Raw genomic sequence first — 113,089 nt, 5'->3', positions numbered from 1 at the left:
GCTACTGCAAAATCAAAATCTTGGCCTCCGTGCGCTGTCAAGCAAACCGCCTTCTCTCTTGGGCAAGTTTCCCGATGACGAAGCCGTTAGGGATTGTGTCAGGAACAACAAGAACGGGCCGCTCCTGCACGTGGACCCGTGACTCTCATCCAGGAGGAGGAAGCAGCACAGCATCGTTTCTGGTCCCAATCGTGACCGCCCTGCACGAGCAGACGCCGGACGAGAAGCCCGGTGATTGATCAATGCTTCGGAAACAATAAACGAGACCAACGGAGGAATAACTATGCGCAAGGTGCTACTGGCGACCTATCTTGGCTCCGCGGCGGCTCTCGCCGTCGGCAGCGCCTCAGCCAATGATGAGCTGATCAAGATGTCGCAGAACCCGAAAGACTGGGTGATGCCGGCGGGCGACTACGCAAATACCCGCTATTCCAAGCTGAACCAGATCAACGCACAAAACGTGGGCAAGCTCCAGGTTGCCTGGACCTTCTCCACCGGCGTGCTGCGCGGCCATGAAGGCGGCCCGCTGATCATCGGCAACGTCATGTACGTCCACACGCCGTTCCCGAACAAGGTCTACGCCATTGACCTTTCCAATGAGAACAAGATCATCTGGAAGTACGAGCCCAAGCAGGACCCCAACGTCATCCCGGTGATGTGCTGCGACACAGTTAACCGCGGCCTGTCCTACGGCGACGGCAAGATCATCCTGCATCAGGCAGACACCACCCTCGTCGCGCTCGACGCCAAGACCGGCCAGGTGGCCTGGTCGGCGACGAACGGCGATCCCAGCAAGGGCCAGACCGGCACCTCGGCGGCGCTGGTCGTCAAGGACAAGGTGCTCGTCGGCATCTCCGGCGGCGAATTCGGCGTGCAGTGCCACGTCACCGCTTACGATCTCAAGAGCGGCAAGCAGGTCTGGCGCGCCTTCTCCGAAGGTCCGGATGACCAGATCAAGTTCACCTCCGCCACCACCTCGCTGGGCAAGCCGGTCGGCGCCGACTCCAGCCTGAAGACCTGGCAGGGGGATCAGTGGAAGATCGGCGGCGGCTGCACGTGGGGCTGGATGTCCTACGATCCCGCTCTGAACCTCGTCTATTACGGGTCGGGCAATCCCTCGACCTGGAATCCGAAGCAGCGTCCGGGCGACAACAAATGGTCGATGACCATCTTCGCGCGCAACGCGGACACCGGCGAAGCCAAGTGGGTCTATCAGATGACGCCCCATGACGAATGGGACTATGACGGCGTCAACGAGATGATCCTCTCGGATCAGCAGATCAACGGCCAGGCGCGCAAGCTCTTGACTCATTTCGACCGCAACGGTCTCGCCTACACGATGGACCGCGAGACGGGCGAGCTGCTGGTCGCCGAAAAGTACGATCCGAAGGTGAACTGGACCTCCGGCGTCGACATGGACAAAAACTCGCCGACCTATGGCCGTCCGAAGGTGCTCGACGCAGCCTCGACCGACAAGGCCGGTGAAGACCACAACGTGAAGGGCATCTGCCCGGCCGCGCTCGGCACCAAGGACGAGCAGCCGGCGGCCTACTCGCCGGACACGCAGCTGTTCTACGTTCCGACCAACCACGTCTGCATGGATTACGAGCCGTTCAAGGTGAGCTACACCGCGGGCCAGCCCTATGTGGGTGCGACGCTCTCGATGTATCCGCCGCAGGGTGAGAGCCACATGGGCAACTTCATCGCCTGGGATGGCAAGACCGGCAAGATCGTTTGGTCGAACAAGGAGCAGTTCTCGGTCTGGTCGGGTGCGCTCGCGACCGCCGGCGGCGTGGTGTTCTACGGCACGCTCGAAGGCTACCTGAAGGCGGTCGATGCCAAGTCCGGCAAGGAGCTCTACAAGTTCAAGACTCCCTCCGGCATCATCGGCAACGTCACCACCTACGAGAACAACGGCAAGCAGTATGTTGCCGTGCTCTCCGGCGTGGGGGGCTGGGCCGGCATCGGTCTGGCAGCGGGTCTGACCGATCCGACCGCGGGTCTCGGCGCAGTCGGTGGCTACGCCGCGCTCAGCAACTACACGGCTCTCGGCGGTACGCTGACCGTGTTCTCGCTGCCCAACTAGGTCTCTCAACATCGCTCCGGCGCGTGGATCGTTCCACGCGCCGGTTCGTCTCCACCGAACGCCTTCCGAGGAAAAATCTCTTGCGTAAACTCTGCATTGTCATTGCTGCGATGATCTTCGTTGGGTCCGGAGGAATTGCGATCGCGGACGGTCCGGGCGACCCGACCGCCGTGAAGAAGGAAGACGACGGCAAATGGCTCGATAAGGAAGGAAACCCGACCTACAAGATTTCGGCCGATGGCACCGTGGACTGGTTCACCTATTCCGGCTACCGCCGCTATCACTCCGACTGCCACGTCTGCCATGGCCCCGACGGCATGGGATCCACTTACGCACCGGCGCTGAAGGATTCCGTCAAGACGATGAGCTACGGCGATTTCCTCGGCGTCGTCGCCTCCGGCCGCAAGAACATCTCGACCGCGCAGGAGAACGTCATGCCGGCGTTCGGCGACAACCCGAATGTCGCCTGCTACATGGACGATCTCTACGTCTATCTCCGCGCGCGCTCCACCGAAGCCTGGGGCCGGCAGCGTCCTTCGAAGAAGGAAGAGAAGACGGAGGCCTACACCAAGGCTGAAGACGCCTGCATGGGCAAGAAATGAACGTTGCGGAGACTGCCAAGACTACTTCCTGGCGTCTGCTGAGAATTTGAGGAGCTACCGATGAAGACACGTGCCGCCGTCGCTTTCGAAGCCAAGAAGCCGCTCGAGATCGTCGAAGTCGATCTGGAAGGACCCAAGGCCGGCGAGGTCCTGGTCGAGATCAAGGCAACGGGCATCTGCCACACCGACGCCTACACGCTCGACGGCTTTGACAGCGAGGGAATCTTCCCCTCGATCCTCGGCCATGAGGGCGCCGGCATCATCCGCGAGATCGGTCCCGGCGTGATCTCGGTGAAGCCGGGCGACCACGTCATTCCGCTCTACACGCCGGAATGCCGGCAGTGCAAAAGCTGCCTGAGCCAGAAGACCAATCTCTGCACCGCGATCCGCGCGACGCAAGGCAAGGGCGTGATGCCCGACGGCACCAGCCGCTTCTCCTACAAGGGCAAGCCGATCTATCATTACATGGGCTGCTCTACCTTCTCGAACTTCACCGTGCTGCCCGAGATCGCGGTCGCCAAGATCCGTGAGGACGCGCCCTTCGACAAGAGCTGCTATATCGGCTGCGGCGTCACCACCGGCGTCGGCGCCGTCATCAACACCGCCAAGGTCGAGCCGGGCTCCAACGTCATCGTGTTCGGTCTCGGCGGCATCGGCCTCAACGTGATCCAGGGCGCCAAGATGGCTGGCGCCGACAAGATCATCGGCGTCGACATCAACGACTCCAAGGAGGATTGGGGCAAGCGGTTCGGCATGACCCACTTCGTCAACCCGAAGAAGGTCACGGGCGACATCGTCCAGCATCTCGTCGGCCTCACCGACGGCGGCGCCGACTACACCTTCGACTGCACCGGCAACACCACCGTGATGCGCCAGGCGCTGGAAGCCTGCCATCGCGGCTGGGGCACCTCGATCATCATCGGTGTCGCCGAAGCCGGCAAGGAGATCGCCACCCGCCCGTTCCAGCTCGTCACCGGACGCAACTGGCGCGGCACCGCCTTCGGCGGCGCGCGCGGCCGCACCGACGTGCCGAAGATCGTCGACTGGTACATGAACGGAAAGATCCAGATCGATCCGATGATCACCCACGTACTCAAGCTCGAAGAGATCAACAAGGGTTTTGACCTCATGCACGAGGGCAAATCCATCCGTTCCGTCGTCGTGTACTAGCCCACAGGCATCGCACCCAAGGAGGATCGACTCATGACTGTTGCACTCCATCCCTCGATCGATAACGGCATCAAACAGGGCAGCGGCAGCTTTGCCGGCGGCACGCTGGTCTGCAAGTGCGAGGACCACCCGGTCAAGGTCGCGGTGAAGGGCGATGTCGCCCACAACCACGCCTGCGGCTGCACCAAGTGCTGGAAGCCGCAGGGCGCGACCTTCTCGGTCGTCGCCGTGGTGCCGCGCCAGAACGTCACCGTGACCGAGAACGGCGATAAACTCCAGATCGTCGATCCTTCCGCGGTGATCCAGCGCTACGCCTGCAAGGCCTGCGGCACGCATATGTACGGCCGCATCGAGAACAAGAACCATCCGTTCTACGGCCTCGACTTCATCCATCCCGAACTGTTCCAGGAGCAGGGCTGGCAGGCCCCGCAATTCGCCGCCTTCGTCTCCTCCGTGATCGAATCGGGTGTGAAGCCGGAGCAGATGGCGGGCATCCGCGCGCGGCTGAAGGAAATTGGGCTTGAGCCCTATGATTGCCTGTCACCCGCACTGATGGACGCGATCGCGACCCACGTCGCCAAGGCCAAAGCGGCCTGAACGAGGCCGCCTGAACACAGGCTCTGCCCCGTCCACTCGCCAGCGCCGAGGAAGGCCAGCGAGCCGGACGGGGCCCGGTCTCGGAACGATCGCGGCGTGCCCCGCCGCTTCTGTGCGGCGCGTATGCGAGAGAGCCATTAGCTCCTCAGTCCTGGTCTCTGAATGACTGCGCAGTGCCGCCTGCTTCCCGATTGAAGTCCGCGGTGTCTGCGTTTCTCCCTCCCTCGACTGAGGCATCCTGCTTCGTCCGTGCAGTCTTTCTCGCGGACGAAGCCTTTTTCGTGTGCCTGCCTAGGATGCGCGCGGTGTGACGTCGCGCCCTGCTTTTGACAAACCATCGATGCAATCTTTTCCCGGTGAGAACACTCGGCTGTGAACGCCGGGTCGGCGCGATCTCTGCTACGATCGCGCCGTCACGATGCCGTTCAATCAACTAAGAACAAAACGGGAGGTATCGAGCACATCCGGACATCGCCATTACCTGCCTCCCTCCGGGATCTGCCCGCGCGGGATGACGGCAGATATCTGGCGATACGACGCACGAACCACTGCCGATCCAAATCGGCGCATTTGAATTCGATATGCTTATGAAGAGCGAGGGACGATCATGATCAAGGTGAAGATCAACGGCCAGGAACAGAGCTGGGATGGCGACCCGGATCTCCCGCTACTCTGGTTCCTGCGCGACGAGGCCGGGCTGACCGGAACCAAATATGGCTGCGGCCAGGCCCTGTGCGGCGCCTGCACCGTCATCGTCGACAAGGAAGCCGTGCGCTCCTGCATCACGTCGATCAACGACGTCGCCGGACGCGAGGTCACCACGATCGAGGGACTGCATCCGAACGGCGACCACCCGGTGCAGAAGGCCTGGCGCCAGGTCAACGTGCCCCAATGCGGCTTCTGCCAGGCGGGCCAGATCATGCAGGCCGCCGCGCTATTGATGGACAACCCGAAGCCGTCGCATGACCAGATCCGCGAGGCGATGGCCGGCAACATCTGCCGCTGCGGCTGCTATCAGCGCATCGAGAACGCGGTCCATCTCGCATCGACGGGGGTGTGATATGAATTTCATCGACAATCCGGGCAAGCTCCGCGGCTTCGAAAAGAACATCAAAGTCGAGAAGATCTCGCGCCGCACCATCCTGAAGGGGCTCGGCATCACCGGCGGCTTCGTGCTCGCCGCACCCGTGATGTCGCGTCAGGCCTTCGCCTATGAGACCGGCGCCGGCAAGATGCCGCATGGCATCGTGGTCGATCCGCGCGTCTTCGTCGCGGTCGCGCCCGACGGCGTCGTCACCATCCTCGCCCATCGCTCCGAGATGGGCACCGGCGTGCGCACCAGCCTGCCGCTGATCGTGGCGGAGGAGATGGAAGCCGACTGGTCCAAGGTGAAGGTGCAGCAGGCCCATGGCGACGAGGTCAAGTTCGGCAACCAGGACACCGACGGCTCGCGCAGCACGCGCCATTACCTGATTCCGATGCGCCAGATCGGCGCCTCCGCCCGCACCATGCTGGAGCAGGCCGCGGCCAAGCGCTGGAACGTGCCGGCGACCGAGGTCAAGGCCGTCAATCACGAAGTCGTCCATAGCGCCAGCGGTCGCAAGCTCGGCTTTGGCGAGCTCGCGGCCGACGCCGCCAAGGAATCGGTGCCGAGCATCGAAGGCCTCAAGCTGAAGGACCCCAAGGACTTCCGCTATCTCGGCAAGGGCCAGGTCGGCATCGTCGATCTCCACGACATCACCACCGGCAAGGCGCAATATGGCGCCGACGTACGCCTGCCCGGCATGAAATATGCCGTGATCGCGCGGCCGCCGGTGACTGGCGGCAAGCTGGTCAAGTTCGAGCCGGACGATGCGCTGAAGATTCCCGGCGTCGAGAAGGTGATGCAGGTGCGCGGCTGGCCATGGCCGTCGAAGTTCCAGCCGCTCGGCGGCGTCGCGGTGATTGCGCGCAACACCGGCGCGGCGATCAAGGGCCGCGACGCACTGAAGCTGACCTGGGACGACGGCCCCAACGGCAAGTACGACTCGGTCGCCTATCGCAAGGAGCTCGAGGAGGCCGCGCGCAAGCCCGGCCTCGTCGTGCGCCAGGAGGGCGATGCCGACACCGCGCTGAAGAGCGCCGACAAGGTCATCGTCGGCGAATATTATCTGCCGCACCTCGCCCATGTCAGCATGGAGCCGCCGGTGGCGGTCGCCGACGTCAAGGGCGACAAGGCGGAGATCTGGGCGCCGGTGCAGAGCCCCGGCGGCACCCGTGAGGATGTCGCCAAGACGCTCGGCATTCCCGAGGGTAACGTCACCGTCAACGTTACGCTGCTTGGCGGCGGCTTCGGCCGCAAGTCGAAATGCGATTTTGCGCTCGAGGCTGCCCTCCTCTCGAAAGAACTGGGCGCGCCCGTGAAGGTGCAATGGACGCGCGAGGACGATCTCCATCACGACTTCTTGCACACGGTTTCGGTGGAACGGATCGAGGCGGGACTCGACAAGAGCGGCAAGGTGATCGCATGGCGCCATCGCAGCGTGGCACCGACGATCGCCTCGACCTTCGCCGCGGGCGCCAACCACGCAGCTCCCTTCGAGCTCGGCATGGGCCTCGTCGATATGCCGTTCGAGATCGCCAACATCACCTGCGAGAATCCGGAAGCTGCGGCGTTCACCCGTATCGGCTGGTTCCGCTCGGTCTCGAACATTCCGCGCGCCTTCGCGGTGCAGTCGATGGTCGGCGAAATCGCGGCTGCGACCGGCCGCGACCAGAAGGAGACGCTGCTCGCGCTGATCGGCAGTCCGCGCATCGTCAAGCCGGCGGTGAAGGATCTGTGGAACTATGGCGAGCCATTCGACAGCTATCCGATCGACACCGCGCGCCTGCGCAAGGTGGTCGAGCTGGTCGCCGAGAAGGGTGAATGGGGCCGCCGGGTGCCCAAGGGCCATGGCCTCGGCATCGCGGTCCACCGCAGCTTCGTCAGCTACATCGCGACCATCGTCGAGGTGGCCGTCGACGAGAAGGGCAAGCTGACGGTACCGCGGGTCGACACCGCGATCGATTGCGGTACCTATGTCAATCCCGAGCGCATCGCCTCGCAGATCGAGGGCGCGGCGATCATGGGGTTGAGCCTTGCCAAATACGGCGAGGTCACCTTCAAGGACGGCAAGGTGGAGCAGAAGAACTTCGATGACTTCCAGCTCATCCGGATGGATGAATCTCCTCTCGTCACCAACGTCTACATCGTTCCGCCCGGACCCGACACGCCGCCGAGCGGCGTCGGCGAGCCCGGCGTTCCACCGTTCGCGCCGGCGATGATGAATGCGATCTTCGCCGCGACCGGAAAGCGCATCCGCAACCTTCCGCTCGGCAAGCAACTCGAAACCTAGGGCCTGACGAAACTAGGTTCGGCGGGCTGTTCATGGTTCACCTCTCCCCTCGGGGGGAGGTGAACCGAGCCCTGAGCGGGGAACACAAGGCGCCCTCGCGCCGTTTCCATCGATCTGACAGGGAGCAGATCGATGACCAACATCTCAAAGGCGCTCGCAGTGTCGCTGCTGTCGGGCGCCTTTTTCATGACCACGACGGGCGCGTTCGCCCAAAGCAAAACGACGCCCCCGGCCACCGCGACGCGCCCCGCCGCGCCGGACCAGAACTCGCTTCCCAACGCCAATGCTCCGCCCCCTTCGACCACCCAGACCACCGGGCAGAGCGATCCGGATCCGAAGGTTCGGGAGATGAACCAGAAAGAAAAGGACAAGGTCGAGCGCGAGGGGAAGTAGCGCTCCTCCAGCGTTTTGCGCAGTAGCGTTGCCGCACCGTCATGGCCGGGCATAGCCGTCCGAAGGACGGCGTCGCTTCCGCTCACGTCTATCCCGGTGATCCACGACCTTTGCCGCGGCACCAAGAACGTGACGAGACGCGTCGGCAAAGGCGCGTCGTCACATGCAAAATGCGGCGGACGTCGCCGTCCGCCGCATTCTCCACCCCCCTGCTGCTCCGCTTTCGTCGATCCGCCGCGAAGCTATTTCTTCAGCGCGAACACCCAGATCACGCCACCTTGCGGCACGTTGGACTCGATGCCGATATTGTTGGTGGCGAGCGCATCCTGGATGCGCTGCGCGTCGACGCCCCAGCCGGACTGGATCGCGACATATTGGGTGCCGTCGACCTCATAGGACACCGGCATGCCCATGATGCCGGAGTTGGTCTTCTGCTCCCACAAGAGCTCGCCGGTCTTGGCGTTGAAGGCGCGGAAGTTGCGGTCGTTGGTGCCGCCGGCGAAGACGAGATCGCCCGCGGTCGCCGTCACCGAGCCGAACAGCTGCGATTTCGGGAAATTGTGCTGCCACACCTTCTTGCCCGTGACGGGATCCCAGGCCTGGAGCTCGCCGAAATGATCGGCACCTGGCTTCGCCTTCAGGCCGATGTCCTCCGGCTTGGTGCCGAGCCAAAGCTCACCCGGCTTGAGCGGAAGCTTCTCGCCAGTGAAGCCGCCGCAGAAATTCTCGTTGGCTGGCACATAGACGAGACCCGTCTTCTGGCTGTAGGCCGCCGACGGCCAATCCTTGCCGCCCCACAGCGACGGACAGAACTCGACTCGCTTGCCGATGACCGGCTTGTGGTCGGGATCGACGATCGGCTTGCCGGTCTCCGCATCGATGCCCTTCCAGACGTCGGTGGAGACGAACGGCCAGCCGGCGACGTAGTTGATCTTGGTCGGCGTGCGCTCCAGCACCCAGAAGATCGCGTCGCGTCCCGGATGGACCAGGCTCTTGATGTTGCGGCCGTCGCGTTGCAGGTCGATCAGCATCGGCGCCTCGACCTCGTCCCAGTCCCAGGAATCGTTCTGGTGGTACTGGTGATAGGTCTTGATCTTGCCGGTGCTGGGATCCAGCCCGAGCACGGACGAGGTGTAGAGATTGTCGCCGGGATGCATCTCGCCGGGCCACGGCGCGGCATTGCCGACGCCCCAATAGATCGTCTTGGTGTCCTTGTCGTAATTGCCGGTCATCCAGGCCGAGCCGCCGCCATTCTTCCAGTCGTCGCCCTTCCAGGTGTCATGACCGGGCTCGCCCTCGCCGGGAATGGTGAAGGTGCGCCACAGCTCCTTGCCGTCCTTGGCATCGAAGGCCGCGACATAGCCACGTACGCCGAACTCGCCGCCGGAGCCGCCGACAATGACCTTGCCGTCGACGATCAGCGGCATCAGGGTCATGTACTGGCCCTTCTTGTAGTCCTGCACCTTGGTGTCCCACACCACCTTGCCGGTCTTGGCGTCGAGCGCGACGACATGGTCGTCGGTGGTGGCGAGATAGAGCTTGTCCTCCCAGAGACCGACGCCGCGGCTCGTGGGGTGTAGCTGGAACAGATCGTCGGGGAGCTGCCGCTTGTAGCGCCAGTACTCGTCGCCGGTCTTCGCGTTGAGCGCGATCACCTGCCCCATCGGCGTTGCCACGAACATCACGCCGTTGTTGACGATCGGCGGGGCCTCGTGGCCTTCGACGACGCCCGTGGCAAAGGTCCAGACCGGCGTGAGATTCTTGACGTTCGAGGTGTTGATCTGGTCGAGCGGGCTGTAGCCTTGGCCGTCATAGGTGCGGCGATAGAGCATCCAATTGCCCGGTTCGGGACTCTCCAACCGCTGCTGGGTGACTGGCGCGTAGCTCTCGATCGGGCCGGCAATTGCGGCGGTCGAGACAAGACACGTGAAGGCGACGAAGCCGGACAGGTACCATTGCTTCCTGGTCATGGACGTTTTCATGGACGTTCCTCTTTTTCATCCGCTTGAATTCTTGTTCTGAATTCTTGTCGTTCGTCCCGTCGTCCGCCCCTCGGCGGATGCGGCCTCTCGTGACGCGGGCCCAACCCGCACCGTCCATCATCCTGGCTGCGTGCCACCTACCTTTCCGATGAAGTTGCCAGCGACGCTGAGCGAGCCGTCAGCGAGCGCCAGCGGCAGCGCGGCAAGCCGTCGCGGCGCCGGCCCGAACACCACCTGCGCGCCCTCGCGAGGATCGTATTCGGAATTGTGGCACATGCACTTGAACACATCCTTGTCGCTGACATCGCTCTTGACCCAGGCAGTGACGGGACAGCCGGCATGCGAGCAGATCGCCGAATAGGCAAGGATGCCGTCGACCGCGCGCGCGCGGGTCTTCTCGTCGAGCTCGGCGGGATCGAGCCGGATGATCAGGATCTCGTTGAGGCGCGAGGCGCTGCGCACGACCGATGTCTTGGGGTCCTTCGGCCAAGCATGCACCGGCGGCCCGCCCGCCGGCAGATCAGCTGCGGTGACGAGCTTTCCCTCCTGGTCTCCTTCGGAGAAGACGAGCACGTCGCCCTTCTGTGGCCGCTCGTCGGAGCCCGGCGGATCCTCGCCCGCGTGCGCCTGTGTGGAACAGCCGAGACACGCGGTGCTGGCGAGCGCGCCGAGCAGGATCGCTCGTCGCGTCTGCTCCCTACACGCGTCAGCTTCGGGTTCCGCAATGGTCTCGGAGGATAGAGAATGGGTGTTGAACGGTGCGCTCGCCATGCCCGCTAGCAGGCGCTGGAACTCTGCCGAAAACAAGGCAAAGAATTGGCGCCGCAATGCATCAATATGGCTTTGCTCGCTTTGATTGAGCGAGAATAAACGCGTTCGCGCGCGTTTTCGCGACTTCTACGTCGCACCGCGCGAACGGCATGATGATTTTGCAGATCAGACCGATGATGCTGGAATTGGTGCGGCGCGCCATCGCGAGGGCAAGCCTGTGCGTCTCACGCAGGCGATTTGTATTTCAGGACCTCAGCACGTGACGCGGCGAAGCGATGCGGCCTGCGATGGTGGCCGAAGCCATTTCAAAGCTGTCGGCGATGCGCCGCGCCTTGTCGATGAACAGCGCAGCCGCCGGCTGCGGACAGACTTCGCGCGCGGTCTGCTCGAACAGCTCGAGCCAGCGGTCGAAATGATCGCCAACCAGACTCAGCGGCATGTGCGCCCGCATCGGCGAGCCATGATAGCGGCCGCTCATCAGCACGACGGACGACCAGAAATCTTTGAGCTTGGCGAGGTGCTCGTCCCAATTCTGGACGATCGCGAACACCGGCCCCAGCAGTGCGTCCTCGCGCACGCGTCCGTAGAAGCGGGTGACGAGTTCCCCGATCATTTCCTCGGTGATTCCGGTGCGCTCGATTGCATCCTGGGTCAACAGGTTCCGCCGCGCGGCCGCCGCCTCGCGCTCAGCCTTCAGTCGATCCGACATTGTCCTTTGTTTTCCGTTTCGTTGTTCCCGCGAGCCGCCCGTTCGACATTGTCGGGCCCCTTGCGCGCGGCGTCTTTGTCGCAGCGCAAATTGCGGGGATCGGGCGGCGGACGCGAAGGCCCGCCGCCTGCACCATGATCAGGTGCCGTAAGTATAAAAGCCCTGCCCGGTCTTGCGGCCGAGATGGCCGGCATCGACCATTTCCTTGAGCAAGGGGGCCGGCCGGTATTTAGGGTCGTTGAAGCCCTTATAAAAGACCTCCATCACCGACAGCATGGTGTCGAGGCCGACCAGATCGGCCAGCGCCAGCGGCCCGATCGGATGATTGCAGCCGAGCTTCATGCCGGCGTCGATCTCTTCCGCCGTCGCGATCCCTTCCTGGAGCGCGAAGATCGCCTCGTTGATCATCGGGCACAGGATGCGGTTGACGGCGAAGCCCGGGCTGTTCTTGGCCGTGATCGCCACCTTGCCGACGCGCTGGGCGAAATCGAGCGCCTTGGCGTGGGTATCGTCGGAGGTCTGCAAGCCGCGGATGAGTTCCAGCAGCGCCATCACCGGAACCGGGTTGAAGAAATGCATGCCGATGAAGCGATCGGGACGATCGGTTGCGGCGGCGAGCTTGGTGATCGAGATCGACGACGTGTTGGTCGCAACCAATGTGCGCGGCGCCAGCGTGGCGCAGAGATCCTTCAGGATCTTGACCTTGAGCTCCTCGTTCTCGGTCGCCGCTTCGATGACCAGGTCGCAGTCGGAGAGCTTGGCGCGATCGGTGGTGCCTGTGATCCGCTTCAGCGTCGCCTCGCGATCGGCCGCCGAGATCTTCTCCTTCTTGACTAGGCGCTCGAGGCTGCCGCCGACGGTCGAAAGCCCGCGGTTCACCGCCGCATCCGAAATGTCGACCATCACGACCGAGAGCCCGGCCGCGGCGCAAACCTGCGCAATGCCGTTCCCCATGGTCCCTGCCCCGATGATGCCAACGGTCTGGATCATTGCCTCACATCCTTTATCCTTGCGGGGCGCGCCGGTAGGGCCCGCCCCAGTGTTTCTGCATCAGGGTCTAGCACTGCCCGAGGGCGGGGGCGACCTGATCATGCCCCTTCCTTAAAGCATCCGAGGCGGGAATAAAGCCGCCCTTATGGGCCAAAGCGCCTGATTGGCGCCTTGGCCGGGAGATTTGCCTCGATTTCCGGTCTTCTCCTTCCCGCAGCCGGCGACAGAGGGCGGCTGGGAGCCGCTGCCTGTCTTGATCCTCTTGATTCTCTAGATCAATCGGACGATGCAGCGCTCGCGAACTGATGCTCGATGGGGGACCTCATGCATAGCCTGCAAGTTGAAGCAGTTCGGATTGCTGCTCGGCTTCTCTGGCGCGGTGACGGCTGCAGAGCCGGCCGATGCCCAGGCCATTGTCGATGTCTCCAGAATAACCTGCGATCAGTACGTCACACAGTACATCACTCACAGCCGCACCGATTTCCGTCTCGTGCTGACCAATGCGCCGGGCGAAGACGCCGATCCGATCCACGGGGACGACCTTCGTGCTGATGCCGAAGGTGCCGAAATCACAGCAGCGTGCCTCAACCGCGATCGACTTCGTTCGCTGGTCGCTGGAAAATGGAAGGTCGGAAGCGCAGACGCTCAAATACGTTCCCTGCCGCCGCCCTGGTCCATCAGATCGCGCGCTATTGGCAGCAGAACTTCGAGGCGCAGCGCTCTCCGTAACGGTCAACGTGAAACGTTGAGGCCCAAAGGCCCGGTCGTCAGATCGAGATCGGGGCGGTCCCGCCCCGATCTCGATTGACAGACGTCAAATATTTCCATAATCGTTGAAATATGGAAAAGACAGATGCCGTCGCAGCGCTCGCCGCGCTTGCCCAGGATAATCGTCTGGACGTGTTCCGCCTGCTGGTGCAGGCCGGGCCGGAGGGCATGGCCGCGGGCGCGATCGCCGAGGCGCTGGATCTTGCCCCCAACACGCTGACGTTCCACTTCGACCGGCTGCGGGTGGCGGGGCTTGCGAGCGTCCGGCGCGAGGGGCGCTCGATGATCTATGCGGCGCGCTTCGAGACGATGAATGCGCTCGTCGGCTTCCTGACCGAAAACTGCTGCGGCGGAGCGTCCTGCGCTCCTGCAGCGCCCGCGACATCCGCGCGAAAGCGCAGCAAGGTGCCAGCCTGAAGGGACCGATCATGAAGCGCCTGCACGTTCACGTCTCCGTCGAGGATCTCTCCCGCTCGATCGGGTTCTACTCCGCCTTGTTCGCAAGCGAGCCGTCGGTCGTGAAATCCGACTATGCCAAATGGATGCTCGAAGATCCCCGCGTGAATTTTGCCATCTCGACGCGCGGACGCGCGGCAGGGCTCGACCATCTCGGTATCCAGGTCGAGACCGGCGAGGAGCTGCAGGAGGTCTATGCGCGTCTGCGCGAGGCCGGCGGCGACATCATCGAACAGGGCCAGACCACCTGCTGCTATGCGAAGTCGGAAAAATCCTGGATCGACGATCCCGCCGGCATCGCTTGGGAAACCTTCCACACCACGGGCGAGAGCACCGATTACGGTGACGGCAGCGGCGAGAACCGGGGGCGGGTCGCGCACGAGAAGCAACAGCCGCAATCGGCCTGCTGCGCGCCGCAGGCGGCGCCGGCAGCCTCAAAGGCAGGCTGCTGAGCGCGGAGGTTCTCGAATGGACGCGATCATCTACCACAATCCCGATTGTGGAACGTCGCGCAACGCGCTTGCGATGATCCGCAACGCCGGCATCGAGCCGCACGTGATCGAATATCTGAAGACGCCGCCGTCGCGAGCGCTGTTGCAGCAGTTGATCGCTCGCATGGGAATTTCAGTACGCGAGGCGGTGCGCGAGAAGGCTACGCCTTACGCGGAGCTCGGGCTCGGCAACATGGCACTGACCGACGAGCAATTGCTCGACGCGATGATGGCGCACCCGATCCTCATCAATCGGCCGATCGTGGTGACGTCGAAAGGCGTGAAGCTTTGCCGCCCCTCTGAACTTGTGCTCGATCTCCTGCCGGCGCAGCACGGCGAATTCGTCAAGGAAGATGGCGAGCGCGTCCGACTGGATCGCGGCGCCTGATGCCGGGCCCTGCACAGCGAATCTTTGTCGAGTGGCTCGGGACGGCGTTCCTGCTTGCAGCCGTCGTCGGCTCCGGGATCATGGCGCAGAGACTCTCCGGCGGAAACGTCGCGCTGGCGCTGCTGTGCAATACCATCGCCACCGGTGCTGCTCTCGTCGTGCTGATCCTGACGTTCGCCCCGATATCGGGTGCGCATTTCAATCCGGCGGTGACGTTGGCATTTGCTTTGCGCGGCGAGGTGTCACGGAGTGACGCTGCGGCCTACGTCGCTGCTCAGATCGCCGGCGCGATCGCAGGCGTAGGGCTCGCGCATCTGATGTTCGAGCTTCCCGTCCTCCAGCTCTCGCTCACGGAACGCAGCGGCGCTGGACAGTGGTTGGCCGAGGCCGTCGCCACCTTCGGCCTGCTGTCGACGGTCCTTGGCGTCGGCTATCGGACGCCCGCGGCCGTTCCTTACGCGGTCGCCCTCTATATCACGTCAGCCTACTGGTTCACGTCGTCGACGTCGTTCGCCAATCCCGCGGTCACCATCGCCCGCTCGCTGTCCGATACGTTCGCGGGGATCGCCCCTCGGGGTATTCCGGCTTTCATCACCGCTCAACTCATCGGGGCCGCTCTTGCCGTTCTGCTGGCACGCTGGCTATGGTCCGGAGCCTCTGAAACCTGGAGCACTTCCAAGCTCCCGTCCGGTGAGCCTGTATAACGGGCCCCAAATTCATTTTCTGAAATGAATCGCGTTTCCAAATCGATTCCCACGGGTATTCTGCACAGGTCGGCAAGACCAGCAGAGACCAATCCGTGACCCGATCATGCAGCTTCGACATCGATGATCCCGGGGCATTCTGCCCGGCGCCGAACCGCCCGGCCGAATGAACGATTTCGCGCGATCCGTTGCCGCAGCCTTTGCGCTGATCGGCGAAGCCGATGCCGAGCTGCTGGGCATCGTCGCGTTGTCGGTGCGCGTCAGCCTGACCGCCAGCATCATCGCCCTCGTGATCGGCGCGCCGTTCGGGGCCCTGCTTGCGATCTGCCGTTTCCACGGGCGGCAGGTCATCATCGTGCTGACGAATGCGCTGCTCGGCCTTCCGCCGGTCGTGGTCGGGCTCGCGCTTTATCTGCTGCTGTCGCGATCCGGTGCGCTCGGGGCGGCCGGCCTTCTGTTCACGCCGACTGCCATGGTGATCGCGCAGACCCTGCTCGCCACGCCGATCGTGGTGGCGCTGGTGCACCGGCCGGCAAGCCTGCTGTGGGCGGAGTACGGCGACCTCGCGCGGATCGACGGACTGTCGGCCCTGCGCAGCATGGCGCTCCTGCTCGCGCTGGGCCGGACCTCGCTGCTGACGGCATTTCTCGCGGCGTTCGGACGTGCCATCGCCGAGGTCGGCGCCATCATCATTGTCGGCGGCAACATCCGCGGCTTCACGCGCACGATGACAACCGCGATCGCGCTGGAGACCAGCAAGGGCGATCTGCCGCTGGCGCTCGGGCTCGGGCTGATCCTGCTCGCGCTCAGCGTCGCGGTGTCGACCGTCGCATTCCTGCTAGTGGGACGCGTTGGGGAAAAATAGCTGCTCGCCACCGACCTTGTAGCCGGCGATCGCATCCTGCCCCTTCGGCGAGACGAGCCAATCGATGAAGACCTGCCCGTCCTTCGCCTTCACGTTCGGATGCTTGTCCGGATTCACCAGCATGACGCCGTACTGATTGAACAGCCGCTTGTCGCCCTCGGTCAGGATGGCAAGCTCGCCGCGATTCTTGAACGACAGCCAGGTGCCGCGGTCCGACAGCAGATAGGCGTTCGACGACGAAGCCATGTTCAGTGCCGGGCCCATGCCCTGCCCGATCTCGCGATACCAACTGTCCTTGCCGGCGGCGATGTCGATGCCTGCCTCTTTCCACAATCTCAGCTCGGCCGCATGCGTGCCGGACTTGTCGCCGCGCGAGATGAACGGCGCCTTCGCCGCCGCAATCTTGCGCAGAGCGTCAGCAACATCCTTGCCACCGGCGATATGCGCGGGATCGGCCTTCGGGCCGACGACGACGAAGTCGTTGTACATGACGTCGAAGCGCTTCACGCCCTGCCCTTCGGACATGAACTTGTCTTCCGCCGGCTTGTCATGGACGAACACCACATCGGCATCGCCACGCCGTCCGATGTCGAGCGCTTGGCCAGTGCCGACGGCAACCACCTTCACCTCGATGCCCTCGGCTTTCGAGAAAAGCGGCAGGAGATAGCCGAACAGGCCAGACTGCTCCGTCGACGTCGTCGAGGCCACGGTGATGCTGCGATCCTGCGCGAATGAGCATGTCGACCAGAACAGAACCGCCGCGATGGCGGCAAGCTTCCTCATTGCGTCGTCCTCACACCTCGTGTCGCGTGCTGCAAATTACGTCAGGCGAACTGCACAGGGAACCCCGACGATCGGCCCGGCTCCGGCCCATCCGGCCGGCCCTCGCCCCGGAACGTTGCTTCCGCGTCCCGGTTGTCCGAACACCAACCCAGGGAGACCCTGATGAAGAAAATCGTTCTCGCATCCACGTGCATCATGGCGCTGGCGATCGGTGGCGCCTTTGCGCAGACGCAACCGGACACAACCGGTCAGGGCGGCGTCGGACAATCCTCGCGAGGTCCCGCGACCAAGGGCATGACGACGGGTAAGTCGTCGAACATGCAGAACGAGGCCGGCACCAGCAAGGGCACGCAGTCGCCGAGCGCGGGCGGCACCAACACCAACAATATGGGCAGCCAGGCCGGCGGCGGCGCCGGCTCCGGGAAATAGCCGGAAGGTCGACATGCCAGGGAAGGCACGACTGTGTGCCTTCCCGCACCAATCGACGATCTCGGAAGACTCTTGCCGGGCCCAGGAGGCGCGAGACATCGACGTTCGGAAAATCTCTGCAAGTGCCGACAGCGATCTCACCTGCACGACACGTGTGGATGTTCTGCAATTGGTCCCGGTCAGATTGACAGCGATGTGACAGGCGGGGCAGTTTTTCATATTGCTGACGAATCAGCGATTGCCTCACGCCGAGCACCTCTTGGACAACTCCCAGTGCTTTCGAGACTGATATCGTTGCTGCGCCGCATTCCGGCGGTGAATTGGGCGTTGACCCGGCTTCGGCCTTTGCCGCACGGCGGCAGCATCGACGTCGCGGCGAACGCAGCAAGCGGCTCGTCAGCCATCCTCACCGGCGTGGCGGAATCCGCTCCGGTGCTCGACACGAGCAGCGCCGAACCGTTGCATCGCCAGGCCGACATCACGGTCGCGCCTCCCCTTGCCGAGGACGAGCCCGCGATCTCGCTCATCGCAGAGAGCCGGTCAGCAGCGCCAGCTGATGTCAGCATCAGCAACGAATCCTCCCCGGAGACGCCCACGGAGCCCGAGCCTGCCGTCGTCGAGCAGGGTTCGGTCTTGCCGATCGACGCCGCGAGCGAGCCGGTTGAGGCTCCCGAACTCGTCAGTAACGTTCCTCCGGCGGAACTGCTTGCGAGCATCGAGCCCGTTATCGAGGAGGCACCGGTCTCGACCATCGAGGTTGCGAGCGAGCCGGCCGATGCTCCCGAAGCTGTTGTCGGCAGCGTTCCGTTGTTCGAGCTTTCGACCGAGATCGAGCCGGCCACTGCGGACGAGACTCCGGCCGCGCCGGTCGATGTCACAATCGCTGCGGTCAGTGCTCCCGTCCTTGCCAGCACTGACGATCCCGCCCCTGACGTTCTCGTCGATGACGCGCCGGCCGCTGTCGACGGTTCGTGTGTCGCGTGCGCCGATGACAATGTCCTGGATGTCTCCGAGAGCAGCATCGACAGCGATCCCTTTCCCAGCGTCGCGGCGGAGATCGAGCCTGTCCGCGCGAGCGCGAGCGATCCTGCCCCGGTCATGCCGATCGCCGCGGAGGATTCTTCCGCCGACGCAACCAGCGGCGTCGCCGATAGCGCGCCCGAGCCGGCCCTCGAGTCTCCCGTTGCGGAAATCCCTCGCGCGCCGAAGGCGCGCGCAAAAGTCACCGAACCCACCGACCGTGCCGCGCTGATCCGGCAGCGCTGGGCGGAAACCGGGATCAGGATGTGGAATCCGCGGCTCCACGGCGCCGGCGATGCGACGCTGAACATCCAGGGGCGGATCGGCCTGCTGCCGCCCGCCCCCGGCGAGACGATGCCGCGCTATGACAAGCTGGAATTCAAGATGCTCGGCGGCCAGATTGTCTGCGAGGGCGTCATCGTCGAAGCGCCCGCGCAGACGGACAGGCGCAGCTTCACCCGGCTCGCCGAGCCGCGTCACTTCGAGCGGGTCCGCGAACCGGTGCGGGAACGCCAGGCCGCCCTCGCCTGATCCTTTTCGCGGCGACCGCCGGCGCGCTGTGCTAGGCTGTACTCCCGAGATGGGAGATCGCATGCCCGCAAAATCGCTGCGACTGATCGTGCTCGTCGCGCTCTGCTGCTCGCAAGCTGCCCTGGCCGCATCAGGTAAGCGGCCGCGCCACGCGCCGGCCAATGATCCGGCGCCCTACAAGGCCGATCACCTGTCCTCCTCGCGTGGCGAGACGATCCTCAACACGCCAGGCCAGACCACCGTGTTGACGCGTCAGGTCCTCGACGACATGAACGCAACCAGCCTCCGCGACGCCATGCGCTCGACCGCCGGCGTCACGATCGGGCGCTAGGCAGCTCCGCAGTTTTCAGCCGGCGCGCTGCTATTCCAGCTCGCCCCATGAATATTTCGGCGAGCACCCGGTTGCCCATGACGCCGGCCACGACGTAACGTGGCTACCGGCTGGGTCACGCGACGTCTGCGTCCCACCAAGAAAGACAAGAACAATCCGGGAGGCAAACGATGAAGAAAATCACGGCCGCGCTGTGTGCGCTGGCCTTCCTCACAACCGGCGCACAGGCGCAGACCATCAAGGACTTCCTGGCAACGGTCATGCAGAAGTGGACGGCGCCGTTCGAGCCATTCCAGCTCATCGGCAACATCTACTATGTCGGCACCGACGGCATCGCCGTCTACGTCGTCAAGACCTCGCAGGGGCTGATCCTGATGGATACGGCGATGCCGCAATCGACCGGCATGATCAAGGACAATATCGCCAAGCTCGGCTTCAAGGTTGCCGACGTCAAGATCATCCTCAACACGCACGCCCATTTCGATCACACCGGCGGCTTCGCCGAGATCAAGAAGGAGACCGGCGCGCAGCTCATCGCGGGCGAGCGCGACAAGCCGCTGCTCGAAGGCGGATACTATCCCGGCGACGAGAAGAACGCAGACCTTTCCTTCCCCGCGGTGAAGGTCGACCGCACCGTCAAGGAAGGCGATAAGGTCACGCTCGGCGACACCACGCTGACGGCGCACGCGACCCCCGGCCACTCGCCGGGCTGCACGAGCTGGGAGATGACCGTGAAGGATGGCAGCCAGGATCGCGAGGTGCTGTTCTTCTGTAGCGGCACGGTGGCGCTGAACCGACTGGTCGGCCAGCCGACCTATCCCGGCATCGTCGACGATTATCGCGCGACCTACGGCAAGGTGAAGGCGATGCAGATCGACGTGCTGCTCGGGCCGCATCCGGAAGTCTATGGCATGCAGGCCAAGCGCGCCGAGATGAAGGACGGCGCGCCGAATCCCTTCGTCAAGCCCGGCGAACTCGCGACCTACGCGACGATGCTGTCGCAGGATTTCGACAAGCAGCTCGCCAAGCAGACCGCAGCGCTGGAGAAGAAATAACGGAGATCCTTCACCTCACTCCGACGCGAGAGGAGAATCCCGCACATCGTCCGATGTGGCCGACGTGCGGCGACCATGCGCATGATTAGCAGGACGTGACCACGAACGAGCCGACGAGGTCGAAGCACCGCCCCAGAGGGCCTGTATGCTTGACGGGACCTGACCAATGCACGCGGCCTGTGCGGCGACATGGGTCGCCTGCGTCTTCGAGGGCGTCGAGACCCGCGCACAGCTCCGACACCTTGCGCCGCCTCGGATGCGACTACATCCGGGTATTATTTCGCAAAGCCGATGCCGAGCGATGCGATCGGCGACTACCTCGCGAACGAGAGGCAACACCTCGATGGTGCAGCGGCCAAGGTCGTGGCCTGAGGGCGCGGCTACGTCGAAAGGCTCGGCAGATCGAGCCCCTTGTCACGGGCGCACTCGATCGCGATGTCGTAGCCCGCATCCGCGTGGCGCATGACGCCGGAGGCAGGATCGTTCCACAGCACGCGCTCGATGCGCTTGGCGGCTTCCGGCGTGCCGTCGGCGACGATCACCATGCCGGCATGTTGCGAATAACCGATGCCGACGCCGCCGCCATGATGCAGCGAGACCCACGTCGCGCCGCTGGCGCAATTTAGCAGCGCATTGAGCAAGGGCCAGTCGGACACGGCGTCCGATCCGTCCTTCATCGCCTCGGTCTCGCGATTGGGGCTCGCCACCGAGCCGCTGTCGAGATGATCGCGGCCGATCACGATCGGCGCCTTCAATTCGCCGCGCGCCACCATCTCGTTGAAGGCAAGGCCGAGGCGATGGCGATCGCCGAGTCCGACCCAGCAGATCCGCGCCGGCAGGCCCTGGAACTTGATGCGCTCCTTGGCCATGTCGAGCCAATTGTGCAGATGCTTGTCGTCAGGCATCAGCTCCTTGACCTTGGCGTCGGTCTTGAAGATGTCCTCGGGATCGCCGGACAGCGCGGCCCAGCGGAACGGCCCGACGCCGCGGCAGAACAGCGGGCGAATATAGGCGGGCACGAAGCCGGGGAAATCGAAGGCGTTCTTCAGGCCCATGTCCTGCGCCATCTGACGGATGTTGTTGCCGTAGTCGAGGGTTGGAATGCCCTGCGCATGAAAATCCAGCATGGCCTGGACATGCTCGACCATCGACGTCTTCGAGGCACGCTCGACCGCCTTCGGATCGGAGGCGCGCTTGGCTTCCCAATCGGCCAGCGTCCATCCCTTCGGCAAATAGCCGTTGATCGGATCATGCGCGCTGGTCTGGTCGGTGACGATGTCGGGCTTGACGCCGCGACGCACCAGTTCCGGGAAAATCTCGGCGGCATTGCCGAGCAGGCCGACCGAGACCGCCTTCTTCGTCTTCCTGGCCTCTTCCACGATCGCAAGGGCTTCGTCGAGCGTTGCAGCCTGGAGATCGAGATAGCCGGTGCGCAGCCGCATCTCGATGCGGCTCGGTTGGCACTCGACCGCAAGCATCGAGGCGCCGGCCATGGTCGCCGCCAGCGGCTGCGCCCCGCCCATGCCGCCGAGGCCGGCAGTGAGGATCCATTTGCCGGCGAGGCTGCCGCCATAATGACGACGGCCGACCTCGACAAAGGTCTCGTAGGTGCCCTGCACGATGCCCTGGCTACCGATATAGATCCAGGAGCCCGCGGTCATCTGGCCGTACATCATCAGACCCTGGCGATCGAGCTCGTTGAAATGATCGAGCGTCGCCCAGTGCGGCACGATGTTGGAGTTCGCGATCAGCACGCGCGGTGCATCGGCATGGGTGCGGAAGATGCCGACAGGCTTGCCGGACTGCACCAGCAGCGTCTGGTCAGCTTCGAGCTTGCGCAAGGCCGCGGTGATCCGGTCAAAGCTCTCCCAGTCGCGCGCGGCACGGCCGATGCCGCCATAGACGACCAGCTCGCTCGGGCGCTCCGCCACGTCGGGATCAAGATTGTTCATGAGCATGCGCAGCGGCGCTTCCGTCAGCCAGCTCTTGGCGCTGATGTCGCTGCCGCGGGGAGCACGGATGGTGCGGTCATTGTCCAGTCGGCGGTTCATGTGGACCTCTTAGTCGAGTCGCGGAAACGGATCGGATGGAAGCGCCGAGAGCGCTGCTGCTGGCAATGCGTCGGCTTCGATCAGCGCGGCGGCCTTGGCGAGGTCGCCGGCCATATAGCGGTCGGCACCGAGCGCAGGCACCTGCTCGCGAAGCTTGGCGATGACAGCGACGAGCGGCGCGCTGGTCGCATGCGGCGCGCGCAGCGTGATGCCTTGGGCGGCGACCAGCAGCTCGATGCCCAGAATGGCCGCGAGATTGTCCGCCATATCGTAGAGACGCCGCGCAGCGTGCGCGGCCATGGAAACGTGATCTTCCTGGTTGGCGCTGGTCGGCGTCGAGTCGATCGAGCAGGCCGCGGCCCGCTGCTTGTTCTCGGCATAGAGCGCCGCGGCCGACACCTCGGCGATCATGAAGCCCGAATTGATGCCGGGATCTTGGGTGAGGAACGGCGGCAGGCCGAAATTGAGCGCGGGATCGACCAGCGTCGCGATGCGCCGCTCGCTGATCGCGCCGATCTCCGACAGCGCCAGCGCGATTTGATCGGCGGCAAAGGCCACCGGCTCGGCGTGGAAATTGCCGCCGGAGACAATCTCGCCGGTCTCGACCAGCACCAGCGGATTGTCGGTGACGGCATTGGCCTCGACGATCAGCGTGCGCGCGGCTTGCGTGATCAGGTCGAGCGCCGCGCCTGCGACCTGCGGCTGGCAGCGCAGGCAGTAGGGATCCTGCACCCGCTCGTCGCCCTCGAGATGGGAGAGGCGGATGTCGCTGGCATCGAGCAGCGCCGTCAGCGTGGCGGCCGCGGCGATTTGCCCGGCATGGCCGCGCAGCGCCTGAATTTCGGAACGGAACGGCGCTGTGGAGGCCATTGCCGCATCGACCGACAGAGCGCCGGTGACAAGCGCGGCCCTCGCGAGACGAAATGCACGCAGCACGCCTGATAGAGCGTAGGCCGTCGAGAACTGCGTGCCGTTGATCAGCGCCAGCCCCTCCTTGGGGCCGAGCGTCAGCGGCATAAGGCCGGCAGCGGAGAGCGCCTCGCTGCCGGATACGATCCTGTCATCGAGAAGCGCCTGCCCCTCGCCGATCATCACCGCGGTCATATGCGCGAGCGGCGCGAGATCGCCGGAAGCGCCGACCGAGCCTTGTTGCGGCACCAGCGGATAGACACCCCGCGCCAGCATCGTCTGCAATTGCTCGATCACCTCGCGGCGGACGCCGGAGGCGCCACGCCCGAGCGAGATGATTTTCAGCGCCATCATCAGGCGGACGATCGGCTCGGGCGTCGCCGGCCCGACGCCGCAGCAATGCGAGACGATGAGATTGCGCTGGAGCAGCGCAGTCTGGTCCGGCGGAATTCGCTTCGAGGCCAGCTTTCCGAACCCGGTGTTGATGCCATACACCGGCGCGGCAGCATGCGCGGCGTTCGCGACAATCTCCGCAGCCGCCTCGATGCGCGGCCAGAACGAGGGATCAAGCGCGACCGACGCACCCGCAAGCACGCGCGCGAGATCGTCGAGAGTGACCATTCCCGGCTTGACGACGATCGTTGCGCCCTGCTCCCTCACCGGCCCCTCCATACCCGCCGATGCAGCGGATTGAAGCCGATGCGGTAGACCAGCTCGGCGGGCCGCTCGATGTCCCAGATCGCGAGATCGCACCATTTGCCGGCTTCGAGCGTTCCGGTTTCATCGAGCACGCCGAGCGCACGCGCGCCTTCGCGGGTGATGCCGGTCAGACATTCGGCGACATTCATCCGGAACAGCGTCGCGCCCATGTTCATGGCGAGCAGCAGCGAGGTCAGCGGTGAGCTTCCAGGATTGCAGTCGGTCGCGAGCGCCATGGGAACGCCGTGCTTGCGGAATGCCTCAACCGGCGGCTTCTGCGTCTCGCGGATGAAGTAGAAGGCGCCGGGCAAGAGCACGGCGACCGTTCCCGTCTTTGCCATGGCGGCAGCGCCAGCTTCGTCGGTATGCTCCAAATGATCGGCCGAAAGCGCCGAAAATTTTGCGGCGAGCGCCGCGCCGCCGAGATTTGAGAGCTGATCGGCATGGAGCTTGACCGGCAGGCCAAGCCCCTTCGCCGCCTCGAACACGCGCGCCGTCTGCTCAGCCGAGAACGCGATACCTTCCATGAAGACATCGACGGCATCGGCAAGGCCGGCCTTCGCGACCGCAGGCAGCATCTCCTTGCACACGAGATCGATGTAATGGTCCTTGTCGCCGTCGGCTTCCACCGGCAGCGCGTGTGCGCCAAGAAAGGACGTGCGGATCGCCACCGGCCGCTGAGCGCCGAGGCTGCGGGCGGCGGACAGCTGCCGCATCTCGGTGTCGGTATCGAGACCATAACCGGACTTGATCTCGACGGTTGTGGCACCCTCGCCGATCAGCGCATCGAGCCGCGGCAGCGCGCTTGCGACAAGCTCGGCTTCGCTCGCCTTGCGCGTTGCGGCCACCGTCGAAACGATGCCGCCGCCGGCCCGCGCGATCTCTTCATAGGTTGCGCCCTTCAGGCGCAGCTCGAATTCATGCGCGCGGCTGCCGCCATAGACGAGATGGGTGTGGCAATCAACGAGGCCCGGCGTGATCCAGCGTCCCTCGCAATCGATCCGCTCGATGGCGTCCGCATCGGCCGAGAACTCCGCCGCAGTGCCCGCATAGACGATGAGGCCGGCGCGCGCGGCGATCACGCCATGCTCGATCTCGCCGAGATCGGGACGGTCGGCCCGCAGCGTGGCGAGCCGGGCATTATGCCAGATCCGGTCGAAGCGCTCTGCCATGAAGGTGTCCCCTTCGCGGATATCCCTGCATCCTGGAATGCTTGACTTATATGTCTAGACATATAATCGTAAGGCGGTTCTGTCCAGCCGCCGTGTCAACATGTCCCGACTGCATTTCGCCTCCGCGCTCCTGCCCTCGGGCTGGGCCAATGACGTGCAGGTGGTGATCACCGCCGGCGCGGTCGCGGCAGTGACGCCAGGTGTAGCGCCTGCCGCCGGCGACGAACGCCACGCCATCGCGCTTCCCGGACTTGCAAGCCTGCACAGCCACGCCTTCCAGCGCGGCATGGCTGGACTTGCGGAGCTGCGCGGCGACTCGACCGACACGTTCTGGACCTGGCGCGAGACGATGTATCGCTTCGCGCTGGCGATGACGCCGGACGACGTCGCGGCTGTTGCAACGTTGCTCTATGTCGAAATGCTGGAGCAGGGATTTACCCGCGTCGGCGAATTCCACTATCTGCATCACGATCGCGACGGCTCGCATTACGGCGATATCGGCGAAATGGCCGGGCGTATTGCGCAGGCTGCCGAGGCCTCGGGCATTGCACTGACGCTGCTGCCGAGTTTTTACGTGCACGGCTCTTTTGGCGGCGCGGCGCCGCATGACGGCCAGCGCCGCTTCATCTGCTCGGTCGATCAGTTCGCCGCATTGATGGATGCCTCGCGCAAGGCGATCACAAGCTTGCCGGGCGCCAATATCGGCATTGCGCCGCACAGCCTGCGCGCGGTGGCGCCGGACGAGCTTACGGCGATCATTCCGCTTGCCGACGGCGGGCCGGTGCACATTCACGCCGCCGAGCAGGTGAAGGAAGTCGAGGATTGCCTCGCCTGGTCCGGCCGGCGCCCGGTGCAATGGCTGCTGGAGCACGCGCCGCTCGATCAGCGCTGGTGCCTCATCCACGCGACCCACATGACCGATGAAGAAGTCAGCGCATTTGCGAAGACTGGTGCGGTGGCAGGCCTTTGCACCATCACCGAGGCCAGCCTCGGCGACGGCATTTTTCCTGCGCGCGAATTTCTCGGCGCCGGCGGCGCGTTCGGTGTCGGCACCGACTCCAACGTGCTGGTCGGCGTCGCCGACGAATTGCGGCAGCTCGAATACGGCCAGCGCCTGACCCACCGCCAGCGCAACGTGCTCTCCAGCGGCGCAGGCCGCTCGACGGGGCGCACGCTGTTCGATCAGGCGCTTGCAGGTGGTGCACAAGCAATGGCACAAGCCGCAGTCGGCCTAACGCCCGGCGCGCGCGCCGACATCGTCACGCTCGACGCCGCCCATCCGTCGCTGGCAGGACGCGCAGGTGATGCGATCATCGACGGCTGGATATTTGCGGCAGGCAGCGGCGCGATCGATTGCGTCTGGGCGGGCGGCAACAAGGTCGTGGAAGGCGGCCGGCACAGACTGCGCCAGGCCGCGCGCGAGCGCTTCAACGCGGCGGTGCGGAGGCTTGTCGCATGAACCTCGCCACCGATGCGGCTGACAAGCCGACGCTCTACAAGCGTATCCGCGCCGACATCGAGAAGCGGATCCTCACCGGCGAGTGGCCGCCCGGACATCGCATCCCGTTCGAGCACGAGCTGGTCGCGCGCTACGGCTGCTCGCGCATGACCGTGAACAAGGCGCTGTCGGAACTGGCACAGGCGGATCTGATCGAGCGGCGGCGGCGCGCCGGCTCGTTCGTGCGGCGGCCGCAGCATCAGTCAGCCGTGCTCAAGATCGCCGACATCCGGGCCGAGATCAGCGCGCTCGGGCGCGCTTACGGATACGAGCTGACCGGCCGCAAGTTGCGAGCGGCGACTGCCGTCGACCGCGAGCGTCTTGGCGTCAAAAAGGCCGGCAAGGTGGTCGCGATCACCTGCCGCCACAGCGCCGACAACGTGCCCTTCGCGGTCGAGGACAGGCTGATCGATCTTGCGTCCGTGCCGAGTGCGGCGACCGCAGACTTCTCGCGCGAGCCGCCGGGCTCGTGGCTGCTTCATCATGTCCCATGGACTGAAGCCGAGCATACGATCAGCGCCATCGTCGCGGATGATCGTACGGCGGAAGCGCTCGACATCGCAATCGGCGCGCCCTGTCTCGTGATCGACCGCTATACCTGGCGCAGCTCGCGCACGATCACCGCGGTGCGCCTGCTCTATCCCGGTGACTCTCACCGCCTTGTCGCCCGATTCAAGGGAGGCTGAGAGAACGATGTCGGCACAATTCGTGCAATGCTTCGGGCAGCGGTCCATAGCGGCCGACAGAGATCAACAGGACGTCAATCCATCGATCGGCAAGAGGACGACAATCATGCGTAGTTCGACGATTTTTGCGACAATCATTGCCCTTGCGGCCGCCACTCCCGCGCTCGCCGACGACGTCAAGGTCGGCATCGGCATCTCCGGATGGACCGGCTTCGCGCCGCTGACGCTGGCGAAGGAAGCGGGCATCTTCAAGAAGAACGGCCTCGACGTCACCATCAAGAAAATCCCGCAGAAGGACCGCCATCTCGCGATCGCCTCCGGCGACGTCCAGTGCGCCGCGACGACGGTCGAGACCTGGATCTCCTGGAACGCCAACGGCGTTGCCACCAAGCAGATCTTCCAGCTCGACAAGAGCTATGGCGCCGACGGTATGGCCGTGCGCAACGACATCAGCGCGATCAAGGACCTGAAGGGCAAGACCGTCGCAGCCTCCGCGCCCGGCACCTCGCCCTATTTCGCGCTGGCCTGGATGCTCAAGAAAAATGGTCTGTCGGTGAAGGACGTTACCGTCGTGAATCTCGAGCCGGCCGCGGCCGCACAGGCCTTCGTCTCCGGCCAGAACGATGCCGCGATGACCTATGAGCCGTACCTGTCGACGGTTCGCGCCGCCCCCGATAAGGGCAAGATCATCGCGACCACGCTCGACTACCCCATGGTCATGGACACCTTTGGCTGCACGCCGAAATTCCTCAGCGAGAATCCCAAGGCCGCCAAGGCGCTCGCCGACAGCTATTTCGAGGCGCTCGACATGATCGCCAAGGATCAGGCCAAGGCCTATGAAATCATGGGCGCCGACGTGAAGCAGACCGGGGAGCAGTTCGGCAACTCGGCAAAGTACCTGCGCTGGCAGGACAAGGCCGCGAACCAGAAATTCTTCGCCGGTGACTTCCTGACCTTCAACAAGGAGGCCGCCGACCTCCTGCTCGAGATCGGCATCATCAAGGCGGCGCCGAAGGTCGAGGACCTCTTCGACGCGAGCTACATCAAGTAAATCGCCCAGGAGCTGCCGGCCCCGTCTCGCGGCGGGGCCGGCAAATCCGTTCACTGTCCGGATAGATTCGTCGATGCGTCCCCTCGACCCTGTTACATCGAAGCAGCGCGTGGCTTACGGCCTTGCGTTCTTCGTGCTGTTCGTTGCGCTCTGGTCGTGGGCGACGCTCGGCGGCCATGTGTCGAAGACCTTCCTCGCCAACCCGCTGACCATGGTGCAGGAAGGCTATGACCTCCTGGCCAAGCAGGGCTTCATCTACGACATCGGCATAACGATCTGGCGCGTCGTCGGCGGCTTCGCACTTGCCGCGATCATTGCGGTGCCCCTCGGCGTGCTGATGGGCGCCTACAAGCCGGTCGAGGCGTTCCTCGAGCCGTTCGTCTCCTTTGCGCGCTATTTGCCCGCCTCCGCTTTCATCCCGCTTCTGATCCTGTGGGCCGGCATCGGCGAGTTGCAAAAGCTGCTCGTCATCTTCATCGGTTCGGTATTCCAGGTCATCCTAATGGTCGCCGTCACCGTCGGCGCCACACGACGCGATCTGGTGGAAGCCGCCTATACGCTCGGGGCCACCGATCGCGGCATCATCCGCCGCGTGCTGCTGCCCTCTTCCGCACCCGAGATCGCGGAAATCCTGCGCCTGGTGCTGGGTTGGGCCTGGACCTATGTCATCGTCGCCGAACTGATCGGCTCGTCCTCGGGCATCGGCCACATGATCACCGACAGCCAGGCGCTGCTCAACACCGGCCAGATCATCTTCGGGATCATCGTGATCGGCCTGATCGGCCTGCTCTCGGACTTCATGTTCAAGGCCTTCAACGCCTGGCTGTTTCCGTGGAGGCTCGCATGACGACGCTCAAAATCGAGCAAGTCTCGCGCACCTTCCCCGCGCGCCACGGCAACGCGCCGACGAGAGCGCTGGAGCCGACCGACCTCACCATCGGCAACAACGACTTCGTCACCATCCTCGGCCCCTCCGGCTGCGGCAAATCCACGCTGCTGCGCATCGTCGCCGGCCTTGATCGTCCGACCAGCGGCCGCGTCACGCTCGACGGTCGCGAGGTCACCGGCCCCGGCGCCGATCGCGGCATGGTGTTCCAGTCCTACACGCTGTTTCCCTGGCTGACCGTGCGCGAGAACATCGCCTTTGGCCTGCGCGAGCGCGGCGTGTCCGAGGCGGAGCGTCACAAGATCGCCGACTCCTTCATTCGCCAGGTTGGATTGTCCGGCTTCGAGAATCACTGGCCGAAGCAGCTCTCCGGCGGCATGCAGCAGCGCACGGCGATCGCGCGAGCGCTTGCCAATGATCCCAAGATCCTGCTGCTCGACGAGCCCTTCGGCGCGCTGGACAACCAGACCCGCGCGCTGATGCAGGAGATGCTGCTGGGCATCTGGGAGCGCGACCAGAAGACCGTGCTGTTCGTGACCCACGACATCGAGGAGGCGATCTTCCTCGGCAGCCGCGTCATCGTGATGAGCGCGCGTCCGGGCCGGATCAAGGCCGAGATCATTGTGGAGCTGCCGCATCCGCGCTCCTACAAGATCAAGACCACGCCGGAATTCGTCCAGCTGAAGGAACGGCTGGTCGAGGAGATTCGTACCGAGGCATTGAAAGTTGCCGAACATGCCTGACACCAAGCTGCGCGCCAACGGCGAGCGCGTCCTTGCCGACCTCAACGCGCTCCGCGCCATCGGCGCCTACAAGACCGGGGTGCACAAGCCGACCTTCTCCGAGTCGCACAGGCAATCGTTGGACTGGCTGATGCAGAAGCTGCCGGAGGCTGGCCTCTCTGCTGCGATCGACGGCATCGGCAATGTGCTCGGCACCAGCGCGAAGGCCGGGCCAAAGCTGCTGGCGGGCTCGCATCTGGAGAGCCAGAACTATGCCGGGTGGCTCGATGGCCCGCTCGGCGTCGTCTATGCGCTCGAGGCCGCGCGCGTGCTCAACGCCAATGCTTCCGTCAAGGGCGCGGTCGAGGTGGCCGCATGGTGCGACGAGGAAGGCCATTTCGGCAGCTTCCTTGGCTCGCGCTCCTATATCGGGCAAGTGACCGAGGCCGAGATCGATGCCGCGCGTGACCGCACCAGCGGCCGCGCCATGCGCGAGGCGCTCGCCGACTTGGGTCTCGCCGGGCGGGCACGCGTCGCGGTCGAGCCGGGACGGCACCTCGGATATCTGGAGGCGCATATCGAGCAGGGCGACACCCTCGAAAGCGGCAAGCTCGCGATCGGCGTCGTGACCTCCATCGTCGGCATCTGGCAATACAAGATCAATTTCACCGGCGAGCAGAACCACGCCGGCACCACGCGCATGGCCGTGCGCAAGGATGCAGGGCTCGCGCTCGCCAAGTTCTGCGTCGCGATCGATGAGCGTTTTCCTGACGCGTGCGGGCCGCGCACGGTCTGGACCACCGGCCGCATCACGCTCGATCCCGGTGCGCCGAGCATCATTCCCGGCGGCGCCGAGATGCTGTTCCAGATCCGCGACGCCGACCCGGCCGTGATCGCGCGCCTGGAGGAGTTGCTGCGGACCATGGCCGACGAATTCAATGCGAAGGGCCCTTGCACCGTCACCGTAGAGAAAATCCGCACCGGCGCGCCGGCCATGATGAACCCGGGCATACAGGATGCGATCGAGGCCGCGAGCAAGGCTCTTGCAGACGGACGCTGCATCCGCATGCCCAGCGGCGCCGGCCACGATGCGCAGATGCTGGCGACCGTGATGCCTGCAGGCATGCTGTTCGTGCCGTCGATCGGCGGCATCAGTCATCACTGGACCGAAAATACCACTGATGCCGATATCGTCACCGGCGCGGAGGTTTTCGTCGATGCCTGCCGGCGGCTCCTCGGCGGTTAGCCGGGCATCGTTCAGCCGACGCGAGGCAGCCAACTCCGCGCGCTCAGCCATGCACGCATCTTCAGGATCGCGCCAATCTGGTGCTGCGCGGCTTCAACTTCAAGCTCGGTGACGAGGATCATCGATCCGACATTCTCGTCGAGAGCGCGCCGGTGCATTTTGCGCGAACGCTCGACCAGATGCTGGCCTTCCTGGAAGCGCGTATTCCGGGCGCGGACGGCAAGCCCGATGTAGCGAAGGTCAAGGCGTTCTTGGCGGCCAACCCTGAGACGCTCAACCAGGCCAACTACGTCGCCGCGCGTCGGCTACCCGGAAGCATTGCCGGCACCACCTACTGGGGCGTGCACGCCTTTCCGGCAACGAATGAGCAAGGTGAGACGCGCTTCATCAAGTTCAAAGGTGGCCCCAAGGCCGGCGGCGACATCACGCTGAGCGAGGACGAAGCGAGAGCGAAACCGGCTGAGCTCCTGCGCGACGATCTCGGCACGCGGATCGCGGCAGGCGATGCCCGGTGATGGCGCTGCTCGATCGTCCCGGCGATCACACCAGGGACGTCACGATCCGCTGGCCTGAGGAGGATGATCGCGAAGAGGTGCGCCTCGGCACGATCGTGATCACCGCATTCGAGCCGAACGAGGCCTGCGATGCCTCCATTTTAAATCCGGCCAATCTCGCCGATGGCATCGCCTACCCGCCGGACGAGATCTTTGCCGCGCGGCGCTCCGTCTACACCATTCACGCCCCCACGGCTCGAGGCGCCAAGTGCCTCACGGCGCCATATCGCCGGACTGACGCCGACGATCGAGGAGAACACGCGCGTGAAGTGGCTCTGGTTGGCAAAGCCGGCCGAGATCGCGATCTCCGACAGCGGCAGGTCGCGAACGCTCATCAGCTGCTTGGCGGTCTTGATGCGCTGATGCAGCAGCCATTGGTGCGGCGGCAGGCCGATCGAAATCCGGAACGCGCGTGAGAAATGGCTGACCGAAAGGTCGAGCTCGGCTGCGATCTTCTGCAATGAGAGCTTGCCGCTGAGATCGGATTCGAGCCGCTCGCAGGCGCGCTTCGCCTGCCATGGCGCGAGGCCGCCGCGGGCGGAGACAGACATGCGCTGAAGCCCGCCATAGGTCTGAGCAACATGGGCGGTCAGGCCGAGCATCATGTGATCGACGAAGAGCTGATTGGCCTCGTCCGGTCTGCGCAGGCCCTCCTGAAGCGAGGCGCCGATGTGGCGGATGATTCCGTCATCGTGGCCGACGCCGATCTGACAGTCGAGCTCGTCGACGCGCGGCGCACTGCACTGCTCGGCGATGCTGTCGAGCGCCGAACGTGGAATGTAGAAAAACAGCGAGTGGAACGGCTTGTCGATGACGTAGCGCGGATCGCACTTGAGATCGTAGAGATAGGTCGTCCCGGCGCAGACATCCGTCCGCATGACGCATTTGCCGCGTTCCCAGAGCTCGCAGTCCGGATAATCGTGCAGCTTCAGGCTGACGAGAAAGGCATCTTCAGCGGTCAGCGAGCCGGACAGGCCACGCACCGGGCGGTCATTGCGGGTTTCGGTGACCGCGAGCGCAGCGCTGCGCAGCGAGCGCGTGACCAGCGACGGCGGCGCATCCTTCAAACGCAGGAACTGCCCCAGCCTCTGCCCGTAGGCGCCTGCCTGTGTCATCGGGATCGTCCTTCTGTGGAAGCTCAAGTGCAGGCCACAGGGCGCTGCAATCAGGAGCGCACATTATCGGACATTCGCCAATAGTCGTCCACGCTCGCACGCGGCGAGCTCGTCACGGATTTTCACAAATGCACGACGCACGCCGCGGCGTCCCGCCGCACCACCGCGTCCTAGAATGAGGTGCCGCCGCCGAGTGAGGCGGCCGCACCTCGCTGCCCATAGCGGCAGGTCAGCTAGACGTGTTTCCAAGACACCGCTCGAACTTATGGGCAGGAATGCCGCCGTCCGTTATAGGCCACGTAAGTTCCGGATGCCGGATCGTAGGTCTGAAAGTGCTGGCAGCTGTAGCCCCCGCCGCGGTTTCTGCTCAACGCGAGCTGGTTCGGCTGGCTTGATAGCCGATTTGCTGTATTCCGTGGTCACCGGTTGGACTACGGGGGCGGACTTCACGAAAGCGGCGTAGCTGTTTGCCCAGGCGGGCAAGGAGGAGACACCGGGCCTCTCTTCCACAGCGGCGGGTTTCCGTTCCGTAGAGCGCCGCGCGTCCGCCAGTTCGGTTGCAAGCGCTTCGGCCCTGTCGTGCTCCTGCTGCAGAGACTGCCACAGTACCGCCGTCGCGCTGTCGACCGCTTGGCTGAACTGGTGCGCCTCGCCGTTGGGCATCGACAACAGCTTCCCGACGTACCGCCATGCCTTCACCAGTTCTTTCTCGAGCGCCTCGGCCCTGTCGTGCTCTCGCTGCAGAGACTGCCGCAGCTCCGCTGTCGCGCTGTCGACCACCTGCTTGAGCTGCGCCGCCTCCTCGTCCTTCGGCAATGGCTTCTGTTGCGCCATCACCGGCGGGATGATCGTGATGGATGAGCTTGGATAAATCCTGCTGAGTGGCGTATTGCGCCACATAGGCGACGACTTCGGCATTGAGACAGAACCCGATGAGCGTGGCCGTGACGAAGGTTGGGGCGATCCAGGAAATTGCAAATCGCCGCCGCGCGTCTGACGCCTCGGGGATGACCACGTTCGGTGTGGTCTCAATCGTATGGCGCATGTAAACCACCCCCGGTTATCAGGCCATTGCTTCTTCACTTCGCCGGAAGCCTAATCCCGCGCGTTGTGGGCCTCAAGTTGCTCTTTTTGGTGATAGCTCCTCGTTGATCGTTCCGGCTGTCATGCAGTTCGCTAGGGCTGTGAGACGTTCCGGAGCCCACCTGCAGAATGGTCCTACTTCTTGAGAATGCCAATATCGGTGTTGCCCAAGTTCTTCATGGCGCGTTCAGCGGCCGGCGTATCCACCGCGTTATCATGCAAGGTTGGAGCCTGCGTAACCGAGGAAGCATCCACGTCGCCGCCAGTCGCTGCATGGCTGAGCGCGTTGCCCACGTCGGGACCGGAGGAGCCCGCAGTGCCGCTTAGGGTATGCCCGGTCGATAGGGTGCCGCCCGCATAACCTGTCGAGCCGGTGGCCGCAGTTCCACTCGCCGCGGAGCCGCCACTGCTCGATTCGCCCGCACTCTGGGCAAAGGCGAGCGAGGCGCCGCCAACGAGTAAGATCAAGACGACGGCGATGTGGTTCAACGAGCGATCCTCTAGATGAACAAGCGCTCAATGAGTTGGGTGGCCGATCGTTCCATAGGGGCCTACCGCTCCCGCCTGCAAAGCAGGAGAGCGTGGCCATGGCGCAAATCCTCCACGAACGAGCTGACGAAAGGATGGCATACGCTACCCAGTGCCGGTCAATTTGGCTCCGGCGTGGGCTCCAACAGACGGTCATGGCAGCGCCGAGCAGGAGGCTGGCCGGTCGCGCCACCCCTTACATCTATTGCCATATCGCCAGACTGCCCGAGCCGGATGAATGTTGAGGGCTGGGCCAGCACGATGCTCTTGGCCCGAACAGCTTTCTCGGCCCCAACTTTGCCCGCCAGCGAGTTGGTGGCCTCTTTTTGCGCCGACGCAAGCCGTGACGCCTCACCAAGCTCCGCTACGCCGCGCTCTTTGCCTCGCGATTTCCGAAGTGAAGAAGCTCGGCGGAGACGATGTGCCGGATTTTCCCGCTGCAAGGGCCGACTTCTTGCCTACCGCAAATCTCAGCTGTCACCAACCAAAACGAGTATTTCCAAGTTTTCCTTATGTTGGTTGCATCGACATTAACATGTGTGAAGCGTTTTCTCGTTGTGATCTGCTTCAAAACATCGCGGCCGCGCCACCGTCATGCAAATGGACGATGACGATGTGCCCCTCGGTATCCACCGTCCGGCCAACTCGGCTTACTCAGCGCGAGGATGGTCTACTTTGACTGCGATCAGTTTCGATCGGACGCGAGGACGATCTTCAGCAATCGCTTCTTAGTGAGGAGCTACCGAATGGACAGGTTGCAGGCCAAGCGGCGCGGCAGCTCCCAAGGCTCGGACTTCCAGCCATTCATTTCGGTCGCGATACCAACCTTCCGCCGTCCAAACATGCTGCGCCGCGCGGTCGAAAGCGTGCTGCAGCAGGACTTCTCCGATTGGGAATTGGTTATAAGCGATGACGAAGGGCCGGCGGGCGAGAGTTGGCATATTTCGTGCGAATATGCCCACAAGGAGCCGCGCATCCGAGTTATCGAAAATCGCAGAGGCCGTGGTCAGGTCGAGAACACGAACAACGCGATGCTTACGTGTCGCGGCCCCTGGATCAAATTATTGCATGATGACGACTGGCTAGCGCCAGGAGCGCTCACAACTTTCGCGAAGCTTGCGAGGGCTTACCCCGCCGCGGCATTTATGACCTCCACATGCCATCTCGTTCAGGACAACGGCATAAGGTACCGACGAGGAGGCGAGATTTACTGCTATTCAAGTCAGCAGTGCCTAGCGGATCTCTATTTGGCGGGGAAGACCCGGTTGCTGCGGATGGTCCCTTCGACGCTGCTGGTCAACGGCAAGGTCGTCAAAGCCGGCTGCCTGATGCGAAACTACCACTCGATAAGTTGGGGAGTTGACCAACTGTTCTTCGTTGATCTGGCCTGTCACGGCGACATGGTGGCGATAGACGATGGTCTTATCTTTTACGACATGACGGACCACGCAAGCATCACGGCTTCCGGATCGTTCACCCAAATTGACCAGGAGACATTTGATCTCAAGCGTCTCACCTGGAGCCTTTTGGAAGATAAGAGAGCGCTTCCCAATCCCGAAACGATCGTGCGTGCGCTACGGGTTGCTCGACTGCGCGGACGGATCGGCCGCCAACCAATCGTCGCAACTATCCGCGATGCAATTCAAATCCTTCGCCCCTCGGTTCTGAGAGCTGCCAACAGGACCATGCGAGCCTGGGCGCGCGCTCCGGGGATCATACTCGTGCTTTCTTGTGGAAACGCTCTGATCTGATGTGCTCTGATTTGATCCACCGCTTGGCGGCCTGCCACTTCGCTCGTTGGCGCCACAGCGGCCGACGGCGTTGTGCACGCCATCGAGATGTTGGCGAGACGAACTAAACAGCGCCATCTGTCGACGCAAAACCTTAGGGCTCAGGAGAGCAATCCGCCCTGCCCTTGGCCACTCGCGCCGACGCTGCCGCGTCCACCACAAGCCCGGCTCTCGAAAATCACGACCACATGATCGCCCCTCAAGGATGAGCCGGTCCGGCCCAGACCGGCGCAGAGAGGCCTGCAACAACTGTTCGGTTGCGATATTGCCACCGCTCTTCCCGACATAAAGTCGCGGCAATCTTCGGGCTTGTCGAGTGCACCCTCCTCCGTCTGCTTCTTCTTCCGGAGTTCCCATGCATTCTGCCGATCGGCCGGCGACCCGTCTTGCGACGCGGCTCGCCTTTCTCGTCGCGGGCTTCGGCATCGCGTGCTGGGCCCCGCTGGTGCCGTTCGCAAAGGCGCGGCTCGCCGTCGACGACGGTGTGCTCGGACTGCTCCTGCTCAGCCTCGGGATCGGCTCCGTGCTTGCCATGCTGCTGACCGGCGTCATGAGCGCGCGCTACGGCAGCCGGCCGATTATCATCACGGGCGGCCTCGGCCTTGCGCTAATCCTGCCGCTTTTGGCTGTCGCGAGCGCGTCCGCAACGCTGGCTCTGGCGCTGTTCGTCTTCGGCGCGGCGCTCGGCTCGATCGACGTCGCCATGAACATCCACGCGGTGGAGGTGGAGCGCGATGCGGGCCGGCCACTGATGTCCGGCTTCCACGCGCTGTTCAGCATCGGCGGCTTTGCCGGATCGGCTTTGATGACCGCGCTGCTCTCCCTGCAACTCGGGCCCCTCACCTGCACGCTGATCTGCTCCGCCCTGATGCTAATTGCGATGCTGGTCACCGCGCCGCGTCTGCTTCGCTCCGTGCAGGTGCAGGAGGGACCGCTGTTCGTGGTGCCGCACGGCTCGGTGCTGCTGCTGGCGCTGCTCGGCGCCATCACGTTCCTGGTCGAAGGCGCGATGCTCGACTGGGGCGCACTGCTCGTGATCGGCGCGGGCCTCGTCTCCGAAGCGCAAGGCGGGATTGGCTATACCGTGTTCTCGATTGCGATGACGATGGGGCGGCTCGGGGGCGATGCCATCGTCGCCCGCGTCGGCGACCGCGCGACATTGCTCTGGGGCAGCCTGATTGCGATCGCGGGCTTTGTCGTGCTGCTCACGGCTCCCGTGGCTGCGGTTGCGATCGGCGGCTTCCTGCTGATCGGCCTCGGCGCATCGAACCTCGTGCCGGTGCTGTTCCGCCGGGCGGCGCGGCAGACGGTGATGCCGACGGGGCTTGCGGTGGCGGCGATCACAACCGCGGGCTATGCCGGCATCCTCATCGGCCCCGCCGGCGTCGGCTTCATCGCGCGTATCGGCGGATTGCCTCTGGCGTTCTGGCTCTTGGCCGCGCTGATGGGTCTCGTCACGATGTCGGCGCGCATCGTCACGGCGGAGCGGCGCCAGGCCATACGCGTCGACGCCTGAGCGGCTTCACGGCTTGCCGAGCCCAATCGACTTGATCACGGGCGCCAGGCTCGCCGCCGTCGCCTCGACGATGCGCTGGAATTTGTCTGGGCTCGAATTGCTGTCGGGCTCCATGCCTTGGGCCCGGTAGCTCGCCTGGAGCGTCGCATCGGCCATGGCAAGGCGTGTTGCCTGCGCGATCCGATCGATGATCGCATCCTCGGTGTTCCCAGGCGCGAACAGGCCGAACCAGCCGTCATAACGGAGGTCCGGCATGCCGGATTCGATGGCGGTCGGAATCTCCGGCGCAACACTCAGCCGTTTTTCGGTGACGACCGCGAGCAGCCGAATCTTGCCGGCCAGGCTCAGCTGCTGCAATGGTACCGACATCACGGCAATGACGAGCGAGATCTGGCCGCTGACGAGGTCGTTGCTGGCCTGCGCGATGCCGCGATACGGTACATGGATGATGTCCAGACCGCCCGCCCGCAGTTTGAAGGATTCGCCGACCAGGTGATTTCCACTCCCGATACCGGGCGTCCCGTATGACAGTTTTCCCGGATTGGCCCTGGCGTAGCCGATCAGCTCGCGCAGATTGGCGGCGGGCACCGATGGATGGACGGCAAAGATCAGCGCACTGCTGATGAGCCGGTAGATGGCTCGGAAATCGTCCATCCTATAGGTCGGAGTCTGCGACAGCAGCGGAATGATGGCCTGCGTGCTGTCGTTTCCGAGCAGAAGCGAGTAGCCGTCCGGCTCTTCGCGCGCGATTGTAGCCGTCCCTAGCGCGCCGCCCGCACCGCTGATGTTTTCAACGAAGGCCGGCCCAAGCAGCGATGACATCTTCTCCGCCCAGGGGCGCCCGATCTGATCGCCCGATCCGCCCGCCCCGTACGGGATCACGAGGCGAATCGGGCGCGACGGATAGTCGGCGGTTCGTCCACTGCGCGGGATTGCGGCAAGCGCCGCTGCGCCCGGCAATGCATGGACGATCTGTCGCCGCGAGAGGGAAGGCATATTTGAATCCGGAAGTCGGTTGTCACTGTCGAGGCGGGACCCGCTCCCAAACCATTCCATCGCAGCAATGATTCACCGCCGTCAATGCTGCCTCCAGTTTAGTCGGCGGCGTCGTTGCCGTGTCATGTTCGCCTAACCCATTCCTTCTCAAGCAGGATTCCCGTTGCCGGCTGACCCCAGCGGTGCACGCAGGGCTGCCAGCCCTGCCCCACTGCTTTCGGCCAGTTTACTGTACGTCTCGTTCTGATAGAGCAAAAAAGTCGTACCTTTTGACTCCCGTTGCGGGGGGCATGGCGCGTGCCAAATCGTAGCGAAGACTCGGCTATTTCCTTCGGGCCATTTCGACTGTTTCCGAAGTCCCGGCTCCTGGAAAAAGAGGGCTCGCCTCTGCATGTCGGCGGCCGCGCGCTCGATATTCTCATTTTTCTAGCCGAGCGCCCTGGCGAGGTCGTCGACAAGAGAGAGCTGGTCAAGCGGATCTGGGCCGACGTCAATGTCGATGAGGGCAGCCTGCGCTTCCATGTCGCAGCGCTGCGCAAGGCGCTCGGCGATACCGGCAAGTCGGCCCGTTATATCATCAACGTGCCCGGGCGCGGCTATTGCTTCGTCGCCTCCTTCGCTCAAGCTGCGGCGCCGGCCGCGCAGCCCACCGTCGACATCCTGCCGCCGCGCTCGCTGCCCGCGCCGCTCTCCAAGATGGTGGGACGGGAGGAGATCGTCGAAAGAATATCGAACGGCCTTTCGCTCCATCGCTTCATGACGGTGGTCGGTCCCGGCGGCATCGGCAAGACCGCCGTCGCGGTCACCGTCGGGCACCGCCGCTCGGCGGATTTCGGCGGGCGCGTCTTCTTCGTCGATTTCGGTCCGCTGCGGGATAGCAGCCATGTCGCGACCACCATCGCCTCCGCGCTTGGCCTCACCATCAGCGCGGAGGATCCGACGCCGGCCCTCCTGACGTTCCTGAAAACCGGCCCGGCGCTGCTGATCTTCGACAGCTGCGAGCATGTGCTGGATACGCTCGCCCCGCTGGTCGAGCGCATCGTTCGCGACGTGCCGCAGCTTCGCGTGCTCGCCACCAGCCGCGAATCGTTCCGGAGCGAAGGCGAGCGCATCTTCCGGCTGTTCCCGCTGGATTGCCCGCCCGAGCGCGAGGGCCTGGGTGTCGACGATGTGCTCGCCTATCCCGCGGCGCAGCTCTTCGTCGATCGCATTGCGCAGAGTTCGGGTCCGTTCCAGCTCAGCGCGGAAGAAGCGCCGCTTGTCGCCAGCATCTGCCGGCGCCTCGACGGCATTGCGCTCGCGATCGAGCTCGCGGCGGGCCGCGTCAACGCCTACGGCATCGCCGGCACGGCATCGCTGCTCGACAGCCGCTTTTCGCTGCAATGGCGAGGGCGTCGCACCGCCGTGCCGCGACACCAGACCCTTGCGGCGGCGCTCGACTGGAGCTACGACCTGCTGCCTCCGGCCGAAAGCGCCACCTTGCGCCGGCTCTCGGTCTTCGCCGGGCCGTTCGCGCCGGAAGCGGCCGCGGCGGTTGCCTCCGGCGACGGCCTCAGCGCCTCGGAGACGCTGGAGGCTATCGACAGCCTGGTCACCAAATCGCTGATCTCGCCATCGGCCTCGCGGATGCTGCGCTATCGCCTGCTCGACACCACGCGCACCTACGCGCAGGGAAAGCTCGCCGAGCTCGGCGAAACCAGGCAGTTCGCGCGGCGCCATGCCGAGCATTTTCGCGATTTCTTCCAGCGCGCCGAAGCAGACTCGTCGAGGCCGCTGCCGGAATGGCTGGGTATCTATGGCGCCGAGCTGGACAATGTGCGCGCGGCGCTCGACTGGGCCTTCGCGCCCGACGGCGACGCTGCGCTGGGAATCGCGCTGACCGCAGCTACGGTCACGATGTGGGTGCGCCTGTCCCTGTTCGCCGAATGCCGCGAGCGCGCGCGAACGGCGCTCAGCGCGCTCGGAGATGCCGGCGACGAGCGTATCCGCATGCAGCTTCTGTCAGCGCTCGGCTGGTCGCTGATGTATGGCGAGGGCCGCGCCCGCGAGGCGCGTCCGATCCTGGAGACGACGCTGGAGCTCGCCGACCGGCTCGATGATAAGGACTTTCGCCTCCGCGCGCTGTGGGGCTTGTGCATCGACCAGTTCAACAACGGGCAATTCGGCAAGGCTCGCGCGCTGGCCGATCGGTTTGCGAATGCCGCGGCGAACTCGCCCGACCGGACCGATGCGATGCTGGGCGACCGGCTGATGGCCGTGGCGCTGCACTATCTCGGCGAGCAGAACGAGGCGCGCATCTGCATCGACCGGGTGAACGCATCGCTGCATGTGCTGGCGGAGAAGCCAAAAATCTTCCCGCTCGACCTGCGAATATCCACGCAATATTTCCGCGCTCGCATCCTGTGGCTGCAGGGCCTCGCCGATCAGGCGCAGGCGCTTGCCGCCAGGAACATCGAGGAGGGCCGTGCCAACGGCCACGCGCTGACGTTCTGCAGCGTGCTGGGACAAGCCACCTGCCCGATCGCGTTCTGGGCCGGCGACTTCGAGGCCGCGGAGCGCCACGGCGCCGAGCTCGTCGAACACACCGAGCGCCACGCCATCCGGCTGTGGGGGCTGTGGGCGCGAGCCTTCAACGCCGCGGTGATCGCAAGGCGCGGCGATATCGCGACAGGCCTGCCGCTCCTGCGCGAAGAGCTCAATCGCGCCGGCGATGCGCGCTTCCTGCCGCGCTTTCTCCCGCTGCTCGGCGAGCTCGCCGCGTGCTGTCTGGAGGCCGACCAGATCGACCGCGGCCTCGACGTGATCGAGGACGTCCTGACCCGCTGCAACGACCGGCAGGAGCTCTGGTATCTGCCGGAGCTGATGCGCATCAAGGGCGAGCTGATGCTGAGGAGCCCGCGGCATGCGGGCGCCGCCGAAGCGCGCTTTCGCGAAGCCATGGGCATTGCAGCCGAGCAGGGCGCGCGGTTCTGGGAGCTGCGCTGTGCGACCAGCCTGGCGCGATTCATGATCGGCGCCGCCCGGAGCAAGGAAGCGCTGCCGGGTCTCGAAAACGTCTGTGCCGGGTTTACCGAAGGCTTGGGGATCGCCGACATGCGCATCGCGCGCGACCTGATCGCGCAATTGCGGAGCTGACCGCGCCTTCCGGACTAAAGCGCGATAAGATCAGGTGCATCATCATCGCGCTCCAGCTTTTATTTGCGCATGAACTTCCCGGAAAACCGCTGCGCACTTTTCCGGAACATCCTTTAGCAGGGCTATCGCATATGGAAACAGCGACCCTGCGGCCATCCTTCGAGACGCCCGCTTTGAGCCGGCTCCTCAGGATGAGGGCGGAGTACGCGGCAGTCGTTTCAGCGCGGCGATGCCGACGAGCCTCATCCTGAGAAGATCGCCACCGGGTCCCCGCAAGGCGCGGCCCGGTGACAGGCTCAGCGGTCGTCTCCAAGGACGAGGCGCGCGCTCAGCCGGACGACGCCGTCTCTAGCCGCCCGCAACAGCCGCGCGCCGCGGCAGCTTCCAGTTGGGCCGGATGAAGTGGCAGGTGTAACCGTCGGGATAACGTTCGAGATAATCCTGATGCTCCGGCTCGGCTTCCCAGAACTCGCGCGCCGGCGCGACTTCGGTGACAACCTTGCCGGGCCACAGGCCCGAGGCCTCGACGTCGGCAATGGTGTCCTCGGCGATCCGCTTCTGCTCGTCGCTGGTGTAGAAGATCGCCGAGCGGTAGCTCGTGCCGAGATCATTGCCCTGACGGTTCAGCGTGGTGGGATCGTGGATCTGGAAGAAGAACTCCAGCAAGGTCCGGAAGCTGGTCTTGGCAGGATCGAACATGATCTCGATCGCTTCGGCGTGGCCTTCGTGGTTGCGATAGGTGGCGTTCTTGACGTGCCCGCCGGTGTAGCCGACGCGGGTCGAGATCACGCCCGGTTGCTTGCGGATCAGATCCTGCATGCCCCAGAAACAGCCTCCGGCCAAAACTGCGCGCTCCATCGTCATCTCTCCGCTCCCGATTGATCGCCCTGCATCCGTCTTATCATATGCATTCGGCTGCCCGTCCGAAAGGCAGGCATTTCGCCCATGTCCACCCGGTTCCTCAGAACCGGATGGACATTGAGAGCTCGTCTTTAGCCGAGCTTGGCGTCCAGCGTGATCGCGGCGTTGAGCACTTTTGACACCGGACAGTTCTTCTCGGCCTCGCCGGCGAACTTGGCAAATCCCGCCTCGTCCAGATTTGGTACTTTGGCCCGCAGGGTGAGGGCCGATTTGCTGATCTTGAAACCCTTGCCTTCCGGCTCGAGCGTGACGGCGGCTTCCGTCGAGAGCTCGTCCGGCGTGAAGCCGGCCATCTGAAGGCCAAACGCCAGCGCCATGGTGAAGCAGCCGGCATGGGCCGCCGCGATCAACTCCTCGGGATTGGTGCCCTTCTCGTTCTCGAAGCGGGTCTTGAACGAATAGGGCGTATCGGCGAGCACGCCGGATTCGCTCGACAGATGGCCGGTGCCGTCGCGACCGGTGCCCTTCCAAACTGCTTTTGCCTTGCGGATCATCTCGGTTCTCCTTGTTGTTTTACAGCACCGGCGCTCCGTACGAAGGCGACATCGGCGCGACCGCCTGCGCCGTTCCAACCGATCGAGCGCCGCAGCGGTTCCGATGCAAACCGAAGCGAGCGTGAGCGAATGCAAAGTGGCGCGCGGCCAACTGCGTTCTCGTTAGGACGGCAGCGGCTGGCCGGCCTGCTCGCGGACGATGTAGTCGGCGTACCAATCCGCCCAGTTCTCGTCATGCCCGCCAGTCCGCTTCTCGTGCTCACCATGCGCCACCGCCGCGCGGCGCATGGTCGCGCCGAGTTCGGCCGTCGAGGCGAATGTCGTGCTGCCTGCCTCGATGCGCCCAGGCAGTCGCGTCGTGACTTCCTGGAACAACCAGCCATTGCCGTCGGGATCGCTGAACGAGGCGAACGAGCTGTAGCTGCCTCGCTTCGGGTCAGCGCCACTGACGCGAGCGCTGCCGAACAGATACGGCTCATCAGGACCGGTGTGAACATCGCCGCCGCCGTGGAATGCTTCGCTTACCGCGACGCCGCGGTCGAGCAGATCCTGCCGGGCCGCCTCCAGATCGGAGACGATCAGGTACAGGCCGCGCACCGAACCGGGCGCTGCGCCCGTGACGTTCCGGCCGAAGATCACCGAGCAGGCCGAACCTGGCGGCGTGAACTGGATCACCCGCCAGTCGTCGCCAGATGTAAAGTCCGCGTCCAGTCGCCAGCCGAGCCGCGTGTAGAACGCCTTGGCGCGGTCGACGTCGGACACGGGGATGACGACGACCTCGAGCTTCAGATCGAGGCTGCGCGATGTCGAAGGCTTGGCCGCGGCGTCGCGGTCGATATCGAGTGTGGCCATGTTGAACTCCCGGATGTGAGGTGCAGCGATAACGAGTAGAGACGGTTTTTAGGCAGCCGCCGGCATCACGATGGTTACCCGCGTGCCGCCCTGCCCGCTCTCGCCCTGCAGCCGCGCCTGGATACTGCGGGCGAGCTCTTGGAGGATACGGCTGCCGGTGCCCTGAAGCGGACTGGTCGCACCGATGCCGTTGTCGGTGACTGTGCAGAGCCAGGCCCCGTTGCGCCTCGCCATGTCGATGCGGATCAGCGCACCGTTCTTGTTCGGGAAGGCATGCTTTGCCGCATTCGTCACCAGCTCCGTCAGCATCAGCGCGAGCCGATGACATTGCGATGCCGACAACGTGCCGCTCGCGAGCGCAGCTTCGCAGCGGATGCCCGCCGGCGCTAGCACCGCTTCGGAGAGCGCTCCGCACAAATTCTCCAAGAAGGCTTCGATAGAGACCGGCGATGAATCACCGCTGTCGGACAGAAGCTGGTAGAGCCTGCCGAAGGCGACGATGCGCCGCTCGAACCGGTCCACCGCAACCGAAACGTCCCTTGGCCCTGCCCGCGTGAAATCGCGGCGGACTGACGCACCCAGCAGCGTCAGCGTGTTCTTCATCCGATGATGTGATTCCCGCAGCACCAGCTCCCAATCGCGCGACTGATCGTCGAGATTGGCCACAAATTCAGATCGAACGACATGGTCGTTCGGCCGAGCGCCGATACCGGACATCATAGCCTCCCGTTTGACGTAACACTGAGCTCGGAGACCATACTGGATGCAGTTTGCGCGCATCGCTCGTTAGACGTTGCAAGATTCTGTTATGATCGGCGGCAAACAGAGTGTGGCAGCGAAGCTGTCCTCTGCACGGTCAAGCATACTGACGAATTGTCGCAGGGCGCTCAGTAAGCCCCTCGCGCTTAAGCAAAATTTGTGACAGATCGTGCCCGTGCGCTCGGCCGATCGGCCGCGCGATTTCGCCACTTTCGGGCAGTTTACTGATAACGTCGTTCTGCTAGACGAAGGTGCAGACGTCAGCTCTCTGACTGGAATCATTGGCCCGTGCCGAACATCAGCGACCAGGATTCGGCCATTGCCTTCGGGCCATTCCGCCTGTTCGCCAAGTCGCGTCTCCTGGAGAAGGACGGCGCCCCGCTTCACCTCGGCGGCCGTGCGCTCGATATCCTGATTTTCCTCGCCGAGCGCGCCGGCGAGGTCGTGGACAAGCGGGAGTTGATCAAGCGCGTCTGGGCCGACGTGAATGTCGACGAAGGCAGTTTGCGGTTCCACATCACGACGCTGCGTAAGGCCTTGGGGGATGCCGGCTTAGGCTCGCGCTACGTCGTCAACGTCCCCGGACGCGGCTATTGCTTCGCGGCTCCGCTGCTTCGGGCCGAAGCTGCGGAGCGGCGAACGAGCCCGGCTGCCCCCGCGCCTCACGCGCTTCCAGCGCCGCTTGCGAAAATGATCGGGCGAGACGATGCGGTCGAACGGATCTCCACTGAATTGGCGCAGCATCGCTTCGTCACCATCGTCGGCCCCGGCGGCATCGGCAAGACCTCGGTCGCGCTCGCCGTCGCCCATGGTGAGCTCCAGGCCTTCGACGGCCGGGTGAGCTTCGTCGATTTCGGCGCGCTGACCGATGCCCGGCTCGTTCCCGGGACAATCGCGGCAGCGCTGGGCCTGACCGTCAATTCCGACGACCCGATGCCTGGCTTGCTGACGTTCCTGCGCAGCCGGCGAATGCTGCTGGTGTTTGACAGCTGTGAGCACATCATCGACGAGCTCGCGCCGCTGGCCGAGCGTATGGTTCGCGAGGCGGGCGAGCTGCATGTCCTCGCCACCAGCCGTGAGTCGTTTCGCACCGAAGGCGAACGCGTCCATCGGCTGTTTCCGCTGGATTGCCCGCCGGAGCGCGACGGGCTCGGCATCGCCGACATTCTTGCCTATCCCGCAAGCCAGCTCTTCGTGGAACGCATCGCCGAGAGCCTGGGTGACTTCGAGCTGAGCGAGGAGGACGCGCCGCTCGTCGCGGATATCTGCCGGCGGCTGGACGGCATCGCGCTCGCGATCGAACTCGCGGCCGGACGCGTCAACGCCTATGGCATCGCCGGGACCGCCTCGCTGCTCGACAACCGCTTCTCGCTGTTGTGGCGCGGACGGCGCACCGCCATCCCGCGGCATCAGACCCTGAGCGCCGCGCTGGCGTGGAGCTACGATCTGCTGCCGGCGACCGAAAGCGCGGCGCTGCGCGCATTATCGGTGTTCGTCGGCCCGTTCACGCTGGAAGCCGCGGTGGCGGTTGCGGCCAGCCAGGGCATCAGCGAGCCGGAGGCGGTCGAGGCGATCTCGAACCTGCTCTCCAAATCCCTGATCGCGACCTCGCCCGCGGAGCGGCGGCTGCGCTATCGCCTGCTCGACACCACCCGCACCTTCGTCGGCGACAAGCTCGTCGAGCGCGGCGAGGCGACCCGCGTCGCGCGCGCCCACGCCGAATATTGCCGCGGCTTCCTGCGCGACATCGCGCTCAAATCCACGGGCATGCAGACGGCAGGTGGCTTTCTCCCCTATGCCGACCATCTGCCTAACGTCCGGGCCGCGCTGACCTGGAGCTTTTCGGACGGCGGCGACCGGATGATCGCCGTGGATCTGGCGGCCTCCGCAGCCCAGTTCTTCCTCGAGCTGACATTGCTGACGGAATGCCATCGCTGGACCCAGCAGGCGCTCGACATGGGTACCGTGGATAGCCGCCAGGAGATGACGCTGCAGGCCGCGCTTGGCGTCTCCGTGATGTTCACACAGGGCAATACCGACGCGGTCCGCGCGGCGTTCACGCGCAGCCTTCAGCTGGCGCAGGAGCTCGAGGATCTGCATTGGCAGCTCTGGCTGCTGCGCGGCCTGCACATTTACCTCACCAGGGTCGGAGATTTTCACGGCGCGCTCGGGACCGGCGAGCAGAGCGAGAGCGTCGCGCGCAAGCTGAACGATCCCGCCGCATCGCTGAACGTCGAATGGATGTTGGGCGTCGCGCATCATCTGATCGGCAATCAGGACAAGGCCGTGCAGTTCTGCCAAAGTGCGATGCTGCACAATCCGGGTTCGCAGCGGCTGAATATCGGCCATCTCGGTTATGACGACCGCATCGTCGCACTGGTCGCGCTGGCGCGCGGCCTGTGGCTCACGGGCCGGCCCGATCGCGCGATCGAGGCGGCCGAGTACACCGTGCGCGAGGCCGAACTGCTCGAACAGCCGCTGACGCTCGGCATCTCGCTGATCTGGACGATCTACGTGTTTCTCTGGGTTGGCGACTTCGCCAATGCCGAGATCCTGATCGAGCGGCTGATCGAGCATTCGGCGCGGCACTTCCTGGGTCCCTATCACGCGGTCGGCATCGGCCAGAAGGGCGAGCTGCTGCTGCGCCGCGGCGACGTCGCGGCTGGAATCGAGCACCTCCGCCGCAGCCAGGCGACGCTGTACGCGACACGGCACCGGATCATGACGACGGTGTTTGCGACCGCGCTCGCCGAGGGTCTCGCCGCGCAGGACCAGCCCGAGGAGGCCTTGCAGACGATCAATGAGGCCATCGGTCAAATCCCCGACCATGGCGAATCCTTCGACATGCCGGAGATGCTCAGGATCAAGGGCGAGATCCTGGCGCGGTCGGGCAATGCGGCAGAGGCCGAGAGCCATCTGCGCAGATCACTCGATCTGGCGCGGCGGCAACGCGCGCTCGGCTGGGAGCTCCGCGGCGCGATCAGCCTCGGCCGCATCTGGCAGCGGGCCGGAAAAGCAGGCGAAGCACGCGCCCTGCTCGCCCCGCTCCTCGGGCAATATCAGGAAGGGCTTCAGAGCCGCGATCTGATCACCGCAAGGGGACTGCTGGGCACCCTGAATTGAGAGCGTTTTCAACGAGATACCGCCATCTCGCGCGCTCGCAAGTCCTAACAACTTCTAACATGCCAAGCCGCATTTGCCCCGCCATGGTGATGGCGCTTCACGGCGGATATGGCGGGACATGGCGCTCCTTGACGATGCAATCAATGCCAGCGGCGGCATGGCGCGCTGGAATAGCCTGGACCGGTTCACGCTCCACCTTTCCGTTGGCGGCGCGCTGTTCGCCAGCGCCGGACATGCCGGGGAATTCAAGGACGTGACCGCGGAAGGGTCGACCCGCACGCAATCGGTCCGCTTCACCGGCATCACCGGCGGCGAGCACTGCGGCACCTTTCAGCCCGATGCGATCGCGATCGAGAGCGTGGACGGCGAAGTGCTGCGGACCTGGCGCAATCCGAGCCTTGCGTTTCCCGAGCTCGGCTCTCCTGCGCTGGCGGACGAGTTGCACCTCGTCTTCTTCTGTGGCGTCGCGATCTGGAACTATCTGACCAATCCGTTCCTGCTCGCCCATCCCGATGTCGTCACCGAAGAGCTTGCGCCATGGCACGAGAACAGCGAGACGTGGCGGCGGCTGCGGGCGCAATTCCCCTCACACCTGATCACGCTCGCGCCCGAACAGATTTTCTATTTCGACGAGAACGCGCTGCAGCGGCGAACAGATCACGATCTTTTCGGAATGAAGATCACGCATTACTCCTGGGCGCATGACAGCTTTGGCGGCATCGTGGTGCCGACGCTTCGACGCGCGCAGGCGCTGCGGCCTGACGGAAGCGTGATCGCAAAGCCCGTGCTGATGGATGTCGAGATTTTCGACGCCGTGTTCGAGTAGCGGCGGCGACAGGAGCGCCGAAGGCCTTTGCGGATACAATCCTGGACGTGGCGGCCGCAACCTAAAGCATGATCCGGAAAAGTGCGCAGCGGTTTTCCGAAAAGATCATGCGCAAACAACAAGCTAAAGCGCGATGACGATTCATCCTGATCTCATCGCGCTTTAGCGATCAACGCCACGAATCCACGGCAACGAGCCGGTCAATCGCCACGCGATATCGCTGCGCTGTCCCGTGACAAGGCTGATCTACGCAATTGTCCGAAAAACTGAGCGCAATCAGAGCTCCTGCGGCGGGCTGTCGCACCCAGTGAGCACGCACAAAAACTAACACATCCTAATCACCCCTAACGGGCTTCCTGGCCAAGTCGCGCCTATCCTCTCAGCATGAAAACGAATGGGTCTGCGCGCTTGCCGTCGTTGCAAGAGCGGCGGAGCCAAAAGAGGACGAACGATGTCGATGAATTTGCAAGCGGCGCACGGCTCGATTGATCTTACAATCCGCCCGCGAGTCAATGCCTTGCCGAAATGGCGGTTGCGGCGGGTGGAGCAATACATCGCCGATCATTTCGACCGCTGCATCAGCCTGTCCGAGCTCGCCAATGTCGCCGGCCTGTCCAGGATGCACTTTGCGGCACAATTCCGCACCGCGACCGGCTATCGTCCTCGCGAATATCTGCTCAAATACCGGATCGAGCATGCGAAGACGCTGCTCGCGACGACCGCGCGGCCGCTGGCCGAAATCTCACTCGCCGTCGGTTTCAGCACGCAGGCGCATTTCTCGACCGTGTTCAAGCGCATCAGCGGCCTGTCTCCGGCACGCTGGCGCCTTGCGAGCAAGAACCAGCGTTGCGAGATCGAAGCGCTGCCGCGGCGCCGTCCATCGGCCGACGGGCATTCGATCACTAGCGCCGCTGCATAGCTCGTCGATTTGCGCCGGCTCGCGTCCTCCTCCTCCCGGGTCCGCGAGCCTCTCGGGGCCGTTCCTGCGCCCATACAGGGCGGCCCCATTTTGACGTTCGCCACAAGCGCCGACTACGTAGAGAGCTCCCTAACCGGATCGAACGCCCGGATCGGCGGCAGATTGCCGGTGAACTTCTCGACCTCGACGGTCGTCAGCTGCCCTGTGCAGCCCTGCGCAAACGACGACGTCCCAATGTCGCGCGTGAGCACATTCGGATTGCCGTGGACGCAGAGCGGCGCGTCATCCTCAGGGTCCATCGGATCGTACCAGGCGCCCGTCGGAAGCTGCACGACGCCGGCTGCGATGCCGTCGGTGACGTGGACGGCGGCAAGGCAGGCGCCGCGCTCGTTGAACAGGCGGATGATGTCGCCATCCTTGATGCCGCGCGCGCTAGCGTCGACCGGGTTCATGCGCGCGACCTCGCGGCCGCGATGCTTTGCGCCAAGCGAGTGGCCGCCGAAATCGAGCTGGCTGTGCAGGCGCGTCACCGGCTGGTTGGCGACCAGGAAGCACGGCGAGCCAGGCTTCGGTGTATCGGTCTTCTCGAGCCATACCGGATGGCCCGGACAATCCGCATCGCCATGGTCTGCGATCTTTTGCGAGAATATCTCGATGCGGCCGCTCGGCGTCGGCAGGGCATGATTGACCGGATCCTCGCGGAAGCGGCGTAGCCGGCCGCCGTCGTCGGGCTGCTGCGGCACGACCAGGCTGCCGCGCCGCCAGAACTCGTCAAAACTCGGCGCTTCCAGGCCGCGCTTGGCGAGCGAGGCGCGGGTCGGCTCGTAGAGATGCTCCAGCCACTCGCGTGACGTGCGCCCCTCGGTGAACGGCTCGCGCGCACCGAGACGTTCGGCGAGATCGGCGAAGATCTCGTAATCGTCGCGCGCAAGGCCGAACGGCTCGGCGATGCGGTGCATCGCGACCATGAGGGGGTCGTTGGCGGAATAGCCGATGTCCTCGCGCTCCAGCGTCATGGTCGAGGGCAGCACGATATCGGCGTGGCGCGCTGTCGCGGTCCAGGCAAGCTCGTGCACGACGAACGTGTCGAGCTGCGCAAACGCCTTGCGCAGACGGTTGATGTCCTGGTGGTGGTGGAAGGGATTGCCGCCGGCCCAGTAGACAAGGCGAATGTCCGGATAAGTGCGCGTCTCGCCATTGTAGCGATAGGTCGTGCCCGGATTGAGCAGCATGTCGGCGATGCGCGCCACCGGAATGAAATCGGCGACGCCGTTCCGGCCCTGCCCCAGCGTCGGCCCCGGCACGTCGTTGACGCGGCGGCCGTAGTAGCCGATCGCACCTAACGAATAGGCATAGCCGCCGCCGGGCAAGCCGATCTGGCCGAGGGCTGCCGCCAGCACCATGCCCATCCACACCGGCTGCTCGCCATGCTCGGCGCGCTGGAGCGAATGCGAGACGGTGATCAGTGCGCGCTTGCCGGCGGCGCGGCGCGCAAGCGAGCGGATGGTGTCGGCGTCGACGCCGCAAATTGCTGCGGCCCACTCGGCGTGCTTGGCCTGCCCATCGATCTCGCCATCGAGATAGCGCAGGAAGATGGGCCAGCCTTCGGTGTAGCGATCAAGGAAGGCCTGGTCGTGCAGGTTCTCGCTCACCAGCGTGTGGACGATGCCGAGCATCAGGGCCGTGTCGGTGCCAGGCACGCAGCTCATCCATTCGGCCCCAGCCTCGACGGGCAGATCGTCGCGCAGCGGACTGACCAGAATGAACTCGCAGCCGCGCCGGCGCGCAGCGTCCATTGCGCCACGTTCGACATGCTTGCTGATCGAGCCGCCGGCCACCATCGAGTTCTTCAGCGCCATGCCGCCGAAGGCGAGCACAATGTCGGTCTCGGCGGCGATCTGCTCCCAGGTGACGTTGCGCTTGGTGATGTCCTCATAGCCCGCAAGGATCTGCGGCAGCAGCACCGAGGACGCGCCGGACGAATAGGTGTTCACCGAGCGCACATAGCCGCCTAGGGCGATGTTGAGAAAGCGGTGAACCTGACTTTGCGCATGATGGAAGCGGCCCGCGCTCGACCAGCCGTAGGAGCCGCCGAACACCGCGCCGGGACCCCGCGTATCGCGGATGCGGCCGAGTTCGTCGCCGAGCAGATCGAGCGCCTTCTCCCAGCTGACGGAGACGAATTCGTCGCGGCCGCGGCGATCATCCGGGCCCGGACCGCGCTCGAGCCAGCCGCGGCGAATCGCCGGCTGGGCGATGCGCGCCTGGTGGCGCAGCGCGCCGGGGAAATTGTCGATGATGCCGTTCGGATCGGGATCGCCCGCATAGGCCCGGACCTCGAGCCCGCCTTCGCCCTGACGCGCGGAAAACACACCCCAATGCGAGGTGTGCGGCTTGAAGCCGTCCGACAGATCGAGGCCGGGGTCGGGAAAGCCAATCGTGTCGTCCATCATCTGATCCTTGTTCCGGTGCGTGGTCCGGGTCGTGTCCGAGTCAATTCCGGTCGCAGTATACTGATCCGCTCCCGATTGTCGTTGCGATCAGGCCAGCGGAAATGCCGGACCCTCGTGCGCAAGTACAGGCGAGTAAACCCTCGAGTGAACGATCGCGGAGGTTCATCGACCCGATTGTTCCATCATTTCCAATACCTTGTTCCACAAGCCTTCGGGAGCATCCTGATCGAGCCGCCTGACAAGGGCACGAAATTTCCTCTGACGACACTGACATTGGAATATGCGATATGCCACCCGTACCCCTCGAGCAACATCGGTCTCTCATGATCCAGCGCGTCTTGCCCTACGAAGGACTTCTTCACGAAGTGGTCGAGCACAATGGCGTGCTCTATATCGGCGGAATCGTCCCCGAGGATACGAGCCTCGACATGTCGGGCCAGGCCAACGACGTGCTCGGGCAGCTGGCGCAGCTCCTGAAGACCCTCGGATCCGATGTATCCAAGGTCTTGCAGGTGACCATCTACATGACCGATCTCAAGGAGAAGGCCGAGTTCAACGCGGCCTGGAAAGCGCACTTCGCAGAAGCGCATCTACCGGCACGCGCGGCCATCGGCGTGGCCGATCTTGGTCCGGGCGTGAAGCTCGAGATGACCGCGGTCGCGGCGCGGCGATAGCGGCGTATCTCAGGTTCGCCAGACGCCGGCTCGAAACAGGCCTTGCTGCTCACCTAATCGTACTGCGCCGTGTGCGAGCTTCCGCGCTTTACCGTGCTTTCGGCAACCGCCGACACGTTTGCGGACGCGCCCTGGCTCGTCTTCGTGAGCTCCAGCGTCTCGGTCAGCTCGCCGCGCGCCATGATCACCTCCCGGCGATGCACGGAAAGAAGTTTCCAGCCCTGATAGTCGCCGTCGATCTTGAGGCGCAATGTCGTCTTGCTGTTCTCGTCGACAAAAATCCCGACACCCTGATCGCCGCCGACGACGGTGCCGACCAGCACCAGATGCAACTCGGCCTGCGGCGGGCTCGGCGGCGCTGACGGCGGCGGCGCGCTCGATGCGGTGACCGCGGCCCCAGGCGGTGGCGGCCGCCGCGAAGCTGAAAAGATCGGTCGCTCGCCCGTTTCCGACAATGTTGCGAGCGGGACCGCCCAGAGCGGATTGCCCTTCATTGCCTCACGCTTGACCGGCGAGGCCGATCGCACCGCAGGACTGACGGCCGACGCCGATGTTGCGGGAAGTTCCGGAAGCGGGCGGTCGGGCGCCGGCACGACGTAGGCTGGCGCGTCGGCATCCGAAAAATCCGACGGCAGCGCAAAGGTCGGAGCGGAGGCGGCGAGCAAAGCCGCCAGCATGGGCGCGAGCCATGCCGAGATCCGCCGTATCGCCCGATGTGCTCGCATGCCTCGCGTCATCAACCAAATTGCCAGCAGTGCAGAGTCTCAGTTCACGGAAAGCTGACGGCCTGCATATGCAGGACATGCAGTGCCGAGGGAAGCAAGGCTTATCGGTTACCCATGTGACAGCCGTGCGAAGCGGCGATTGCCTTGCCGATGTTTCAACGGCTTATCCGGAATGCAACGGCGCGCAGATGAATTTGGGCGTCCAGGCCGGCGATGCGCCTTTTGGGGTTGCAGATGTTCGCTCCTCGCAATGGCCGCCGCCGGCTAGTATGATATTGTTGCTAGATCGTCATACTCACCTGCCATAGTATGGCTGTGTTGGAATGCAATTGTTGTGGTGCGGAGATATCGTGGTGCGTAGGGTCTTGTTGCGGGTGTTTTCCGCCGCCGCAGCGTCCGCCCTGTGCACGTTCCCGGCCCCGGCCCACGAGATCAGCTCGGCGCCCGCCGAGCTTCCGCCGGTGACCATTGCGGCGGCTGACCATCAGCATCCCAAACGGAACGCCCGCAGAAAACCGCCGAAAAACCCTGGTGTGCACAGCCAGACTGCCGGTCGCACGGACAACCAGGCCGAGAGCGGCAATGCGACCGGTGCGACGCCAGCCGGTTCGACCGCTTTGCAACCCACTGCCGCCAGCGCAACGCGCATCAGCGGCGCACAGGTGAACGCTATTCCGTTCTCGCGGCCCGGCGAAGCGCTGGAAGTGGTGCCAGGGCTGATCGTCACGCAGCATTCCGGTGAGGGCAAAGCCAACCAGTATTTTTTGCGTGGCTTCAATCTCGATCACGGCACCGATCTTGCGATCAGTATCGAGGGCATGCCCGTCAACATGCCGACCCACGGGCATGGGCAAGGCTATGCCGATATCAACTTCCTGATCCCGGAGCTGATCCAGTCGGTCAACGTCCGCAAGGGACCGTATTTCGCCGACCAGGGCGACTTCGCATCAGCCGGCGCCGTGGGGATCGACTACGTCAACAAGCTGCCGCACAATTTCGCGGAGATGACCTTCGGCAGCTTCGGCTATCGGCGCGCGCTGGCGGCCGGATCGACGCGCGTCGGCGACGGCACGCTGCTGACGGCGTTCGAAGCCAACAAGTATGACGGGCCGTGGGACGTCCCCGACGATATCCGCAAGCTGAACGGCGTCGTGCGCTACAGCGAGGGCACCGCGACCGACGGCCTGACGCTGACGGCGATGGCCTATTCCAACGGCTGGAATTCGACCGATCAGGTCCCGCAACGCGCGATCGACCAGCGCCTGATCAACCGTCTCGGCACGCTCGATCCGACCGATGGCGGCACCTCCAGCCGCTTCAGCCTGTCGAGCAACTGGGCGCTGTCGAGCCGCTACGGCCAGACCAATGTGAGCGCCTATGTCGTGCGCTCCGACCTGCGGCTGTTCAACAATTTCACCTACTACCTCGACAATCCCGTCAATGGCGACCAGTTCAGCCAGCTCGACGGTCGTACGCTTGGCGGCTTCGACGCGCGGCACACATTCGATTGGCGCTTTGCCGGCCTCGAATCGCAGACTCGCGTCGGCCTGCAGAGCCGCTACGATGACATCCACGTCGGTCTGCTCAAGACCGAGCAGCGCAATTCGCTCTCGACCGTGCGCGACGACCGTGTACAGGAGGGCAATGTCGGTCTGTGGACCGATACGACCACGCACTGGAACGACTGGCTACACACCACGGCCGGCATCCGCGAGGATTTCTTCGCCGGGCACGTCTTCAGCGACACGCCAGCGAATTCGGGCAACGCGCAGGCGTCGATGGCGAGCCCGAAGGCCGGCATCGTGCTCGGCCCCTGGTACAAAACCGAGTTCTACGGCAATGCCGGCTACGGGCTGCACAGCAACGACATCCGCGGCGCGACGATCACGGTGGATCCCAACGACAAGGTGACCCCGCTCGACCGCGTGCCGCTGCTGGTGCGCTCGCGCGGCGCCGAACTCGGCATCCGCACCAAGGTGGTCGAGGGCCTCACCAGCACCCTCGCAGTTTTCGTGCTCGACTTCGACTCCGAGCTGTTGTTCGTCGGGGACGCCGGCACCACCGAGCCGAGCCGGCCCAGCCGCCGCGTCGGCGTCGAATGGACGAACGAGTACAAGCCCGTGCCGTGGATGACCGTCGATCTCGATATCGCGCAGACCCATGCGCGCTTCACCGATTTCGACCCCGCAGGGTCCCGCATCCCCGGCGCACCGGCCTGGGTGGCCAGCAGCGCAATCACGCTGGGTGGCGACACCGGCTGGTTCGGCAGCCTGAAAGCGCGCTACTTCGGTCCGCGTCCGCTCATCGAAGACGACAGCGTCCGGTCGCGGTCGTCGCTGATCTTCAATGCGCGCGCCGGCTACAGGTTCGACAATGGCGTGCGGGTGCAGCTCGACGTGCTCAACCTGTTCAACGCGCAGACCAACCAGATCGAATATTACTATCTATCGCGCCTGCCGGGAGAGCCCACAGATGGCGTCGCCGACCGTCACGTCCATCCCGCGGAGCCGCTTGCGGTGCGGCTCACGGTGGCGGCGAGATTCTGATCGCACCGGCAACGGGCGCTGACCGGCCGTCACAAATCCTGAAAAAATCTGACATAGAGCGAATGCTCTGATCGGCCGAGAACGAGGGCCGATGTAAAGCGCTTGGCTGCCCCGCGGCCGGTCGCGTTCGAACGGGAGTGAGGGGAATGCAATCTGAGCCGGACAGCATCGCGATCGCTTCGGCTGGCCGGTTCGCGGACACGGTCCAGAACGAGACCGCATCGGCGCGCGCGCGTCAGGCTGCAAGCCGCGCCTGGGCTCTCGTTCCGATCGTGACCGCGTCGGGCTTTGCAGGCCTCGGCTACGAGATCGTATGGACGCGCCAGCTGAGCCTCGTGCTGGGGACCGAGATGATGGCGGTCCTTGGGGTCATCGCCGGGTTCTTCGGCGGCCTGGCTCTCGGCGCGTTCGCGCTCGATCGGCCGATCCGCCGCGCGGCATCGCCATGGCGCGTCTATGCGATGCTCGAAGCCGTCATTGCCGTTTGGGGCCTGATCAGCGTCTGGCTGCTGCCTGCCGCGGCTCGCGCTCTTGCCCCGCTGCTCGGCACCGAACCGTCGGCTGCCCTGCTCTGGGCCGGCAGCCTGGCGCTGCCGACCCTCGTGCTACTGCCGGCAACGATGGCGATGGGCGGAACGCTGACGGCGCTGGAACGGATGATGCGGGACGCGCGCGGCGAGGCCCGCGTCACGGCAGGCGTCTATGGGGCGAATACGGCTGGAGCTCTGGCCGGCACACTGATCTCGACATTCCTCCTGATCCCGGCGCTGGGATTTTCGGGCACGCTGATCTGCCTTGCAGCCGTCAACGCGTTCTGCGCGGTTGGCACACTCGCGCTCGGATCGGCGGCGGGCAAGGCCGATGGCGAGGAACGGCGCCCGGATCGCATCCGCGACGCGCGGCTCATGATCACCTTGTTCGCCACCGGACTGCTCGGAATCGCCTTCGAGGTACTCGTGGTCCGGCTCGCCGCGCAGGTGATGGAGGACACCGTCTACAGTTTCGCTGGACTGCTCGCCGCCTATCTGCTCGGCACCGCAGTGGGGAGCCTGCTTTGGCAGCGATCCGGGCGCGATGCAAGGGATGGAAATCTCCGCGGCCTGCTCGCCGCAACCGCGCTCGCGTGCATTGCGACCGCGGCGCTTGCGCCCTATGCCGGCCGCCTGGTCGAGACCGTATCGGCTGCGGACGAATTCGGCGAGCTGGCCGTGGCGATCGCGCTGTTCCTGGTGCCCGCGACCGCCATGGGCGCACTGTTCGGCCTGCTGGCGCAACGGGTCAGAGATCAGCGTGGCTCGGTCGGAGCGGCGGTCGGCATCAACGGTCTTGGCGCCTGCATCGCGCCGCTGCTGGCGGCGCAATTGCTGATTCCGGGCCTTGGTGCATGGACGGCGCTGCTTGCAATTGCGCTCGGCTATCTGCTGCTGCTCCCGCCCGGCCGATCGGCACTGCTATGGTCCGCGGCGCCCGCGATGGCCGCGCTTGTGCTGTGGCTCAATCCTGCGCCATCGTTGACGCGGGTGCCGCCGGGCGGGGCGCTGCTTGCAGTGCGCGAAGGGCCGATGGCGACCGCCAGCGTCGTCGACGACGCTGCAGGCGTGCGTTACCTCGAGATCAATGGTCACTTCCGCATGGGCGGAACGAGCGCGACGCGCTCCGACTATCGACAGGCCATGCTGCCGCTGCTGCTGCATGAGGCCCCGCAAAGCGCCTTGTTCCTGGGCATCGGCACCGGCGCCACCATGGTCGGCGGCGCGCAGATGCCCGGTGTCAGCGTGCGCGCGGTCGAGCTCTCGCGCGAGGTGGTCGACCTCCTGCCCTGGTTTGCCAATTCGCGGCCGGCATCAGCCCCGCTCGTAACGGTGGCGGATGCCCGCCGCTACGTCGCTGCCGATACCGGCCAGCACGACGTGATCATCGCCGACCTTTTCCACCCCGCAGTCGACGGCAGCGGCGCGCTCTACACGGTGGAGCATTTCGCAGCCGTGAAACGGCGCCTCGCGCCCGGCGGGATCTTCTGCCAATGGCTGCCGCTATACCAGCTCGATATGCCGTCGCTGCGCACCATCATTCGTGGCTTTCTCGACGTCTATCCTGACGGCGCGGCCTGGCTCAATCACTACAGCGTCCGCACACCGATGCTTGCGCTGATCGGAACGCGGAACGGCGGCCATCTCGATACCGAGACGCTGGCTGCGCGGCTTCGCAATCCCGCGATCGCATCCGTCGTTCGCCCATTCGGCTTCGAGACGCCCATCGATCTCCTTGGCCAATATCTGGCGGGCCCGCTCGCGCTCTCCGCATTCGCCGGCGAGGGTCCGCGCAACACGGATGACTATCCATTCGTGACCTTCGATGCGCGCCGAAATGTCCGTGCGCTCACGGCGGCGCCCTGGTCACTGCTGCTTGCCGTCATGAAAGACATCCGGACCGAGCCGAATGAGCTCCTCGCCCGCGCAGCCGAGCGCGACGCGCTGGGCGCACGCCTCAACGCCTATTGGGCCGCACGCAACCGCTTCCTCGAGGCTGGCGCGTCCTTGCCGGGTGATCCGCGCGGAGCCGCGCTGATCGACTCGGCTTCGCCCGGCCTCCTCGACGCGCTTCGCCTGAGCGCCGAGTTCGATCCAGCCTATGGGCCGCTGATGGGGATGGCGAAGTCCCTGCTCGGCTCCGATCGCGCGGCCGCCGCGCGCCTGCTGCGCCGGATCGATGAGGCAGCGCCGTCACGCCGCGAGGCAAGGGACCTGCTGCTTCGTGAGTTCGGCCTCAGAAACCAGTGATCGACGGCCTCACGGCGCGAAGTTGATGCGATAGCCCCAGCAGTCCAGATGATCCGGAATCGCGTTGAAGGCGATCGTGATCCGCTGCCCGCCCGGATTTCGCGGGACCTCGTGATAGAGATAGCTCGGAAACAGCACGAGATCGCCGGGCTCGGCCTCCGGAAGGACATATTTGCCCGCATTGAACGGGCCGATGGCGGCGCTGCGGGTGTGGTGGCGGAAGGAGAAGTCTGAGCCGCCGGGCGGCCGCACGAACACCGTCTTGCAGGCCGCGTGCGAGGGCGTGAGATAGAAGATGCCGGACACGAAACTGTTGGCATGGGAGTGCAGCGTCTGGTTTCCGCCGGTCTCGAGCATGTTGGTCCACATTTCCTTGACCGTCCAGCGCAGCTGTTCGCCGAACAGCAGGACGCCGAAATCGACCAGCTTCGGCATGGCAAGCTCGGCGATCTGGCGAAACAGCTCGTTGTCGCGGGGATCGGCGACCTCGGTGTGAAACAGCTGGCCCGAACGCAGATTGCCCTCGATCTTGGTGCTGCGGATCGCGGCGACGGCGGCTTCGTTCAGCGATGGCGGCAGCAGCCCAGGCGAGCGCATGAGGGGAATCGGGAAAAGCGGCTCGATCTGATCCATGTCGCGACATCTACCTGTTGGTGAAGCTCGGCCAACAATGCGCGAGGAAAGATGACGCTGCGATGACAGCGCGCAACATCGCCCCTTTCGCTACTCGTTGGGCTTGAGCACTCTCAGCTGCTCGCCCGGCCGTAGCTCATGGCGGCGTTCGCGCACCTCGTCTGAGGCACGCGCGGCCATATCGACACATTCGTCGAACTCGCCGTTGCCGGCCTCGACTAGGGCCTGGTGCAAATGCCGCTCGGCAAAGTAGCGGGACAGATGATCGGGCGGCAGATCGGCCGCCAATGCGCGCGCCTCCGCAACCGCGGCGTTGCAGTCTTCCCGGGTGGGCTCGTCGGAGGCAGGCACCGCACTGGAGGTGGCTACGGCGCAGCCGAAGCCGGCAAGGAGAAACGAGAGTGTGCAGATGGGGATACGGCGCAGATACATCGAGGTCGTGCTGTCGGACTTGCATTGCGAAAGAAAGTACGGCGGGACGCATTTGTCATGCGTCCCGCCGGATGGCCTCAAATCATCGCGTTAGTGGTGGTCGTGATGATGATCGTCGTCATCATGATCGTAATGATCGTGATCATGATCGTTGTCCGCGCGCTGCCCAAGCCGGCGAGCCAGCTCGGCATTGGTCTCGACCAGCAGCTTCGGCGAACGTTCCGGCCGCACGAAGATCGGATTGGCGTAGAACCAGACGTTCGAATAGGCCTGAACGTCGTGGGTCACCTTCTTGGCGCCGTTCACGTTTCGAGATGCGCGGGACACGCCGGATCCGTGCAGCTGACCAGCGCGTTATTGGAGTCGAGCAGCGGGTTTCCGGCGGTGTCGGTGACGTTGGGCGTGCCGTTCGGAATGTTGGTTCCGCGAGCGCGGATGTAGAACGGCGTATTGCCGGCGGTGAACGTCGTCGTGAACTTCAGGCGGACAGCGCCATGGTGCCGATGCTCGCGATGCATATCCTTCGCCAGGATCTGCTGCGCGACGATCGCCGTCGGGTTGTACACGATCGCCGCGCCGGCCGTGCCGGCCGCATTCGGAACCGCATAGCCGACTGCATCGGGCGCAACGACGCCGGTGATCTTGCCGGTGATAAGGTCGACGTGGTCGAGCGACGGCTTGTTCAGCGGCTGCTTGATGCCGACCGGCAGCAGCAGCGGGTTGTTGAAACTGTAGGGTGCGTTGTTCTCAGCCGGGACGGTCATCTCCATCTCGACCGTTACCTTCTCGCCGGGCCGCACGACCAGCGTCTCGCCCATCGTCTTCCAGTCGTCGCCGTGCGTCTTGGCGCGGAACACCAGATCCGGTCCGATGAGGTCCGCGTTGACCGAGTACGAGTTGCCCGAGCGCATGCCGTCGATGACGTGCTGCGACGAGAAGCGCCCGGCATTCGGAACGTAGAGCTTGGTGTATTCGCCGGGGATGAAGTCGGCGGTCGTGAAGGAATCGCGCGCACCGCCCGCACCGCGGCTGTGCCAGTCGGAGCTCACGAAGATGAAGAAGTTGCGGCCTTCGCCGAGTAGACCGTCCCAGAGGCCGCCGACCTTCGCGGTGTAGATGCCGCTCATGCCATAGGTGCCGCCGCCGACCGCGTTGGCCGTATACGAGCCGGAGCCGCCGTTGGCGCCGCCTTCGGCGAAGTGACCAGGCGATTCGATGCCGAACGCCACCGTCGGACCCGCGTTGTTGAAGTCGCGGAAGTGCTCGATATTGTAGCCCTTGTTGGCGGTCGCGTTGAACGGTCCCTGGCGCTCGGTGTGGGTCGGTATGACGTAGGATTGCAGCGGATAGTTCTGCTGCAGCCACTTGATTCCGGTGAGCGCCTTCTGGTGACCCGCGGTGCCCGTGTTGTTGACGTTGTCCTTGCCGGGCCAGAGCTGGTTGCCGCTGGCGTCGATGGTGGGACCGATCGCATCGGTGTCGGCACGGTCGAAGCGGTATTCGAATTCGGCCATCTTGTCCGCGTTGCCGGGCTTCCACCGGTGCTTCGGGTGCTGTCCGGTGATGACGGCGACGTCGACGTGCTCGTGACCGGGCGCGATCCACTCGAGACCCTCGATCAGCACCTTGTCGTAGGTGTTGGTGCGATTGACGATGGTCGGATACTCGACCTCGCGGATCGACTGCCAGCGCCACATCTGCGCGCCGCTGCCGGTGCCGTTCGGGGTACCCTTCAGGCTGCTGATCGTGATGCCGTCGATGGTCTGACCGAGCGTCTGGCTCCAGGTCGTCGTGGTCTGTCCCGGAAGATTGGCGCTGGTGTCGCTGAAGCGGCAGTCGCGGCTGCCGGAACCGCCGTGGTTGCCGAGCGTGAACCAATCGAGATCGAAATTGTTTCCGCCCGCGGACGCGGTACCGCGGCCGACCGCGCGATCGATCGTGTAGCCGGCTGCGACCGAACCGTCGGTACAGGTGTTGTGGTTGTGCATGTCGCCGGCAACATAGGGATTGCCGCGGCGTTCGCCGCGTCCAAAATCGTCGGCTGCAGCGCTCTGTGTCAGCGCCAAGGTTGCCGATGCTGCAGTCAACAGGATCGTCTTGCCGGATGGAAACATCTATCGCCCCTCGTGTCACATATCGAGAAAATTCGTCAGAGGTGCGGGGAGTTTGAGAATCGTTTGGCTCAACCGCGGCTGCGAGTCCCTGCACGCGGCGATACTGGCCAGAGTTACGATACAGCTTCGTGAAGGATTTGTGTTTGACCGCGACAACTGCGCGCTGCATGTGCGGCATCTTGTCTCTTGCGTTTTCCCATTGCATTTTTCTTCGCGGCGTGAGCGATAGAAGATGACAGATGAAAAGCATCGCCGCATGAGACGCGGCGACACGCGCGCCAAGAAAGTTTGTGACAATCGTATGTCAATGCCAGCAACACCCGTTGAAGTGCAGCCCTTTCCGATATCGCGTATCGAAGGTTCAGATTCGAATGATATCGCGCATCGAGTAACGAAGTCCTCGCGTTCGTTCGCCTCTACACTCGTGCGGCTCTCGCGCGAGCCTCTGCTGCACTTCACTTTGCTGGGAGCGATCATCTTCGGCATCGACGCGGTGCTGCATCCGCCGGCAAAGGACGAAAAGGTCATCACCGTCACCAAGGCGATGCGGCAGTCCTTCATCGACAATTTCGACGAGGACAAGGAACGCGCGCCTTCCGAGGCGCAGCTCCAGAAGATGATCGACAGCTGGGTCGCCAGCGAGATTCTCTATCGCGAAGGCAAGGCGCTTGCCATAGATCGCGGCGACGAGACGATCCGCGATCGCATCGCCTATAAGATGCAGTTGCTGATCTTCGATCAGATCCGCGTCACCCGCCCCTCCGACGAGCAGCTGCAAGCCTGGTTCGCGGAAAATCACGGTCGCTTCGACGAGCCGGAGCGCGTTTCATTCTATATCACCCCGCCCACCGATCAGGAGACGGCGCAGCGTCAGCTCGACGACATCACCCAGCAGCGCGAATCCGAGGAATTGCAGAAGCTTACGCGCGCCATCCTCGGCCGCCCCGTCGAAAGTCTTGCGGCGTCCTTCGGCGACAGTTTCCGTGACGGACTGCTGGCGATGCCGCAGGGCGAATGGAAATTGTTGCAGTCCAAGGACGGCTGGCACGTCGCCCGGCTGGACTCGCGCCAAGCCGGAAATCTTGCCAGCCTCGACAATGTTCGGGATGAGGCCGCCAGGAACTGGCACACGGAGGAAACCCGCAAGCGCGCCTGGGAAGCGGTCAAGGGGCTCAAGGCATCCTATCAAGTGCGGTACGAGCCGTGACGACCATTCGATATTTGCGGCTGGCGCTGCTGGCCTTGGCCCTGGCTGTGGCCATGATGATCCGGCCGTCGCCACTTCATGCGCATGAAGCGGCGATGGGCGTGCTCGAGTTCCGCGAGGTTCGCCCCGGCGCTTTCGTCGGCCGCTGGAGCATCGAGCCGTCGATCGGCGCCTCCCGGGTCGATCTGCGGGTGCCGCCGCACTGCTTCTTGCGCCTGCCCGAGATGAACTGCGGCCAGAAGGGGCTGATCGGTCCGATCACGATCACCAATCTCGGCTCCAACATGTCGGTCGTCCTGATCAAGGTCGTTCCGATCGAGGGCGAGCCGCGCAGCTACACGATTTCCACGGCCAATCCCGTCGTCTCCGTGCTCGGCACCGGCGCGCCGACTCTGGAGACCTGGATCGAGCTGGCCAAGACTTATGTGAATTACGGTATCGATCACATTCTGCTGGGCGTCGATCATTTGCTGTTTGTGCTCGGCCTGATCTGGATCGTCGGCGGCGGCTGGCGTCTGGTGAAGACGATCACCGCTTTCACGATCGGGCACAGCGCTTCGCTGGCCGCGGCGGCATTCGGTCTGATCGGCGTGCCGGAACGCCCGCTCAACGCCTGCATCGCATTGAGCATCGCGTTCGTCGGTGTGGAGATCGTCAAGCAACAGCGCGGCGAGATCGGGCTCACCGCCCGCTATCCCTGGATCGTTGCCTTCACCTTCGGCCTGGTTCACGGCATCGGCTTTGCAAGCGCACTGGCAGGACTTGGGCTCGAACGCCGCCTGCTGCCCCCGGCGCTGCTGTTCTTCAACATCGGCGTGGAGATCGGGCAGCTTGCCTTCGTGCTGCTCGTGCTCGCATTGATCTGGGCGCATCGGCGGCTCGATGCCGTCGTGCCGCGCTGGGGCGAGGCGCTGCCGGCCTATGTCATCGGCTCGGTGTCAATGTTCTGGTTCTTCGGCCGTCTGGCGCGCGTGTTCGCCGTGATCTGAGCGAGAGTGGCACATGATGTCTTTACGAACTTCCCGAGCCCTCACCACTGCAATCACAGCAATCGCGCTGACGCAACCGGCCCTCGCGCACGAGCAGGCTGGCGTGGCCGGCGGCCTCGCGAGCGGCCTGCTGCATCCAGTCACCGGCATCGATCATCTGATTGCCATGGTGGCCGTCGGCATTTGGGGCGCGCAACTCGGTGCGCCCGCCATCTGGATCCTGCCGATCACGTTCCCGCTGGTCATGGCGGTCGGCGGAGTGCTGGGCGTGCTGCATGTTGCGCTGCCGATGCCGGAACTGATGATTGCCATCTCCGCGGTGATCCTCGGCGTGGCTGTGGCTGCGCGGCTGCGCCTGCCCTTTGCCGTGGCCGCCGTGATCGTCGCGATCTTCGCGATCTTTCATGGACATGCGCACGGCGCCGAGCTTCCACGGGCGGCGAACGCACTGGCCTACGGCGTCGGCTTCGTCACCGCGACCGGCCTGCTGCATCTGTGCGGCATCCTGATCGGTACGTTGACGCGCTGGCCCGTCGGCGAGCGTATCATCCAGGGACTTGGGGCCGGCATCGCCGGCATGGGCTGCTACTTCCTCGCGCAGGGTCTCGGAGCCGTCGCATGAGATCGAACCTTGCACGGGCCTTGATCGCCGCAGCGTTGCTGCTGACTGGCGCGCATGCGGCCGAAGCGCATATCGTCGCGGCCCGCCTCGGCGATTTCTACATGGGGGCCTCGCACCCGGTCACCGATCTTCAGGATGTCCTGCTCTGGGCCGCGACCGGCCTGCTGGCCGGTTCGCTTGGCGCGTCCAAGGGGCGCTGGCTCATCCTGGTGTTTCCGCTTGGCCTGCTGGCAGGGCTACCGCTCGCGTCCCTTTTCGGCCCGGCTGTGACGCAACTCGCCGAGGCGACCATGATGCTCGCAATCGGCATGCTGCTCGCGGCAGCGGTGCAAGTTCCCACCTTCGTGCTGTGCGCGATTGCCTTCGCGATCGCAGTGATCCGGGGCGCTGCGAACGGCGCCGAGCTCGGGTCCGAAACCGACCGGCTGCTGTTTGCGGCAGGCCTCGCCTGTGTGGGCTACACGGTGATCACGCTGACGATGGCGCTGACCGCCTTGTTCAGGCAAGCGACGCCGGATAGCACGGCTTCCTGGCGCGCCATCGCGGTTCGCGCCCTCGGAGGCTGGATCGCGGCGATCGGCCTGATGATGGCAAGCCTCGCTCTCGCGACGTGAGAGGACTGCGAGCAGCCGCGACACTGCCGTGACTGAAAAGGCCGCGACCGGTTGCGGCGTGATCGGCGCAATCAGGATGTCGCCGTCAATCGCGCGCACCGGCCCATAAGCCGCGCGCGGCACGGGGCTTGATGGCGACACGCGGGCGCCCATCGCCCACCATCGATGGATGGTCGCGCGCAACTTCGGCCGCCATCGTCAACGTCAGAGCCTCGCGTCCGGCACGGCGAGGAACCGCGTATGGGCGTGCAACGTTGGTCTGCAGCACACTTGGCCCCGCAGGAGATCGCATGCCGGAGCCGGACACTCGCAAGGCGGCCGGATCATCGTCCAAGACGACGGTTTATGCCGCGTTGATCGGCAATATTCTCGTCGCAATCACCAAGATCGGAGCTGCCGCCTGGACCGGCAGCTCCGCCATGATGAGCGAGGCTGTCCACTCCGTCGTCGATTGCACCAACGAGGTCGTATTATTGTACGGCTATCGTCGCGCGAGCCGTCCGCCCGATGAATCCCATCCACTCGGCTACGGGCGCGAGCTGTATTTCTGGAGCTTCATCGTCGCGCTGCTCATCTTTGCGCTCGGATCCGGCGTCTCGCTCTATCAGGGCGTGCTGCACGTTACCGTACCTCAGCCGATCGAGGATCCCATCGTCAGCTTCGTCGTCCTCGGCCTGTCATTCCTGTTCGAAGGCGCATCGTGGCTCTTCGCCTTCCGCCGTTTCCGGTCGGAAGCCGCGAGGTTCGGATATTACGAGGCATTCGTCCGCAGCAAGGATCCGCCGGCCTTCATGGTACTTCTCGAGGACAGTGCGGCACTGGTCGGAATCGTCATTGCCGCCGCGGCGACTGCGGCGGCCGTGTCGCTGGAACAGCCGGTCTGGGACGGAGTCGGCTCAATCCTGATCGGCGTCTTGCTGGGAATCGCGTCCATCGGGCTCGCGCGCGAGAGCAAGAGCCTTCTAATCGGCGAGCCCGCAGATTCGGAGCTTGCGCGATCGATCCTCGAGATCGCGCGACGGTCACCCGGCGTGGTCACGGCCAATGGGCTACTGACCGTGCAGTTGTCGCCGGCCGAGGTCGTTGCGGCATTGAGCATCGAGTTCGCGGACGACAGACGCGCTGACGACATCGAGCAGTGCGTAATCTCGATCGAGACCGAAATCCGCAAACAGCATCCGAGCGTCTCAGCCCTGTTCATCAAGCCCCAGACGAAAGCGCGCTATCGCGCCGTTCGTGCGAAGCGCAGGGTGTGGAATCCTAGAGCGGGATAGGGAGAGGTCGGGACGCTCGGACGAGGCTCCGTCGATGGCCTGAAATCCGTCGGCCGAAAGGCGCTGGGCGATGCCCCCGGCGCGGCCGTAGCGGACCGGGCTCGCTGCGGTCAAAGGTGGACAGACCGTCGCGTCCGAGCCAGGATCCGTGCAAGATCACAGCAGTGCGAAGATCGTGATCACCGCGATGACCCCTGCGCCGGTTACGCACCAGCAGGACAGTTCGAAAAGCGTCATGAAGGACCTCGGAGAGGACCTGCCCGGACCGGACCATACACTGGGAACCGGTACAGCGAAACCTTTTGCCGGTTGGGGGATTTACGAATGGGGCGTGCCGCGCGGGTGATGTCATGCCGCTCATGCCGATGGGTGAAGTGTTTTTCACGGTCGCGATCATGGCGGTCACGTTCCTGGCCGAGATCGCGATTTTCGCCCTCTTGGGAATGTTTTGAGCATCAAAGGCGCTGCCGGCTTCGCCGATACACCATGTCTTTGGCGAACATACAGGTTATTTCGGGAGGACGCGATGTCGGCGGCGGCAAACCTACTTGCGCAGAAGCGCCAGCTCCTCTGTCGGCTCCAAAGCGATCCTGGACCGAACGAGCGCAAGGAAATCGAGGCGTTGCTCGCCAAGATCGAGACCGCGCTAAGTCTGCTTGAAACGGGAGATGAGGCAAATCCCGGCGGCGAGTAGCCGAGTTCGTCGTCGGTGAGCGTGCGTCCAGATCGTCCGCTCTTCGCAATGCAACAGCTCGTTCACTTTCACCATCGATCCGGTCACAAGCCCCGTCAGGTCACTTCGGTAACCGGCGGGGTTCTTTTGCGACCAATCATCGAACGGGTATGCTCGCCTGCCGCATCGTTCCGATCAGGCAGCAAGTGCGTCCTGATTGACCTCGCTCTTTGCTAGCGTCGTCAGCACGCGATCAGCCAGTTTTTCCTCCTCCAGGCTCTCGTGCAGCATAGCCTGGTCGTCCCTGAGATCGAGTTGCCCGGCAAGAGCCGCTGCGCTGCCGTAGGCCGCGATTTCGTAGTGTTCGAGCTTCTGGGCGGATGCAATCAGGGCGGCATCGCGTAAATCGTCCTGCGTTACCATCTTCATCATCTTCGCAGTCTCTTCGATCAAGGCTTCCATCGCCTGATCAGTATGTGCAAGCGGGTCCGCATCGTGCCGCTGCAATATCTCCTGCACGCGTTGACCTTGTTGCACCGTCTCCTTTCGATGCTGCTCCAGTGCGCGCTTGAGGATTGGATGCACGGCGACCTCAGACATTCGCTTGAGCGCATCACCCAATTGTCTCTCGACGCTGACGAGCTCCTGCAGCTCGGCGATGTACATGTCCTTGAAATTTTCGATCTTCATAGCGACCGCCTATGGCTCGCATTTGATGGGCCCCACCTCGTGCGGTCAACTACCTATGATTTGGACCGTTCCTCCTGTTACCTGGTCACAGGCAATCAACGAAGGGAGTTAGGAACATTGAGACGGAACGGCCATTGCGCATGAGGCAGAACCAGTTAGGTCGATGCCCATGGACTCCTTCACCACTGTTCCATTCGACCCCATCAAAGACAATCTCGGCGATCGCGGCTTCTTTGTTGCTCCGTTCGACGAACTGATCGCGTGGGCTAGGTCAGGCTCTCTGATGTGGATGACGTTCGGTCTGGCTGCTGTGCGATCGAGCAAATGCAAGTGTCGATGCCGAGATACAATATCGAACGATTTGGCGCGGCTCCTCGCGCATCGCCTCGACAATCGATGTCACGATCGTCTCAGGCACGCTCTGCAACAAGATGGCGCCCGCGCTGCTCAGGGTCTATGACCAGATGCCGGAACCCCGTTATGTCATATCCATGGGATCGTGCGCCAACGGCGGCGGCTATTATCACTATTCATATTCGGTTGTCCGCGGCTGTGACCGCATCGTGCCAGTCGATATCTACGTGCCTGGCTGTCCTCCCACCGCTGAAGCCCTCCTCTACGGACTTATGATGCTTCAGAAAAAGATTCGGCGAACCGGAACGATCGAGCGATAGACGACCGTGCCCGGTCCGGTTGATCCTGGCCCGAGAGATATAGGTGATCGCGTGGCGCGGGCCCTGGGTTCTGCCCGGCTCAGCCAACATGGATTATCGCATGTTAATGCCGGCTCGTCATTGCGGCGGTTTGCTGAGAGAACCGACCCGCACCTGGTGTCGGTGCCCCCGAACGGCTCCTGCGCCGGATGTACGCGCCGGAGCCGCTCCCTCTTTTTTCCGAATCTCTCTGGGGCAACGGGCTTGATGGAGGAACCGCAATTTCCCCTTTTGGTCTGCGGTACCTATTTCGACCAGTGGCGGCCGAGCGACACACCACAAACTTGGCGGTCGGCGGAAGAATTTCTCGCGCTTGTATCGGCGCAACTGAGCTCGGTGAAACCGTTGGATGCCGCGGACGCGGCAAAAGCCGTGTTCCGCGTGCTCAATCATCACATCGATCCGAATCAGGCGGAGAAAGTCCGTCACGCCCTGCCCGAGGAGGTTCGCTCACTCTGGCCCGCGCAGGATGCATCCTCGGCAGCTTGACGCGGCGACTACCATCGCGGCTCCGTAGTCGTTGGCCATCCGAAGTCGTCCCAACCTCGAAGCCTATTCACCCTGGCCGCGATGATACTCGTTGCGCTGAAGCACGCGAAATCCGAACCAACCCCAGTAGACGCAGTGGCGCTGGATGAGACCCTGATCATTGAGATCCATTGCCTCCACAAAGTCCATCTGTTCGCCCTTGCCGCCATCGCGCGGATATTCCCAGATCAGCCGCTTGCCGTCGGTCAGGTATCCAGTTCGATAATACTGGCGCACCGGAGGTTTCCTGATCGCAAGGAGGTCGAACAGCGGCCGAATCTCTTTGTGCCCGCGCAGGTATCCCCGATCGATGCCCAACAGGTGCGGGACAAGCGGACTTTCGAACCAGGCATCTTCGGCATAAAGCGCCAAGAGGCCATCCGCATCGTTGTGGGACAGCGCATCATTCCAGGCAAAGTACATGCGTTCGACCGGGGTCGAACCTGCTGTTACCAAATTCCTCGGCAGAGCTCTATCGTCCATCCTGCGCTGCTTCGCCACTCATGTTAGGGACGACTCCTCCCTGGAATTGATCGATCCCGAGACCAGCCTTCAGAAATCGCCTTCCAGAACGTAAGGCTGGACCCAGAGGGTCGCCTGAAGGATCATCGATTTCCACCAGGCGTCGTACATCCGGTTGACGATGTCGGGAGGATGACCGTTCTTGGCCAGAAACGGCCTCATCGGCACGACAATGGTCGAGCAGAACGCGAGCAGGTCGCGCGCGCGGATATGGCCCAACGTGTGACCGTGGTCCGTCTTGTTCTTCTTGGAGCGATGGTGCCTCAGTCCGATTCGTACTGGTAGTCGAGCCAGGCTTGATCATATTTGGCGCGCGCGGCGTCGGTGACCCATTGGCCAAATCGCTTCGCGACTGCCTTTGCGTACTCAGTATCCACTTCGTGGGTCTTTGGATCTTCATCATAGGCGCGAAGGTGGGGATGATCGAAAATGACGCCGCGCCAAACTTTCAACAGGTCTTCGACCTGACCGGAGAGGATGTGCTCGGACATGCGGAGATAGATCACATCCTCCTCGGAAAACAGCGCTGATTTTTTCAGTTCCTCCCATTCAGCGAGGGAGATCGGCGACTTGGCGACCTTGTCGGTTCCGAAATCATATCCTGGAATCTTCTGTTGTTTGCCTGGGGCGTCCATCGCTTCTTCTCCTGGTAAGTCGATCGAACGGTAAGCAATTTCGTTTCCCTCGGGCCTCATCGATCCAGATTGGAACGACGAGGATACCCGCGTCTGGCAGCACCTCGATGCCAGCTACCTCGTGCCTGCCGAACGCGCCGGAGTGCGGGACGTTGCAAGGAAGTGGCTGTCAATGCGAGATACGTGATCTCCAATTGATGCAGCCCTCACGCCATTGAGCGCCCCCTCACGACCACCTGAGCGCTCGAGGCTGTGATAGCAGACAACGCAGGCCATTCTCGGATCACATACAGACGGTGGCCGGCCTTAGGAACCGACAAGCGTCACATGGTTTAGCGAACTGAACGACTGATCTTGTCGCGGAGGTCTTCGCCTTCATGCGGTTACGCAATCGAAACTCCGAGCAGGATGGCAGCTCCTGCTCACGGCGCTCCGGTAGAATTCCTTCATGAGGGCAGGACCGAAGATCGCAACATCTCGAGACGAGAGAAAAAGAGGCATGATGACGAATGTCGTCGAAACTGCACGGATAGCCGAAAGGCCAGATGTACTCTGGAGGGATGTCGGCCTGTTCGGGGCCATCGGCCAGTGGCACCCCTTGTTGTCCAAGGTCGAAAGCGAAGGCGAACACCCCGGCGCCCTCCGCGCGGCCGAAGCCAAGGACGGCAGTCGACAGATCGAACGACTGCTCGAGGCCACGCCGGCGAAGCATCTCTATCGCTATCGCATGGAAAAGACCGCGATGCCGGTTCGCGACTACAGCGCCGAATTTCGTATCGAGGACAATCACGACGGCACCAGCACGGTCGTGTGGTTGGCCGAATTCGAGCCAACGTCGCAAAGCGCAAGAAGTCGAAAGCCGTCAGAACTTTCCTGAAGACCGGCCTTGAGAACATTGCGGCGCTGCATGGCCACCGGCGAACGGGTGAGCCCACCAGAGCAGATTGAGAGGCGTTCTCCCGCGCCACATGAAGGCGGAGCTATCGTGTCGTCCGAACTATCGTTTCGCCTTTTGGCGGGAAATATGGTCATGAAAACGACGCGAGCGGCGCATGTGACCGCCATCCGGCCGTGAGGCTCGATCGTTGATGCGGAGGTCGCCGGTGGCACAATCGAAAGCGGCCGTCAGCCAAGCCTCGCCGGCCTTCCTGTTCGTCATGACGAGCGGGATCGTCAATCTCTTCGGCGATATCACCTACGAAGGCGGCGCCAGCATCAACGGTCCCTTCATGGCCTCGCTCGGCGCGAGCGCCGCCATCATCAGCATCGCGGCAGGAGCAGGTGAGTTTCTCGGCTATGCACTTCGACTTCCGTCGGGATACCTCGCCGACCGGACCGGCCGGTATTGGCCGATCACATTCATCGGCTACGTCATCAATCTTTTCGCCGTGCCGGCCATGGCGCTCGCCGGAAGCTGGGAATGGGCCGCCGCGCTTGTCGTGACCGAGCGGGTTGGACGCGCTCTACGCAAGCCCGCGGTCGAGGCGATGCTCTCGTATACGACCGGCGAACTCGGCAAGGGATGGGTTTACGCGCTCAACACCGCGCTCGACGAGACCGGCGCCACGATCGGGCCGCTCCTGATCGCGCTGGTTCTGCTGCTCAAGGGAGACTATCGAACCGGGTACAGCTTGCTGACGATTTCTGCGGTTGGGGCGCTCGTTGCACTCATCGTAGCCCGCGTGAACTTCCCACTGCCGTCCCGGCTCGAGCACGGACGGACGGCGCCCGCGCGAAGCTTCAAGGCGTCATACTGGCTCTACATGCTGGCCGGCGCTCTGTTCGCGGCAGGGCTGATGAGCTTCGAACTGATTTCGTATCACCTCTCCAATTCGGATGTTGTCTCGAGCCAGTGGATTCCAGTTCTGCTGGCGATCTCGACCGCGTTTGGCGTGCTCGCCACACTCGAGTTCGGCAAGCTATACGACCGCTTCGGTCTGCCGATCCTCATCACAGCGATCTGCCTCTCCGCCCCTTTCTCACCACTCGTGTTCCTTGGCGGCTTTCACGTCGCCCTGTTCGGAATGTTGCTGTGGGGCATCGGATACGCCACCCAGGACACCCTATTGAAGGCGATCGTCGCCGAGGTCCTTCCAGAAGGAAAGCGTAACCTCCTGTACTATGCCGGCTACGGCATTGGCTGGCTGGTCGGGAGCATCGTAGCGGGACTGCTGTACGAGCATTCGCGCGTGGCGCTCATCGCTTTCTCCATCGCGGTCCAACTCGCCTCCATGCCGGTCTTCATCCTTGGGTGGCGGCAACAGGCGCCGGACGCCGAACAATTCTCGAGATGACAGCGTCGCCCGTGCGGATGGCGATCTCGATGGCAATGATGGAGGCTGCGATGACGTGTAGACTTGGCCGTCCCGATACATCATCGCATGCAGACACTTACGGACGGCGCGACATCGAGGCGAACGGCGACACCGATCAGGCCCGGGTTGGGCGCCGAATAAAATTCCATGACCAGGGGATCGTGGCCGGGAACGATGTGGTCCGCATCCACGGCCGCTGCCCGGAGCTTGTCAAAGCCCACCAGCATGTCACCGACATGAAACGCCGTTGTGAACGGGCACTCTCTGGTCATGTTCTCGTAGAAGTGACTGACGTCGGAGGCGAGCACGACCGGGCCGCGGCGGGTGTTGACCCGGACGAATTGAAGGCCGGCGGAATGTCCACCCGCCGCGTGGACCGTCAGTCCGGGTGCGACCTCGGCGTCGCCATCGCAGAACAGGACGCGGCGTGCATAGTTGAGTCGCACGATTCCACAGACGTCCTCGACCTCGAAGGAATGCGACAGGCGCGGATATTGCATGTAGCGCCCGGTCGCATACGCGAGCTCGCGCTCTTGGAGATGAAACCGCGCATTCGCAAATCGATCGAAATTGCCGGCGTGATCGTAGTGTAGGTGCGTCAAGATAACGTCCGTAACGTCGACCGGGTCGACATCGAACGCGCGAAGCGTGTCCACCGGACAGCGCAGGAACGTCCGCCCGCGCTGTCTTGCGATTTCGGCGTTGAACCCGGTGTCGATGACGAAGCTGCGCCCGCCGCCCCTCGCCAGCCACACGAAATAGTCCATCGGCATCGGCCCGTCATGAGGGTCGCCGCCAATGAAATGCTCGCTCCGCTGGGCATCGCGTGTGGCGTAGCGGATGGCGAAGAGCTCGTATTCCGTGTCCGACATGACGTCATACAATCCGCGATTCGTAACTCAGGAACCCGCCGCGTCGATCTCATTAAAGGCCTCGCGCGCATTGCGGAAGGCATCAATGCCTGCGGGCACGCCGCAATAGACCGCGACCTGGAGCAGAATCTCCTTGATCTCCTCCTTGGTCAGCCCGTTCTTCAGGGCGCCTTTAACATGCAGCTTCAGCTCGTGCGGCCGGTTCAGCGCGCCAAGCATCGCCAGATTGACGATGGAGCGCGTGCGACGGTCGACGCCAGGCCGCGTCCACAAGGCACCCCAGCAGAACTCGGTCGACCATTCCGCCATGGTGCGCGTGAACTCGTCGGCGCCCGCGATCGACTTGTTGACGTAGTCCTCGCCGAGCACCTCCTTGCGGACTTTGAGGCCTTTTTCGAACAGTTCGGTCTTGCTCATGATCGTCCCTTTCAGGTCTTAAAGTTTACTTGGAAGTTGTTTCGCGGGTCGCCGGCGACGGGCGCAGCGACTGCAGGAGTTTACCGACGTCATCAACCGCATCGAGCCGCCAAACGGCGTCGATGACGCGGTCGGCATCCCAATCACTTCGACCAGTCCGTACGCCGTCGCGCAGCTTCTCTTCGATGTCGCGGTCTGACAGCGGCGCAGCCTGGCTGCCGCGCGGCGACGTCACGGTCTCGGTGAACAGCTCACCGGACGACAGGCGCAAGGCGACGCGCGCAGCGCCGTCCGGCATCTGAGCATCGAGCTCCGCCCTCACCTTGTGCCGCATTCGCACGATATCGGGCCGGACCACGGTCTCGCGCACGAACTCGGACACGCCTGCCGCACCGAGCAGCAGTCCGCAGGCCACGCAATGATGGACGCTGACGCGCGCGTCGCGCTCGTTGTTGACGGGACGATCACCGCGCGCGAGCAGCAGCGCCGAGCCGTGCACCGTTACGGACTCGATCTGATCGACGTCGCGGCCGATCCGCTCGCGCAGCATGAGGCACGCATCGATGACCGAATGGAACACGATGCCGGCGGGATAGGGCTTGTAGGTGTTTTTTGCGATTTCCCATGTCTTGCCGAGGCCATCGAGCAAACGAGCAAGATCCGGCACGTCGCCCATGGTGCGCGCCCAGCCGAGCGGACCTTCGATGGCGCGCGGCGCGGCCTCATAACCCTGCTGGGCCAGCAGCGCAGCGAACAATCCGTTGCGCGCCGCGTTGCCGACGCTGACATTCTTCGCGGCGCTCGGCAGATTCTCGACATTGCCGGCGGACTGGCTCGCCGCAACTCCGATCGCATTCGCAATGCCTTCCGCAGGTAGACGCAATAGTTTGGCGCACGCCGCGGCTGCGCCAAAAATCCCGCACGTCGAGGTGATGTGCCAGCCGCGCGCGTAGTGGCGCGGCGAGACCGCATTGCCAATGCGGCATTCCACATCGACGCCGAGAATGAACGCAGTCAACACCTCGCGCCCCGACAGTTTCTGCGTCTCCGCAAGCGCGAATATGCTAGCTGCGACCGGCGCGGCCGGATGAATGATCGTATCGGGATGGGTGTCGTCGAAGTCGAGCAGATTGGCCGAGATGGCATTGAGAAACGACGCGCATAGCGCGTCCATCTGCTCGGAGCGACCGATGACCGTCGATGTCGCAGCGCCGCTGAACGGCGACAAGGTCCGCATCGCGGCAGTGACCGCCGGATCGCGCGCGGAGCCGAGCGCGGTTGCGAAGAAATTGAGGATCGAGCGCCGCGCCTCGACGCTCTGCGTCTGCACGTCCGCCCATGACGACGCCGCGACGAAATCGGCGAGCGTCCTGCTTACACTCGGAATTGGATCTTGCGGCACGCGGGGCGTCTTCCTCGTTTTCCCGGACCATATGACGATCCACAGCAAACTGTCGATCTAAATGTTATGCTTGACAGCTTGTCTGACAATCATAACAATCCGGCAACTGGCGCGGGATCCCGCTGCCGCGGCGACGGCGGCCGGAAAGTCCCAGCCGGCGATAACGATTGACCAACGATATCAAGAAGGCGCGCCCGTCACGGGACCGCGCGACAGGGAGTAGACGATGGCGGGAGAGACGCTCGGCGTGATCGGCACGGGCCGCATGGGCGGTCCCATGGCGGGACGATTGATGGACGCGGGCTATTCGCTCGTGGTCTTTGACACGCAGGCCGAGGCAACTCAGCCGCTGGTCAACCGTGGCGCGCTGCTCGGCAAGTCGCCGGCCGATGTCGCCTCGCGCACCGACGTCGTGCTCGCCAGCCTGCCGACGCCCGACATCGTCAAGACCGTCACGCTCGGCGAGGGCGGCATAAGCAGCGGCAACCGCGCCAAGATCATGATCGATCTGTCGACCTCGGGTCCCGGCGCAGCAAAGCTCGTTGCGGAAGGCCTGAAAGCCAAGGGAATAACGCTGGTCGATGCGCCCGTGAGCGGCGGCATCAAGGGCGCCGTCAGCGGCACGCTGGCCGTTATGGTGTCGTGTCCGCAAGCGACTTACGACACCGTGCAGCCGATCCTGAAGAATTTCGGCAAGCTGTTCTATACCGGCGACAAGCCCGGCGTGGCGCAGACCGCCAAGCTGGCCAATAATCTGATGGCGGCCGCTGCGCTGGTGATCACCTCGGAGGCCGTCGCCATGGGCGTCAAGGGCGGCGTCAACGCAAAGGTGCTGATCGACATCATCAACGCGAGCAGCGGCCGTAACAGCGCCTCCGAGGACAAATTCCCCCGCTCGGTGCTGCCAGGCACTTTCGATTTCGGTTTCACCACCGGCCTTTCCTACAAGGACGTTCGCCTGTGCGTGGACGAAGCAGAGGCCATGGGCGTGCCGATGGTCTGCGGCGCAGTGGTACGGCAGATGCTCGCGATTACCAATGCGAAGTACGGCGCTTCGTCCGATTTCACCTCGATCGCCAAGGTGCTCGAAGAGTGGGCTGGGGTCGAGATGCGCGGCTGATTGCGCGCGCCTTCAGGGAGAATGACCCGCGATGACGATCGGCCCGGCCAGTTCAAGCAAGGGATCGCTCGCGCGCCGGATGGCGCGCAGCGTCCTTGCGCTGGACCTTGGAGATTTTGGGCCGGACGTCGTCGCCAAGGCAAAGCTCTGCCTGCTCGACTTCCTGTCCTGCGTGTTCGAGGCAGGCCATCATCCCTGGAGTCGTCAGGCCGTTGCAATCGCGCAGCGCGCCGGCAACGCGACGATCATGGGGACGTCGCAACTCTCCTCCCCGGCCGACGCGGCCTTCGCCAATGCGGTCATGGGACACGGTCTCGTGCGGGAAGACATGCATGCGGCGAGCATTGCCCACCATGGCGTCGTGATCTGGCCTGCGCTGCTCGCGCTGTCGGAACAAACGCCGCTGCACGGCACGAGGCTGCTCGCGGCTGCCATCATCGGCTATGAGACCGGCGCGCGGATTGGCCGTGCGCTTCTAACCTCCGACCTCGCTCGTCTCTATCGTCCGACTGGACTGGTGACGCCTCCTGGCGCGGCGCTCGCGGGAAGTTACGCGCTCGGCCTTTCCGAGGACCAGGCGACCAGCGCCATCGCAATCGCAGCCAATACGTCCAGCGGACTGAACGAGTGGCCGCATGCAGGCGGCTCGGACATGTATTTCCATCCGGGTTTCGCCGCCAGCAACACGATCAAGGCAGTTGGCCTGGCCGCAGCCGGCGCTTTCGGCTCGGAAACGATCCTCGAAGGTGAGGCCGGTCTGTTTGCCGCCTTTCGCCGCCAGGCCGCGCCGGACAGCATCGCGCTCTTCCCTGATGGCGAGTGCGAGATCATGGCCGTCTACAACAAGCCAGTCCCGGCCTGCAACTTCGCGCAGACCGCCGCTCAAGCCGCGCTCCTCGTCTCGCATGAACTCGCCAGCACTGATGAGATCGACCGGATCGTGATTCGCGCGCCCGATGCCGCCATTCGCTATCCCGGTTGCGATTCGATGGGCCCTTACCGCAACGCGCTGCAGGCCAAGATGAGCATTCCCTTCAGCGTCGCGGCGACGCTGGCGCGGGGCGAGATCGAGGAACACAACTACGCCGAGCTCGACGGTGCCGACATTGTTCGTCTCGTCGCGATCACGGATCTCAAGGCCGATCCCGGCTTCACCGCCGCCTTCCCTGGCAAGCAGGGCGCGGACGTGTGCGTGCATCTGCGCAGCGGCCGGACGATCCAGCACGCGCTGCCTGACGTCATCGTAGCAACGCCTTCGGAAATTCGCGGCCGCTTTCGCACTGCCGCTGCCAGAATTCTTGGCGAGGATCGCGTGCACCGACTCGAACAACTCATCGACGATTGCGAGCAGCTCGGCAATGCCGACGCCATTGCGGCGCAATGCCGCCTGGAGACGGAACGGGTTTTTCGGTCGGCATCATAAGAAATGCCGGAGAGTACGGGGGAAACATGGTCGAGTTGGAGGCCAGTCTAGCATCGTCGGCAGCGCGGAGGCATGGCTGATGGAAGGATTTGTGCAAGCGCTTGCCGCGGGCCTGCTGATTGGCGCCGTCTATGGCCTGATGTGCGTCGGGCTCGGCCTGATCTTCGGCGTCATGCGGGTTATCAACTTCGCACACGGCGATTTCATGATGCTCGGCATGTACACCGCCTTCTACCTCTTCACCGCCGCCGGCGTGCAGGGCCTGTTCGGCAACGCGGTCGGGCCGTTCGTCTCCATCCTGCTAGCCGGGCCTGTGCTCGCCCTGTTCGGCTATTTCGTCCATCGGACGCTGATCTCGCACGTATCAGGCACGCGCACCGCCTCCCTTGAAGGCGAAGGCCATTACGCCCAGCTCATCCTCACGCTCGGCATCGCACTGATCCTGCAGAACGGCGGGCTCATCGTGTTCGGCTCGGTGCTGGCCTCGATCCGCACCCCGCTGTCGAGCTCGGCCTGGGAGCTCGGTCCCTTCTTCGACATGAGCATTTTTCTCAACAAGGCGCGCAGCATCGACATGATCGTTTCGCTGGCGATCATGATCCTGCTTTCGCTGCTGATCACGCGCACCCGGATCGGCAAGTCGCTCCGCGCCGCCGCCGACAATCCGACCGCCGCGACCTATATGGGCATCGACGTCGACCGCGCCCATCGCACCGCTTTCGCGCTCGGCTGCGGCATCACCGCGATCGCCGGCGGCCTGCTTGCTACCAACTATCCGTTCCACCCCTTCGTCGGCCTCGAATACGTCATCGTCATGTATGCCGGCGTCGTGCTCGGCGGCATGGGCAGCATCATCGGCGCCTTCTGGGGCGGCATGACGATCGGCCTCGTGCAGCAGATGTCGACGCTGATCCTGCCGACGCAATTGCAGAACGCAGCGATCTTCGCCGTCTTCCTCCTCATCATCTTCTTCCGTCCCCAAGGCCTTTTTGGGCGCATGGTCGAGAGGACGTGACCATGCTCCGGATGCGATCCTTCCTGCCGCCCCTGCTCTTCACGGTCGCTTACGCCGGGATCTCGCTCGGCGTCACCAACTCCTACTACCAGCTGATCCTGACGCTGGTGCCGGTGTGGGCAGTGTTCGGCCTGTCCTGGAATCTGCTCAGCGGCTACACCGGGCTCATCTCGTTCGGCCATGCGGCCTTCTTCGGGATCGGCGCCTATGCGACCGCGCTCGGGCAGATCTATTTCAACATCTCGCCCTGGCTGCTGATCCCGCTCGCCGCCATGCTCGGCGGCATCGCCGGGCTCCTGATCGGCTTTCCGACCTTCCGCCTGCAGGGCCACTACTTCGCTTTGGCGATGCTCGCCTATCCGCTCGCCATTCTCTACGTGTTCGAATGGCTCGGCTTCCAGGAGGTGACGCTTCCGATCAAGCGCGACGCGTCTATCGCCTTCATGCAGTTCACCGATCCCCGCATCTATACGCTGCTGGGGCTCGCCATCATGCTGGCCACCATCGTACTGACCCAGGTGATCGAACGTTCGCGCTTCGGCATGGCGCTGCTCGCGATCAAGCAGAACGAGGCCGCGGCCGAAGCGGCCGGCATCAACACGCTGGCCTGGAAGCTGCGCGCGATCACCCTGAGCGGCGCCCTCGGCGCCGCTATTGGCGGTTTCTACGCGCAAGTGCTGCTGGTCGTGACACCGCAATCGGTGTTCGGCATGCTGGTGTCGGCGCAGGCGCTGACGGTCGCGATGTTCGGCGGCGTCGGCACGGTTTGGGGCCCGGTCATCGGCTCGGTGATCCTGATCCCGCTCGCCGAGATCCTGCACGCCGAGGCCGGCGCGCGCTTCCCCGGCATCCAAGGCGTGATCTTCGGCTTCGCTATCGTCTGCGTCATCCTCCTGGCGCCGGAAGGCTTGTTCTGGAAGTTGCGCGATCTCCTGCGCCAGCGGACCGCGCCCAAGGCGGGTGCAACCAACGCGCCGGAAACGCCCGCCGCCAATGTCACCGCACTGAAGCCCGCCCCTCGCCAGCGACCCGCCACCGGCGAGGTCATGCTCGAAGTCAAGAACTTGTCGCGATCTTTCGGCGGCCTCAAGGCCGTGCAGAATGTCAGCTTCAAGCTGCACAAGAACGAGATCCTCGGCATCATCGGGCCCAACGGCGCGGGCAAGACCACGCTGTTCAACCTCCTCAACGGCTTCCTGAAGCCGAGCGAGGGCGAGGTCCTGATCGATGGCCGCAACATGTCCGGCCAGCGGCCGCACGTGATCTGCGAGGCCGGCATCGGCCGTACCTTCCAGGTGATGCGGCCGTTTCTGCGCATGTCGATTCTCGACAATGTCGTGGTCGGCGCCTATGTGCGCGCGCGGTCCGACGAGGAGGCGCGCAGACTGGCCGCCGACGCGGTTGCCCGTGTTGGACTCTCCGCTGTAGCCAGTCGTGTCGCCGGCGAGCTCTCCACCAAGGAGCTGCGGCTGATGGAGCTGGCTCGCGCGATCGCCGGCCAGCCGCGCATCCTGCTGCTCGATGAGACGCTCGCGGGCCTCGGCCACGGCGAGGCCGACGAAGTCGTGGCCGTGATCCAGCAGCTCGCGCGCGACGGCATGACCATCGCGATCATTGAGCACACAATGCAGGCGATGGTCCGATTGGTCGACAGGTTCCTCGTGCTCGACCACGGCGCCGTCATCACCGAAGGCCTGCCGGAGGTGGTGACGCGCGACAATCGCGTCATCGAGGCCTATCTCGGTAAAAAATGGGTGGGCCATGCTGCGAATTGAGGGACTAAGTGCGGGCTATTCGGCCAAACCCGTCCTGAACGACGTCTCGATCGATGTTGGCGCCGGCCAGTTCGTTGCGATTGTCGGCCCCAACGGCGCCGGCAAGACCACGCTGTTCAAGACCATCTCCGGCATCGTCAAGCCGAGCAGCGGGACCATCACCTTCAACGGCGTCGATCTCCTCGCGGTACCGCCGCCGCAGCGCGCCCATCTCGGCATCGCCCACGTCCCCGAGGGCCGCCAGGTGTTCCCGTCACTGACCGTGATGGAGAACCTGGAGATGGGTGCGATGACCGACAGCGGCCGACGCGACTGGCACGCCAATATCGAGCGGATCTTCGAATGGCTGCCGGTGCTGAAGGAGCGCCGCGATCAGTTCGCCGGCACGATGTCGGGCGGCCAGCAGCAGATGCTCGCGATTGGCCGCGGCCTCGCCTCCTCGCCAAAGCTCTTGATGCTGGACGAGCCCTCGATGGGGCTGGCGCCATCGACCGCGGACTTCATCTTCGAGCGGCTGATCGAGATCCGCCGCCAGTCCGGACTGACCATGCTGCTGGTCGAGCAGCGCGTGGCGGAAGCCCTGGAATCGGCCGACCACGGCTATGTGCTCGAAGCCGGACGCGTCGTGCTCGAAGGCAACAACGACACGCTGCGCGCCGACGATCGCGTGCGCAAGGCCTATCTCGGCACGTGACGACGAACAAAGACAGGGGTGAAAACAATGAAGACGACGAAGGGACCCTCGCGCCGGACCGTGCTTTCCGGGGCGGCCGCCATCGGCTTCGCCGGCGTGGCACGCGCGCAGGCACCGGCCGAGATCAAGGTCGGGCTAATCGTGCCGCTGTCGGGCATCTACACCCGTCCCGGCCAGGTGATGAAGATGGGCGCCGAGATGGGCATCGAGCACATCAACGCGCAGGGCGGCATCAAGGCATTGGGTGGCGCCAGGCTGAAGCTCGTCGTGATCGATTGCGGCGACACCACCGAGAAAGCCAAGAACGCGGCCCAGCGCATGGTGGCCCAGGAGCCCGACCTCATCGCCGCGACGGGCTCCTATCTCTCCTCCTTCACGCTCGCCGTCACGGAGGTCACCGAGCGCGCCGAATTGCCGGTTCTGACGCTGTCCTATTCGGACCTTTTGACCGACCGCGGCTTCAAGTACATCTTCCAGACCGCCGCCACCGCGAGCCGCCAGTCCGAGCTCGGCCTGCCGACGCTGATTAAGCTCGCCGAGACTGCGTCAGGCAAGAAGCCGAAGACGGTCGCGATGTTGATGGACAACACCGCGACTTCGGTTGCCACGGCCAAGGCGCTAAAGGAGAAGCTGTTCGCGCAGGAAGGCCTGCAGCTCGTCGTCGAGGAAGTGTGGACGCCGCCGCTGGCGGACGCCACCCCGCTCATCCAAAAGGTTCGCTCGGCCAAGCCCGATCTGCTGCTGTTCATGCCGAATGCGGTGTCAGACGCCAAGCTCGGGTTGGAGAAGATCAGCGAGTTCGGCCTCGGCCAGGGCAAGATCCCGACCGTGTCCTTCAGCATCACGATCGCGGAACCGGACATGCTCCAGAGCGTGAGCCCGGAGACAGTGCAGGGCATCATGACCATCGTCGCCAATTGGGGCTCGAAAGGTCACGAGGCGCTGATCGCCGAACTCAGGGCGAAATACAAGGAGCCCTGGATGACTCAGAACGTCATCTCGACCTATGGCGACATGTGGCTGGTGAAGGAAGCGCTGGAGAGGGCCGGCAAGGCGGACCGCAATGCGGTCGCGCAGGCCTTCCGCACCATGGATGCCGGACCGTCGAAATACTATCCCGGCGGTCAGCTCAAATTCGACGAGAAGGGCCGCAGGGTCGGTGCCGGGGTCGTCATCGTGCAATGGCAATCGGGCGTGCCGGTCACCGTTTATCCGTCCGAGCTCGCACAGGCGCAGCCGTTCTGGCCGAAGAAATAGCATCGCACGATTTTTCAGGGAGGAGGATTGTCATGAGTGCAACGAGCAAGATCACGATCACCCGCCGAACACTGCTTGCGGGCGCGTCCGGCACGCTGATCGCATCCCGCGCCTGGGCTCAGCAACCTTCGGAGGTGAAAGTCGGCCTGCTGGTGCCGATCTCCGGAATCTACGCCCGTCCCGGCACGGTGATGCGCGAAGGCGCCGAGATGGCGATTGACCACATCAACGCCCAAGGCGGCATCAAGGCGCTCGGCAGCGCCAAGCTGAAGCTCGTCGTGCTCGATTCCGGCGACACCACGGAGAAGGCCAAGAACGCCGCCCAGCGCATGGTGGCGCAGGAGACCGATCTGGTCGCGGCCAGTGGCGCCTATCTGTCCTCCTTCACGCTCGCGGTGACCGAGGTCACCGAGCGCGCCAACCTGCCCATGCTCACCCTCTCCTACTCCGACCTCATCACCGAGCGCGGATTCAAGTACGTATTCCAGACCGCGGCCACCGCAGGTTCGCAGGCGAAGCAGGCGTTGCCGCAACTCATCAAGCTGGCGGAGACGGCCTCCGGCAAGCGGCCGAAGACGGTCGCAATCCTGACCGACAACACGGGCGCCTCGATCGCCTCCGCAAAGGCGATGCGCGAAGGCCTACTGGCGGAGAACCAGCTGCAGCTGATCGTCGACGAGACGTTCACGCCGCCCTTGGCGGACGCGACGTCGCTCGTGCAGAAGATCCGCTCGGCGAAACCCGATCTGCTGTTCTTCCTGCCGACGGTCATCTCGGACGCAAAGCTGCTGCTCGAGAAGATGAACGAGTTCGGCCTCGGCCAGGGCAAGGTTCCGACGATCTCGTTCGGCATCGCGATCGCCGAGCCGGACATGCTGCAGACCGTCAGCCCCGAACTGCTTCAGGGCGTCTTGACGTGCGTCGCGAGCTGGGGCGCCAAGGGGCATGAAGCGCTGATCGCCGAATTGAAGACCCGCTACAAGGAGCCGTGGATGACGCAGAACGCGATCTCCACCTATGGCGACATGTGGGTGATCAAGGACTCGCTGGAGAAGGCCGGCAAGGCAGACCGCGTCGCCGTCGCCGAGGCGCTGCGCACCATGGATGGCGGTCCCTCCAAATATTACCCGCTGGGGGAGATCAAGTTCGACGAGAAGGGCCGCCGGGTGGGCGCCGGCATGACCATCGTGCAGTGGCAGTCCGGCGTGCCGGTGACGGTATTCCCGCCCGAGCTCGCGCTGGCAAAGCCGTTCTGGCCAAAGACCTGACAACACCAATAAGAAACGGAGAACAACATGGACAAGGCGACCTATGACCGCGGCCTCGAAATCCGCAAAAGCGTGCTCGGCAGCGAGTTCGTCGACAAGGCGATCGCATCCGCTGACGAGTTCAACCGTCCGATGCAGGATCTGACCACGGAGTATTGCTGGGGTTACGTCTGGGGCCGCGAAGGCCTGACACGCAAGACCCGCAGCTTCCTGAACCTGGCGATGCTCTGCGCGCTCAATCGCCCGCACGAGCTGAAGACGCATGTCCACGGCGCGCTCGCCAACGGCGCCACCAGGGAGGAAATCCGCGAGGTCTTCATGCAGGTCGCCATCTATTGCGGCGTGCCCGCGGGCGTGGATGCCTTCCGCAACGCCAAGGAAGTCTTCGCCGAGCTCGACAAGAAGTAGCGGAGCGCGGCTGTGATGAAGGGCAAGTGGGCACTCGTGACCGGCGCGACCGCGGGCCTCGGACGGGCCATGGCGGACGGCCTTGCCTGCGCGGGCGCCAACATTGTCCTACACGATCTCATTGCGCCGGAGCAGGCCGCGGATGAGCTCCGTGACCGCTTCGGCGTGGAGATCATCGCGGCTGGCGCCGATCTCGCCCGGCGCGCGCCGATCGAGGCCATGATGGCCGATCTGCTCGACAGGTGCGGCTCCATCGACATCCTCGTCAACAACGCCGTCATCAGGCATTTCTCTGCCATCGAGCAGTTTCCGCCCGAGAAATGGGAGCAGGCGCTGGCCGTCAATCTCTCGGCCCCGTTCCACCTGATCCGCCTGGCGCTGCCGGCGATGAAGCAGCGCGGTTGGGGGCGGATCATCAATTTGGGCTCGATCTATTCGAGCCGTGCGGTCGAGGACCGCATCGACTATGTCACCAGCAAGACCGCGATTTTGGGTATCACCCGGGCCGTCGCCATCGAGACGGCCCGCATCGGCATCACCTGCAACACGATCTGCCCCGGCACGCTGCCGACGCCCGCCATCCTCGACAAGATCGCCGGCATTGCTGCGAACGACGGCCGTCCGGTCGACGACGTGACGCGCGAGTATCTCGGCGAGCGCCAGCCGACGCAGCGCTTCATCGGAATGGATGCTGTCGCCGCCATGGTCGTTTTTCTCTGTAGTCCTGCTGCAAACGACATCACCGGAGCCAGCCTGCCCATCGACGGCGGCTGGTCGGCCGCATGAGGATCTTGGAACGGGAGTGCTGCGATGACTGAGCAACCAGATCAGACCGTCGTGCTGACGGGCGCCGCCGGCGGCATGGGTCGCGCCATCACCAAGGCGCTGCTGGGGAGCGGCCGCCGCGTCGTGCTGGTCGACCGCGATGCCGAGGCGCTGCAGGAACTGGCGGCGACGGGCGGGGACGCGGTGTTTCCGATCCAGCTCGACATCAGCGACGCAAAGGCTGTGGACGGCCTGCCGGATGCGATTCCCGGTCATTTCAAGCCGGTCGACGTCCTCATCAACAATGCCGGACACGATATCGGTGGACGGACCCGCTTCGACATCGGCTCCGCGGACGACTGGTCCAACATCATCCAAACCAATCTGATCGGCCTGATGCGGGTCACCCGCGCGATCCTGCCCGACATGGTCCTGCGCAATACAGGTCATATCGTCAACATCAGCTCGATCAATGCCGTCCGGATCGTCCCTGACATGGCCGCCTACAGCACCAGCAAGGCCGGCGTGCACATGTTCACCGAGACCCTCCGGGGAGAGCTTGCAGAAACCGCGATCCGGGTCACCGAGCTGCAGCCCGGCCTGACCCGGACCAACATTATCCTGACCCGTTACCGCGGCGACAAGCAGAAGGAAAAGGACTATTTCGACCGGTTCAGAATGGCGCTCGAGCCGGCTGACATTGCCCGCTCGATCGTGTTCGCCCTGGACCAGCCCGCCCACGTTCAAATTGCCGAAATGATGATTCTGCCTGTAAACCGGTACTAACTTTTCCCAGCAGGGCCCGGACATGGAAAGACGTAGCGATTTGCAGTCGACACTCCGCATCGAGGACGTTCCGACCGTCCGCGCGATGGTCGCGCAAAAGCTGCGCGAGGCGATCATGTCCGGAACGCTGAAGCCGGGGCAGCGGCTGGTCGAACGCGAACTCTGCGAAATGATGGGCGTCAGCCGCCCTTCGATACGCGAGGCGCTCCGCGCGCTCGAAGCGGATGGGTTGGTCAATACAGTCCCGCACCGCGGCCCCGTGGTTTCCACGATCAGCCTCGAAGAGGCCCGCCAGCTCTATGCGGCGCGAGCGGTGCTCGAAGGCTTCGCCGGCCGTGAATGCGCCAGGCTGCACGACCCCGAAGTGGCTCGCCGGATCGGGGAAGCCCTGACGCGCCTGAAGGCAGCCGCCGCCAAGCAGGACCTCGTTGGATGCCTCGAAGCCAAGACTGACTTCTATGCCGCGCTGATCGGCGGCTGCCGCAACGCGTTCATCGAGCGCATGCTCAAGCCGCTGCATGACCGGATTCAACTGTTGCGGATTACCTCGATGTCGCAGCCGAAGCGCATCAACAAGAGTCTGCGCGAGGTGACCGCGATCTGGCGCGCGATCCAGAGCGGCGATCCTGACCTCGCCGAGCGCTGCTGCGTCGACCACATCAACGCGGCCGCCGTGGCCGCGCTGGACATGATCGAAAAATCGTCGGCGGCCAAGGAGGCGGCGCCTTCCGACGACTGAAAAATGCCGCCAGGGAGTGTTCGATGACGTATCTCGTACGATCGCTGATCCTGCTTTTCCTGTTCTGCCCTTGCAGCACCGCGATCGCGGACGACTATCCCAATCGCCCGATCACGATGATCGTGCCCTTCTCCGCCGGCGGCCCCGGCGACGTCATCGCGCGAATTCTCGGCAACGCCATGAGCGCGACGCTTAAGCAATCCATCGTGATCGAAAACGTCGTCGGCGCCGGCGGAACGCTCGGCACCAATCGCGTCGCCAAGGCCGCGCCCGACGGCTACACGGTCCTCCTGATGCATGTCGGCCAAGCCACAGCGCCCGCGCTGTACGCAAAACTGCCGTTCGACCCGGTCGGCGACTTCGCAATGATCGGCCTCGTGACCGACGTCCCGATGATCCTGGTGGCCAGGCCCAACTTTCCCGCCAAGGACTTGAGCGAAATGATCGCGCGTATCCGGAACGAAGGCGACAAGATGACCTTCGGCAATGTCGGATTGGGCTCGGCTTCACAGCTCTGCGGCCTGATGTTCATGAGCGCCACCGACACGAAGCTCACGCCGATCTACTACAAGGGTGGCGGGCCGGCGCTGAATGATGTGATCGCCGGTCACATCGACGTCTATTGCGATCCCGCGACCGGACCGACGCCGTACATCCAGTCGAAAACCATCAAGGGCTACGCCATCACCAGCAAGACGCGGGTCGCGACCTTGCCCGACGTGCCGACCTCGGCCGAAGCCGGCGTTCCCGAATTCAATGTCACGACTTGGTACGGCCTCTACGCGCCGCGCGGCACGCCCAAGCCAGTCCTCGACCGGCTTGTCGGTGCGTTACAGACGGCGCTGAGGGACCCCACACTGGTCAACCGCTTTGCCGAGCTCAGCATGGCTCCGGTCGAGCCGGAGCGTGCGACACCGGAAGCCCTCGAAGCGTTTCTTAAAGCCGAGATCGTCAAATGGCGACGGATCATCAAAGCGGCCGGAATCGACCCGCAGTAGACGCCAGCGGCGGAAAGCGCGTGCGCCGCTTTGGACGGTGCGATGGCACTCGATCCGGAGATGCGTATTGGCCCCCTCAGCTGGATTCCCTTTGCACTACAGAGGGCGCCCAAGCATGTGCGTGAGCGGTTAGATGTCCCGCGAAGCTCGGCAGGTGAAGCTCTGATGCAGCGCGCATGCGCAGCAGCTTTTGGTAAAGCTTGACGTATTCGGCAGCCATACGCGTTGCGGAGAAGCGCTCCTCAAAACGGGCGCGCACGGCCTTGCGGTCCAGCGCCAGAAGAGACGGCATGGCCTGCACGGCCTCTTCGATGCTTTTGACGATGCGCCCGGTGATCCCGTCTTCAACGACCTCGGTGACCGATCCCCGGCAGAAGGCCAGGACCGGCGTGCCGCATGCCATGGCCTCGATCATGACGAGACCAAAGGGCTCCGGCCAATCAATCGGAAAGAGCAGCGCTGCCGCGTTTCCGAGAAATTCCGTCTTTTCGCTCTCGTTGATTTCGCCGATGAACTCTACCCCCGGGCCGTTGAGCAGCGGCGAAATGGTCTCGCGGAAGTAGGCCTCATCCGCATTGTCGATCTTCGCGGCAATCTTCAACGGCAGTCCTGCTGCGCGTGCGATTGCAATGGCGCGGTCTGGCCGCTTCTCGGGTGAAATTCGCCCGAGGAAGGCGAGATAGTTACCGCGCGGGTGATAGGTCGGCTTGTGCAGATCGAGCGGCAGCCCGTGGTATACAGTTGACATGAAATTGGCTCGCGGCAGGGGCGCACGCTGCGCGTTGGAAATCGACACCAACGGCATCTCAGGAAAATGAGCATAGAACGGCATGTGGTCGGGCAGATCCTGGCGCCCGTGGAGGGTTGTTAAGGTCCGTCCCGCCTCGGTCCGAAAGAGTGGAAAATGCAAGTAGTCGACGTGGAAGTGGAGGACGTCGAACTCCCTAGCGCGCTCGCGCACCTTGTCGAGCAGCACCATTTGATGCGGTATGGAATTTGCGACAGCCGGGTCAAGGCGCAGGGCCCGCGGCGTGCAGGGAACGAGTTCGGCGGACGTGATGGAGTCCCCGCTCGCGAAGAGGGTGACCTTGTGCCCTTGCCTGACCAGCTCCTCTGTCAGGTAGTGCACGACCCTCTCCGTCCCGCCATAGAGCCGGGGCGGTACGCTCTCGAACAGCGGAGCAATCTGCGCGATCTTCATTGGTCCTCCATGCTTCCGATCGGATACATTGCTTTCAAACATGAGAGCCGGCCGGCTTTGCCACATGGCCACGCCGGCGCGCGGCAGCGCTATGAAGCTCGGAAGGAGCTGGTCGTTCCGGGGTCACGTGCTTGGAGCGGCGGCCTGGCCGCGCTCGCCAGGCACCGGACCGATCGGGAGAGCCGATGTTGATCCCGAGCGCGGCAAAGCACGGCGGATCACTCGCCGGAAAGGATTCCAGAAGCGCCGTTTCGATCACATCGTCTAGGACTGCTGCCATGGTCACTCTCTTCGGCCAAGTGCGATGGGAGGGACCGGCCGAGGCGCAGCAGGATGATAGGAAAGAATCGTCTCAGACGGCCCCGCCGAAGAACATGGGTGCGGCATTGCAGCTTTCGCAAGATGCCGACGGGACTTGAAACGATTGGGCCCCCTCCTAACTTGAAGAGTGAAAGCGCGAGCCAATCGCGCAGCATCGCTGGGCGCCTGAGACAGGGCCCGGCTAGCGGGCGCCCGGCAGGTGTCCGAAGCGCCCAGAACCATGTTGCTCAAAGGAGGATATGGCTATGACCACGCTTGATCTCGCTCCCCTGTGGCGATCGACCGTCGGCTTCGATCGTCTGTTCGACCTTCTCGAGGACTCCGGCCGATGGACCGGCGGGGACAACTATCCCCTCTACGACATCGAACGCGTCGGCGAGGACCACTATCAAATCTCGCTGGCTCTTGCGGGCTTCACGCCCGACGAGGTCTCCATCACGGCCGAGCAGAACACACTGACCGTTGAGGGTCGCAAGGCCGAGAAGGGCGGCCACCGATATCTCTATCAGGGCATCTCTTCACGCCCGTTCCGGCGGGTCTTCAATCTGGCGGAGTACGTGCAAGTGAAGGGCGCCTCGTTCGAGAACGGCATGCTCAGGATCGATCTAGTGCGGGAGGTCCCGGAAGCGATGAAACCGCGCCAGATTGCGATCAGTACAGGTGGCGACCACAAACCAGTTGAGAACAAGCAAGCGGCCTAACGCCGCCTGCTCGCAGTTGGAGCTCGCGGCGTGGCTCCGCCGCGTCGCGGGCGGTTGGAACAGAGAAAGGAGACACTCTATGGCTATCACCGATCTGATCCCCTGGAGCCGTGGTCGGGATCTGGCCCCCCGTCGCTCCGAAAACTACAATCCGGTTCTCACCCTGCATCGGGAAATGAACCGCTTGTTCGATGACGTCTTCCGCGGCTTCGATGTCGCGCCGTTTGGCGGCAGCTTTTTCGAGCAGTCGATGAATTGGCCGAGCATCGAGGTCAATGAGAGCGACAAGGATGTCAAGGTCACGGCAGAGTTGCCGGGCCTCGAGGAGAAGGACGTCCAGGTCGAACTCGCCAACGGCGTGCTCTCGATCAAGGGAGAGAAGAAGACCGAGACGGAAGACAAGGATCGCAAGTTCAGCGAGCGCTACTACGGCCGGTTTGAACGGCGCATCCCGATCGATGACGTAGATCAGGACAAGATCTCTGCCGCGTTCAAGAATGGGGTGCTGACGGTCACCATGCCAAAGCTGCCGCAAGCAGAATCCAAGGTGAAGCGTATCGCGATCAACTCGAAATGACAAAATCGACGGGAGCGGTCTCCGCTCCCGTCGTGCTTCTCAAAGCAATTGCCTTCCGGGGATGTGCCTATGGACACAAAGCGGAAATCCAGTTTTGCGGGCGCTTCGGATGTTGTCGCGCATGCGGAGATCGCGGTCCAGCACATCAAGGAGCTGAAAACGGCTTGCGCCAACGGCGACAAGAGCGCGGCGCGTCGATCATTGCGGCAAGCGATCAGCGAGCTAGAGCTAGCTCGCGCAATGGTGCGGAGCGGCATCGACTGACAACGGGCCAAAGGATCGATCGCTGCGCGCGTTGGCTGGGTTGCGCGCAGCATCGCTTCGCCCGGGACTACGCCGCCGAGTTGAAGTCGCTCCTCTTAGCCCGCTCAGCCGCTGCGCGGCGCACCGCAATCGCCATCCAATCTCGCAACAAGCCCCTGTCCTCCCTGGAAAACGACGCTCGCTGTTTGAGATCCTCGAGAGTCTCGCCGGGATGACATCGCTCGAAATCCTGGCGGATCAGCGATTCAAGATATGCCGTCTCATCTAGAGCGGCACCGCCCAAGCCGGAATCCGGCTCGATCCGCATTGGATGCCCCTCCTTTCCACGGTTCTCAAAGCCTGTCGGGGCTATCAACTGCGTCCAGCTCGGCATCTATTTTTTCGAGGAGACGCTCGATCTCCTCGCGCTCCCCTGGACCTGGATCTTCTTCTAAGCGGCTGATCAGGTGCTGCTTTCGGGTGAGGAGCATTGCCACGCTCGTCATCGGAGGTGTGAATTCGGGATGCTGGTACATTGGTCGAGGCCCTATCTTCATTATCGCGATGCAGCGGACACTCCGAGGCGCTCGGCCGGAGCATGCCAGAGTCCGCTCTGGATACGCGCAAAACTCACGACCGGAACGTCAGTTCCTCCGACGCTAATGGAGGCAATTCGTCCAGCGCAGGAACAATCGCTGTCGACAACATGATTGTTGGTCACCGCGCTTCGCATCGACGATGGCTCCCGATCGGAATTTCCCAGAGCGCCGCGGCATGGCCCAGCAGCACGATGCCTCGGACAGCGTCTGTGATCAAGGCAGAGACTTCCGCTGTGCGGCGGCCCAAGGCCGCCGCAGCCGCATGGGGACGCCACCGCCACGGGGCGGATCATCATCGTCATCTCTGTCGAGTTGCCGCAGCGCTGCCAGTATGTCCGCCAACTTCACAGGGTGGCCCGTTCCCGGGACCTCCCGAAGGTCGGGACAGGATTCCACGGTGTACATGTCCGATGCCCACGAGGACAGAATGATCCGCTTCTCGGGCGTCGAGAGCTTCTTGTCATTCAGGACTTCCGCCGGAGAAACGTAGTAAGCGGCGGGGTGGAAGAATGGGTGAAGACCACCGCCGTCGATCTTTACGTTAGTCATGGCTCGCCTCCCTATTCACTCCTTTCCAAGGGATGGTGCTCGAATTTTAGGTGGCGGCGCAGTCGATGTCGCCACATGTTGATGAGATAGGATAGAGAGCGACTTCCGTTGAGCGCCCATGGATCGAGGCTACTAAGCGACCTTCTTGTGCTCAATTTGCGACGAAGCAGCCGCTCCACTTCCGATCTGAATCTTGCGCGGCTTCATCGCTTCCGGAATCTCTCGAACGAGATCCACGATCAAGAGGCCATCCTGGAACGATGCCTGCTTCACCTGAACGTAGTCAGCAAGACTGAAGACTCTCCGGAACGGTCGCGCTGGAATACCTTGGTACAGGTACTCGCGCGCAGCACCCTCGGATTTCCTGCCTTCGATCGTGAGAGCATTCTGCTCGGCAGTCACGGAGATATCGTTGACGCCGAAGCCTGCCACCGCCAGCGTGATTCGATAGTGGTCCTCGCCGGATCGCTCGATATTGTACGGCGGGTAATGGTCCTCGGTCGGCTGGCGTGACATGCCGTCGACGAGGTCAGCGAGATGATCGAAACCGACGGTGGTGCGCCAAAGTGGCGAGAAATCAAGTGTCCTCATAGCCAAGTCCTCCAAAGAGCAATATGGATACGAAGCAAGGCAGGATGGGAATTTCGGTTATGGTCGAACATCCCAATCCAGTGCCTCGTGCCGAGCCCGGCCTGGCGCTCGACACACCGCAGTCGCGGTCGAGAAACGAACTAGAACTGGCGCTCGTAAGTTCAAGAGGCCGTGCGCATTTTTTTGCAGCAGACGCTCGCCAGCGGCTCAGTGACTACGCGGCGAAGCGATCCGGGAAAGCGCCGTGGCGTAGATCATTTATCACTCGCTGCTCTCGCTCAATTCGCGCTTGATAGAGCTGGCGCTCTTGCTCGCTTTTCGCAGTTCGGAGAAGGGACTCGTAGTGACCGATCACCTTCTGGCTGCCTCGGATGAGGAAGTCGCGGACGCCAGGCCCGACGTTTGTGCTTGAGGCCGCGTCGGAGCCCCCGCGCAGGAAATGGTTCGCCGACTTCGGTCCGGACATGATTGTCGCTCGCTCTCGACGGCCTTGCATAAGGCAGCGAGCGGCCTTCGCGGGCCGCTCTCTGACGTTCAGCTTGTTGCCGCCAGTCCGGCGGGATGGGGCGTCGACTGCGGCCAGATGCCGGTCGGCGCGGAGGTCGGCAGCAGCAAGATGTCGATCTTCATCGTTGCCGCTGCAGGCTGCCACTTCGGCCATGGCATCGTGTCGAGATACGGGATTGGCGGCAATTGCACTCCAGTGAACGCACCCTGTGTGGCCTCGGCTCCCCGCGGGCTTTCCACGCCGTAAGCACCGAAGGCGGTCAGGGATATTGCGCTGCCCATGACTAGAGCGAGCAGCCGTCGCCGCAGATTGCGGTTGGTCTCCGTCCGGGCGGAGAACGTATGGTGATGGCTCAGCATCTATACTCCTCCAATCGTTCGAACACAGATCCAGGTAATGGTGACAAAGCTCAGGGAGAACATGAACCAATGGATCGCGTCCTGCCTCATCCTGAGCCGACGACGATTAGACCTGTTCATGCGAGACTCCGTCTTTGGATGCGGTGTTCTCTCCTCTCATTGGGTAGAGCCCGGCCGTGATCGGCCGGGCTCTTTTGTTCAGAAGTCCATGGCGGGAGCTGCCGGAACCGGTTCAGCCTTCTTCGGCTTCTCGGCCACCAGCGCCTCGGTCGTGATCAGCAGCGAAGCCACCGACGCGGCGTCCTGCAAGGCGGTGCGGACGACCTTGGCGGGATCGATCACGCCGGCTTTCACCAAGTCCTCGTACTCGCCAGTTGCCGCGTTGAAGCCCCAATTGTAGCTCTGGTGCTCCAGAAGCTTGCCGACGATCAGTGAGCCATCCTCGCCGGCGTTCTGCACGATCTGCCGAGCCGGCACCTGGATGGCGCGGCGAACAATGTCAATGCCGGCCTTCTGGTCCGCGTTCTCGGTCTTGATGCCGTCAAGCGCGTTAAGGGACCGCAGAAGGGCTACCCCGCCTCCGGGGAGAATGCCTTCCTCCACCGCCGCGCGCGTAGCGTGCATCGCATCGTCGACGCGGTCTTTGCGTTCCTTGACTTCGACCTCCGTCGCACCGCCCACGCGGATCACTGCGACGCCTCCGGCAAGCTTGGCGAGGCGCTCTTGCAGCTTTTCGCGATCATAGTCGGAGGTCGTTTCCTCGATCTGAAGCCTGATTTGCTGGGCGCGCGCCTCGATATCCTTCTTGGCGCCCGCGCCTCCGACGATGGTGGTATTGTCCTTGTCGATGACCACCTTCTTTGCGTGCCCCAGCATCTTCACCGTCACCTTTTCCAGCTTGATACCGAGATCTTCGCTGATGACATTGCCTGCGGTCAGGATCGCGATATCCTCCAGCATGGCCTTGCGACGGTCACCGAAGCCCGGCGCCTTGACGGCCGCGACCTTCAGTCCGCCGCGCAGCCTGTTGACGACCAATGTCGCAAGCGCTTCACCCTCGATGTCCTCCGCGATGATCAGGAGCGGCTTACCGGACTGGACGACCTGCTCCAGCAGCGGCAGCATTGTCTGCAAGCCGGACAGTTTCTTCTCGTGAATCAGAACGTAGGGATCCTCGAGCTCGACGCGCATCTTCTCGGTGTTCGTGACGAAGTATGGCGAGATGTAGCCGCGGTCGAACTGCATACCCTCGACCACTTCGAGCTCGGTATGCAGGCTCTTGGCCTCCTCGACGGTAATCACGCCCTCGTTGCCGACCTTGTTCATGGCGTCGGCCAGGAAGCGGCCGATCTCGGTATCGCCATTGGCCGAGATTGTGCCGACCTGGGCGATTTCATCATTGGAGGTGATTTTCTTGGCGTGTGATTTCAGGTCGGCGACGACCGCGTCGACCGCCAGATCAATACCCCGCTTCAGGTCCATCGGATTCATGCCGGCGGCGACAGACTTGCTGCCTTCCTTGAAGATGGCCTGGGCAAGCACGGTGGCCGTTGAGGTGCCGTCACCGGCGGCATCGCTCGTCTTCGAGGCGACCTCGCGCACCATCTGCGCGCCCATGTTCTCGAACTTGTCCTCCAGTTCGATCTCTTTGGCGACGGTCACGCCATCTTTGGTGATGCGCGGCGCGCCGAACGATTTCTCGATGACGACGTTGCGCCCCTTCGGACCGAGTGTGACCTTCACCGCGTTTGCCAGTGTGTCGACGCCCCGCAGCATGCGGTCTCGGGCCTCGGTTGCGAACTTCACGTCCTTGGCAGCCATTTTGATCTCTCCTTTCCTCTATGACTGTCAGCGCGCTATGCTGCCTTCTTGACGGTGCCTGCCTTGTCGATGACACCCAGAAGGTCGCTTTCCTTCATGATCAGGAATTCCTCGCCGTCGATCTTGACCTCTGTACCGGACCACTTGCCGAACAGGACACGGTCACCAGGCTTGACGTCGAGTTGAACGAGCTGGCCCTGTTCGTTGCGTGCGCCGGGGCCAGTGGCGACAATCTCGCCCTGCTGCGGCTTCTCCTTTGCTGTGTCTGGAATGATGATACCGCCGGCGGTTTTCTCTTCGGCGTCGAGACGTCGCACGAGCACGCGATCGTGCAAGGGACGGAAATGCATGCACATCCTCCTTGGGTAGGTTCAGCGATGTCCAAAATCCGGGTCCGTGACGGCCCCCGGGGCGAAAAAGCACCTAGGAGCGAGGGATCTACTTTCAAGAGGATGGAAGAAATTTTTTTGCGGCGAAGGCCGGCTCGTCGATACCGGTCGCGGCTCGCAGCCGGAGACTCCCCCCAGCGTCCCGAATCGCTCGCCGCACGTTGAAAACTGCGATCGTCACACCGAGATGTTTCTCGGCTGCAGAACAACTCTGCGCGGCAGATTGGAGCATCGTCGAAAGGAGGTTGACCAGAGATGCGGACCTTAATGATACTTGCTGCTCTACTCGGGATGGTGGTTTCGCTGCAGGCAAAAGAAGCGGATTCGTCGCGAGCAGCGCGAAACCCCGACGCCGCCGCCAAGCAGCTTGTCAGCAATTCAAGCGGCCAGCCGTCGGGCAAGCCCGCAAGAACAAAGTCCGATGGCCGCAAGGATCGTGATTTCTCGGCGGAAGCCATCGTGCCCAATATCTGCACCGGCTGCTGATCCACCGATCAGCAGCCGGCCAGCGGCTTTTCGTGTTCTGCTTCTAGTATGCGCTTGCTGAAGCAACCTCGAGATCCGGAAGGCGTGCGCACAGCATCGTCTTGATGCGCTTCAACGCACGCTGCTCGATCTGGCGGATACGCTCACGAGAGATCCCGAAGATATTGGCAAGATCGTCAAGCGTTCTTTGCTCTTCCGCCATGTAGCGGGCTTCGACGATGGTGCGCTCTCGCGGAGAAAGCGCACTCAGCGCCTCCGAGAGTGCGGCCTTCTGCCGTTCGCGGTCCCCGGCCTCCACGAGCAGGGTTTCAGGATCAGGAGATGAATCGGCGAGCCTATCCTGCCATTGCTCGCCTTCTTCGTCACTGAGCTGAACGTTCAGCGTCATGTCGCCACGGATCCGCCCGTTCATCTCGACGACGTCGGCTTTCTTGACCTGAAGATGCTCAGAGATCTGCTTCACCTGCTCCGGCGAAAGCTCTCCATCGTCCGGCGCACCAAGGCGTCTCTTCAGCTTTTGAAGGTTGAAGAACAGCTTTTTTTGCGCTGCGGTTGTGCCGAGCTTAACGAGTGACCACGATCTCAGGACGAACTCCTGCACCGACGCCTTGATCCACCAAGCAGCGTAGGTCGCCAGGCGAAATCCCTTCTCAGGGTCGAACCGCTTGACGGCCAGCATCAATCCGACGTTGGCTTCCGAGATGAGGTCGGCGATGGGCAATCCATAGCGCCGATATTTCAGCGCGATCTTGGCGGCCAATCGCAAATGGCTCGTCACCAGACGGTAGGCAGCTTCGCGATCCCCGGAATCCCGAAGACGCCTTGCATACATCACTTCTTCGGATGCATCGAGCAGCGGGAAGCTCCGGATCTCCTGCAGATACCGAGACAACCCGGCTTCCGAATGGATGGCAGGGAGGGCTGACTTGATTGACATGACTTGCCCTCCTTCAGAAGCCATTCCTGAGTCCGAACGGGCTGCCAAAGGGAAGATGCAGTCGCGAGAGCCTGCCGAGATGAGTGAGACCGGTGGACTGCAAAGAGTAGAGACAGCTGGCTTTCATATCCAAATCCTCCATCGAGCAAAATGGTACGAGCCGCCGCGTCGCCCGGCTTGGCTGGGCCCTGAGGGCACCCAACGACAGCCAGGCCGGCGGCGCCAAAAGAACCGCCAAGCCAATGGGTTGTTCCTCATATCAGTTAGCCAGTTCGTCGGAAGCCGAGCTGCCGCTGCCCGGTGAGGCGGGGGAGGAACCCAACGCGCGGGGCCTACTAACCTGCCTGGCTCCTCGATCCACGTGAAGTGCGAATCCGCTTGTCCCGGGCGCCTCGAGCCCCGCGCGGAGTTGCATGCTCGGGATCAGGTAGTCGCCACCATTCTGTCGCCGATACGGGATGGGCGCGGTGGTCGCGAGCCCGCGCATCCGCTCACGCAATCCTTCAGCGATCGACGTAAAACCGGCATCGTCCAGCCGGTCCACGCGGTAGACCACGAAGGGCGGAAGGACTTCATAGCCGGGATAGTAGAGAATGCCGTGATTGATGGGGAACAGCAGGTCGTCGATGGGTCCGTTAACGCCGCGACCCGAGTAGTGCTCCTCCCAGCCGCCGGCGGTCACGACCAGCATTGCGCGCTTGCCCTTCAGGGTTCCGTCGCCATAGCGATCGCCCCACCGCTTGTCGCTGTGTTCGCCGACCCCATACGCGAACCCGTAGGCGAACACCCGGTCGACCCAGCCCTTCAGGATCGCCGGCATCGAAAACCACCAGAGCGGGAATTGCAGAATCAGGACATCCGCCCGCAACAGCTTTTCGATCTCGGCTTTCACGTCGCCGGTCAACGTCTCCGCCTCGAAAGCCTGCTTGGAGGCCGCGGCCGGCTTCAGCCGTTCACCTTGCCGCAGCGACGGAAAGTCTTCTCGATCAACCTCCGATTTCCAGCCCTGGGCATAGAGATCCGACACCTGCACATCGTGGCCGAGCTGTTTGAGCTCCCTAACCGCGACGTCAAGCAGCGCGCCGTTCAGCGAACGCGGCTCCGGATGGGCGAAGACAATCAAGACTTTCATGACAGCACCTCCTGATCACTGACGTTGAACAGGTAGCGCGCGGAGGCGCGATCAAGTAGATGTCGACAATGGATATGATTGTGCCGAAAAATGGATAAATCAGAAGTCACGCTCGAGCGCATGCGCAGCTTCGTTCGGGTTGCGGAGCGGGCCAATCTGTCTGCAGTCGCGCGCGAGCTCGGTGTCGGTCAGTCGACCATCACGCGGCATTTGCGAGAGCTGGAGGAAGCGATCGGCGTGCCCTTGCTCAGCAGAACCACGCGCCGCGTGATGATGACCGAAGAGGGGGCGCGCTACTACCGCGACTGCGTCCAGATCCTCCGCATGGTTGACCAGGCAAGCGAGGAGGCCCGCAGCGCACGAGGCGCGCCAGAGGGGACCGTGCGCATCTCCTGCACCGCGGCCTTCGGTGTGCTACACGTCAGCAGCCGTTTCCTGTTCGCCTTCCAGGATCGCTACCCTGACATCCTGGTTGATCTCAGCCTCACCGACGAGCGAATCGACCTTGTGCGGGAAGGCGTCGACATTGCCATCCGGCTCGGGCCGCCTGGTGATAGCTCGATGAAGTTGAAGTCTCTCGGCCAATCGCGGCGGGCGCTGGTCGCCGCTCCACAATATCTCGCCGCGCGTGGCAGACCGACGCGCCCGCAAGACTTGGCGAGTCATGAGGGTATCAGGATGTCCAACATCGCCGGCAGCGATCTGCTCGTGCTCCACGGGCGTCGCGGCGGCCGGCACGTGGTGCCGTTCCGGGGGCGCGTGCGTGTTGATCATGGACTTGCCGCACGCGAGGCGCTGGCGGCCGGACGGGGGATCGCGCCTGCACATCTCTGGCTCGTGGAGGATCTCCTTGCCGCCAACAAGCTCGAAATGGTCCTGCCCGAATTCTCGCCACCTCCCGTTCCGCTCAACATGCTGATCGTTCCCGAGCGGTCAGACATCGCCCGGGTGCGCCTGCTGATCGACTACCTCGCCGCGCAAATCGCGCGGACGCCGGGCCTCGAAAAGCCGGGGCTCACTGGTCGGACGTGACCGATCAAGCTCGGTCGAGCCCGCCGGGTAGGCTGCATGGCTCGCATCTCGCCTTCCATTGAACTCGCGGGCATAGGCCTTGAAAGTGGTTCAGGCCGCTCTAATTCCAACAGTGCAGCGTGCTGGATGCGCTGCCCCGGGTGCCTTCTGAGGACCCGGACATCGGGCGCCGGACACGGTGTCCGGCCGCTCGTAACCATGTTGCTCGAAAGGAGGATGTGGCTATGACCACCTTTGATTTCAGCCCGCTCTGGCGATCGACCGTTGGTTTCGATCGCGTGTTCGATCTGCTCGAAGATTCCGCTCAATGGACGGGCGACAATTATCCGCCTTACAATATCGAGCGGACGGATGAGGACCATTATCAGATCTCGCTCGCTCTGGCCGGCTTCTCGCCTGACGATGTGACCATTACGGCGGAGCAGAACGTGCTGACCGTCGAGGGCCGCAAGGCCGACAAGGACCCCCATCAGTTCCTGTACCAGGGAATCTCGTCCCGCCCATTCCGGCGGCAGTTCAACCTGGCCGAATACGTCCAGGTGAAGGGCGCTTCGTTCGTGGACGGAATGCTCAAGATCGAACTGGTGCGTGAGGTCCCCGAAGCCATGAAGCCGCGCCAGATCCCGATCAAGGCCGGCAACGACAACCAGAAGCTCGAGCACATGCAGACGGGCTAAAGCGCGATGGGATTTGGAGGAATCGTCATCGCGCTTTAGGTTGTTGTTTACGCATGATCTTTGCGGAAAACCGCTTCGCACTTTTCCGGATCATGCTTTAGGCCTGCCGGCTGACTGTATCTCCCGCGCGGCTTGCGGCGACGCGGGAGATACAGCTCGTCTGCACCGGCCGGACGGCCGTTGCCGTTCGAACCGCTTCGGCGCGCATCCCAAGAGTTCGGAAGATAGCCATGGAAACTTGGATCTCAACGAATCTCCAGGACGTCGCGCGCCAGCTGCTTGCAGCTTTCGAACGCCACGGCAGTGCCGGCCGCCAGCCTCCCGGCAGAGTCAATTGCGGAAGAGCAAACGCATTCCGTGTTCTGGAGCCGAGGCGCGAGTGCTGACGTTCTCTCCTCGATCAATCGGGGTTACGCGGGATGGATGACTATCGAGATCTGGTGACTGTCAGCCTGGCGCTTGTGTGTGCCGGCGTCATGTTGGTCGCGGGGCAGCTCTATATCGAGCAACACCCTACACTGCCCGGTCGAGCTTCCCAGCAGCCTCAGACTTCGCCAGCCCTGATCTCGCACGCGCCGTTACCACAGGAGAACGCGACTGATCCGCACCAACGCGCCAAGAAGAACCGCACTGGCTGAACGTACAGCCTCCGGACGTGCCCCACTCTGCTCAAACAACGCGCAGCTCTTCCTTGGGCATTTCCCGGACCAGCGCATCGATGTCGGCCTGCTCCAGCGTTTCCTTCTCCAGCAACTTCTTGGCGGCGCGGTCGAGGATCGGACGGCGCGTGGTCAGTATGCCTTCGGTCCGTTCAAGAACGCGATCGACAATGTCCTTGACCTCGCGATCCACAGCGGCAGCGGTTTCCTCCGCATAGTCGCGCTCGCGAACTGGATAGGACCGGTCCGCGCTCGCCAGGAAATTTCCGGGATCACGCTCATAGGCGACGCTGCCAAGCTTTTCCGACATGCCGTAGCGCGTCACCATGCTGCGGGCGATGTCCGTGACGCGGCGTAGATCGTCGGCCGCTCCCGTCGAGAGATGGCCGAACACGATCAACTCCGCAGCTCGGCCGCCCAGCAAGACCGCCATCTTGTTCTCGAGTTCCTCCTTGGTCATCAGGAAGCGATCCTCGATCGGCCGTTGAATGGTGTAGCCGAGCGCGCCGACACCCCGCGGGATGATCGAGACCTTGTGCACTGCATCCACGCCGGGCAATGAGAGCGCGACCAGCGCGTGCCCCATTTCGTGAAAGGCGACGATCTCCCGCTCCTTGGAATTGAGCAGCCGATTGCGCTTTTCCAGGCCGGCGACCATGCGCTCGACGGCATTGTTGAAATCGCTCATGCTGACGGAATCGCCGCCGCGCCGGGTCGCCAGGAGTGCCGCCTCATTGACCAGATTGGCGAGATCGGCGCCGGTAAAACCTGGCGTCAATGCCGCGACAGCATCGGGTGCCACGTCGGCTGCGACCCGCACCGTCTTCATGTGAACCTTGAGAATCTCGATGCGGCCTTTCTTGTCCGGGCGATCCACCAGCACTTGGCGATCGAAGCGGCCGGCCCGCAGCAGAGCGGGATCAAGGATTTCAGGGCGGTTGGTCGCGGCCAGGATGACAAGGCCTGAACGGGAATCGAAGCCATCGAGTTCGACCAGGAGCTGGTTCAGCGTCTGTTCCTTCTCGTCATGTCCGCCAGCAAAGGGGCCGATGCCGCGGGCCCCGGCCCAGCGCGTCGAGCTCGTCGATGAAGATGATCGCGGGCGCCTTTTCGTGCGCCTGTTGAAACAAATCCCGCACGCGCGCGGCACCGACGCCGACGAACATTTCGACGAACTCCGACCCCGAGATTGAGAAGAACGGTACCTTGGCTTCGCCAGCCACCGCTTTCGCCAATAGCGTCTTGCCGGTGCCGGGCGGCCCGACCAGCAGCACGCCCTTCGGCATCCGGCCGCCTAGCCTGCCGTAGTCGGTGGGGTTCTTCAGGAAATCGACAACCTCCCGAAGTTCGTCCTTGGCTTCGTCGACCCCAGCAACGTCAGCAAAGGTGACGCCGGTGTTGGATTCGACGTAGATCTTGGCCTTGCTTTTGCCGATTTGCATCAGTCCGCCGCCAAGACCCCCGCCTTGTGCTATGCGCTGGCCGATGTACCACCAGACGCCAAAGAACAGCAGAACCGGCACGATCCATGAGAGCAGGTCGCGAAGGAACGTGCTCTCGATTTGCCCGGTGAAACGCACGTGGTATTTTTCAAGCTCCTGCGCGACGTCCTGGTCGACGCGCGTGGTCACGAATTGCTTCTGGCCCCCAGGCAGCGGCTCCTTCAGGATCCCCTGTACGGAGCGATCGGAGATGCCGACGCTGTCAACCTTTCCATCCCGGAGCAGTTGCTGGTACTCGCTGTAGGGGATAACGGCGATCCTGTTCGCCGTTACGATCGCGTACTCGATGAAGAACAGCGCACAGAGGGCGAAAATCGCGTAGGCGATGTTGAATCGGCTATTTTTGGTCATGCATAAAGCTCGATTTGTCTCCGGAACAACCGGAGAGGACGAGCTTGGTTTCAGCGGTGAGCGCCGGTTAGTCGGCTGCTCCGTCGGACGCTAGTTGCGTCCGTGGAGAGCTTGACAGAAGGCCCGGCGGGAGCCGGGCCTTCTGCTCATCACCAGCCATACCAGAAGGGATAAGCCGGTCGATAGTAGCGAACCACCCGATACGGGGGGCCGTAGTAGTAGGGTGGTGGGCCATAGACCGGTCCATAGTAGACCGGGGGCGCTGTGGCAGCCGCCAGTGTTCCGGCGAACAATCCGAGAGCAAGTCCTGGCCCAATTCCCGGACCGCCCCAGCCATGGTGATGCCAATGGGCGGCCGAAGCAGGGGCAACCGATCCAATGAGGAGCGTTGCCGCCGCGACGACTGCAAGAGCAAGCTTTCTCATGTCCCTTTCCTCAACCTCTTAAGCGCTCTGCGCGCTTGCTTCTCTATCGTGCTCCAATTAGCCGAAGCTCGGTTCGGCTATAGAACGAATTAGAACGGTTTGGAGCGAGTTCAAGTAAGTGGTTGACTAAAGAAGGTCGAGAACCGCGGTGACGTGAGGCGCAAACGATTTCGCAAGTCCAGCAGGGTGACGGCAAGTACCGAGGACCGGTGCTGCCTGTTCGATAGCGTACACCACGCTCCGCGCGGTGTCGGTCACCCGGCGCATCGTCGGCCACTCCCGTCGATAAACGACCAACACGATCAACTCAGCTGCTGGGCCCGCCGAGCCGTCGCGTTGAAGAGGCTCTGATGAAGCCAAGGACGGCTCCCCGTCTGCCGATCTCAACCGTTTGGATGCGGCTGTAGCCCACCCTGGGAGAGATCCCACCCTTGCGTTAAGATGCGCCGCAAGCCCCCGACCATCCCCTATCCCTAGGGGCGAACCTCGGCATCTAGTTCGGGCGGCGCATTCTCGCCATCCAAATAGGAGACGGCAAGCGCGGCCGCTTGGACGCCCGTCCGTCAATGCGGTGCGTCGGCCGGCCGCGCCGACGCAGGGACGCGCAGATAGCTGTAGAGCTGCAGCAGGATCAGAACAACGCAAGCGATGATGAATCCGAGGCCGATCGGTCGCTGCAGATAGATCATCAGATCGCCATGTGACAACACCATCGCCCGACGAAAGTTCTCCTCCAGCATGGGCCCGAGCACGAAACCCAGAACAATAGGCGCCACGGGAAATTAGAGCAGAAGGAAGATCGCACCGATACAGCCGAAGGCGGCGACGAGAAGGATATCGAACACGCTATTGTGCGTGCTGTAGACGCCCACCGGCAGACGCAAGAGCCGCACCCAGATCCCGATCAGCGGCACGGTCAGGTTCGGCTGCGGATGCGATAACGACATAACGCTCCGCCAGGAGGGATCGTCACACGAAGCTCTTCGACGCCCTGAACGGGGGATGTTATCTTCCCTTTGATCGAGAAGCGACCCACGTCGCTCAAACCGTGATTTGATCATCGCGCACCATCGGTGCCGTGCCACGGGCGCGCTCCTCTTAGCAATCGAGTTTAACGAGCTCCGGCAACGCGCCGCGTAGCTTCGGCTGCGCGTGCTGTGTCGTAGGTGGGCATTGCCGCGGATCCCCCAACTTTGCCCCTCTGATTAGAAATTAGTCAGGAAGTTGTGGCCCATCGGCGTCCGGTCGAATTACACCGTGTACCCCTTGTGCAGCCAAGATCAGATGCGCATAATTCGCTCGGCCGCTTCAATCGACGCTTTCCCAAGTGAGGAGCCCGATGATCGACTTGACAGGCTACAAGCTCACATTCGATGACGAGTTCAACGCGCGGAGCATCTCGCTGACCGGCGCTGGCACAACCTGGGGTGACACGCGAGCGCAATGGCTCGGCGACGCCTTTTCAGACGTCGGCTTCGGCACCAGCTCGTTTGTCGATCCCGGCTCGGGCTATGACCCCTTCTCTGTCTCTCAGGGCGTGCTTTCAGTCACCGCCGTTCCCGATAGAACGCCTTATGGAGTTCCGGGAGCCTGGGAATCCGGCTTGATCACCACGCAGGGACATTTCTCCCAGATGTACGGCTACTTTGAGATCCGTGCGGATTTCTCCAACCTGCCCGGCGCATGGGAAGCGTTTTGGCTTTTGCCCGACCATCCGATCCCTGATCCAGCTGGAGCCGGATACTGGCAGGAGCTCGACGTCGTCGAGAACTATGGCGTCAATGACGCGGCCATCTATAGCGGCATCCACACCACGGACCCGGCGCCGAACCAGAACTGGCAAGCGCTGCTCCAGGTGGCGAGCCTGATGCCGAACCCGGCCGGCTATCATACCTACGGCATGAATTGGGGGCCCAACCAGATCAGCTTCTACATCGATGGCCAGTTGATCGGGACGCGCGCGACTCCGAGCGACATGCACGGCCCGATGTATCTGATTGCGGACCTCGCTACGCAGTCGCCCGCTTCCGTCCGCGGCGTGCCGATCACCGCCTATATCGACTACATCCGCGTCTATTCTTCGGATCCAAACGCGCTCGCCGTTGTGCACGATACCGTCTCCTCGCCCGATGGATATGATCCCGGCCTCTACGGTGCCCAGGCGGCTTCGCAGACGTTTCCGCCGCCGACGGGCTCCGCGACCGTGATCGGCACCGGACCGGACCAATTGGTGTTGAAGATCAGCGAGGACGCTTATCTCGGTGATGCGCTATATACTGTCTCGGTCGATGGCGTGCAGATCGGAGGCACGCTCACCGCGCACGCCTCCCACGCGGCGGGACAGGACGAACTCATCACGGTGCAAGGCGATTGGGCTCCGGGCGACCACACCGTGCTGGTTCGCTTCCTCAACGACCGCTGGGACGGTACACCACAGAGCGACCGCAACCTCTATGTCGACGGTGCGACGTACAACGGCGTCAACGATGCAGCCGGTGCGATCGGAAACGCCGTAGGACAGAGCTTCCTGTTCACGGACAAGTCAGGCGGAACGACAACGCCGCCGCCCACCACGCCGCCGACGACGACGGGCTCCGCGACCGTGATCGGCACCGGACCGGACCAGCTGGTGTTGAAGATCAGCGAGGACGCTTATCTCGGTGATGCGCTATATACTGTCTCGGTCGATGGCGTGCAGATCGGAGGTACGCTCACCGCGCACGCCTCCCACGCGGCGGGACAGGACGAACTCATCACGGTGCAAGGCGATTGGGCTCCGGGCGACCACACCGTGCTGGTTCGCTTCCTCAACGACCGCTGGGACGGTACACCACAGAGCGACCGCAACCTCTATGTCGACGGTGCGACGTACAACGGCGTCAACGATGCAGCCGGTGCGATCGGAAACGCCGTAGGACAGAGCTTCCTGTTCACGGACAAGTCAGGCGGAACGACAACGCCGCCGCCCACCACGCCGCCGACGACGACGGGCTCCGCGACCGTGATCGGCACCGGACCGGACCAGTTGGTGTTGAAGATCAGCGAGGACGCTTATCTCGGTGATGCGCTATATACTGTCTCGGTCGATGGCGTGCAGATCGGAGGCACGCTCACCGCGCACGCCTCCCACGCGGCGGGACAGGACGAACTCATCGCGGTGCAAGGCGATTGGGCTCCGGGCGACCACACCGTGCTGGTTCACTTCCTCAATGACCGCTGGGACGGCACGCCACAAACGGATCGTAACCTGTATGTCGATCAGGCGACCTACAACGAAGCGGTCGTTCGGGGAGGAGCGATCGGAAGCGCGGTTGGACAGACCTTCGTCTTCCACGACTTGCTGTGATGTTGCGGCCAAAATGGCCGTGTTCCAACGCTGGGTCAAGACTGCCGAGGGCCAGTAACGGTTGGGCCAATTGAGCGTCAGCACTCATCATCCGACCGCGAATGATCCCTTCGCACTCCTCGGTCACATGGCACAGCCCTGCCATTGAGAGGAGGCCCGACAGCTATTCTCGCGTTAGACTACTGCGGAAAGCAACTGAGATCGCGCGAACATAGGTTTTGGCCGATCGATGTCCGCTGTGGGACCGAATGGCGAGCAATGCCTTGGCTGCCCTGGTCGGCAAAAAAGCCCCGAACACGAAGAACGCGGCCATCGCAAGCTTTCGAGCGGGCCCATAGGGTTCCACGAGAAGCCCTACGAGTAGCGCCGCAACGCTGATGGATCTTCGGGCTCTCCCCGTCACGATCTCAAGGCAATATTCGCGCTCACGATAGTAGAAGGCTTGTTGCGGCTGGATCAGCTCACGTCCGGGCGCGAAGCGCCTCACAATGTCACGGAGGTGCTCTGTGCGAAGCACGAATCGCCTCATATCACGCTCGAGCACGGGTGCCGTCGGAAGCTGCCCGAGCTGAGAGTCATTTCGGCCATGCACGCGATAATGCCCCAGCTCTTCGGAAAGGCTTACAACATCGCCAAACAAGGGCGCAGCAAACAGAATCACCCCGTCAACTGCTTTGTCGTAGTTAACTTCCCGCAGCAGTTCGCACACGTCACGGCGAAATACATTGCCGGAGGTTGGCGGCGTCTTATACACGCCGCGCCTGAGCACTTCGTCCAGCACGCGGTCTCGCTCTCGAAACGAATCTAGTGAGCAAAATGGACCCAAAGGATTGCCGTCAGCATCGATCAGTGTAAGCCCGAATTGCACCTTCGCAACGCGCTCGTCCAACTTGTCGAGGAGCTTCGTCAGTGAACCGGGCTTCAATTCGTCATCGGCATCGAGGAACAATATGAAGGGTGCTTGCGTGCTTGCCAGACCGTATAGGCAAGCCCCCAGCTGCCCCCGATTCTCGATCTTGAAAGCTTTGACGCCGGAGCGGGAAATAGCCTCCCACGAATGGTCAGTTGAGCCGTCGTCAATGACCACAAGTTCGCAGGCATCGCACTTCTGGTCCAAAACGCTTCTGATCGCGCGTTCGACGAAAGTTTCATAATTGAAGCAGGTAATGATAACAGCCAGCTTGGGAGCAAGACTTGCACCCGTTCGCGTGAGGGCCTCGAATGGATTGCCCAATGTGTCTGTTTCAAGCGCGTCCATGAACATGCCGGGAAGCTTCTTCATAAATCTGAAGCGTTTCACGGGCCACCCGATCTATTGTAAGAAAATCGAGATTGATTTGACTGTTTTTCTTCCACTCCAGCACGGCTTGTTTGTCCTCCAGCAAGGAGCGCAGCACTACGGCAAGCCCCGCCGGATCGCCCGTCGGAACGAGGATCCCCGCTCTGCCGCCATCGAGCATTTCAGGAATTCCATCCACGTTACTCGCGACAATAGCGCAACCAGCTTCGCGCGCCTCCGATAGTACCAGAGGAGCGGGATCGGCATGCGACGGAAGCACGAAAACATCTGCCCCGAGCAGAAATGGAAAAGGATTGTCTTGAGCACCCATGAAGGTGACCGCCTCCGCACACGCCATCGAGCTCACTTGCGTCAAATACTCGGCCCGGTGCGGACCATCGCCAACGATGTACAAATGCGCGGTATGGATGACCCTGTGCACCGCCTCGAACGCGGAAAAGAGGTCAGCGAGACCCTTTCTCGGATGAAGGCCGCCGACAAAAACCACTGCGGGCGATCGAAGTGAGGCGGGACTACGATCCTGTTTTTCGAGCCGTGCCGCACCGATTGTTCCATTAAGCACAACGCGGATCCGCGATTGTGGGACACCGCGTTTTCGCATTGAAGTCCCGACGGCAGCACTGACGGCGATTACTCGTGCGCCAAGCCCCATGAGAATTGCACTTCTCTCAAATTCGTTGTGCACGGTTGTGACCAGTGGAATCTTGAGCAGTTTGCAAATTGGCCAGGCAAGCACGGCACTCGTCATCATGTGGGCGTGCACGATGTCCGCTCGCCAATCACGCACGAGCCGATACAGCAGTGATGCGCCGTCGACGAGCTTCTTCGGTCGACGCTCAATGCTCACCTGCATTGTTTCTACGTTGTTCGAGGCGAGCAGCAGATCAAAATCGCCTCCGCTGCTCGCAACAGCAACCTGATGGCCCAATTTGGCCTGGGCACACGCTAAGTCCACGGCGGCATGAACGTGGCCATTCAGGCGGCGCGTATGGTTGAGCAATTGCAAAATGCGCATCGAAACCTGCTTGAACCCACGTCCCGATCAAGATGAGCCTAATGTTCGGCTTGGCAATGGCAAAGCACAGTTTATAGGCTGAGAGTGCGACGTCCATTTGCATGACCACCCGACGCGCAAATATGCAGCAGCCCGCGAGACGCCGGTTGGCTGCAAGCGAACAGCTCAACCGAGAGAAGAAAGGTACGAGTTCTGTTGCGAGCTAGTTGGCTCTGAGGTATCATTATGCCAGGGTCGGGCGGCAAGAGAATGCTGACGCGCTGGAGTACATCCACAGAATCTCCGTTTTCGCCCCAAGTTTAGGCTGTCTAGTATACGGCAGGTGTGATCTTGTCGTGTGGATCAGGTTTCGTTAGACGATCGATCACCGCCGGGCAGAGTTGCTGGCGCTCGGTGACGCACCCACCTCAATTCTTCTGAAGAGGCTTCGCACGCCTCGAAGGCACAGCATGGAATACGCCGCAGTTGGGCTGGCCATTTTCGGAGCGCTCTTGGGACTCCGTTTCCGATTCCGCGTATTACTACCCTTCCTTTTGCTCTTGTTGTTTGTCTCGCTCTTTGTTGCGTTCGGGCAGCGGCTCGGTACGGGTGAAACTGTGCTGCTAATCGCAGCCGCCCAGGTCATTTTGCAAGCCAGCTACGTCATTGGACTCGCAGCTCGCCGCATTTTTCCCGCGACGCACCACAAGCTGCCTGCGACAGACAAGCTTCCAGTGACGGAAAAGTAGTTGACTCCCGATAACGGCGGCCGGTTGAGCCAGTCCGTGGCGTGATAGCCATGATTGCGATGGATGGGGCGGCGCGCATCCTCACGTCGCAACGACCAGCAGCGAGTATCCGCCAAGCAATCGGACTGCAAGATCAGGTTCAGCAGCAAAGAGCAACCGACGCGGCAAGCGCATCAGACGACTGGTCAAGGCTTGGTTCGGCAATTCCAGGCGGCTGGCCGTATAGCAATGGTCTACAATCGTGTAACCGCAATCCTCAAGGGTCGCCAGCGCAGACTGTTTGAAGAAATAATGAATGTGGCCCACGTTTCTTCTGAGTTCAGCAATCGGCCACGCTCGCAGAATGGATTGCGCGGATAAATCCAAAGGGATGTGAAAGACCTTGAATTTACCAAAAGGTCGCAATCGCTTAATGAACGAAATGTAGTCCTCCACATGCTCTATGACATCAATGATAAGCACAACGTCGAATTGCAAGTTGGGTTCGTTCAGCAGGTCCTTCAAGTAGAATTGCGTGTGCTGCGTCGCTTTCGGTGCTGCCCGCCGGAATGCATCAGGTGAGACTTCGTAGCCTGACAAGCGCGCTGTAGGAAACGTTCTTTCTAGATTCAACAGAATCTCACCGGTCCCGCACCCGATTTCGCATATATGCTCGTGCGGCAGGTTGTTTCTTTTCATTATGCGCTCGATTTGGCCGGCCTTCCAAGGCGCATCTTCCTCGTGCCACGTAGGGTTGTTCTTACCATAGCCGTCCCCTTCGTATAGCTCTTTCATTGTAGAGATCCCTTCTTGCTTAAACTGTCACGCATCAAATTCGGCAGATGAAGCAGGGCCGCATATTAGAAGACAAAGCTCAATCAACGCGGAGCCGGTATCGATCGACCGAGCTGCGCAAACTGTCCGCCAACTGAGCATACAGTACCTTGGCGTCATAGTGCGTTCGTACGGTCTCGATGGCGGCCCGACCAAGCAATTGACGATTTTTCCAGGCGTCAAGGATGGCCGCAGCCAATGCCTTCACGTCGCCGACAGGGAACAGAAGGCCATCGACACCAGGCGTCACAAGCTGCTCGAATGCTCTGATCCGGCTGAGAACCACGGCCGCGCCACAGGCCATCGCTTCTAGTACTGCGAGAGCGACCGCCTCGTTAGCCGAGGGCATCGCATAAACTCCGCAATTGCGAAGAAACTCGCGCACGTCAGATCGACCGACAAACCCGCGAAATCGAACTCTGCCGGACAATCCGAGACTTACAACAAGCCTATCCAAAACGTCTCTATCCGGCCCTGTGCCCACGATATCCAAGGTCCATTCGTCCGGCAGTTCGGCTAAAGCCCGAATGAGATCGCTGGTCCGCTTTTGCCTGTTCGTCAACCGCGCAATTGTCAGGATAGTCTTGCCCCGCGTTGCGGCGGCGTCCGGAAAGAATTGGGCGACGTCACACCCATTCGGCTGCAGTCGGGATCGACCACCATAATGCCTGACGACGTCGCATTCGCGTTCGGTCTGGCTGTAGCAAAGCGCCGCACTCGAAAACGCCCGGCGCTTGAAGAGCTTTACGACACGGTCCGGCAACCCGCCGTGATCTGCGCCGACTACCGGCACATCGACTCGCCCTACCAGATGATCGAACCTTCCACTCCAGTACTCTTGAACGTACAGAAGATCGATCTCGTCTTCTCTCAAGGCATGGTTAAGGGATTGCATGAAGGCGATCGTGTTCAGCCGTTCCTCGGCATAGAGAGACCAACGCGTCCGGCGGATCAGCCGCTTCACCCATATGCGCTCGATCAGATTGTACCATTCGTCGAGCGGCAAAAACCGGACGGCTATGCCGAGATCCGTGTCATATCTCCCGGCCTCGCGGAGTGACGGAATGTAGAGCAATGGACTGATGCCATTTTGCTTCAAACCGCGCGCGTAGTACCACGCCCAGTCATTTCGGTAGCTCGCAAGATAGCTCGATCGCGTCTGATGCAGGACCCAGCCGAAGAACCCTTCGAACGAACTGCAGCTGAGCAACATTGCAACGTTGATGGAATTTCCCCCACCCATGGGTTCAAGCGCCGACATGGCGAACACACCCCACATGCGTCGCTTGCGCCTGGTTCATCGCAATACACCCCAGCTCATCGACTGCTGCGCATTGGCGGATAGGGCGGACGAGCGATCAAGCGTCGCGGCCGGCCATTGTTCGCGATCCATTTCGGTCGCTCCCCGCACCCGAGCGTACGTACCAGCCATCCCATTGAGAGAACTCTTTGAAAACCCGTGTGTATCCGTGTCTCGTCAAAATCGCGTCAATTGCCGCCTCGGTCTTCCTGTTCTGCTCCACCGAGATAAGATCTATTGCGTACCGCGAGAAGTCGAAGGCACGTAGAATGTCGTATTCGCTGCCTTCGGTGTCGATGGACATGTAGTCGATCTTCGCAGGCGCGTCGTGATCGACAAGAAGCTGATTGAGGGTCACAGTCTCGACTTGTATTTCCTGGCCCGCCGATCGCACCTCTGCGAAATGATCGCCACCAGCGAACTCGGCGACGCCGCTCAGCTCCGGATCAACAGAGTCCGTTATCAAGAAGCGTACCTTCGTACCCGAGCTTGAGCTGACACAGCGTCGATCGATGCTCGAACTGCGATTTTGCATGAGCGCCGAATGCCAGAGTGGATTGGGCTCAGCTACAATGCCTTTCCAGCCGTACTTTTTCTCCAATAGCCAGGTGTTACTATTCAAAATTCCATTGGTTGCTCCAAACTCGACAAAATAGCCTCCGCGCCTCTCGCCAAGCTCGTACCCCACCCAGAGGTCCTGGAGTATCTGTGATCGGGATTGATGGCGGTTCAAGAAGCAATACGCCAAGAACCGAATTTCCTCCATTTGGCTAAAGCGCTCAACCTCAACACGTTGCAGGCGGATCGCATTAAACATCATCCTACGGAGCGAAGGACTTTTCGCCGCCTGACTAGCAAGGGACGCAAGCGCCGAGAGGCCGCGCTTCGCAAAAACTGTCATCGTCTTGCTCTAAAAAGTTCGCCCAAACAACTCGTCTTCAACATCGACCAAGCACATCAGCACAACTCTCATCAACGCTACTCAGCGTGGTCGACTTGAATTGGCACGCAAAATGCTACAAGGGATCAGTTGATATGGGCAACAGCTAATTTTGGAACCTTGTAGTGCAGATCATAACTGCAGGCATTCGGTGTTTTGAAGTGAGGTAGTCGTCACCAGTTTGGAGTTTTCGATTATGAGTCCACAGGAACTTGCTGCGTCCATCAGCTCTTCCGGTGCGATCGATCTGATTTCGACTGATGTTTTCGATACGCTTCTCTTGCGAACAACGAGATCCGCTCGCTCACGCATTAGGCAAGGTGAGCATTTATTCAGCAGATCTCTTGCCGCGCGCGGGTGGCAGATTGAGCCATCCTTGCTGATGACCGCGCGAGCTGAAGCGGAGCGGCTGGCATTTAGGGCACTCGAAGTCGGTAGATCCGGCGAGGTCCGATTGACGGACGTCATCGGACGGCAACTCAA

The 113,089-nt window shown here is 63.1% G+C and carries 106 protein-coding genes and 5 pseudogenes (1 of these 111 only partly in view); 63 read left to right on the top strand and 48 right to left on the bottom strand.

The window, feature by feature from the left end; all coding sequences use genetic code 11:
- Positions 1–283 precede the first annotated feature (283 nt).
- The 7 genes from xoxF5 (at position 284) to ACVWY3_RS01295 (ending at position 8,222) form a co-directional block, all read left to right on the top strand.
- Complete coding sequence (xoxF5, locus tag ACVWY3_RS01325; RefSeq protein ID WP_456836842.1) at positions 284–2,086, top strand: lanthanide-dependent methanol dehydrogenase XoxF5; 1,803 nt, start codon at positions 284–286, stop codon at positions 2,084–2,086.
- Positions 2,087–2,196: 110 nt separating this feature from the next.
- Positions 2,197–2,688, top strand: coding sequence for a c-type cytochrome, methanol metabolism-related (locus ACVWY3_RS01320; RefSeq protein ID WP_456843258.1), 492 nt, complete (start codon positions 2,197–2,199; stop codon positions 2,686–2,688).
- Between the two features lie 60 nt (positions 2,689–2,748).
- Positions 2,749–3,858 (top strand): S-(hydroxymethyl)glutathione dehydrogenase/class III alcohol dehydrogenase, encoded by a 1,110-nt coding sequence (locus ACVWY3_RS01315; RefSeq protein WP_456836841.1) that lies wholly within the window; start codon positions 2,749–2,751, stop codon positions 3,856–3,858.
- Between the two features lie 33 nt (positions 3,859–3,891).
- The gene (gene gfa, locus ACVWY3_RS01310) at positions 3,892–4,455 is read left to right on the top strand and encodes an S-(hydroxymethyl)glutathione synthase (protein ID WP_456836840.1); all 564 of its coding nucleotides are present in this window, start codon (positions 3,892–3,894) and stop codon (positions 4,453–4,455) included.
- Positions 4,456–5,062: 607 nt separating this feature from the next.
- Positions 5,063–5,515: a (2Fe-2S)-binding protein gene (locus ACVWY3_RS01305; protein ID WP_129274700.1), complete on the top strand. Its 453-nt coding sequence runs from the start codon at positions 5,063–5,065 to the stop codon at positions 5,513–5,515.
- 1 nt (position 5,516) lies between these two features.
- Entirely contained in the window at positions 5,517–7,829 is a 2,313-nt protein-coding gene (locus tag ACVWY3_RS01300; protein WP_456836839.1) for a molybdopterin cofactor-binding domain-containing protein, read from the top strand.
- A gap of 132 nt (positions 7,830–7,961) precedes the next feature.
- Entirely contained in the window at positions 7,962–8,222 is a 261-nt protein-coding gene (locus ACVWY3_RS01295) for a hypothetical protein (protein ID WP_456836838.1), read from the top strand.
- Positions 8,223–8,464: 242 nt separating this feature from the next.
- Here the strand turns inward: ACVWY3_RS01295 and ACVWY3_RS01290 are convergent, their stop codons facing one another.
- The 5 genes from ACVWY3_RS01290 to ACVWY3_RS01270 all read right to left on the bottom strand — a co-directional run bounded on the left by ACVWY3_RS01290 (position 8,465) and on the right by ACVWY3_RS01270 (position 13,323).
- Positions 8,465–10,192: a methanol/ethanol family PQQ-dependent dehydrogenase gene (locus ACVWY3_RS01290; RefSeq protein ID WP_456836837.1), complete on the bottom strand. Its 1,728-nt coding sequence runs from the start codon at positions 10,190–10,192 to the stop codon at positions 8,465–8,467.
- Positions 10,193–10,321: 129 nt separating this feature from the next.
- Positions 10,322–10,975 carry a QcrA and Rieske domain-containing protein gene (locus ACVWY3_RS01285; protein ID WP_456836836.1) on the bottom strand — a complete coding sequence of 218 codons (654 nt, stop codon included), beginning with the start codon at positions 10,973–10,975 and terminating at the stop codon, positions 10,322–10,324.
- 244 nt (positions 10,976–11,219) lie between these two features.
- A complete protein-coding gene (locus ACVWY3_RS01280; RefSeq protein WP_456836835.1) occupies positions 11,220–11,684 on the bottom strand; it encodes a group III truncated hemoglobin in 465 nt (154 codons plus the stop codon).
- A 138-nt stretch (positions 11,685–11,822) separates the two neighbouring features.
- The gene (locus ACVWY3_RS01275; protein WP_456836834.1) at positions 11,823–12,674 is read right to left on the bottom strand and encodes a 3-hydroxybutyryl-CoA dehydrogenase; all 852 of its coding nucleotides are present in this window, start codon (positions 12,672–12,674) and stop codon (positions 11,823–11,825) included.
- A gap of 322 nt (positions 12,675–12,996) precedes the next feature.
- A complete protein-coding gene (locus ACVWY3_RS01270; RefSeq protein ID WP_456836833.1) occupies positions 12,997–13,323 on the bottom strand; it encodes a hypothetical protein in 327 nt (108 codons plus the stop codon).
- A gap of 191 nt (positions 13,324–13,514) precedes the next feature.
- Between ACVWY3_RS01270 and ACVWY3_RS01265 the strand changes: the two genes are divergently transcribed.
- From ACVWY3_RS01265 to ACVWY3_RS01245, 5 genes are all read left to right on the top strand, one after another.
- Positions 13,515–13,859: an ArsR/SmtB family transcription factor gene (locus ACVWY3_RS01265; RefSeq protein ID WP_456836832.1), complete on the top strand. Its 345-nt coding sequence runs from the start codon at positions 13,515–13,517 to the stop codon at positions 13,857–13,859.
- 11 nt (positions 13,860–13,870) lie between these two features.
- Entirely contained in the window at positions 13,871–14,350 is a 480-nt protein-coding gene (locus ACVWY3_RS01260) for an ArsI/CadI family heavy metal resistance metalloenzyme (protein ID WP_456836831.1), read from the top strand.
- A 16-nt stretch (positions 14,351–14,366) separates the two neighbouring features.
- Positions 14,367–14,777, top strand: coding sequence for an arsenate reductase (glutaredoxin) (arsC, locus tag ACVWY3_RS01255; protein WP_456836830.1), 411 nt, complete (start codon positions 14,367–14,369; stop codon positions 14,775–14,777).
- Positions 14,777–15,481, top strand: coding sequence for an aquaporin (locus ACVWY3_RS01250; protein ID WP_456836829.1), 705 nt, complete (start codon positions 14,777–14,779; stop codon positions 15,479–15,481). Before arsC ends, ACVWY3_RS01250 begins: the two co-directional genes overlap by 1 nt.
- Before the next feature lie 166 nt (positions 15,482–15,647).
- Entirely contained in the window at positions 15,648–16,346 is a 699-nt protein-coding gene (locus ACVWY3_RS01245) for an ABC transporter permease (RefSeq protein WP_456836828.1), read from the top strand.
- Here the strand turns inward: ACVWY3_RS01245 and ACVWY3_RS01240 are convergent.
- Positions 16,320–17,129: a substrate-binding domain-containing protein gene (locus tag ACVWY3_RS01240; protein ID WP_456836827.1), complete on the bottom strand. Its 810-nt coding sequence runs from the start codon at positions 17,127–17,129 to the stop codon at positions 16,320–16,322. The two genes, ACVWY3_RS01245 and ACVWY3_RS01240, sit on opposite strands and share 27 nt — an antisense overlap.
- Positions 17,130–17,291: 162 nt before the next feature.
- Between ACVWY3_RS01240 and ACVWY3_RS01235 the strand changes: the two genes are divergently transcribed.
- The 5 genes and pseudogenes from ACVWY3_RS01235 to ACVWY3_RS01215 all read left to right on the top strand — a co-directional run.
- The gene (locus ACVWY3_RS01235) at positions 17,292–17,558 is read left to right on the top strand and encodes a hypothetical protein (protein WP_456836826.1); all 267 of its coding nucleotides are present in this window, start codon (positions 17,292–17,294) and stop codon (positions 17,556–17,558) included.
- A 294-nt stretch (positions 17,559–17,852) separates the two neighbouring features.
- Positions 17,853–19,109: a hypothetical protein gene (locus tag ACVWY3_RS01230; protein WP_456836825.1), complete on the top strand. Its 1,257-nt coding sequence runs from the start codon at positions 17,853–17,855 to the stop codon at positions 19,107–19,109.
- Positions 19,110–19,170: 61 nt separating this feature from the next.
- Positions 19,171–19,440, top strand: a complete 270-nt coding sequence (locus ACVWY3_RS01225) for a TonB-dependent receptor plug domain-containing protein (protein ID WP_456836824.1) — start codon at positions 19,171–19,173, stop codon at positions 19,438–19,440.
- A gap of 170 nt (positions 19,441–19,610) precedes the next feature.
- Positions 19,611–20,495: a BJP family subclass B3 metallo-beta-lactamase gene (gene blaBJP / locus ACVWY3_RS01220; RefSeq protein WP_456836823.1), complete on the top strand. Its 885-nt coding sequence runs from the start codon at positions 19,611–19,613 to the stop codon at positions 20,493–20,495.
- A 174-nt stretch (positions 20,496–20,669) separates the two neighbouring features.
- Positions 20,670–20,867, top strand: a pseudogene (locus ACVWY3_RS01215) (EAL domain-containing protein); the annotation flags it as partial.
- 8 nt (positions 20,868–20,875) lie between these two features.
- Here ACVWY3_RS01215 and hutU read toward each other — a convergent pair.
- Genes hutU through hutI form a run of 3 tightly spaced genes read right to left on the bottom strand, consistent with a single transcriptional unit; the run spans position 20,876 to position 25,326 of the window.
- Positions 20,876–22,546, bottom strand: coding sequence for a urocanate hydratase (hutU, locus tag ACVWY3_RS01210; RefSeq protein ID WP_456836822.1), 1,671 nt, complete (start codon positions 22,544–22,546; stop codon positions 20,876–20,878).
- Positions 22,547–22,555: 9 nt separating this feature from the next.
- Positions 22,556–24,115 carry a histidine ammonia-lyase gene (gene hutH, locus ACVWY3_RS01205; RefSeq protein ID WP_456836821.1) on the bottom strand — a complete coding sequence of 520 codons (1,560 nt, stop codon included), beginning with the start codon at positions 24,113–24,115 and terminating at the stop codon, positions 22,556–22,558.
- The gene (gene hutI / locus ACVWY3_RS01200; RefSeq protein WP_456836820.1) at positions 24,112–25,326 is read right to left on the bottom strand and encodes an imidazolonepropionase; all 1,215 of its coding nucleotides are present in this window, start codon (positions 25,324–25,326) and stop codon (positions 24,112–24,114) included. The genes hutH and hutI overlap by 4 nt, the downstream gene beginning before the upstream one ends.
- 100 nt (positions 25,327–25,426) lie before the next feature.
- Here hutI and ACVWY3_RS01195 point away from each other — a divergent pair, with 100 nt between their 5' ends.
- The 7 genes and pseudogenes from ACVWY3_RS01195 to ACVWY3_RS01165 form a co-directional block, all read left to right on the top strand.
- Positions 25,427–26,785 carry a formimidoylglutamate deiminase gene (locus ACVWY3_RS01195; protein WP_456836819.1) on the top strand — a complete coding sequence of 453 codons (1,359 nt, stop codon included), beginning with the start codon at positions 25,427–25,429 and terminating at the stop codon, positions 26,783–26,785.
- Positions 26,782–27,510, top strand: coding sequence for a histidine utilization repressor (gene hutC, locus ACVWY3_RS01190; RefSeq protein ID WP_456836818.1), 729 nt, complete (start codon positions 26,782–26,784; stop codon positions 27,508–27,510). Before ACVWY3_RS01195 ends, hutC begins: the two co-directional genes overlap by 4 nt.
- A 106-nt stretch (positions 27,511–27,616) precedes the next feature.
- A complete protein-coding gene (locus ACVWY3_RS01185) occupies positions 27,617–28,561 on the top strand; it encodes an ABC transporter substrate-binding protein (RefSeq protein WP_456836817.1) in 945 nt (314 codons plus the stop codon).
- Positions 28,562–28,634: 73 nt separating this feature from the next.
- A complete protein-coding gene (locus ACVWY3_RS01180) occupies positions 28,635–29,408 on the top strand; it encodes an ABC transporter permease (RefSeq protein ID WP_456836816.1) in 774 nt (257 codons plus the stop codon).
- On the top strand, positions 29,405–30,190 hold the full coding sequence (locus tag ACVWY3_RS01175) for an ABC transporter ATP-binding protein (protein ID WP_456836815.1): 786 nt from the start codon (positions 29,405–29,407) through the stop codon (positions 30,188–30,190). Before ACVWY3_RS01180 ends, ACVWY3_RS01175 begins: the two co-directional genes overlap by 4 nt.
- Positions 30,183–31,415, top strand: coding sequence for a hydantoinase/carbamoylase family amidase (locus tag ACVWY3_RS01170; protein WP_456836814.1), 1,233 nt, complete (start codon positions 30,183–30,185; stop codon positions 31,413–31,415). Before ACVWY3_RS01175 ends, ACVWY3_RS01170 begins: the two co-directional genes overlap by 8 nt.
- A 65-nt stretch (positions 31,416–31,480) precedes the next feature.
- A pseudogene (locus tag ACVWY3_RS01165) lies at positions 31,481–32,151 on the top strand (catalase); the annotation flags it as partial.
- Here ACVWY3_RS01165 and ACVWY3_RS01160 read toward each other — a convergent pair.
- The 3 genes from ACVWY3_RS01160 to ACVWY3_RS01150 all read right to left on the bottom strand — a co-directional run bounded on the left by ACVWY3_RS01160 (position 32,071) and on the right by ACVWY3_RS01150 (position 34,656).
- Positions 32,071–33,084 carry a helix-turn-helix domain-containing protein gene (locus ACVWY3_RS01160; protein WP_456836813.1) on the bottom strand — a complete coding sequence of 338 codons (1,014 nt, stop codon included), beginning with the start codon at positions 33,082–33,084 and terminating at the stop codon, positions 32,071–32,073. The pseudogene ACVWY3_RS01165 and the gene ACVWY3_RS01160 sit on opposite strands and share 81 nt — an antisense overlap.
- Before the next feature lie 263 nt (positions 33,085–33,347).
- A complete protein-coding gene (locus ACVWY3_RS01155; RefSeq protein WP_456836812.1) occupies positions 33,348–33,455 on the bottom strand; it encodes a BA14K family protein in 108 nt (35 codons plus the stop codon).
- A gap of 847 nt (positions 33,456–34,302) precedes the next feature.
- Positions 34,303–34,656, bottom strand: a complete 354-nt coding sequence (locus tag ACVWY3_RS01150; RefSeq protein ID WP_456836811.1) for a hypothetical protein — start codon at positions 34,654–34,656, stop codon at positions 34,303–34,305.
- A gap of 785 nt (positions 34,657–35,441) precedes the next feature.
- Here ACVWY3_RS01150 and ACVWY3_RS01145 point away from each other — a divergent pair.
- The gene (locus ACVWY3_RS01145; RefSeq protein ID WP_456836810.1) at positions 35,442–36,446 is read left to right on the top strand and encodes a glycosyltransferase family 2 protein; all 1,005 of its coding nucleotides are present in this window, start codon (positions 35,442–35,444) and stop codon (positions 36,444–36,446) included.
- A gap of 394 nt (positions 36,447–36,840) precedes the next feature.
- Entirely contained in the window at positions 36,841–38,001 is a 1,161-nt protein-coding gene (locus tag ACVWY3_RS01140; protein ID WP_456836809.1) for an MFS transporter, read from the top strand.
- A 6-nt stretch (positions 38,002–38,007) separates the two neighbouring features.
- On the opposite strand, the gene ACVWY3_RS01135 is transcribed toward ACVWY3_RS01140, so the two are convergent.
- Complete coding sequence (locus ACVWY3_RS01135) at positions 38,008–38,997, bottom strand: Bug family tripartite tricarboxylate transporter substrate binding protein (protein WP_456836808.1); 990 nt, start codon at positions 38,995–38,997, stop codon at positions 38,008–38,010.
- Positions 38,998–39,294: 297 nt separating this feature from the next.
- On the opposite strand from ACVWY3_RS01135, the gene ACVWY3_RS01130 reads away from it, so the two are divergent.
- A complete protein-coding gene (locus tag ACVWY3_RS01130; protein ID WP_456836807.1) occupies positions 39,295–42,132 on the top strand; it encodes an ATP-binding protein in 2,838 nt (945 codons plus the stop codon).
- A 348-nt stretch (positions 42,133–42,480) separates the two neighbouring features.
- On the opposite strand, the gene msrA is transcribed toward ACVWY3_RS01130, so the two are convergent.
- The 4 genes from msrA to ACVWY3_RS01110 form a co-directional block, all read right to left on the bottom strand.
- Positions 42,481–42,996 (bottom strand): peptide-methionine (S)-S-oxide reductase MsrA, encoded by a 516-nt coding sequence (gene msrA / locus ACVWY3_RS01125; RefSeq protein ID WP_456836806.1) that lies wholly within the window; start codon positions 42,994–42,996, stop codon positions 42,481–42,483.
- Positions 42,997–43,124: 128 nt separating this feature from the next.
- Positions 43,125–43,547 (bottom strand): OsmC family protein, encoded by a 423-nt coding sequence (locus ACVWY3_RS01120; protein ID WP_456836805.1) that lies wholly within the window; start codon positions 43,545–43,547, stop codon positions 43,125–43,127.
- Positions 43,548–43,709: 162 nt separating this feature from the next.
- Complete coding sequence (locus ACVWY3_RS01115) at positions 43,710–44,399, bottom strand: VOC family protein (RefSeq protein ID WP_456836804.1); 690 nt, start codon at positions 44,397–44,399, stop codon at positions 43,710–43,712.
- A gap of 48 nt (positions 44,400–44,447) precedes the next feature.
- On the bottom strand, positions 44,448–45,116 hold the full coding sequence (locus tag ACVWY3_RS01110) for a sensor histidine kinase (RefSeq protein WP_456836803.1): 669 nt from the start codon (positions 45,114–45,116) through the stop codon (positions 44,448–44,450).
- Between the two features lie 330 nt (positions 45,117–45,446).
- On the opposite strand from ACVWY3_RS01110, the gene ACVWY3_RS01105 reads away from it, so the two are divergent.
- From ACVWY3_RS01105 to ACVWY3_RS01095, 3 genes and pseudogenes are all read left to right on the top strand, one after another.
- Positions 45,447–48,281 carry an ATP-binding protein gene (locus ACVWY3_RS01105; RefSeq protein WP_456836802.1) on the top strand — a complete coding sequence of 945 codons (2,835 nt, stop codon included), beginning with the start codon at positions 45,447–45,449 and terminating at the stop codon, positions 48,279–48,281.
- 118 nt (positions 48,282–48,399) lie between these two features.
- Positions 48,400–49,107 (top strand): hypothetical protein, encoded by a 708-nt coding sequence (locus ACVWY3_RS01100; protein ID WP_456836801.1) that lies wholly within the window; start codon positions 48,400–48,402, stop codon positions 49,105–49,107.
- A gap of 442 nt (positions 49,108–49,549) precedes the next feature.
- Positions 49,550–50,026, top strand: a pseudogene (locus ACVWY3_RS01095) (helix-turn-helix domain-containing protein); the annotation flags it as partial.
- A gap of 113 nt (positions 50,027–50,139) precedes the next feature.
- Here the strand turns inward: ACVWY3_RS01095 and ACVWY3_RS01090 are convergent.
- A complete protein-coding gene (locus tag ACVWY3_RS01090) occupies positions 50,140–52,476 on the bottom strand; it encodes a molybdopterin guanine dinucleotide-containing S/N-oxide reductase (RefSeq protein WP_456836800.1) in 2,337 nt (778 codons plus the stop codon).
- A gap of 326 nt (positions 52,477–52,802) precedes the next feature.
- Between ACVWY3_RS01090 and ACVWY3_RS01085 the strand changes: the two genes are divergently transcribed.
- On the top strand, positions 52,803–53,153 hold the full coding sequence (locus tag ACVWY3_RS01085; RefSeq protein WP_456836799.1) for a RidA family protein: 351 nt from the start codon (positions 52,803–52,805) through the stop codon (positions 53,151–53,153).
- Between the two features lie 53 nt (positions 53,154–53,206).
- Here the strand turns inward: ACVWY3_RS01085 and ACVWY3_RS01080 are convergent, their stop codons facing one another.
- On the bottom strand, positions 53,207–53,830 hold the full coding sequence (locus tag ACVWY3_RS01080; RefSeq protein ID WP_456836798.1) for a hypothetical protein: 624 nt from the start codon (positions 53,828–53,830) through the stop codon (positions 53,207–53,209).
- A gap of 371 nt (positions 53,831–54,201) precedes the next feature.
- On the opposite strand from ACVWY3_RS01080, the gene ACVWY3_RS01075 reads away from it, so the two are divergent.
- Together ACVWY3_RS01075 and ACVWY3_RS01070 are read left to right on the top strand one after the other, a co-directional pair.
- The gene (locus ACVWY3_RS01075; protein WP_456836797.1) at positions 54,202–56,424 is read left to right on the top strand and encodes a TonB-dependent receptor; all 2,223 of its coding nucleotides are present in this window, start codon (positions 54,202–54,204) and stop codon (positions 56,422–56,424) included.
- A gap of 146 nt (positions 56,425–56,570) precedes the next feature.
- A complete protein-coding gene (locus ACVWY3_RS01070) occupies positions 56,571–59,204 on the top strand; it encodes a spermidine synthase (RefSeq protein WP_456836796.1) in 2,634 nt (877 codons plus the stop codon).
- Positions 59,205–59,213: 9 nt separating this feature from the next.
- Here the strand turns inward: ACVWY3_RS01070 and ACVWY3_RS01065 are convergent, their stop codons facing one another.
- The 3 genes and pseudogenes from ACVWY3_RS01065 to ACVWY3_RS01055 form a co-directional block, all read right to left on the bottom strand.
- Positions 59,214–59,837, bottom strand: a complete 624-nt coding sequence (locus ACVWY3_RS01065; protein ID WP_456836795.1) for a 2OG-Fe(II) oxygenase family protein — start codon at positions 59,835–59,837, stop codon at positions 59,214–59,216.
- 90 nt (positions 59,838–59,927) lie between these two features.
- On the bottom strand, positions 59,928–60,269 hold the full coding sequence (locus ACVWY3_RS01060; protein WP_456836794.1) for a hypothetical protein: 342 nt from the start codon (positions 60,267–60,269) through the stop codon (positions 59,928–59,930).
- A 90-nt stretch (positions 60,270–60,359) separates the two neighbouring features.
- Positions 60,360–62,383 (bottom strand): annotated as a pseudogene (locus ACVWY3_RS01055) (hypothetical protein).
- A 256-nt stretch (positions 62,384–62,639) separates the two neighbouring features.
- On the opposite strand from ACVWY3_RS01055, the gene ACVWY3_RS01050 reads away from it, so the two are divergent.
- From ACVWY3_RS01050 to ACVWY3_RS01025, 6 genes are all read left to right on the top strand, one after another.
- Entirely contained in the window at positions 62,640–63,590 is a 951-nt protein-coding gene (locus tag ACVWY3_RS01050) for a peptidylprolyl isomerase (protein ID WP_456836793.1), read from the top strand.
- Between the two features lie 53 nt (positions 63,591–63,643).
- Complete coding sequence (locus ACVWY3_RS01045) at positions 63,644–64,579, top strand: HupE/UreJ family protein (RefSeq protein ID WP_456843257.1); 936 nt, start codon at positions 63,644–63,646, stop codon at positions 64,577–64,579.
- A 16-nt stretch (positions 64,580–64,595) separates the two neighbouring features.
- A complete protein-coding gene (locus tag ACVWY3_RS01040) occupies positions 64,596–65,201 on the top strand; it encodes a HupE/UreJ family protein (protein ID WP_456843256.1) in 606 nt (201 codons plus the stop codon).
- A gap of 20 nt (positions 65,202–65,221) precedes the next feature.
- Positions 65,222–65,815, top strand: a complete 594-nt coding sequence (locus ACVWY3_RS01035) for a HupE/UreJ family protein (protein WP_456836792.1) — start codon at positions 65,222–65,224, stop codon at positions 65,813–65,815.
- A gap of 290 nt (positions 65,816–66,105) precedes the next feature.
- A complete protein-coding gene (locus tag ACVWY3_RS01030; protein ID WP_456836791.1) occupies positions 66,106–67,089 on the top strand; it encodes a cation diffusion facilitator family transporter in 984 nt (327 codons plus the stop codon).
- Between the two features lie 526 nt (positions 67,090–67,615).
- The gene (locus tag ACVWY3_RS01025; protein ID WP_456836790.1) at positions 67,616–67,783 is read left to right on the top strand and encodes a hypothetical protein; all 168 of its coding nucleotides are present in this window, start codon (positions 67,616–67,618) and stop codon (positions 67,781–67,783) included.
- A gap of 174 nt (positions 67,784–67,957) precedes the next feature.
- On the opposite strand, the gene ACVWY3_RS01020 is transcribed toward ACVWY3_RS01025, so the two are convergent.
- A complete protein-coding gene (locus ACVWY3_RS01020) occupies positions 67,958–68,452 on the bottom strand; it encodes a YciE/YciF ferroxidase family protein (protein ID WP_456836789.1) in 495 nt (164 codons plus the stop codon).
- A gap of 305 nt (positions 68,453–68,757) precedes the next feature.
- Between ACVWY3_RS01020 and nuoB the strand changes: the two genes are divergently transcribed.
- The gene (gene nuoB / locus ACVWY3_RS01015; protein WP_456843255.1) at positions 68,758–69,126 is read left to right on the top strand and encodes an NADH-quinone oxidoreductase subunit NuoB; all 369 of its coding nucleotides are present in this window, start codon (positions 68,758–68,760) and stop codon (positions 69,124–69,126) included.
- A 246-nt stretch (positions 69,127–69,372) separates the two neighbouring features.
- Complete coding sequence (locus tag ACVWY3_RS01010) at positions 69,373–69,654, top strand: DUF2267 domain-containing protein (protein ID WP_456843254.1); 282 nt, start codon at positions 69,373–69,375, stop codon at positions 69,652–69,654.
- Between the two features lie 63 nt (positions 69,655–69,717).
- Here ACVWY3_RS01010 and ACVWY3_RS01005 read toward each other — a convergent pair whose 3' ends face one another.
- The 3 genes from ACVWY3_RS01005 to ACVWY3_RS00995 all read right to left on the bottom strand — a co-directional run bounded on the left by ACVWY3_RS01005 (position 69,718) and on the right by ACVWY3_RS00995 (position 70,850).
- A complete protein-coding gene (locus tag ACVWY3_RS01005; RefSeq protein WP_456836788.1) occupies positions 69,718–70,176 on the bottom strand; it encodes a nuclear transport factor 2 family protein in 459 nt (152 codons plus the stop codon).
- 69 nt (positions 70,177–70,245) lie between these two features.
- Positions 70,246–70,434, bottom strand: a complete 189-nt coding sequence (locus tag ACVWY3_RS01000; RefSeq protein WP_456836787.1) for a hypothetical protein — start codon at positions 70,432–70,434, stop codon at positions 70,246–70,248.
- A 44-nt stretch (positions 70,435–70,478) separates the two neighbouring features.
- Complete coding sequence (locus ACVWY3_RS00995) at positions 70,479–70,850, bottom strand: protoglobin domain-containing protein (RefSeq protein ID WP_456836786.1); 372 nt, start codon at positions 70,848–70,850, stop codon at positions 70,479–70,481.
- A 499-nt stretch (positions 70,851–71,349) separates the two neighbouring features.
- Here ACVWY3_RS00995 and ACVWY3_RS00990 point away from each other — a divergent pair, with 499 nt between their 5' ends.
- Positions 71,350–71,727, top strand: a complete 378-nt coding sequence (locus tag ACVWY3_RS00990) for an SRPBCC family protein (protein WP_456836785.1) — start codon at positions 71,350–71,352, stop codon at positions 71,725–71,727.
- A gap of 352 nt (positions 71,728–72,079) precedes the next feature.
- Complete coding sequence (locus ACVWY3_RS00985) at positions 72,080–73,144, top strand: MFS transporter (protein ID WP_456836784.1); 1,065 nt, start codon at positions 72,080–72,082, stop codon at positions 73,142–73,144.
- 80 nt (positions 73,145–73,224) lie between these two features.
- Here the strand turns inward: ACVWY3_RS00985 and ACVWY3_RS00980 are convergent, their stop codons facing one another.
- Genes ACVWY3_RS00980 through ACVWY3_RS00970 form a run of 3 tightly spaced genes read right to left on the bottom strand, consistent with a single transcriptional unit; the run spans position 73,225 to position 75,856 of the window.
- The gene (locus ACVWY3_RS00980; protein ID WP_456836783.1) at positions 73,225–74,037 is read right to left on the bottom strand and encodes an N-acyl homoserine lactonase family protein; all 813 of its coding nucleotides are present in this window, start codon (positions 74,035–74,037) and stop codon (positions 73,225–73,227) included.
- A 27-nt stretch (positions 74,038–74,064) separates the two neighbouring features.
- Positions 74,065–74,454 (bottom strand): carboxymuconolactone decarboxylase family protein, encoded by a 390-nt coding sequence (locus tag ACVWY3_RS00975; protein ID WP_212022729.1) that lies wholly within the window; start codon positions 74,452–74,454, stop codon positions 74,065–74,067.
- A 25-nt stretch (positions 74,455–74,479) separates the two neighbouring features.
- A complete protein-coding gene (locus ACVWY3_RS00970) occupies positions 74,480–75,856 on the bottom strand; it encodes an MmgE/PrpD family protein (RefSeq protein WP_456836782.1) in 1,377 nt (458 codons plus the stop codon).
- A gap of 226 nt (positions 75,857–76,082) precedes the next feature.
- Here ACVWY3_RS00970 and ACVWY3_RS00965 point away from each other — a divergent pair, with 226 nt between their 5' ends.
- The 12 genes from ACVWY3_RS00965 (at position 76,083) to ACVWY3_RS00910 (ending at position 88,104) form a co-directional block, all read left to right on the top strand.
- Positions 76,083–76,976, top strand: a complete 894-nt coding sequence (locus ACVWY3_RS00965) for an NAD(P)-dependent oxidoreductase (protein WP_456836781.1) — start codon at positions 76,083–76,085, stop codon at positions 76,974–76,976.
- Positions 76,977–77,007: 31 nt separating this feature from the next.
- On the top strand, positions 77,008–78,399 hold the full coding sequence (locus ACVWY3_RS00960; protein ID WP_456836780.1) for an MmgE/PrpD family protein: 1,392 nt from the start codon (positions 77,008–77,010) through the stop codon (positions 78,397–78,399).
- Positions 78,400–78,478: 79 nt separating this feature from the next.
- Complete coding sequence (locus tag ACVWY3_RS00955; RefSeq protein WP_456836779.1) at positions 78,479–79,414, top strand: branched-chain amino acid ABC transporter permease; 936 nt, start codon at positions 78,479–78,481, stop codon at positions 79,412–79,414.
- Positions 79,415–79,416: 2 nt separating this feature from the next.
- Complete coding sequence (locus ACVWY3_RS00950) at positions 79,417–81,189, top strand: branched-chain amino acid ABC transporter ATP-binding protein/permease (RefSeq protein ID WP_456836778.1); 1,773 nt, start codon at positions 79,417–79,419, stop codon at positions 81,187–81,189.
- A complete protein-coding gene (locus ACVWY3_RS00945) occupies positions 81,176–81,883 on the top strand; it encodes an ABC transporter ATP-binding protein (RefSeq protein WP_456836777.1) in 708 nt (235 codons plus the stop codon). The genes ACVWY3_RS00950 and ACVWY3_RS00945 overlap by 14 nt, the downstream gene beginning before the upstream one ends.
- A 27-nt stretch (positions 81,884–81,910) precedes the next feature.
- Positions 81,911–83,140 (top strand): ABC transporter substrate-binding protein, encoded by a 1,230-nt coding sequence (locus tag ACVWY3_RS00940; RefSeq protein ID WP_456836776.1) that lies wholly within the window; start codon positions 81,911–81,913, stop codon positions 83,138–83,140.
- Between the two features lie 32 nt (positions 83,141–83,172).
- Complete coding sequence (locus ACVWY3_RS00935) at positions 83,173–84,408, top strand: ABC transporter substrate-binding protein (protein ID WP_456836775.1); 1,236 nt, start codon at positions 83,173–83,175, stop codon at positions 84,406–84,408.
- Positions 84,409–84,435: 27 nt separating this feature from the next.
- Positions 84,436–84,816, top strand: a complete 381-nt coding sequence (locus tag ACVWY3_RS00930; RefSeq protein WP_456836774.1) for a carboxymuconolactone decarboxylase family protein — start codon at positions 84,436–84,438, stop codon at positions 84,814–84,816.
- Between the two features lie 15 nt (positions 84,817–84,831).
- The gene (locus ACVWY3_RS00925; RefSeq protein ID WP_456836773.1) at positions 84,832–85,602 is read left to right on the top strand and encodes an SDR family oxidoreductase; all 771 of its coding nucleotides are present in this window, start codon (positions 84,832–84,834) and stop codon (positions 85,600–85,602) included.
- A gap of 51 nt (positions 85,603–85,653) precedes the next feature.
- Entirely contained in the window at positions 85,654–86,367 is a 714-nt protein-coding gene (locus tag ACVWY3_RS00920; protein WP_456836772.1) for an SDR family oxidoreductase, read from the top strand.
- 22 nt (positions 86,368–86,389) lie between these two features.
- Positions 86,390–87,106, top strand: a complete 717-nt coding sequence (locus tag ACVWY3_RS00915; protein WP_456836771.1) for a GntR family transcriptional regulator — start codon at positions 86,390–86,392, stop codon at positions 87,104–87,106.
- 23 nt (positions 87,107–87,129) lie between these two features.
- Positions 87,130–88,104, top strand: a complete 975-nt coding sequence (locus ACVWY3_RS00910) for a tripartite tricarboxylate transporter substrate-binding protein (protein WP_456836770.1) — start codon at positions 87,130–87,132, stop codon at positions 88,102–88,104.
- A 76-nt stretch (positions 88,105–88,180) separates the two neighbouring features.
- Here the strand turns inward: ACVWY3_RS00910 and ACVWY3_RS00905 are convergent, their stop codons facing one another.
- The gene (locus ACVWY3_RS00905; protein ID WP_456836769.1) at positions 88,181–89,305 is read right to left on the bottom strand and encodes a glycosyltransferase family 4 protein; all 1,125 of its coding nucleotides are present in this window, start codon (positions 89,303–89,305) and stop codon (positions 88,181–88,183) included.
- A 566-nt stretch (positions 89,306–89,871) separates the two neighbouring features.
- On the opposite strand from ACVWY3_RS00905, the gene ACVWY3_RS00900 reads away from it, so the two are divergent.
- Both ACVWY3_RS00900 and ACVWY3_RS00895 read left to right on the top strand, forming a co-directional pair.
- Positions 89,872–90,327 (top strand): Hsp20 family protein, encoded by a 456-nt coding sequence (locus ACVWY3_RS00900; RefSeq protein WP_456836768.1) that lies wholly within the window; start codon positions 89,872–89,874, stop codon positions 90,325–90,327.
- Between the two features lie 79 nt (positions 90,328–90,406).
- Positions 90,407–90,904 (top strand): Hsp20/alpha crystallin family protein, encoded by a 498-nt coding sequence (locus tag ACVWY3_RS00895; RefSeq protein WP_456843253.1) that lies wholly within the window; start codon positions 90,407–90,409, stop codon positions 90,902–90,904.
- Between the two features lie 331 nt (positions 90,905–91,235).
- Here ACVWY3_RS00895 and ACVWY3_RS00890 read toward each other — a convergent pair whose 3' ends face one another.
- From ACVWY3_RS00890 to groES, 7 genes are all read right to left on the bottom strand, one after another.
- Positions 91,236–91,475, bottom strand: a complete 240-nt coding sequence (locus ACVWY3_RS00890; RefSeq protein ID WP_456836767.1) for a hypothetical protein — start codon at positions 91,473–91,475, stop codon at positions 91,236–91,238.
- 25 nt (positions 91,476–91,500) lie between these two features.
- Positions 91,501–91,683: a hypothetical protein gene (locus tag ACVWY3_RS00885; RefSeq protein WP_456836766.1), complete on the bottom strand. Its 183-nt coding sequence runs from the start codon at positions 91,681–91,683 to the stop codon at positions 91,501–91,503.
- Positions 91,684–91,959: 276 nt separating this feature from the next.
- Complete coding sequence (locus ACVWY3_RS00880; protein ID WP_456836765.1) at positions 91,960–92,295, bottom strand: hypothetical protein; 336 nt, start codon at positions 92,293–92,295, stop codon at positions 91,960–91,962.
- A gap of 132 nt (positions 92,296–92,427) precedes the next feature.
- Positions 92,428–92,886: an Hsp20 family protein gene (locus ACVWY3_RS00875; RefSeq protein WP_456836764.1), complete on the bottom strand. Its 459-nt coding sequence runs from the start codon at positions 92,884–92,886 to the stop codon at positions 92,428–92,430.
- Positions 92,887–93,420: 534 nt separating this feature from the next.
- Positions 93,421–93,753, bottom strand: a complete 333-nt coding sequence (locus ACVWY3_RS00870; RefSeq protein ID WP_456836763.1) for a hypothetical protein — start codon at positions 93,751–93,753, stop codon at positions 93,421–93,423.
- Positions 93,754–93,951: 198 nt separating this feature from the next.
- Positions 93,952–95,574 (bottom strand): chaperonin GroEL, encoded by a 1,623-nt coding sequence (groL, locus tag ACVWY3_RS00865; protein WP_456836762.1) that lies wholly within the window; start codon positions 95,572–95,574, stop codon positions 93,952–93,954.
- Between the two features lie 35 nt (positions 95,575–95,609).
- Positions 95,610–95,924 (bottom strand): co-chaperone GroES, encoded by a 315-nt coding sequence (gene groES, locus ACVWY3_RS00860; RefSeq protein ID WP_212470136.1) that lies wholly within the window; start codon positions 95,922–95,924, stop codon positions 95,610–95,612.
- A gap of 294 nt (positions 95,925–96,218) precedes the next feature.
- On the opposite strand from groES, the gene ACVWY3_RS00855 reads away from it, so the two are divergent.
- Positions 96,219–96,449 carry a hypothetical protein gene (locus tag ACVWY3_RS00855; RefSeq protein WP_456836761.1) on the top strand — a complete coding sequence of 77 codons (231 nt, stop codon included), beginning with the start codon at positions 96,219–96,221 and terminating at the stop codon, positions 96,447–96,449.
- Positions 96,450–96,492: 43 nt separating this feature from the next.
- On the opposite strand, the gene rpoH is transcribed toward ACVWY3_RS00855, so the two are convergent.
- Both rpoH and ACVWY3_RS00845 read right to left on the bottom strand, forming a co-directional pair.
- The gene (gene rpoH, locus ACVWY3_RS00850; protein ID WP_456836760.1) at positions 96,493–97,386 is read right to left on the bottom strand and encodes an RNA polymerase sigma factor RpoH; all 894 of its coding nucleotides are present in this window, start codon (positions 97,384–97,386) and stop codon (positions 96,493–96,495) included.
- A 259-nt stretch (positions 97,387–97,645) separates the two neighbouring features.
- Positions 97,646–98,518, bottom strand: coding sequence for an NAD(P)H-dependent oxidoreductase (locus ACVWY3_RS00845; protein WP_456836759.1), 873 nt, complete (start codon positions 98,516–98,518; stop codon positions 97,646–97,648).
- A gap of 90 nt (positions 98,519–98,608) precedes the next feature.
- On the opposite strand from ACVWY3_RS00845, the gene ACVWY3_RS00840 reads away from it, so the two are divergent.
- Both ACVWY3_RS00840 and ACVWY3_RS00835 read left to right on the top strand, forming a co-directional pair.
- Positions 98,609–99,550 (top strand): LysR family transcriptional regulator, encoded by a 942-nt coding sequence (locus ACVWY3_RS00840; protein ID WP_456836758.1) that lies wholly within the window; start codon positions 98,609–98,611, stop codon positions 99,548–99,550.
- 224 nt (positions 99,551–99,774) lie between these two features.
- Positions 99,775–100,227, top strand: a complete 453-nt coding sequence (locus ACVWY3_RS00835; RefSeq protein ID WP_456836757.1) for an Hsp20 family protein — start codon at positions 99,775–99,777, stop codon at positions 100,225–100,227.
- A gap of 669 nt (positions 100,228–100,896) precedes the next feature.
- On the opposite strand, the pseudogene ftsH reads toward ACVWY3_RS00835, so the two are convergent.
- The 4 genes and pseudogenes from ftsH to ACVWY3_RS00815 all read right to left on the bottom strand — a co-directional run bounded on the left by ftsH (position 100,897) and on the right by ACVWY3_RS00815 (position 104,111).
- Positions 100,897–102,739: pseudogene (gene ftsH / locus ACVWY3_RS00830) on the bottom strand (ATP-dependent zinc metalloprotease FtsH).
- 149 nt (positions 102,740–102,888) lie between these two features.
- Complete coding sequence (locus ACVWY3_RS00825; protein ID WP_456836756.1) at positions 102,889–103,164, bottom strand: hypothetical protein; 276 nt, start codon at positions 103,162–103,164, stop codon at positions 102,889–102,891.
- A 563-nt stretch (positions 103,165–103,727) separates the two neighbouring features.
- On the bottom strand, positions 103,728–103,877 hold the full coding sequence (locus ACVWY3_RS00820) for a hypothetical protein (RefSeq protein ID WP_456836755.1): 150 nt from the start codon (positions 103,875–103,877) through the stop codon (positions 103,728–103,730).
- Positions 103,878–103,946: 69 nt separating this feature from the next.
- Positions 103,947–104,111, bottom strand: coding sequence for a hypothetical protein (locus tag ACVWY3_RS00815; RefSeq protein ID WP_456836754.1), 165 nt, complete (start codon positions 104,109–104,111; stop codon positions 103,947–103,949).
- Between the two features lie 392 nt (positions 104,112–104,503).
- Between ACVWY3_RS00815 and ACVWY3_RS00810 the strand changes: the two genes are divergently transcribed.
- The gene (locus tag ACVWY3_RS00810; protein WP_456836753.1) at positions 104,504–106,510 is read left to right on the top strand and encodes a carbohydrate-binding domain-containing protein; all 2,007 of its coding nucleotides are present in this window, start codon (positions 104,504–104,506) and stop codon (positions 106,508–106,510) included.
- Between the two features lie 163 nt (positions 106,511–106,673).
- Here ACVWY3_RS00810 and ACVWY3_RS00805 read toward each other — a convergent pair whose 3' ends face one another.
- Positions 106,674–107,792, bottom strand: a complete 1,119-nt coding sequence (locus ACVWY3_RS00805) for a glycosyltransferase family 2 protein (RefSeq protein WP_456836752.1) — start codon at positions 107,790–107,792, stop codon at positions 106,674–106,676.
- The gene (locus tag ACVWY3_RS00800) at positions 107,755–108,825 is read right to left on the bottom strand and encodes a glycosyltransferase family 4 protein (RefSeq protein WP_456836751.1); all 1,071 of its coding nucleotides are present in this window, start codon (positions 108,823–108,825) and stop codon (positions 107,755–107,757) included. The genes ACVWY3_RS00805 and ACVWY3_RS00800 overlap by 38 nt, the downstream gene beginning before the upstream one ends.
- 449 nt (positions 108,826–109,274) lie before the next feature.
- On the opposite strand from ACVWY3_RS00800, the gene ACVWY3_RS00795 reads away from it, so the two are divergent.
- Complete coding sequence (locus ACVWY3_RS00795) at positions 109,275–109,553, top strand: hypothetical protein (RefSeq protein WP_456836750.1); 279 nt, start codon at positions 109,275–109,277, stop codon at positions 109,551–109,553.
- 81 nt (positions 109,554–109,634) lie between these two features.
- On the opposite strand, the gene ACVWY3_RS00790 is transcribed toward ACVWY3_RS00795, so the two are convergent.
- From ACVWY3_RS00790 to ACVWY3_RS00780, 3 genes are all read right to left on the bottom strand, one after another.
- Positions 109,635–110,327, bottom strand: coding sequence for a class I SAM-dependent methyltransferase (locus ACVWY3_RS00790; RefSeq protein WP_456836749.1), 693 nt, complete (start codon positions 110,325–110,327; stop codon positions 109,635–109,637).
- Between the two features lie 79 nt (positions 110,328–110,406).
- Positions 110,407–111,627, bottom strand: coding sequence for a glycosyltransferase family 4 protein (locus ACVWY3_RS00785; RefSeq protein ID WP_456836748.1), 1,221 nt, complete (start codon positions 111,625–111,627; stop codon positions 110,407–110,409).
- 97 nt (positions 111,628–111,724) lie between these two features.
- Positions 111,725–112,567, bottom strand: a complete 843-nt coding sequence (locus tag ACVWY3_RS00780) for an FkbM family methyltransferase (RefSeq protein WP_456836747.1) — start codon at positions 112,565–112,567, stop codon at positions 111,725–111,727.
- 421 nt (positions 112,568–112,988) lie between these two features.
- Between ACVWY3_RS00780 and ACVWY3_RS00775 the strand changes: the two genes are divergently transcribed.
- Positions 112,989–113,089 carry the start of a hydrolase gene (locus ACVWY3_RS00775; protein ID WP_456843252.1) on the top strand. 1,678 nt of this gene lie beyond the right edge of the window, so the window shows 101 of its 1,779 coding nt (coding positions 1–101); the start codon lies at positions 112,989–112,991; its stop codon lies beyond the right edge, outside the window.

Source organism: Bradyrhizobium sp. USDA 4486 (assembly GCF_054057995.1).
The sequence above is the reverse complement of the archived record's forward strand: the minus strand, read 5'-3'. Positions and strand labels throughout refer to the sequence as shown.

Excerpts from the sequence above, each read along its gene's own strand:
- xoxF5 (WP_456836842.1), top strand. The coding sequence starts at position 284 with ATGCGCAAGGTGCTACTGGCGACCTATCTTGGCTCCGCGGCGGCTCTC.
- ACVWY3_RS01320 (WP_456843258.1), top strand. The coding sequence starts at position 2,197 with ATGATCTTCGTTGGGTCCGGAGGAATTGCGATCGCGGACGGTCCGGGC.
- ACVWY3_RS01315 (WP_456836841.1), top strand. The coding sequence starts at position 2,749 with ATGAAGACACGTGCCGCCGTCGCTTTCGAAGCCAAGAAGCCGCTCGAG.
- gfa (WP_456836840.1), top strand. The coding sequence starts at position 3,892 with ATGACTGTTGCACTCCATCCCTCGATCGATAACGGCATCAAACAGGGC.
- ACVWY3_RS01305 (WP_129274700.1), top strand. The coding sequence starts at position 5,063 with ATGATCAAGGTGAAGATCAACGGCCAGGAACAGAGCTGGGATGGCGAC.
- ACVWY3_RS01300 (WP_456836839.1), top strand. The coding sequence starts at position 5,517 with ATGAATTTCATCGACAATCCGGGCAAGCTCCGCGGCTTCGAAAAGAAC.
- ACVWY3_RS01295 (WP_456836838.1), top strand. The coding sequence starts at position 7,962 with ATGACCAACATCTCAAAGGCGCTCGCAGTGTCGCTGCTGTCGGGCGCC.
- ACVWY3_RS01290 (WP_456836837.1), bottom strand. The coding sequence starts at position 10,192 with ATGACCAGGAAGCAATGGTACCTGTCCGGCTTCGTCGCCTTCACGTGT.
- ACVWY3_RS01285 (WP_456836836.1), bottom strand. The coding sequence starts at position 10,975 with ATGGCGAGCGCACCGTTCAACACCCATTCTCTATCCTCCGAGACCATT.
- ACVWY3_RS01280 (WP_456836835.1), bottom strand. The coding sequence starts at position 11,684 with ATGTCGGATCGACTGAAGGCTGAGCGCGAGGCGGCGGCCGCGCGGCGG.
- ACVWY3_RS01275 (WP_456836834.1), bottom strand. The coding sequence starts at position 12,674 with ATGATCCAGACCGTTGGCATCATCGGGGCAGGGACCATGGGGAACGGC.
- ACVWY3_RS01265 (WP_456836832.1), top strand. The coding sequence starts at position 13,515 with ATGGAAAAGACAGATGCCGTCGCAGCGCTCGCCGCGCTTGCCCAGGAT.
- ACVWY3_RS01260 (WP_456836831.1), top strand. The coding sequence starts at position 13,871 with ATGAAGCGCCTGCACGTTCACGTCTCCGTCGAGGATCTCTCCCGCTCG.
- arsC (WP_456836830.1), top strand. The coding sequence starts at position 14,367 with ATGGACGCGATCATCTACCACAATCCCGATTGTGGAACGTCGCGCAAC.
- ACVWY3_RS01250 (WP_456836829.1), top strand. The coding sequence starts at position 14,777 with ATGCCGGGCCCTGCACAGCGAATCTTTGTCGAGTGGCTCGGGACGGCG.
- ACVWY3_RS01245 (WP_456836828.1), top strand. The coding sequence starts at position 15,648 with ATGAACGATTTCGCGCGATCCGTTGCCGCAGCCTTTGCGCTGATCGGC.
- ACVWY3_RS01240 (WP_456836827.1), bottom strand. The coding sequence starts at position 17,129 with ATGAGGAAGCTTGCCGCCATCGCGGCGGTTCTGTTCTGGTCGACATGC.
- ACVWY3_RS01235 (WP_456836826.1), top strand. The coding sequence starts at position 17,292 with ATGAAGAAAATCGTTCTCGCATCCACGTGCATCATGGCGCTGGCGATC.
- ACVWY3_RS01225 (WP_456836824.1), top strand. The coding sequence starts at position 19,171 with ATGCCCGCAAAATCGCTGCGACTGATCGTGCTCGTCGCGCTCTGCTGC.
- blaBJP (WP_456836823.1), top strand. The coding sequence starts at position 19,611 with ATGAAGAAAATCACGGCCGCGCTGTGTGCGCTGGCCTTCCTCACAACC.
- hutU (WP_456836822.1), bottom strand. The coding sequence starts at position 22,546 with ATGAACCGCCGACTGGACAATGACCGCACCATCCGTGCTCCCCGCGGC.
- hutI (WP_456836820.1), bottom strand. The coding sequence starts at position 25,326 with ATGGCAGAGCGCTTCGACCGGATCTGGCATAATGCCCGGCTCGCCACG.
- ACVWY3_RS01195 (WP_456836819.1), top strand. The coding sequence starts at position 25,427 with ATGTCCCGACTGCATTTCGCCTCCGCGCTCCTGCCCTCGGGCTGGGCC.
- hutC (WP_456836818.1), top strand. The coding sequence starts at position 26,782 with ATGAACCTCGCCACCGATGCGGCTGACAAGCCGACGCTCTACAAGCGT.
- ACVWY3_RS01185 (WP_456836817.1), top strand. The coding sequence starts at position 27,617 with ATGCGTAGTTCGACGATTTTTGCGACAATCATTGCCCTTGCGGCCGCC.
- ACVWY3_RS01180 (WP_456836816.1), top strand. The coding sequence starts at position 28,635 with ATGCGTCCCCTCGACCCTGTTACATCGAAGCAGCGCGTGGCTTACGGC.
- ACVWY3_RS01175 (WP_456836815.1), top strand. The coding sequence starts at position 29,405 with ATGACGACGCTCAAAATCGAGCAAGTCTCGCGCACCTTCCCCGCGCGC.
- ACVWY3_RS01170 (WP_456836814.1), top strand. The coding sequence starts at position 30,183 with ATGCCTGACACCAAGCTGCGCGCCAACGGCGAGCGCGTCCTTGCCGAC.
- ACVWY3_RS01160 (WP_456836813.1), bottom strand. The coding sequence starts at position 33,084 with ATGACACAGGCAGGCGCCTACGGGCAGAGGCTGGGGCAGTTCCTGCGT.
- ACVWY3_RS01145 (WP_456836810.1), top strand. The coding sequence starts at position 35,442 with ATGGACAGGTTGCAGGCCAAGCGGCGCGGCAGCTCCCAAGGCTCGGAC.
- ACVWY3_RS01140 (WP_456836809.1), top strand. The coding sequence starts at position 36,841 with ATGCATTCTGCCGATCGGCCGGCGACCCGTCTTGCGACGCGGCTCGCC.
- ACVWY3_RS01135 (WP_456836808.1), bottom strand. The coding sequence starts at position 38,997 with ATGCCTTCCCTCTCGCGGCGACAGATCGTCCATGCATTGCCGGGCGCA.
- msrA (WP_456836806.1), bottom strand. The coding sequence starts at position 42,996 with ATGACGATGGAGCGCGCAGTTTTGGCCGGAGGCTGTTTCTGGGGCATG.
- ACVWY3_RS01120 (WP_456836805.1), bottom strand. The coding sequence starts at position 43,547 with ATGATCCGCAAGGCAAAAGCAGTTTGGAAGGGCACCGGTCGCGACGGC.
- ACVWY3_RS01115 (WP_456836804.1), bottom strand. The coding sequence starts at position 44,399 with ATGGCCACACTCGATATCGACCGCGACGCCGCGGCCAAGCCTTCGACA.
- ACVWY3_RS01110 (WP_456836803.1), bottom strand. The coding sequence starts at position 45,116 with ATGTCCGGTATCGGCGCTCGGCCGAACGACCATGTCGTTCGATCTGAA.
- ACVWY3_RS01100 (WP_456836801.1), top strand. The coding sequence starts at position 48,400 with ATGGCGCTCCTTGACGATGCAATCAATGCCAGCGGCGGCATGGCGCGC.
- ACVWY3_RS01090 (WP_456836800.1), bottom strand. The coding sequence starts at position 52,476 with ATGGACGACACGATTGGCTTTCCCGACCCCGGCCTCGATCTGTCGGAC.
- ACVWY3_RS01085 (WP_456836799.1), top strand. The coding sequence starts at position 52,803 with ATGATCCAGCGCGTCTTGCCCTACGAAGGACTTCTTCACGAAGTGGTC.
- ACVWY3_RS01080 (WP_456836798.1), bottom strand. The coding sequence starts at position 53,830 with ATGCTGGCGGCTTTGCTCGCCGCCTCCGCTCCGACCTTTGCGCTGCCG.
- ACVWY3_RS01075 (WP_456836797.1), top strand. The coding sequence starts at position 54,202 with ATGCAATTGTTGTGGTGCGGAGATATCGTGGTGCGTAGGGTCTTGTTG.
- ACVWY3_RS01070 (WP_456836796.1), top strand. The coding sequence starts at position 56,571 with ATGCAATCTGAGCCGGACAGCATCGCGATCGCTTCGGCTGGCCGGTTC.
- ACVWY3_RS01065 (WP_456836795.1), bottom strand. The coding sequence starts at position 59,837 with ATGGATCAGATCGAGCCGCTTTTCCCGATTCCCCTCATGCGCTCGCCT.
- ACVWY3_RS01060 (WP_456836794.1), bottom strand. The coding sequence starts at position 60,269 with ATGTATCTGCGCCGTATCCCCATCTGCACACTCTCGTTTCTCCTTGCC.
- ACVWY3_RS01050 (WP_456836793.1), top strand. The coding sequence starts at position 62,640 with ATGAGACGCGGCGACACGCGCGCCAAGAAAGTTTGTGACAATCGTATG.
- ACVWY3_RS01045 (WP_456843257.1), top strand. The coding sequence starts at position 63,644 with ATGATGATCCGGCCGTCGCCACTTCATGCGCATGAAGCGGCGATGGGC.
- ACVWY3_RS01040 (WP_456843256.1), top strand. The coding sequence starts at position 64,596 with ATGTCTTTACGAACTTCCCGAGCCCTCACCACTGCAATCACAGCAATC.
- ACVWY3_RS01030 (WP_456836791.1), top strand. The coding sequence starts at position 66,106 with ATGCCGGAGCCGGACACTCGCAAGGCGGCCGGATCATCGTCCAAGACG.
- ACVWY3_RS01025 (WP_456836790.1), top strand. The coding sequence starts at position 67,616 with ATGTCGGCGGCGGCAAACCTACTTGCGCAGAAGCGCCAGCTCCTCTGT.
- ACVWY3_RS01020 (WP_456836789.1), bottom strand. The coding sequence starts at position 68,452 with ATGAAGATCGAAAATTTCAAGGACATGTACATCGCCGAGCTGCAGGAG.
- ACVWY3_RS01010 (WP_456843254.1), top strand. The coding sequence starts at position 69,373 with ATGGAGGAACCGCAATTTCCCCTTTTGGTCTGCGGTACCTATTTCGAC.
- ACVWY3_RS01005 (WP_456836788.1), bottom strand. The coding sequence starts at position 70,176 with ATGGACGATAGAGCTCTGCCGAGGAATTTGGTAACAGCAGGTTCGACC.
- ACVWY3_RS00995 (WP_456836786.1), bottom strand. The coding sequence starts at position 70,850 with ATGGACGCCCCAGGCAAACAACAGAAGATTCCAGGATATGATTTCGGA.
- ACVWY3_RS00990 (WP_456836785.1), top strand. The coding sequence starts at position 71,350 with ATGATGACGAATGTCGTCGAAACTGCACGGATAGCCGAAAGGCCAGAT.
- ACVWY3_RS00985 (WP_456836784.1), top strand. The coding sequence starts at position 72,080 with ATGGCCTCGCTCGGCGCGAGCGCCGCCATCATCAGCATCGCGGCAGGA.
- ACVWY3_RS00980 (WP_456836783.1), bottom strand. The coding sequence starts at position 74,037 with ATGTCGGACACGGAATACGAGCTCTTCGCCATCCGCTACGCCACACGC.
- ACVWY3_RS00975 (WP_212022729.1), bottom strand. The coding sequence starts at position 74,454 with ATGAGCAAGACCGAACTGTTCGAAAAAGGCCTCAAAGTCCGCAAGGAG.
- ACVWY3_RS00965 (WP_456836781.1), top strand. The coding sequence starts at position 76,083 with ATGGCGGGAGAGACGCTCGGCGTGATCGGCACGGGCCGCATGGGCGGT.
- ACVWY3_RS00960 (WP_456836780.1), top strand. The coding sequence starts at position 77,008 with ATGACGATCGGCCCGGCCAGTTCAAGCAAGGGATCGCTCGCGCGCCGG.
- ACVWY3_RS00955 (WP_456836779.1), top strand. The coding sequence starts at position 78,479 with ATGGAAGGATTTGTGCAAGCGCTTGCCGCGGGCCTGCTGATTGGCGCC.
- ACVWY3_RS00950 (WP_456836778.1), top strand. The coding sequence starts at position 79,417 with ATGCTCCGGATGCGATCCTTCCTGCCGCCCCTGCTCTTCACGGTCGCT.
- ACVWY3_RS00945 (WP_456836777.1), top strand. The coding sequence starts at position 81,176 with ATGCTGCGAATTGAGGGACTAAGTGCGGGCTATTCGGCCAAACCCGTC.
- ACVWY3_RS00940 (WP_456836776.1), top strand. The coding sequence starts at position 81,911 with ATGAAGACGACGAAGGGACCCTCGCGCCGGACCGTGCTTTCCGGGGCG.
- ACVWY3_RS00935 (WP_456836775.1), top strand. The coding sequence starts at position 83,173 with ATGAGTGCAACGAGCAAGATCACGATCACCCGCCGAACACTGCTTGCG.
- ACVWY3_RS00930 (WP_456836774.1), top strand. The coding sequence starts at position 84,436 with ATGGACAAGGCGACCTATGACCGCGGCCTCGAAATCCGCAAAAGCGTG.
- ACVWY3_RS00925 (WP_456836773.1), top strand. The coding sequence starts at position 84,832 with ATGAAGGGCAAGTGGGCACTCGTGACCGGCGCGACCGCGGGCCTCGGA.
- ACVWY3_RS00915 (WP_456836771.1), top strand. The coding sequence starts at position 86,390 with ATGGAAAGACGTAGCGATTTGCAGTCGACACTCCGCATCGAGGACGTT.
- ACVWY3_RS00910 (WP_456836770.1), top strand. The coding sequence starts at position 87,130 with ATGACGTATCTCGTACGATCGCTGATCCTGCTTTTCCTGTTCTGCCCT.
- ACVWY3_RS00905 (WP_456836769.1), bottom strand. The coding sequence starts at position 89,305 with ATGAAGATCGCGCAGATTGCTCCGCTGTTCGAGAGCGTACCGCCCCGG.
- ACVWY3_RS00900 (WP_456836768.1), top strand. The coding sequence starts at position 89,872 with ATGACCACGCTTGATCTCGCTCCCCTGTGGCGATCGACCGTCGGCTTC.
- ACVWY3_RS00895 (WP_456843253.1), top strand. The coding sequence starts at position 90,407 with ATGGCTATCACCGATCTGATCCCCTGGAGCCGTGGTCGGGATCTGGCC.
- ACVWY3_RS00890 (WP_456836767.1), bottom strand. The coding sequence starts at position 91,475 with ATGCGGATCGAGCCGGATTCCGGCTTGGGCGGTGCCGCTCTAGATGAG.
- ACVWY3_RS00885 (WP_456836766.1), bottom strand. The coding sequence starts at position 91,683 with ATGTACCAGCATCCCGAATTCACACCTCCGATGACGAGCGTGGCAATG.
- ACVWY3_RS00880 (WP_456836765.1), bottom strand. The coding sequence starts at position 92,295 with ATGACTAACGTAAAGATCGACGGCGGTGGTCTTCACCCATTCTTCCAC.
- ACVWY3_RS00875 (WP_456836764.1), bottom strand. The coding sequence starts at position 92,886 with ATGAGGACACTTGATTTCTCGCCACTTTGGCGCACCACCGTCGGTTTC.
- ACVWY3_RS00870 (WP_456836763.1), bottom strand. The coding sequence starts at position 93,753 with ATGCTGAGCCATCACCATACGTTCTCCGCCCGGACGGAGACCAACCGC.
- groL (WP_456836762.1), bottom strand. The coding sequence starts at position 95,574 with ATGGCTGCCAAGGACGTGAAGTTCGCAACCGAGGCCCGAGACCGCATG.
- groES (WP_212470136.1), bottom strand. The coding sequence starts at position 95,924 with ATGCATTTCCGTCCCTTGCACGATCGCGTGCTCGTGCGACGTCTCGAC.
- ACVWY3_RS00855 (WP_456836761.1), top strand. The coding sequence starts at position 96,219 with ATGCGGACCTTAATGATACTTGCTGCTCTACTCGGGATGGTGGTTTCG.
- rpoH (WP_456836760.1), bottom strand. The coding sequence starts at position 97,386 with ATGTCAATCAAGTCAGCCCTCCCTGCCATCCATTCGGAAGCCGGGTTG.
- ACVWY3_RS00845 (WP_456836759.1), bottom strand. The coding sequence starts at position 98,518 with ATGAAAGTCTTGATTGTCTTCGCCCATCCGGAGCCGCGTTCGCTGAAC.
- ACVWY3_RS00840 (WP_456836758.1), top strand. The coding sequence starts at position 98,609 with ATGGATAAATCAGAAGTCACGCTCGAGCGCATGCGCAGCTTCGTTCGG.
- ACVWY3_RS00835 (WP_456836757.1), top strand. The coding sequence starts at position 99,775 with ATGACCACCTTTGATTTCAGCCCGCTCTGGCGATCGACCGTTGGTTTC.
- ACVWY3_RS00825 (WP_456836756.1), bottom strand. The coding sequence starts at position 103,164 with ATGAGAAAGCTTGCTCTTGCAGTCGTCGCGGCGGCAACGCTCCTCATT.
- ACVWY3_RS00820 (WP_456836755.1), bottom strand. The coding sequence starts at position 103,877 with ATGGTGTTGTCACATGGCGATCTGATGATCTATCTGCAGCGACCGATC.
- ACVWY3_RS00815 (WP_456836754.1), bottom strand. The coding sequence starts at position 104,111 with ATGTCGTTATCGCATCCGCAGCCGAACCTGACCGTGCCGCTGATCGGG.
- ACVWY3_RS00810 (WP_456836753.1), top strand. The coding sequence starts at position 104,504 with ATGATCGACTTGACAGGCTACAAGCTCACATTCGATGACGAGTTCAAC.
- ACVWY3_RS00805 (WP_456836752.1), bottom strand. The coding sequence starts at position 107,792 with ATGAAGAAGCTTCCCGGCATGTTCATGGACGCGCTTGAAACAGACACA.
- ACVWY3_RS00800 (WP_456836751.1), bottom strand. The coding sequence starts at position 108,825 with ATGCGCATTTTGCAATTGCTCAACCATACGCGCCGCCTGAATGGCCAC.
- ACVWY3_RS00795 (WP_456836750.1), top strand. The coding sequence starts at position 109,275 with ATGGAATACGCCGCAGTTGGGCTGGCCATTTTCGGAGCGCTCTTGGGA.
- ACVWY3_RS00790 (WP_456836749.1), bottom strand. The coding sequence starts at position 110,327 with ATGAAAGAGCTATACGAAGGGGACGGCTATGGTAAGAACAACCCTACG.
- ACVWY3_RS00785 (WP_456836748.1), bottom strand. The coding sequence starts at position 111,627 with ATGTCGGCGCTTGAACCCATGGGTGGGGGAAATTCCATCAACGTTGCA.
- ACVWY3_RS00780 (WP_456836747.1), bottom strand. The coding sequence starts at position 112,567 with ATGACAGTTTTTGCGAAGCGCGGCCTCTCGGCGCTTGCGTCCCTTGCT.